This is a genomic window from Oryzomicrobium sp. (assembly GCF_036820405.1).
GTDB lineage: Bacteria > Pseudomonadota > Gammaproteobacteria > Burkholderiales > Rhodocyclaceae > Oryzomicrobium.
On sequence record NZ_DAISLS010000014.1, the window covers coordinates 1 to 113,288 of the forward strand.

Sequence of the window (113,288 nt, forward strand, 5' to 3'; positions counted from 1 at the left end):
TGCACGGCCTGAAGCGCACCAAGGGCAAGTACGGCATGGTGACCATGTGCATCGGTACCGGCATGGGGGCCGCGGGGGTGTTCGAGGCGCTGTAGCCCCCATGGCGCGGGCGGACGGCGGGGAGGTCCGTGCCTCGTGCATCCACCCATGCCTCCGGCAAGCCGCAACCCGGCGCAACTAGGCGCCGGGCAAGGCTTGGCAGGGAAGTCGCCGGGCCGGAAAAACGGGCCGGAGGCGGGCGTGTAGAATCGGCGGGTCGTTTTTTGCGCTGTCCGTCCCTTTGCCCTCCCGTCCCTCCGTTCCCCGCCGCCGCCTCGTCGCCCCGTCGTTCCGCACCCTGCTGACGGTGGCCTTTCTTCTGGCGGCCTTGCCCCTGGTCGGCGCCCTGGTGGAGAGCGTCACCGGCCTGGAGCGGTTGTCCGGCGAAGCCCGCCAGGCGGTCACCCAGGCCGCCGCCGGTGCCCGGGCTAGCCGGCAGCTGGCGGACCAGGCCCTGACCCTGGAGCGCATCGCTCGGCAGGTGGAAATCCTCGCCGACGCGAGCCTGATCGACGATTACAGCACGGTGCGCCAGCGCTTCAAGGCCACCTCCAGCGAACTGGCCCTGCTGCCCCTGTCCGAGGACCAACTGGCCACCCTCAACCGGGCGGTGGAAAGCGAGGAGGCCCTGTTCGCCCGCCTGTCCGGCGCGGCCCGGGAAGGCACCCGCATGGCCGGCCTGGCCGAGGGCTACCGCAGCCTGTCGGACAGCGCTACCCGGCTCCTGGCGGCGAGCAACGAGATCAACGACCGGGAAGTGACCCGTCTCGCCACCCTGGCCGCCGACACCGAGCGCCAGCTGTGGTGGCGCCTCACCGCCATGATCGGCCTGTCCCTTACCGGCGCGGTGCTGGCCTCCTGGCTGGTGGCCCGTCCCCTGAAAGCCCTGGACCGGGCGGTGCGTCGCCTGGGGGAGGGGGATTTTTCCCGGCCGGTGGCGGTGAGCGGCCCCGCCGACTTCGAGGAGCTGGGCCGCCGCCTGGAATGGACCCGGCAGCGCCTGGCCGACCTGGAAGACCAGAAGCAGCGCCTGCTGCGCCACGTCTCCCACGAACTGAAAACGCCCCTCACCGCCCTGCGCGAGGGCGCGGCCCTGCTCAAGGAGGGCGCCCTGGGCGATCTCAGCCCGGCCCAGGGGGAGGTGGTGGGCATCCTGGACGACCAGGCCCGTCAACTCCAGGCCCTGATCGAGCGTTTTCTCGACTACCAGCGCGCCCTCCAGGACCTGGGGCGGGTCGAACTGATCCCCCTCGACCTGGCGGAACCCCTGCGGACGGCGGTGGATGCCCAGCGCCTGGCCGCCCAGGCCCGGGGCGTCGGCATCGCGGTAGCGGCCCCGGCGGCCCTGCGGGTGCGCGGCGACGCGGACAAGCTGGCCACGGTGATGGACAACCTGCTTTCCAACGCGGTCAAGTATTCCCCCGAAGGCGGCCAGGTCGCGGTGCGGCTCGCCGCCGAGGACGGCGCCGCCGTGCTGGAGGTCTGCGACCAGGGTCCGGGCATCGCGCCCGAGGCCCGGGACCAGGTCTTCCAGTGGTTCTACCGTGGCGCACCGGGACATTCGGCCCTGGCCGGTTCGGGGCTCGGCCTGGCCATCGCCCGGGAGCTGGCCGAAGCCCAGGGCGGCCGCCTGACCCTGGAGGACGGGACCGACCCGGACTACCCCGGCGCCGCCTTCCGCCTGACTTTGCCTTTGCTGGTCGATTGATCCGAAACACTCCGAATCCACCGGCCGGCCCATGAAAGACGCAACGATGATCCATTTCGACCCAACCGCGGCCCGGCGCTGGCTGCCCCGCCTGGCCCTGATCGCCCTGCTGCCCCTGGCGGCCTGCCAAAGCCTGCCGCCCCCCGCCAGCATGACCACCATCCCCGGCACCGAGGGCGCCCGGGTGCTGGACGCCCTGGCCCTGGGGCAGCGCGCCGCCCAGGCCGGCGGCGACGAGCAAAAGCGCGAACTGACCCACGCCCAGCAGGCCTACGGTCGGGACAAGAGCCTGGAAAACCGCCTCAACCTGGCCACCCTGCTGGCCCTGCCCACGCCGACGCTGGGGGACGACGCCCGGGCCATCGCCCTGCTCGAACCGGTGGCCGGCGGCACCCCGGGGCCGGCCCGGGACTACGCCGGCTATCTGCTCGCCCAGTTGCGCGAGCGGGTGCGCGAGACCAAGTCATCCCGGCAGTTGAAGGACCAGGTGGATGCCCTGAAGTCCCTGGAGCGCCAGTTCATCGAACGGGGAGGGCGCTGACATGGCCGCCGCCCCGTCCTCGTCCCCATCCAAGGCCCTGGCCGTGCCCGACATCCTGGTGGTGGACGACGAGCCGGACCTGCTGCGCCTGATCGGCCTGCGCCTGACCGCCGCCGGCTACACGGTCCAGTCCGCCGCCAGCGGCGAGGCCGCCCTGGCCCTGTTCGACGCCCATGCCGGCGCCCGGCCCCGGCTGGTGGTGACCGACCTGAAGATGGGCGGCATGGACGGCCTGGCCCTGTTCGACGCCCTGCAAAAGCGCGCCCCGGGCCTGCCGGTGATCGTGCTCACCGCCCACGGCACCATCCCCGACGCGGTGGAGGCGGTGCAGCGCGGCGTCTTCGGCTTCATCCCCAAGCCCTTCGAGGGCTCCACCCTGCTCGCCGAGGTGGAGCGGGCCCTGGCCCTGTCGGCCTTGCCGCCGGCCGCCGCCGGAGGAGGGGACTGGCGCGAGGGCATCATCGCCGTGGGCCCGGCCATGCGCACGGTGCTGGAGCGGGCCGAACTGGTGGCCGCCACCGACGCCCCGGTGCTGGTGCTGGGCGCCAGCGGCAGCGGCAAGGAAGTGCTGGCCCAGGCCATCCACCGGGCCGGCCCCCGGGCGGCCCGGCCCTTCGTCGCCATCAACTGCGCGGCGATCCCCGAACACCTGCTCGAATCCGAACTGTTCGGCCACCGCAAGGGCGCCTTCACCGGCGCCGCCTACGACCACAAGGGCCTGTTCCAGCAGGCTGAGGGCGGCACCGTCTTTCTCGACGAGATCGGCGACATGCCCCTCATCCTCCAGGCCAAGCTGCTGCGCGTGTTGCAGGAGCGGGAGGTGCGCCCGGTGGGGGCCGCCGCCTCGGTGCCGGTGGATGTGCGGGTGATTTCCGCCACCCACCGCAACCTGGAGCAGGCCATTGCCGAGGGGCGCTTCCGCGAGGACCTCTATTACCGCCTCAACGTGGTGTCCCTGGTCCTGCCCCTGCTTTCCGAGCGGCGCGAGGACATCCCGGCCCTGGCGCGCCACTTCCTGCAACAGGCGGCGCAGCGCTACGGCCGCCCGGTGAGCGGCTTTGCCCCGGAGGCCCTGGAGTTGCTGGTGGCCGCCCCCTGGCCGGGCAACGTGCGCCAGTTGCAGAACGCGGTGGCCCAGGCCGTGGCCCTGACGCCCTCCGGCGTGGTGCCGGCGGAACGGGTGCGGGAGGCCCTGCGCGACGAGCCGGTGGCCCTGACCCCCCTGGACGAGGCCAAGCTGGCCTTCGAGCGGGACTACCTGGTGCGCCTGCTCAAGCTCACCGCCGGCAACGTCACCCAGGCCGCCCGCCTGGCCGAGCGCAACCGCACCGAGTTCTACCGGCTGCTGGAGCGCCACAGCCTGGACCCCAAGCACTTCAAGGACGCCTGAGCCGGCCGGGGCCTGGGCCGGCACCTCGCCGGCCTAAGCCTGCCCGCACCTGTCCGCACCTGTCCGACCTTCTCTGCGCTGGCATGGGCTTGTACGGGCCGAATCCGCCTGCGGCCGGCCGGTGTCGTGGCGGGGTTTTTTAGGGCGATGTATTAATAAAATTCAAGTAACCGGCCGATGCAAAAGCAAAGGTCCGCGCCAGTTATCGACTTTGGCGCAGCACCTTTCTGAATATATTAAAAAAATTCAAGTATCGGGCGCGGAAGCCCCGGCATCCCGGTAGAAAGTTCGGGGCCGCCGGCCCCGGTTCGCGTATTGGAAAAACGGCGGGGCGGTACTGGCTCCGGGAATGCCGTCGGGACTGGACGACAGGTTGTTTTTCCAGGCGGAACAATGGCTTGCCGGCGTTTTCTCATGCCGGCTGTTTCCAGGTGTCGTCCCGGCCCGACAGGTTCGGTGGGCGCAGGTGGGCTGCGGGCCTCGCCAGGGTCTTGTCCGTTTGGCCTATTGTCATGCAGGTAATTGATTCATCGCGGTTTTCTCCATTGCGGTAGCGGCTTGGCACGGCTGTTGCGATGTAGGGAGCAACGGTGCCTGTTCGGTACCGACCCTGGAGAAAACAACATGTCTCGCTCTCGTTTCCTGCTCCCCGCCCTGGTGGCGGGCCTGGCCGCCGCCCTGCTGGGTGGCGCGACCCCGGCTCTGGCCTACGGCGGCGGCGAAGCCGTCCTGGGTGGTGCCATTGGCGGCGCCGCCGGGGCCGCCGTCGGCTCGGCGGTCGGCGGCCGCAACGGCGCCATCGTCGGTGGTGCCCTGGGCGCGGCCACCGGCGTGGTCGTCGCCTCGTCTCCGGCGCCTTATTACGCGCCGCCGCCCCGGCCGGCCTACGTCTATGCCCCGCCGCCCCCGGTGGTCTATGCACCGCCTCCGGCGCCGGTCTATGTGGTGCCGAGCTACGGCCGTCCCGTCTATGCGCCTTACGGCTACTACGGCCCCCCGGGGCACTGGGGGCGCGAATGGCGCCATCACCGCCACTGGGATCGGGACTGATCCGCCCTGCCTTTTGCACCGATAAAAACACAGGAGATCCATCATGAACGCTTCCCCTGCCATCACTCCGACTTCCCTGGCCGCCGAGCAGCCTGCCAGCGCCGCTCCCGCCGCCAAGCCCCGCCTGCATCCGTTGCTCACTGCGGCGGCGGTGTCCGTCACCGTGTTCAGCCTGCTCGGCATCGCCGCAGTGACCGGCCTGCTGCCCCACGCCCAATCCACGGCGCCCTCCAGCCAGAGCGCCGCCGCCGAGGGGGCCGCCAAGGCCCTGATGTCCCCGGACGGGGCGTCCGGCCCGGCGCCGGCCGCCGCCACGGGCGGCCAGGCCGCTGCGCCTGTTGCGCCATCTGAAACCCGGCCGGTGGCGGCGCCGCGCAGCCATCGCCAGGCGCCCTTGCAGGTCCGCTCCGGCGCGGGCGCCCAGCCCATGGCCAGCGCGGCCGAGGGCGCTCCGGCGGCTTCGGCTCCCGTCTGCGCCAGTTGCGGCGTGGTGGAGTCGGTGCGCGCCGTCGAGGTGGAAGGCAGCGGCAGCGGCCTGGGGGCCGTGGCCGGCGGCGTGACCGGCGGCCTAGTGGGCAACCAGATGGGCAACGGCAACGGCCGTACCGTCATGACCCTGCTGGGCGCGGTGGGCGGTGCCTTTGCCGGCAACGCCATCGAGAAGAACGTGCGCAAGGACACCGTGTACCGCATCACGGTGCGCATGGACGACGGTTCCTACCGCACCGTGTCCCAGTCCCACGTGCCGGCGGTGGCCGTGGGCGACAAGGTGAAGGTGATCAACGGCAGCGTGTCCGCCCGCTCCTGATTCCTATAGCAGTTCCCCGTATCGACTCCTCTTTCGATTCCTCCCGGTTCCTCCCTCTTGCCCGGTGCTTCGCTTTGCGACGCCGGGTTATTTTTTGATGTGGAGGAGGCTGCATCCCAAGAAAAAACGGGAGCCCGCGGGCTCCCGTTTTCATTGGCGCGTTGCCGTGGGCCGGTCAGGCCGGCAGGCGTTCGTCCCGGTGGCTCTGGATGATCTGCAACAGCTGGCCGAACACCTTGGGGTTGCCCGCCACCACGTTGCCGCTGTCCAGGTAGTTGGCTTCGCCGGCCAGGTCGGAGATCAGGCCGCCCGCTTCGAGGATGAGCAGGGAGCCGGCGGCGCTGTCCCAGGGGGCCAGGCCGAATTCCCAGAAGCCGTCGAGGCGGCCGCAGGCCACGTAGGCCAGGTCCAGGGCGGCGGCGCCCGGGCGACGCACGCCGGCGGTCTTTTCGGTGACTTCGCGGAAGATGTTCAGATAGGTATCCGCGTGGTCGAAGGTGCGGAAGGGAAAGCCGGTGCCGATCAGGGTGTCGGCCAGCTTGGCGCGGTTGGAGACGCGGATGCGGCGGTCGTTGAGGAAGGCGCCCCGGCCCCGGGTGGCGGTGAACAGCTCGTTGCGGTTGGGGTCGTAGACCACCGCCTGGGTGACCACGCCTTGGTGGGCGAGGGCGATGGAGACGGCGTACTGGGGAAAACCGTGGATGAAGTTGGTGGTGCCGTCCAGGGGATCGATGATCCACTGGAATTCCGCGCCCTGGGCGCCGCTGCCGGGGAAGGCACCGGTCTCTTCTGCTAGAATTCCGTAATTCGGATACGCCTCGCGCAGGACTTCGAGAATGGCCGCTTCGGCCGCCTGGTCCACCTCGGTGACGTAATCCTTGGGGCGCTTGGCCGCAACCCGGACGCTCTCCAGGTCCATGGAGGCACGGTTGATGATCTGACCGGCGCGGCGCGCCGCCTTGATGGCGATATTCAGGGCTGGATGCATGATGATAAAGAACCGAAGTGCGGAACCGGCAGGCCGGTTCCGTAGATGCGGGGCTGGTTGCCGGGCCGGACTGGAAGCCCAGCGGACCCGAGATCGCCAACCGCGCGAAACAAAATAGCAAATCGGGCGGCGCTTGCAGGCGCCGCCCGACTCGTTTGATGGCCGCATTTTACTATGAACACCGCAACCTCGCCTCTCCTTCCTTCCCCGGGTGCCGCAGACACAGCCTCGACGGCCCTGGCACGCATCCGCATCGTGCTGTGCCGGCCCAGTCATCCGGGCAACATCGGCGCCGCCGCCCGGGCGTTGAAGACCATGGGGCTGTCCCGCCTGGTGCTGGTGACCCCCAAGCTCTTCCCCGATCCCGAGGCCACCGCCCGGGCTGCCGGCTCCCAGGATGTGCTGGAGGCCGCCCGGGTGTGCGATTCCCTGGACGAGGCCCTGGACGGCACCGTCATGTCCCTGGCCCTGTCGGCGCGTAAGCGCGAGGTGGGGCCGCCCCCGTTGCCCGCTCGGGAGGCCGCCGCCGCCCTGGTGGACTTCGCCTCCCGGCCCGACGAAGACGGGGGAGGGGAGGTGGCCCTGGTGTTCGGCAACGAGACCGTGGGGCTGTCCAACGAAGAAGCGATGCGTTGCAGCCGGCTGGTGACCATTCCCGCCAACCCGTCCTACAGTTCCCTCAACCTGGGCGCGGCGGTCCAACTGCTGGCCTGGGAAGTGCGCATGGCCGCCTATGCCGGGCGGCCGCCGGAATCCACTGTCGCCACGCCGTTCTCGTCCCCCGTCGCCACCTTCGGCGACGTGGAGGGGTTTTACGCCCACCTGGAGCGGGTGATGATCGACAGCGGCTTCCACAACCCGGACCAGCCCAAGCGCCTGGTGCCCAAGCTGCGCCGCCTGTTCGCCCGGGCCGGGCTGGAGCGGGACGAGGTGAACATCCTGCGCGGCCTGCTGTCGGCGGTCGAAGCGAAAATGTCCGGCCCCGGCGGCAAATAGTTGAGCAAAAAAGTCGGGTAATTTAGAATTCAGTTAATCGAAACGCCGTCGCGGCCAGGCGGGGCAGGGGTTGTCCCGCGGTTGTCACCGCAGTTGTCAAACATCCGGGCGCGTTTCACCACTTGAGAAAAGACCGTTCCATCATGTTCAAGCGCATGCGCGAAGACATCCGTTCCGTGTTCGACCGGGATCCGGCCGCCCGTTCCATGTGGGAGGTGCTGACCTGCTACCCGGGCATGCACGCGGTGTGGATGCACCGGGCCGCCCATTGGCTGTGGGGCCATCGGCTGCGCTGGCTGGCCCGCTTCACCTCGCATCTGGCGCGCTTCTTCACCGGCATCGAGATTCACCCCGGGGCCACCATCGGCCGCCGCTTCTTCATCGATCACGGCATGGGCGTGGTGATCGGCGAGACTGCCCTGATCGGCGACGACGTGACCCTCTATCACGGCGTCACCCTGGGGGGCACCTCGTGGAACAAGGGCAAGCGCCATCCCACCCTGGAAGACGGGGTGGTGGTGGGGGCCGGCGCCATGATCCTGGGGCCCATCACCATCGGCGCCGGCGCCAAGGTCGGCTCCAATGCTGTGGTGGTCAAGGAAGTCCCGGCGGGCGGCACCGCAGTGGGCAACCCGGCCCGGCTGGTGCTGCGCGAGGATGCGGACAAGGACAAGGCACGCCAGGAAATGGCCCAGCAGATGGGCTTTTCCGCCTACGCCGTGGCCCGCAACGACGACGATCCCCTGGCCAAGGCCATCCACGGCCTGCTCGACCACGCGGTGGAAACCGACCGCCGCCTGGCGGTGCTGATCGCCCGCCTGGAACAGATGGGCTTGTCGGCGGAAGAGGCCCTGGCCACCGCCGACAAGTTCGACCCCAAATACTTGAGCAAAATAGTCGACTAAATAGTTGACTAAAAATGGAGGGTATCGGTATAGTTGACTAAACAAATCGGGTATTGGCGCCAGGCAAGGCTTGGGGCTGTCCGGTTGTCTCACGTCATCGAATCACCGAATTCCGGGTACCAAGTTACTCGACTGCGAGGTTGTCATGCGACTCACCACCAAGGGACGTTTTGCCGTCACGGCCATGATCGACCTGGCGCTTCGCGGTCAGGACGGGCCAGTCACCCTGGCCGGCATCAGCGAGCGGCAGAAGATTTCCCTCTCCTATCTCGAACAGCTCTTTGGCAAGCTGCGCCGCCACAAGTTGGTGGAGAGCGTGCGTGGCCCCGGCGGCGGCTACTGCATGGCCAAGCCCCTGGACCAGGTGTCCGTGGCCGATATCATCCGCGCCGTTGACGAGCCTCTGGACGCCACCCAGTGCGGCGGTCGCGAGAATTGTCACGGCGAGCACCGCTGCATGACCCACGACCTGTGGACCACCCTCAACACCAAGATGTACGAGTACCTGAGTTCGGTCTTCCTGGCCGACCTGGTGTCCCAGCAGCAGGCCCGTTTGGCCGAGGCCGAAGGGGCCGAGGCTGGCGGCGTGGCCGGCGGGGTGGCGAGCATTCCCGCCGCCAGCCTGCACCGCAATTCGGCCAAGTCCCTGGCTGCCGTGTGACCACCGGACGCTTGGCGATTTTCCGAGGCTGACGTGTTCGCCCCCACCTACCTGGACCACAACGCCACCACCCCGATTGCCCCGGAGGTGCTGGACGCCATGTTGCCCTACCTGCGCGAGCAGTACGGCAACGCCTCCAGCCGTCACGAGTACGGCCGGGCGGCGCGGCGCGCCGTGGACGAGGCCCGGGAGCAGGTGGCGATGGCGGTCGGCGCCCATCCCACCGAGGTGGTGTTCACCAGCGGCGGGTCGGAAGCCAACAACCTGTTCATCAAGGGCCTGGCCGCCGGCCACGCCCCGGGCGCCCTGGCTGTTTCGGCCATCGAGCACCCCTGCGTGACCAAGCCTGCCGAGCAACTGGCCCGGGCCGGCTGGGATCTGACCAAGATCGGCGTGGACGTCCTCGGCCGCATCGACATAGCCGCCTACGGCGCGGCCCTGGCCAAGCGCCCGCTGCTGGCCTCGGTGATGCTCGCCAACAACGAGACCGGCGTGGTTCAGGACGTGGCCGCCCTGGCGGGCCAAGCCCGGGACGCCGGCGTCTGGTTCCACACTGATGCGGTCCAGGGCCTGGGCAAGCGCCCGGTGGATTTTCGCGCCCTGGGCGTGGCGGCCATGACCGTATCGAGCCATAAGATTTACGGCCCCAAGGGCGCCGCGGCCCTCATCCTCGACAAGCGGGTGGAGTTGCAGCCCTTGATCGCCGGCGGCGGCCACGAGCGCGGCCTGCGCTCCGGCACCGAGAACGTGGCGGCGATCGTCGGCTTCGGCCGTGCCTGCGTCCTGGCGGTGGAACGCCTGGAGGCCCGCGCCGCCCATGCACGGGTTCTGCGCCGGCACATCGAGGCGGGCCTGGCCGAGTTCGGCGCGACCCTGTTCGGCGCCCCCGCGGACGAGGCGCAGCGCCTGCCCAACACCACCTATTTCGCCTTTCCCGGCATCGACGGCGAGACCCTGGTGGGCAAGCTCGACCGGGACGGCTTTGCCTGCGCCAGCGGCGCCGCCTGCTCGTCGGCCAACCCGGAACCGTCCCACGTGCTCGCCGCCATGGGCGTGGAACCCGGCCTGGCCCGGGGCGCGGTGCGCCTCAGCGTCGGCGAGGGCAACACCCCGGACGACGCCGAGCGCTTCCTGAAAACCTTGAAACAGACGGTGGAACGCTTAAAAAGCCTATCCGCCCTGACTACTGCCTGAGCGGGCGCAGACGGTAAAATACCGCCCGCCTCGCGATTACCCTGACTCAACGGAGCACAGAAAAATGCTGAAATTGCCGATCTACCTGGACTATTCGGCCACCACCCCGGTGGATCCCCGGGTTGCGGAAAAGATGATCCCCTTCCTGGTGGAGAATTTCGGCAACCCCGCTTCCCGTTCCCACTCCTTCGGCTGGACCGCCGAAGCGGCGGTGGAAGAGGCCCGCGAGCAGGTGGCGGCCCTGGTGAACGCCGATCCCAAGGAGATCGTGTGGACCTCCGGCGCCACCGAGTCGAACAACCTGGCGATCAAGGGGGCGGCGAATTTCTATTCCGGCAAGGGCAAGCACCTGATCACGGTGAAGACCGAGCACAAGGCCGTGCTCGACACCATGCGCGAACTGGAGCGCCAGGGTTTCGAAGTCACCTACCTGGACGTCCAGGACAACGGTCTGCTCGACCTGGAAGTGTTCAAGGCGGCGATCCGCCCCGACACCATCCTGGCCTCGGTGATGTACGTGAACAACGAGATCGGCGTGGTCCAGCCCATCGCCGAACTGGGCGAGATTTGCCGCGCCAAGGGCGTGATCTTCCACGTGGATTCCGCCCAGGCCACCGGCAAGGTGGACATCGACCTGAGCACGCTCAAGGTGGACCTGATGAGCTTTTCCGCCCACAAGACCTACGGCCCCAAGGGCATCGGCGCCCTGTACGTGCGGCGCAAGCCGCGCATCCGCCTCGAAGCCCAGATGCACGGCGGCGGCCACGAGCGCGGCATGCGCTCCGGCACCCTGGCCACCCACCAGATCGTCGGCATGGGCGAGGCCTTCCGCCTCGCCAAGGAAGAGATGGCCACCGAGAATGCCCGCATTGCCAAGCTGCAACAGCGCCTGCTGAAGGGCCTCACCGACATGCAGGAAGTCTACGTGAACGGCGATCTGGAACACCGGGTGCCTCACAACCTGAACATTTCCTTCGCCTACGTGGAAGGCGAGTCGATGATCATGGCAGTCAAGGACCTGGCCGTGTCGTCCGGCTCCGCCTGCACTTCCGCCTCCCTGGAGCCGTCCTACGTGTTGCGCGCCCTGGGCCGCAACGACGAACTGGCCCACAGCTCGATCCGCTTTTCCATCGGCCGCTTCACCACCGAGGAAGAGATCGATTACACCATCGACCTGATGCACAAGAAGATCGGCAAGCTGCGCGAACTGTCGCCGCTCTGGGAGATGGTCCAGGAAGGCATCGACCTGAACACCGTGCAGTGGGCCGCCCACTAAGCCGCCCGTAGCGCCAACAACGCGCCCGCGCACCCCCGACCCTAGGAGAAACATCATGGCATACAGCGTCAAAGTGCTGGATCACTACGAAAACCCCCGCAACGTCGGCTCCTTCACCAAGGACGAAGAAGGCGTCGGCACCGGCATGGTGGGCGCCCCCGCCTGCGGCGACGTGATGAAGCTGCAGATCAAGGTGGGCAAGGACGGCGTCATCGAGGACGCCAAGTTCAAGACCTACGGCTGCGGCTCCGCCATCGCCTCCAGCTCCCTGGTGACCGAATGGGTCAAGGGCAAGAGCCTGGATGAGGCCCTGGAGATCAAGAACACCCAGATCGCCGAGGAACTGGCCCTGCCGCCGGTGAAGATCCACTGCTCCATCCTCGCCGAGGACGCCATTAAGGCGGCCGTGGCCGACTACAAGAAGAAGCAGGACGACAAGTAATCCCGTCGCGGGCCGCTCACGAGGCGGGCCCGCCGGATTTCCGTTCTTCTTCGTATTCTTCAGGAGTCATCATGGCTATCACTCTCACCGAAAGCGCCGCCAAGCACGTCACCGGCTTTCTCACCAAGCGCGGCAAGGGCGTCGGCCTGCGCCTGGGCGTGCGTACCAGCGGCTGTTCCGGCATGGCCTACAAGCTGGAGTTCGTCGACGAACTGGGCGACGAGGACCAGGTGTTCGAGAGCCATGGCGTCAAGGTGGTGATCGACCCCAAGAGCCTGCCCTATCTGGACGGCACCGAACTCGACTACGCCAAGGAAGGCCTCAACGAGGGGTTCAAGTTCAACAACCCCAACGTCAAGGATGAGTGCGGCTGCGGCGAGAGCTTCAAAGTCTGATGGACCTGAGCGCCAACTACTTCGCCCTGTTCGAGCTGCCGACCACCTTCGAACTCGACCGGTCGGCCCTTGACAGCCGCTACCGGGTGTTGCAGGCCGAGGTCCATCCGGACCGCTTCGCCGGCAGCACCGACGCCGAGCGGCGCCGCTCGATGCAGTGGGCCACCCGGGTTAACGAGGGCTACCGCGTACTGCGCCGCCCCTTGGACCGGGCCCGCTACCTGCTCGAACTGCAGGGCTTCGACGTGGATGCCGAGCGCAACACGGCCATGGACCCCGAGTTCCTCATGGAGCAGATGGAGTGGCGCGAAGGCGTCATGGAGGCCCGGGCCGCCAGCGATCTGGCCGCCCTGGAGGACATCCACCGCCGCCTCAAGCACACCCTGGAAGCGCGCTACGACGAACTGGGCGAGTTGATCGACCAGCGCCAGGCTCATGCCGAGGCTGCCGGCAAGGTGCGGGAACTGATGTTCCTGGAAAAGCTGCTCAGCGAAGTGGACGACGCCCTGGCCGACCTGGAAGACGCCTGACCCGCGCCCGAGCCGGCCGCCTGCCTTAGCCTGTACGCGCTACGGTCCGCCTCATTGGCGCCGGGCGGGGCAGGGCAGCCCCGGCTGCGGCGTTTGGTTTCCACCGTATTCACCCTTTCTACCCCAAGACCCATGGCCCTTCTCCAGATCGCCGAACCCGGCCAGTCCGCCGCACCGCACGAACACAAGCTTGCCGTGGGCATCGACCTGGGCACCACCAATTCCCTGGTCGCCACCGTGCGCAGCGGCATGGCCAAGGTGCTCAACGACGAGCAGGGCCGCTCCATGCTGCCCTCGGTGGTGCGCTACCTGCCCGACGGCAGCATCGAAGTGGGCCGCGAGGCCCAGCGCCACCAGGCCGACGATCCGCGCAACACCATCGTCTCGGTCAAGCGCTTCATGGGCCGCGGCCTCCAGGACATCGCCCATTCCGAGGCGCTGCCCTACGAATTCGAATCCGCCCCGGGCATGGTCCGGGTGCGCACCCGCGCCGGGGTGAAGAGCCCGGTGGAAGTCTCGGCGGAAATCCTCAAGTCCCTCAAGGGCCGGGCCGAGGCCGCCCTGGGCGGCGACCTGGTGGGGGTGGTGATCACCGTTCCCGCCTATTTCGACGACGCCCAGCGCCAGGCCACCAAGGACGCCGCCAAGCTGGCCGGCCTGAACGTGCTGCGCCTGCTCAACGAGCCCACCGCCGCGGCCATCGCCTACGGCCTGGACAACAAGTCCGAGGGCGTTTTCGCCATTTACGATCTGGGCGGCGGCACCTTCGACATTTCGATCCTGCGCCTGGCCAAGGGTGTCTTCGAGGTGCTGTCCACCGGTGGCGATTCGGCCCTGGGCGGTGACGACTTCGACCACCGCATCTATTGCTGGATGCTGGAGGCGGCCAAGATCAGCCCGCCGTCCGCCGAGGACGCCCGCCGCCTGATGGAGCGCGCCCGGGAAGCCAAGGAATACCTGACCACCCACGACAACGCGCCGATCAATCTGCGCTTGAAGAGCGGCGAGACGGTGGACGTGGTGCTGACCACCGAGATCTTCACCGAGATCACCCAGACCCTGGTGTCCAAGACCATCCAGCCGGTCAAGAAGGCCCTGCGCGACGCCGGCCTGCGCCCGGACGACATCCAGGGCGTGGTGATGGTGGGCGGCGCCACCCGCATGCCCCAGATCCAGCGTGCCGTGGCCGAGTACTTCAAGCAGGAGCCCCTCAACAACCTGGACCCGGACAAGGTGGTGGCCCTGGGCGCCGCCAAGCAGGCCGACCTGCTCGCCGGCAACCGCACCAGCGACGACGATTGGCTGCTGCTCGACGTGATCCCCCTGTCCCTGGGCCTGGAAACCATGGGCGGGCTGACCGAGAAGATCATCCCGCGCAATTCCACCATCCCCATCGCCCGGGCCCAGGAATTCACCACCTTCAAGGACGGCCAGACCGCCCTGGCGGTGCACGTGGTCCAGGGCGAGCGCGAACTGGTGGCCGACTGCCGTTCCCTGGCCCGCTTCGAGCTGCGCGGCATCCCGCCCATGGTGGCCGGTGCCCCGCGCATCCGCGTCACCTTCCAGGTGGATGCGGACGGCCTGCTCTCGGTGACCGCCCGGGAGACCATCTCCGGCGTGGAATCCAGCGTCACCGTCAAGCCGTCCTACGGCCTGAGCGACGACGAGATCACCACCATGCTCCAGGACTCCATGGCCCACGCCAAGGACGACGCCTTCCTGCGCGCCCTGACCGAATCCCGCGTCGAAGCCCAGCGCCTGATCGAGGCCACCCAGGTGGCGCTCCATGAGGACGCCCACCTGCTCGACGCCGCCGAACGCGAGAAGATCGACCAGGCCCTGGCCAAGCTCGCCGAGGTGATCCAGGGCGACAACCGCCGCACCCTCAACATGACCATGGACGCGCTGGTGGACGCCACCAACGAATTCGCCGCCCGTCGCATGGACCAATCCATCCGCCGCGCCCTGGCCGGCAAGAAAGTGACCGAAGTCGCCGACAGCGCCCTGGGCGCCGCGGCCGGAGAAGAAAAGCAATGACCCAGATCATCGTCCTGCCCCACGTCGAACTCTGCCCCGAAGGCGCCGTCATCGACGCCGAACCCGGCCAGAGCATCTGCGAGGCCCTGCTCAAGCACGACATCGAGATCGAGCACGCCTGCGAGATGTCCTGCGCCTGCACCACCTGCCACGTGGTGATCCGCGAAGGCTTCGAGAGCCTCGAAGACGCCGAGGAAACCGAGGAAGACCTGCTCGACAAGGCCTGGGGCCTGGAACCGACCTCGCGCCTGTCCTGTCAAGCCAAGGTGGGCGATACGCCGCTGACGGTGGAAATCCCCCGCTACTCGATCAACATGGCCAAGGAAGGGCACCGGTGAGCACCATGAGCGGATTCAAGTGGACCGACACCTTGCGCATCGCCGAAGAACTGGTCGATGCCTACCCGGACGTGGACCCGACCAAGGTCAACTTCGTCGACCTGATGAACTGGGTCATGGCCCTGCCCGATTTCGCTGACGACCCCAAGCACTGCGGCGAACGCATCCTGGAAGCCATCCAGGCCGCCTGGATCGAAGAGCAGGAGTAAGGGCGCTAAGGACGCCAATGCGGGAACCGTCATGAGCACCATGTCCGACCTGCCCGGCGGCGGGCCCCAGCTCAACGTCTTCGGCGACCCCCTGGCCCCGTGCAGCGGCCGCGGGTCGCCGCGCACCGGCTTCTACCGCACCGGCTGCTGCGAAAGCGGCCCGGACGACGTGGGCAGCCACACCGTCTGCGCGGTGATGAGCGCCGAGTTCCTCGAATTCTCCAAGGCCCGGGGCAACGACCTGTCCACCCCCCGGCCCGAATACGGCTTCCCCGGCCTCAAACCCGGCGACCGCTGGTGCCTGTGCGCGCCGCGCTGGCAGGAAGCCTTCCTCGCCGGCCACGCCCCCCAGGTGGTGCTGGCCGCCAGCCACTACGGCGCCCTGCAATACGCCAGCCTGGACGACCTGCGCCGGTTCGCGGTGCAGGGGTAGAGCGGATCACTCGGGCCGTGCGCTGCGCCGCTGCCGCTGAATGAGGGCAGATTCGGCAAAATCCCCGTTCCCTGCCGCAATGCACCCGCGCTTGCCCTCCCGGCGACGGCTCCGCCACCGGCCTCCCATTTCCCACATGAACGATATCGAATCCCCCGCCATCACCTGTTCCACCTGCCAGGCCTGCTGTTGCCGGCTGGAGGTGATGCTGATGGGCGACGACGACGTGCCCGAGGTCTTCACCGAGCAGGACGCCTGGGGCGGCTGGGTCATGGCCCGCCGCGACGACGGCTGGTGCGCCGCCCTGGACCGGGCCACCATGCTCTGCCGCATCTACGAGCGGCGCCCCTTCATCTGCCGCGAGTTCGCGATGGGGGAGAGCGATTGCCTAGCGACACGGAATTGCTAAGGCCCAGCATCGATAGTTATACTCAACTTTGCATTGGAAGTGGATTGCTTTCGATGACTTTAATCAAGGTCTGCAATTCTTTTGTTAAGGTCCTTAACGGGTCAATTATCGATTCGGCAAATAGCATCCATGCTTTATCAAGTGGGTTGAGCAGGTGCTGAATGTTACGCTTTGCTTCCGCATCGTTTTGAGCCGCCGCACGACGCCACCAATACATCGCCTCAAAACGGCTTGTTTCTACGCCCATTCCATTCCAGTACATTGATCCGAGATTTGTTTGGGCCGGAGCATATCCGTCTTCAGCTGCTAATCGATACCATCGAATAGCTTCGGTAAAATTGGGGTGGCCGTTTGCACCCTCGCGAATAAGATTTCCTGTCATTAGTTGGGCATATGTATCGCCCCAGATGGCGGAGCGATAAAACCATTTTAGTGCAGTGGCTGGGTTTTTTTGTACTCCGTAGGCGCCTGTGTAATTAATCCAACCAAGTTGCTGTTGTGCCCAAAGATTACCTAAATTCGCAGCCATTGAAAAATCATCTACAGCTGCAGAATGGTTGTGCATATCAACCTGAAGTGCTGCACGTGATGCATAAAGACTGGGGCCGTGGCTCAGGTCGATTGCTTGATCGTATAGACGTAGTGCTTCTATATTCTCCCCCTGCTTGGAGAGTATGCCCGCCTTGCGGGCAATTAGATTGACATTTGAAGGGGTAAGTGCGAGGGTTTGATCTAAAAGGGAGAGGGCGGTTGATAGGTATAGTTGACGTTTTCCGGGGTTTTTATCTGCTTGGTTTTCGATTTCTGCGGAGCGTGAAATCTGAAGTTCGCCAGCTAATACGTTTGCCTGGTTTTCGCTCAAGTATTTTTTGCTGCTGTATATAAAGACTTCCATTTCGACATAGCTTCCGCCCCATTTGGGTTGAATAAAACCTAAATACTCCTTTCTTGGCGTTAGGGAGTTAGGGGCTAGCTTTAATATTTCGTCTAGAATGTTGTCGCGTTGGGTTTTTTCTCCCTCGGTAGCAGAGATGGTTAAGAGGCCGGTAAGTGCTGCAATTGGCTTGGCTGTTAATTTCTTTGCTTCTTCGAAGCTGGTGCGTGCTTTGCGAAAGAAGATATTCATCTGCACAAGCCGGTGGGCAGGTGTTTCAGATATGTATTGGCTGCCTCGCGAGCGCCATCCATTGCCTTCGTAATAGAACCCTCTGGCAACATGTGCTGCATAAGATTTTGGGAATTTTTCTATCCAAGAATTAAAAATAATTTCCGAATCTTGGTCGTTGTCCATGGCAAACACTCTTTGGGTTTTCCAGAGGCTTTGTTCATTCAACCTGCCTTGTTCGTAGAGTGATTGGATTGTGTTCAGCCACGTATCTAACTCATTGAATTTTTGGTCATGAAGTAAGGCCAGAATTTCTTGGGGGTGTCGCTGTACCTCTGAAATTATATTTTGGTCTATTTGACTATCGTTTGGGTCGATGGTTTGTTTGGGGTTTTTCTCTGCATTTGCCCAGGATGTGAAGAGCATGCAAAAGCAGATCAGCAGGAATCGACGTATTTGCATGTTCAACTGTTCCTTTAGGCTCGATTCTTTGGATTGTCTGAAAAGTGTGATTGGCACCCCCGGGTGCCAATCTGCGACAAATTATGCCATTTGTTTATGCTTTTGGGTTTTTTGTCGTGCTTGGGGTGCAGTGACTGGGCATAAAATGAAAGGCCGAATTCCTTGAAAATCGGCCTTTCTGCTGGGTTGCCACGTCGCTTGGACTCAAGACAGGACTGTCCAGCGTTTATCCATTCATTTCAGCTATTGGTACAACACGCCTAAGATGGCTGTCGCCACATCCCTAACCTGTTCCACCTGCCAGGCCTGCTGCTGCCGGCTGGAAGTGATGCTGATGGGCGACGACGACGTGCCCGAGGTCCTCACCGAGCAGGACGCCTGGGGCGGCTGGGTCATGGCTCGCCGCGACGACGGCTGGTGCGCCGCCTTGGACCGGGCCACCATGCTCTGCCGCATCTACGAGCGGCGCCCCTTCATCTGCCGTGAGTTCGCGATGGGGGAGAGCGATTGCCTGGCGGAGCGGGCGTCGCTCGAACCGGCGCGGGGCTGAATCGGCCGGGGCGGCCACTAGGGCCGGCTACACGGACAGCAAGTGACGCACGATGGGCGGTGCGTCTCCCCGGTGGAAGCGCAGCACCTCGTCCTGGACATCCGCCGCCGCCTTGGACACGCGCCGGTGCTGGCGCAGGTGTTCCGCCCAGGAATCGACCTTGAACCATTCGAGCATCGCGGCGGGGTCCGAGGCGTCTTCGCTCACGCCCCAGTCGTAGGCGCCGTCGCGGCGGCGGTCCGCCGACAGCCGGGTCAGGCAGGCCAGGAAGGCTTGCCGCTCCGTCGGGTCGATCCGGTATTCGATCAGGATCAGCACCGGCCCCCGGTCGTACTCCACAGGGGCTGCCGTCAACGGCTCGGGCCAGTGGTTGGACGGCACCAGGTCTGCATCCCCCTTGGGCAGTTTCAGCCGGTGAAAGGCCAGGGCGACGATGACCAGCCCAATAGCGCCCATCACCAGGGTCAGCGGCACTCCAATCGCGCTGGCGATGCCGCCCCAGGCCAGGCTGCCGGCCGTCATGGCGCCGTTGAACACTGTGAGATAAACGGCCAGGGAACGCCCCCGCACCCAGTTGGGCAAAATGGATTGGGCCACCCCGTTGAGGGTGGTGAGGGCCGAAATCCAGGCGGCGCCGAGGGCGAGCAGGGCGACCAGCGCGGCCCATTGGGGCGGCGCCAAGGCGAGGAAGGCCATCACCGCCGCAGTGACGGCGGCGGCCATCAGTATCATGCCGTCCGGGCCAAGACGCTCGCGCAGCCGGGGCATGAGCAGCGCGCCGCCGATCGCCCCCAGACCGACCGCGCCGAGCAGCAGACCGTAGAAGCCGGCGCCGCCGCCCAGCAGCGTCCTGGCCACCAGAGGTAGCAGCGCCCAGACCGAACTGGCCAGCATGAAGAAGAAAAAGGCGCGGACCAGCACCACATGCAGCTCACGGCTGGCCCGGGCATAGCGCAGCCCGGCGCGGAAGGCGCCCAGAAACTGCTCCGACAGGTCGTCCTCGCCCGCCGCCGGGCGGCGCCACCACAGCAGGGCGGCGACCACGAACACGTAGCTGATGACGTCGACGCCGTAGGTTACCGCGGCCCCCAGGCTGGCCAGAACCACGCCGCCGAGGGCGGGGCCGATGGCTCGGGCGATGTTGATGCCCAGGGAATTGAGCGCCACAGCGCCCTTGAGGTCTTTCTTGTCCACCAGCTCCGGCACGATGGCCTGCCAGGTGGGCCCCATCAGCGCCGCGCCGACGCCGCCCAGGAAGGTCAGCCCGATCAGGGAGGCGACCGATTGCAGGCCCGCGGCCGACAGCAGCATCAGGCAGATGCTGACGGCGGCGAGCAGCACCTGGATGCCGATCAGGAATTTGCGCCGGTCAAGGATGTCGGACAGCACCCCGGCCGGGATCGCCAGCAGGAAGACCGGCAGGGTCGCCGCCGCCTGCACCATGGCCACGGCGGCGGGGGAGGCCGACAGGTCGGTCATCAGCCAGGCGCTGGCCACGTCGCGGATGAAGCTGCCGGTGTTGCCGATCACCGTCGCCACCCACAGCACGGCGAAGAGTTTTTGCCGGAGGGGGGCGAAACCGCCGCTGGGGGCTGCTGCGCGTAGTTCGGTCATGGCTGGCGGGGCTCCGTCGCATATTGTTCCGTCGGCTGCCGTTCGGTCAGGTCGAGCCAGGCGACCAGCAGAAAGCCCCCGGCCAGGCCGAGGTGCTCGAAGAAGGCATTGGCCGCCATGAAGCGCTCCTGCCCCGGGGGCAGTTCCCAGAAGCGCAGGGCCAGCAAGGTTGCCAGCAGCGTGAATCCGGACAGCGCGACGGCGCCGAGCCAGCGCCACCGCCCGGTCAGGATCAGCGCCGATGCGCCCAGTTCGAGCAGGATGACCAGGGCGGCAAAGAGTGGCGCCGGGGCAAGCCCGGCATGGGCCATTTCCGCGACGGCTCCCGGGAAGTCATGGAGCTTGACCAACCCGCCTTGCAGGTAGGCGGCGCACAAACCGAGGTAGGCGGCGAAGCGTATGGCGCAGGAGGCAAAAACCGGCCGCGCGCAGGCGGCCAGTTTGTTGCCGATTGGGGTTGAGGCGGCCTGGGTGGATGCCTACACGGCCCAGCAGGAGCAGCCCAGGGCGCCGAAAAAGCCCTTCAGGTCCGATACCGGCACCTTCGCCCCCCAGGCCCGGGCGTGGTCGTGACCATGGAGGCCGCAGGCGCTGGCGCAGCCGCAGGAGGCGATCGCTTGGCGGCGCAGGGAATTTCGGCCCGCGCCCTCCGGCTCGCCCCAGGCCGCGTAGCCCTTGAAGGTGCGCACCGGCGACCAGTCCGGCATGGCCGGCGGCACCGGGTTGTCGTCCAGGGGCGCGAAGTCGCCCGCGCCATAGACGACGCGCCCGCCGACCATGGTTAGCTCGGAGGTGAGGAAGGAGAGCTCATCCTCGGCGCAGGCGAAGAAATCCTTGTCCGGCACGATCAGGTCGGCAAACTGCCCCGCCGCGATGCGGCCGCGCTTGCCTTCCTCGTTGGAAAACCAGGCCACCTTCTCGGTCCACATGCGCAGCGCCGTCTCCCGGCTAAGGCAGTTGCGGCGCGGATACATCTGCAATCCGCCCACCGTCTTGCCGGTGATCATCCAGGCCAAGGACACCCAGGGGTTGTAGGAGGCGACCCGGGTGGCGTCGGTGCCGGCGGAAACCTGCACGCCCTTTTCCAGCATGCGGGCGACGGGGGGCGTGGCCTCGGCGGCAGCGGCGCCGTAGCGCTCGACGAAGTACTCGCCCTGGTAGGCCATGCGATGCTGCACGGCGATGCCGCCGCCCAGGGCGGCGATGCGGTCGATGGATTTGTCCGAGATGGTTTCGGCGTGGTCGAAGAACCAGTTCAGCCCCTTGAGGGGAATGTCCTGGTTGACCTTCTCGAACACGTCCAGGGCCCGGGAGATGGTTTCGTCGTAGGTGGCGTGGAGCCGCCAGGGCCAGCGGTTCTGGGCCAGGATGCGCACCACTTCCTCCAACTCACCTTCCATTTCCGGCGGCATGTCCGGCCGGGGCTGGCGGAAGTCCTCGAAGTCGGCGGCCGAGAACACCAGCATCTCGCCGGCGCCGTTGTGGCGGAAGTAGTCGTCGCCCTGCTTGTAGGTGACGGAGGAGGTCCAGTTGAGGAAATCCTCCTTCTCCTGCTTGGGCTTCTGGGTGAACAGGTTGTAAGCCAGGCGCACCGTCATCTGGCCCTCGTCGGCCAGCTTCTGGATCACGGCGTAGTCGTCCGGGTAGTTCTGGAAGCCGCCGCCGGCGTCGATGACCCCGGTCACGCCCAGCCGGTTGAGTTCGCGCATGAAGTGGCGCGTGGAATTGACCTGGTAGTCGAAGGGCAGCTTGGGGCCCTTGGCCAGGGTGGCGTAGAGGATGGCGGCGTTGGGCTTGGCCAGCAGCAGGCCGGTGGGGTTGCCGCTGGCGTCCCGGGTGATTTCGCCGCCCGGAGGTTCAGGTGTTTCCTTGGTGTAACCGACGGCGCGCAGGGCGGCGGCGTTGAGCAGGGCGCGGTCGTAGAGGTGCAGCAGGAAGACCGGGGTATCGGGGGCGATGGCGTTGATCTCGTCGATGGTCGGCAGGCGTCGTTCGACGAACTGGTGCTCGGTGAAGCCCCCCACCACCCGCACCCACTGGGGTGCCGGAGTGATCGCCACCTGGCGCCGCAGCATGTCCATGGCGTCGGCCAGGGAGCGCACGCCGTCCCAGCGCAGTTCCATGTTGTAGTTGAGGCCGCCGCGGATCACATGGGTATGGTTGTCGATCAGGCCAGGCAGGACGCTGCGTCCCTTGAGGTCGATGATGCGGGTGCCGCTGCCCGCCAGGGGCATCACCGCCTGCTCGTCCCCCACGGCCAGGAACTTGCCGTCCTTGACGGCAACGGCGCTGGCGGTGGGATTGCCGGTGTCCAGGGTGGTGAAGCGGCCGTTGCGCAGAACGACGTCAGCGGTGGGGCGGGTCGTCATGATTGCTTCTCCTCGGGGGTTTTGCCGTGCTGCATGGCCTGGCGGCCGGGTAGCTGGCCAAAGACGTGGGTCGTAGCCTGGGTTTTGGTGCAGGCGGAGGCAAATGCCGAACCCCTCAGTAATTGCTTGCCGACCGGAATGATTTGCTCGCCGATCAGGATGCCGAGCAGCCCCACCAGGGCCACCAGCGGCGGCGCGGGGGAGCGCACGTCGAGCAGGCTGTAGACGATGCCGACCAGCAGGCCGGCACCCAGGGACAGGACGTAGAGTTTCATGGGCCATCCTCGCGCTGGGGCCGCTGATGGAAACCCCGCCGCACCGGCCGCCGGATACCAAGGGGCCGGGGAAGAAAGGCGGCGCCGCCCCAGCAGCGCCGCCCGACGGGGCCGGTAAGGTGTCCCGGCTTATTTCTTGGCCGGGTTGGGGCCGATGCGCTCGCCGTGCTTCACGCGCTCGGGGGCCTTGTGCACCATGGTGTAGGCGTAATCCACCCCCATGCCGTAGGCGCCGGAATGCTCCTGGACGAGGGCGATGACCGCATCGTAGGTTTCCTTGCGCGCCCAGTCCCGCTGCCATTCCAGCAGCACCTGCTGCCAGGTCATGGGGACAATGCCGGCCTGGACCATGCGGTCCATGGCGTATTTGTGGGCATCCGCCGAGGTGCCGCCGGAGGCGTCGGCCACCATGTAGATCTCGTAGCCGCCTTCCAGGGCGGCGCTCAAGGCGAAGGTGGTGTTGCACACCTCGGTCCACAGGCCCGCGACGATCACCTTCTTGCGGCCGGCAGCGGCGTTGGCGGCCAGGGCGTCGCGCACGTTCTGGTCGTCCCAGGAATTCATCGAAGTGCGTTCGAGAATCTTGTGCTCAGGGTAAACGGCCAGCAGCTCCGGATAGGTGTTGCCGGAAAAGCCATCGGTCTCGACGGTGGTGATGGTGGTCGGGATGTTGAAGATCTTGGCCGCCTTGGCCAGTCCCACGACGTTGTTTTTGAGGGTCTGACGGTCGATGGACTGCACGCCGAAGGCCATCTGGGGCTGCTGGTCGATGAAGATCAGCTGGCTGTTCTGGGGGGTGAGGACTTCCAGGTACTTGTTCGACATGGTTTGCTCCTTGCTGGTTGGGGGGGGCGCATGCCGATCATGCCGGCACACTGTTACGGTTCGCGGTAGGCGCCGGGGCGCTTGGGCGGGCCGTGCGCGGGGGGCGCCGCAGAAGGCCCCCCGTGCTGGGTTCGGTTGGGGGAGGGGATCAGCCGGCCGCGTCCACCAGGACGATTTCGGCGTCTTCGAGGGCGGTGACGCGGATGGTCTCCTCCTGGCGGATGGCGGCGCCGTCCCGGGTCTGGAGGGCAACGCCATTGACCTCGACCTGGCCGGCTGCCGGCACCAGGTAGCCATAACGCTCCGACCCCAGGCGGTACTCGGCGGTTTCGCCGGCCTTGAGGGTGGCGCCCAGGACCCGGGCGTCGGTGCGGATGGGCAGGGCGTCGTCGTCCCCCGCGATGCCGCTGGCCAGGATGACGAACTGGCCCGAGCGGTCCGCCTTGGGGAAGGGCTTGGAGCCCCAGGAAGGCTGCTCGCCGCGCCGGTCGGGAAGAATCCAGATCTGGAAGATGCGGGTGATGCCCGGCTCCAGGTTGTATTCGGAATGGCGGATGCCGGTGCCGGCGCTCATCACCTGCACGTCGCCGGCCGCGGTGCGGCCCTTGTTGCCCAGGTTGTCCTGGTGGGTGATGGCCCCTTCGCGCACATAGGTGACGATCTCCATGTCGGCGTGGGGGTGGGGCGGAAAGCCGGTGCCCGGGGCGATGGTGTCGTCGTTCCACACCCGCAGGGCGCCCCAGTTGAGGCGGGACGGGTCGAAATACTCGGCGAACGAAAAGTGGTGCTTGGCATCGAGCCAGCCGTGGTTGGCACCACCCAGGCGGTCGAAGGGACGTCGTTCGATCATGTGAATCCTCGTAGCGTTGCGCGTTGATGGACTCACTATAGACATCGGCATTAATGTTTAGAATGGAATGAATGGCATTTCATCGTTTCCATTTTTGATGTCAAATGCTCCGCATCGCCAGCCCGACCCACGAAGGAACCCCATGAAGCGGCTACCCGATCTCGAAGCCTGGGCCATCTTTGCCAAGGTGGCCGAAACTACCTCGTTCGCCCGGGCGGCGGACGAACTCGGCCTGGCCCAAGCCACGGTTTCCAAGGCGGTCCAGCGCCTGGAGCAGCGCATGGGGACCATGCTGCTGCACCGCACCTCCCGGCGCATGTCGCTGACGGACAGCGGCTATGCCGCCCTGGAGCGCGCCACCCGCATCCTGGCGGAAGGCGAAGCCGTGGAAACCGAGGTGGCGGAACAGTCCACCAGCCTGCGCGGGCCGATCCGCGTCACCGTCCCCATGTCGTTCGGCCTCTCGTACCTGGCCCCGGTGCTGCCCGAATTCATGGCGCGCTTTCCGGAGGTGGCCTTCGACTTCAATTTCAGCGACGAGATCGTCGACCTGGTCGCCAACCGTTTCGACATCGCCCTGCGCATCTCGACCCTGGCCGATTCCAGCCTGCTGGCGCGGCGGCTCTACGCCGTGCGCATCCTGCTGGTCGGCGCCCCGGCCTATTTCGAGCGCTTCGGGCGGCCCAAGCATCCCCGGGATCTCGCCCAGCACCGGGCACTGCACTATTCCAACTCGCGGACGGGCAGCTGCTGGCGCTTCAAGCACCCCGAGCATGGGGAATTCGCCCAGGCCATGCCGCTGCCCTTGCAGGCGAACAACGCCGAAGCCCTGGTGCCCGCCCTGCGGGCCGGGCTCGGCCTGGCCCTGCAACCGGAGTTCCTGGCTTGGCAGGACCTGCAATCCGGCGTGCTGGAAACGGTGATGGACGACTGGCAGGTCGATCCCATCGCCCTGCACATCGTCACCCCGCCAGGGCGCAGCCGCCCGGCCCGGGTCCAGGCCTTCATCGACTTCCTGTCCGAGCGCTGCGCCCAGGCGCCCTGGGTGCAGAAGATCGACGGAGCGTGACGGCGCGCCTTCCGTCAGGGGCACCGTGGCCTTGCTTGCCAAGGCATAACTGCGCCTACGCTGGCCCTACGTTACGTACTCCGGTTTCGTTACCCCGGTAGATTTCCGCTCCTTCGGCCTTGGCCTGAGGCGTGATGGCCGAGAGGGGGCTTGCGGCCAGGCTATCCCTCGGATTTTGCGCGTAAGTCCGAGCGAACTGCCTTTGTAAATCCATGTGTGGCGCTATCTGCACAATTTAGGCGTAGCTATAGCCCTTCATATGCATACCAAGCGCTGTCTTGCACTTCTTCTTCGTCTTCTGCCGTTTTGGCTGAGTTTGCAGGGTGCTGTTTGATTTATGCAAAAATCATAAAAAATCGTCTTGTCAATCCAACAGCCTAGTCACGTCGAAGGTACTGCAGCGTTTCACAATTCACAGCTTCACTTTGACAAACACATCGCCTTTGCTTGCTGTACATGGTTTTGATGTTCCATTTGACATGAAATTTTGCTGTTGGCATTATCGCCGAGTGGTGGTGAGGTGAATTATGTTCCATGCTTTTGAATTGTTTGGAATGTTTTTTTGCTTTGAATAAGCCGCAGGCCTTCCTCCTCGTATTGAGCGCTGCCGAGGGAGGGAAAAATAATCTCAACACTATAGATGGACTGGGTAGCTGCCCTTCAAACCGTCCATTCAAATTTATGAAGTGCCTGTCTAGGGGGGGAATGAGTCGGATTCTCTTCGTATGGGAATTGGGGGCTCACTTTGGCCACCTTAGCCGCGATATTCCTGTTGCTCAACGGCTGTGTGAAGAAGGGCATCAAGTTCGTTTTGCAGTACGCGATACCAGAGCAGCTGCCGGAGAGATGGGGGGAGGGGGGCTGTGTTAAGTAGAAAATTAAGGGAACGGAGTAGTTTTTGGGGAGGTAGTAGATTTGAAAATCAGGCTCTCAATTAATATTGAAAGTTGCCATCTTTATTATCTAGTGCGGGGCCTTCAGCTTTATGTATGTCTGATTACGTCTCAGCTATACGCCAAGAGCGAGCCACCCAACGGTCCGGCTGGGTGAGGAAGTCGTTATGTGCTTACAATTTGCCCAAATTTACTATGGTAATTTCTGATGCTTTGTACGGATTTTTTTGGTGAGTATTAATGAATTTAAAATTTGTGTTGTGTGAAAGTGGGGGCTAATGTGGAAGGCTTGAAGAAATTGTTTGGTTATTTTCTTTTGATGGTTTTTCTTCAATTGACCTCCGGGTGCGCTAGTCGAGGGGATGTTGTTTGGCATGGTTTTGCATTTAATTTTCTAGTGGATAGTCCTGATGCAGTACTGCTTGATTATCGTTATGGGGATTCAAAGAATCCAGCGGCCAGAAACGCTCCCGCCTTGAGGGATAGAGGTAAGTCTGATCAACAATCTACAACTTCAGGCGACATGCTCCGGGGGGATGATCTCTATGTGAAATGGAGATTGAAAGATACCGGGGAGGTTTTTGAAGATACCGTTGATTTGAAGGCTCGTTTGCCAAAAAATATTGAAGAATGCAGGATTTATTTCCTGGTGCGTGGCCCTCAGCTTCATGTGTATCTGATTACACCTCAGCTGCGTGCCAAGGATGAGCCGCGTAATGGGCCGGCTGGCTGGTCATATCGTCATGTTTTGACGATTTACCCCGACCTCGTTAAATAATATTTAAAATTGTATCAGGGAGATAAGAGATGACCATTGCTGTCGATGTTGGTGATGTTATTGCGCAAATGGATTTAAACATGGTGTTGTGTGGAAATGGGGGCTAATGTGGAAGGCTTGAAGAAATTATTTGGTTATTTTCTTTTAGTGGTTTTTTTTCAATTGACCTCCGGGTGCGCTAGTCGAGGGGATGTTGTTTTGCATGGGTTTGCATTTAATTTTCCAGTGGATAGTCCTGATGCAGTACTGCTTGATTATCGTTATGGGGATTCAAAGAATCCAGCGGCCAGAAACGCTCCCGCCTTGAGGGATAGAGGTAAGTCTGATCAACAATCTACAACTTCAGGCGACATGCTCCGGGGGGATGATCTCTATGTGAAATGGAGATTGAAAGATACCGGGGAGGTTTTTGAAGATACCGTTGATTTGAAGGCTCGTTTGCCAAAAAATATTGAAGAATGCAGGATTTATTTCCTGGTGCGTGGCCCTCAGCTTCATGTGTATCTGATTACACCTCAGCTGCGTGCCAAGGATGAGCCGCGTAATGGGCCGGCTGGCTGGTCATATCGTCATGTTTTGACAATTTACCCCGACGTTGTTAAATAACCATTAAGACCGTGCAAGATGGATGGGGGATGGTTGTAAATGTCGGCGCTCTTATTCCGCAAGGTGTTCTCAAGGTGGTTGTTTATTGATTTCATGGCGTCTTTTGTTCGGAAAGTCTTGATGAAAAAAATGGCTGACCCCGAAAAGGAATCAGCCATTTTTTGTAATTTCTTTAATAGACCACTCCCCAGAGTGTTCTTCGGAGTTTTTCCTAGCGCGGTTCCAGGTGCGTCGTCGCCACCAGATCGGGCAGGGTGGCTTCCAGCCGGGCTTCGACCTTGTCGAGCAGGTCGTGCCCCCGGGTGACGCTCCAGTCGCCGGGGACCAGGATGTCAACCTGGACGAAGGACTGGGCGCCGGCGCGGCGGCTTTTCAGGTTGCGGTAGATGGCTTCCGGGGGCAGCGTTGCGTCCAGGGCGGCGGTGAGTTGGGCCAGTTGCTCGGGCTCCAGGCTGCGGTCCATCAGGCCATCCACCGAGGTTTGGCCGAGGCGCCAGCCCTCCAGCATGATGTGCAGGCCCACGGCGATGGCGATGAGGGGGTCGAGCCAGTTCTGGCCGGTGAGGGCCACCAGCAGCACGCCGGCTACCACCCCCACCGAGGTCCACACGTCGGTCATCAGGTGGCGCGAATCGGCGGTCAGGGCAATCGAGTTGAAGCGCTTGCCGGCCCGGGCCAGGGTGAGGGCCACGGCCAGGTTGATGAGGGTGCTCAGGATCGAGAAGGCCATGCCCCAGCCCAGGGCTTCCAGGGGTTCCGGGTGGAGCAGGCGCTGCACGCCGGTGCCGACGATGGCCAGGGCGGCGACGAAGATCAGGCCGCCCTCGAAGCCGCTGGAAAAGTATTCCGCCTTGCCGTGGCCGAAGGGGTGGCCGTCGTCCGGCGGGGTGCGGGTGACCAGGATCATCCACAGGGCGAAGCCGGCGCCGGCCAGGTTGACGAAGGATTCCAGGGCGTCGGAGAGCAGACCCACCGAGCCGGTGATCCACCAGGCCCCGGTCTTGAGGCTGATGGTGAGGATTGCGGCGGCGATGGAGAGCCAGGCGTAGTGGTGGCGTTGGGCGGTATCGGGCAGCACGGTTTTTAGGGGCAGTCCGGAAAGCCGTGCCAGTCGGGCATCTTCAGGCAGGGTGCCTGGAGATGCCCGACTGGCGCGGGGTTGCAGGCAGGCAGGTCGGAGCGCCAATGGTGGCGCGGCTTTGTGACCTGCCGGCGACAGGGTCAGGCGAACAGGTTGACCAGGCCGTCCAGGCCGACGTGGTTGAAGGCTACCGAGGCTTTTTCCCGGGTCGCCGGCTTGGCGCGGAAGGCTACCGACAGGCCGGCCTCATTCATCATCATCAGGTCGTTGGCGCCGTCGCCCACGGCGATCACCTGGTCCCGGGTGAGGCCCAGTTCGTCGCGCAGGCGGCACAGGTGGTGGGCCTTGGCGCTGGCGTCCACGATGTCGCCGACCACCCGGCCGGTGAGCTTGCCGCCGGCGATCTCCAGTTCGTTGGAGGTGGCGAAGTCGAAGCCCAGTTCGATGCGCAGGCGCTCGGTGAAGTAGGTGAAGCCGCCGGAGAGGATGGCGGTGCGCAGCCCGGCGGCCTGGACCGCTTCGAGCAAGGGGCGGGCGCCGTCGGAGAGCAGCAGGCGCTCGCCGTAGACCCGGGCAAGCACCCGGGCATCCAGCCCGGCCAGCAGGGCCAGGCGGCGGCGCAGGCTTTCCCGGTAGTCGATCTCGCCGCGCATGGCGGCCTCGGTCACGGCCGCCACCTCGGCCTTCTTGCCGGCGAAATCGGCCAGCTCGTCGATGCACTCGATGGTGATCAGGGTCGAGTCCATGTCGAAGCAGATCAGCCCATAGTCGGACAGCTTCTTGCCGGCGGGGACGAAGGCCCAGTCGAGCTTTTCCGCGGCGAGCAGGGGCTCCAGGGTGGCGGCGAAATCCGCCGGCCGGGTCGCGCCGTAGAGCCGGTGCAGCTGGGGCGCACGGGGCTCGGCCCGGGCGGCGCCGGTAGCCTGGACGAGGCGGTCGAGAAGGAAGGTGGGCAGGGGGCCGCCCTGGATGACGAGGTCGAGCATGGCAGAAAGTCGTGCGGCGGCCGAGGGGCCGCCGCGGTAGGGGTGAGGAAGTCGGGAACGAAGAAGGATCAGCCGCGGCGGTTGGGCAGCACGTCGCGCAGCAGGGTGGCGGCGTCGCGCAGCATCTTCTCGGTGGTGGCCCAGTCCACGCAGCCGTCGGTGACCGAACAGCCGTACTTGAGCTGGGACAGGTCGGCGGGGATCGGCTGGTTGCCGGCCTCGATGTTCGATTCGATCATGGTGCCGACGATGGACTTATTGCCCAGACGGATCTGGTTGACCACGTCGGCCATCACCAAGGGTTGCAGCTCGGGCTTCTTGTAGCTGTTGGCGTGGGAGCAGTCCACCACGATGTTGGCCGGCAGCTTGGCCTTGGTCAGGGCGGCCTCGGCCAGGTTGATCGACACCGTGTCGTAGTTGGGCCGGCCGTCGCCGCCGCGCAGCACCACGTGGCCGTAGGGGTTGCCGGTGGTGCGCACGATGGTCACGCCGCCGTCGTAATTGATGCCGAGGAAGGAGTGGGGCCGGGAGGCGGACAGGATGGCGTTGACCGCCACGGTCAGGTCGCCGCTGGTGCCGTTCTTGAAGCCCACCGGGGTAGAGAGGCCGGAGGAAATCTCACGGTGGGTCTGGGATTCGGTGGTGCGGGCGCCGATGGCGGTCCAGGCGATCAGGTCGCCCAGGTACTGGGGCGAGATCGGGTCCAGGGCCTCGGTGCCGGCGGGCAGGCCGAGCTCGTTCACGTCGCGCAGGAACTGGCGCGCCTTGGCCATGCCTTCGTCGATGCGGAACGAGTCGTCCATGTACGGATCGTTGATGTAGCCCTTCCAGCCCACGGTGGTACGGGGCTTTTCGAAGTAGACGCGCATCACCAGCACCAGGGTGTCGGACACCTCGTCGGCCAGGGCCTTCAGGCGCCGGGCATAGTCCAGGCCGGCCACCGGATCGTGGATGGAGCAGGGGCCCACCACCACGAAGACGCGGGGGTCGGTGCCGTCCAGGATGGCCTTGAGGGTTTCCCGGCCCTGCACCACGGTGGTGGCGGCGGCCTCGGTCATCGGGATTCGGTCCAGAACCTCCCGGGGCGTGGGCATGGGGTCGAATGCGGCGACGTGCAGGTCTTCGATGGCTTGCTCAATCATGGCGTTGGCTTCTTGCGCTTTCTTGCGTTAAGGGGCGCCCGGGAAGAGCGCCGGTGCATCAGGCGGTCAGTTTCTTGAACAGGTCCTTCACCGCGGCCACTCGGTCGGCAAGGGTCGGGCAGGAGCGGGAAAGAGCGAGTTTATCCTGTCCGGCCAGCTTGTAGTTCCGGTCGGTCTGGATGAGGTTGATGATCTTGATCGGCTCGATGGGCGGATTCTTCGAAAATTCCGGGCTGAACTGCACCGTCACCTGCTCCCGTGTGGCATCGAGCTTCTGCACACAGAGGGGCTTGGCCAAGAGGCGCAGGCGATGGGTGGCGAGCAGCGACTGGGCCTGGGCCGGCAGCTCGCCAAAGCGGTCCACCAGCTCTTCCTGCAAGGCAGTGATCTCGTCGTCGGCCTCGCAGTTGGCCAGGCGCTTGTACAGCGACAGGCGCTCGTGTACGTCCGGGCAGTAGTCGTTGGGCAGCAGGGCCGGCACATGCAGGTTGATTTCGGTGGCCACCCCCAGAGGCTGGGCCAGGTCCGGCTCGCGGCCCTGCTTGAGCGCCGCTACGGCACGGTTGAGCATCTCGGTGTAGAGGTTGAAGCCCACCTCCTGCATCTCGCCGGACTGGTTCTCGCCGAGCACCTCGCCGGCACCACGAATCTCCAGGTCGTGCATGGCCAGGTAGAAGCCCGAACCCAGCTCTTCCATCATCTGGATCGCTTCGAGGCGCTGCTTGGCCTGTTTGGTCAGGGCCTTCTCGTCGAACACCAACAGGTAGGCGTAGGCTTGGTGATGGGAGCGGCCGACCCGGCCGCGCAGCTGGTGCAGCTGGGCCAGGCCGAACTTTTCGGCCCGGTTGATGAGGATGGTGTTGGCGTTCGAAATGTCGATGCCGGTCTCGATGATGGTGGTGCACAGCAGCAGGTTGGCCCGGCCCTGGGTGAAGTCGCGCATCACCCGCTCCAGCTCCCGCTCCGGCATCTGGCCGTGGCCCACGGCGATGCGCGCTTCGGGCAGCAGCTTGGTCAGCTTGTCGCGCATGTTGTCGATGGTGTCGACCTCGTTGTGCAGGAAGTACACCTGGCCGCCGCGCTTGAATTCGCGCAGCACCGCTTCGCGGAGGATGCCGTCGGAGAACTTGGAGACGAAGGTCTTGATCGCCAAGCGCTTCTGCGGTGCCGTGGCGATGGCCGAGAAGTCCCGCAGCCCCTCCAGGCTCATGGCCAGGGTGCGGGGGATCGGCGTGGCGGTCAGGGTCAGCACGTCCACCTCGGCGCGCAGGGCCTTCAGGGCCTCCTTCTGGCGCACGCCGAAGCGGTGTTCCTCGTCGATGATGACCAGCCCCAGGTTGGGGAACTTCACGTCCTGCTGGATCAGCTTGTGGGTGCCGATCAGGATGTCGATCTTGCCCTCGGCCAGGTCCTTCACCGCCTGGGCGGTTTCCTTGGCAGTCTTGAAGCGGGAGATTTCGGCGATCTTCACCGGCCAGTCGGCGAAACGGTCGCAGAAGGTCTGGTAGTGCTGCTCGCACAGCAGGGTGGTGGGGCACAGCACCGCCACCTGCTTGTTGCCGGCCACGGCGATGAAGGCGGCGCGCAGGGCCACCTCGGTCTTGCCGAAACCCACGTCGCCGCACACCAGCCGGTCCATGGGCTTGCCCGACTTCATGTCGTCGATCACCGCGGCGATGGCGGCGGCCTGGTCCGGGGTTTCCTCGAAGCCGAAACCGTCGGCGAAGGCGTCGTAGTCGCTGGCCTTGAAGGCGAAGGCGTGGCCCTGGCGGGCGGCCCGGGCGGCATACAGGGCGAGCAGTTCGGCGGCGGTGTCGCGGGCCTGCTCGGCGGCGCGGCGCTTGGCCTTTTCCCACTGGCCCGAACCCAGGGTGTGCACCGGGGCAGCATCCGGGTCGGCGCCGGAGTAGCGGGAGATGACGTGCAACTGGGACACCGGCACGTACAGCTTGGCGTCGTTGGCGTATTCCAGGTGCAGGAACTCGGTGTTGCCTTCCCCCAGGTCCAGGCTCACCAGCCCCAGGTAGCGGCCGATGCCGTGCTGCTCGTGCACCACCGGGTCGCCGACCTTGAGCTCGGTCAGGTCCTTCAGCCAGTTGTCCAGGCTGGCCTTCTTCTGGGCCGCGCGCTTGGCCCGGCGGGGGCTGCCGGCATACAGCTCGGTCTCGGTGACGAAAGCCAGGGCCTGGCTGCCGCTGCCGACGATGAAGCCGGTTTGCAGCGGGCCGACCCCCAGGGCCAGTTGCGGCGCCCCCGGGCTGGCAAGGGCCGCCAGATCGGGGCAGGGGGCGGGGCGCACCCCATGGTCCACGAAGGTTTCGTTCAGAGTTTCGCGTCGGCCGGCGGATTCAGCCAGCAGCAGCACCCGGCCCGGGAATGCGGCGGTGAAGGCCTTGAGGGCCGCCAGTGGGTCCTCGGCGCGGCGGTCCACCGCCACGTTGGGCAGGGGGGCGGCCAAGGCGGCGCTATCGGCGGCCGCCGATGCGGGGCGCAGGGCCAGCCGGCCGTAGCCCTTGGCGGCGATGAAGAAGGCTTCCTCGTTGAGGAACAGGGTCTCCGGCGCCAGCAGGGGCCGGGCCTTGTCCCCCTGGAGCAGGTTGTAGCGCGACTGGGTGTCCCGGGCGAAGTCGCGGATCGCTTCGTCCACCGCGCCGTGCAGGCAGAGCAGGGCGTCCTTGGGCAGGTAGTCGAACAGGGTGGCGGCGTCCCCTTCCTCGAAGAACAGGGGCAGGTAGTACTCGATGCCCGCCGAGGGGATGCCGTTGGAGATGTCCTTGTAGATGCCGGACTTGGCCGGGTCGCCCTCGAATACCTCGCGGAAGCGCTGGCGGAACAGGGTGCGGCCCCGGTCGTCCATGGGGAATTCCCGGGCCGGCAGCAGCTGCACCTCGGGCACCGGGTAGAGGCTGCGCTGGGAATCGGCGTCGAAGGCGCGCAGGGTCTCGATTTCGTCGTCGAACAGGTCGATCCGGTAGGGCAGCGGCGAGCCCATCGGGAACAGGTCGATCAGCCCGCCGCGGATCGAGTATTCCCCCGGGGAGACCACCTGGGTGACGTTGGTGTACCCGGCCAATGTGACCTGGGCGCGGAAGGCTTCGGCGTCGAGCTGCTCGCCCTTCTTGAAGTGAAAGGTGTAGGCCGCCAGGAAGGCCGGCGGGGCCAACCGCACCACGGCGGTGGAGGCCGGCACCAGCACCACGTCGAACGCGCCCTTGTACAGCGCCCACAGGGTGGCCAGGCGCTCGGACACCAGGTCGTGGTGGGGCGAGAAGTTGTCGTAGGGCAGGGTCTCCCAGTCCGGCAGCAGGCAGACCCGCAGCCCCGGGGCGAACCAGGGGATCTCGTCGAGCAGGCGCTGGGCGTCCTGGGCCGAGGCGGTGACCACCGCCAGAGGGCGCTTCAACCGGGTGGCCGCGGCGGCCAGGTAGAGGGCGTCGGCGGAGCCGGGCAGGGCCGGGGCGTCGATCCGTTCGCCGGGAGCGGGCAGGCGGGCGGGCAGGGCGGCGTTCATCTGCGCCAGCAGGGCCGGCGCCGGGGAAGGGGAGGATGCAGGGGCAGTCAACGCAAAACGGGCCCAGGGCGGGGGCCGTGGGCCGGAAAAATGACGGAAAGGAGGGATTATAGGCCCTGCCCGGGAGGGCAGGTGCGGTGCGCCGGAGATGGCCGGAAAAACGGCCGGAAAGACCCGCGGCCCCGCCGGGGGCGCTGGGACATCACGGCAGGTGGTGGGTGGCGTTGCTCACGGCGAGGAACACTTCGCGCAAGAAGATGCCCAGGCTGGCGATCAGGGCCACCATGGCGAGGATGAACAGCACCGCCACCGCCCGGGCCAGATCCACCGAGAGCAGGGCGCCGAGGAAGGCCCCGGCCACCACCAGGCAAACCAGCAGGGCCCCGGCCACCGCCGCCAGGATGGCGAAGTAGATCAGGCGAATGCGTTGGAGCAGGACGCGCAGTTCGTCCCGGTCCAGGGCGGCGTGGGGATCGCCCTGGGAAATCCGGTCCTGGAGCAGGCGGCGGCGATCCACGTTGCGGCCCAGGCGCACGTTGAGGGTGGCGACCAGGGTGGCCAGCGCGGTGAGCAGGAACACCGGGGCCACGGCCAGCTGGATGACCCGGGAAATGTCGGTGAGATGGGTTTCCATGGTTGGCGCTTTTTGGGTGATTTTTGCGGCAGCTTAAGGCAAGGACCGGAGAGAGGCCCTAAAATTCGCTATTCTTTTTATATATAGCGCGCCCGATTTCGGGGGCGCTCAGGAGTACGCCATGCCCCCTTCGACCCGCAGCAGCGACGGAGCGACCCTCAACCCCGTCGGCGCCGCGCCCACCGGCATCGCCTCGCCCCGGGCCCAGGCCGTCCTGGCGCCGGGGGACTTGGCCCCGGGCCCGGTGCCCCTGGGCCTGCATCTGGAAGGGCGCTTCTGGCTGACCATCGGTGCCTCGGGCTACGCCGGCGAGGGGCGGGTGGCGCTGCTCGAGGCGATCGACCAGCACGGCTCCCTCAACAAGGCGGCCAAGGCCCTGGGCCTGAGCTACAAGTCGGCCTGGGATGCCCTCCAGTTCCTCAACAACGCCGCCGGGGTGTCCCTGGTGGATGCCAGCACCGGCGGCCGGGGTGGCGGCGGCAGCCGCCTCACCCCTTCCGGGCGCTGGCTAGTGGAAGTGTTCAATCGGGTGAAGAGCGTGCATCGCCAGTTTCTCGATGCCCTGGCCGCCGCCGTGGCGCGCAGTGCCGAGGCCGGCCAGGGAGCGGGCGCCCCGGGGGCGCTGGAGCGGCTGTTCCTGCGTACCAGCGCCCGCAACCAGTGGCTGGGCACGGTGGCCGAAGTGCGGGAAGAGGGCGTTTCGGCGGAAGTGACGGTGGAACTGGGCGGGCAGACCCTGCGGGCTCGACTGACCGCCGGCAGCGTGCGCGAACTGGGGCTGGAACCCGGCACCGCCGTCTGGGCCCTGGTCAAGGCCCAGGGCGTTGCCTTTCTCGCGCCCGGCGAAGCGCTGCCCGACGCCCAGCGGCACTTCAACCGGCTGGCGGGGACGGTCGTTTCTGTCACCAGTGCCGGCGCCATGGACCGGGAGGTGGCCCTGGCCCTGCCCGGCGGCAACATGCTCTACGGCGTGGTGGCGAAGGAGCGGGCGGAGGCCCTGGGCTTGCCGGAAGGTTTCGTTGCGCAGCCGGAAGGCGAGGGTGGCGAGGAAGCCGAACCCATGCCCCAACTCCAGCCCTTGTCGGCCGCGTTCGATCCGGGCCTGGTGATCCTGGGCGTTCTGGCCTGATTCGCTAGGGGCGCCGTCAGGCGGACGCTCCCGCCGGGGGCAGCCAGCGGCGGACCCAGTCCGTGGCGGCCCGGGCGCTTTCCTTCCGTCCGGGGCTGCGGACCAGTTCGTGGGGCGCCTGCACCAGGGACAGGGCATTGACCGCCGCGGCGGTTTCCCGGGTGTCCTGGGGCGCCTGGGGCGGCCGTTCCTCGGCCAGGTAGAGCAGGGGCACGGGCAGAAAGCCCAGGGCATGGCGCCCGGCCAGGTCGATGAAGCCGTTGCGGCACACCAGGGCCCGGCACGGCCCCTGGCGGGTGGCGGTCAGGCGCAGGGCCGCTGGGGCGCCGCCGCCGCTGGCGACAATGACCAGGGGCAGGTCCGGCGGCAGGCCGAGAAGGCGGCAATCCTTGCCTTGCAGGTAGCTCAGGCAGGCGGCCAGCCGGTTTTCCAGCAGGGGCACGTCCCGCACCAGATCCGGGTAACGGGTATCGAGGGGCGTCAGCAGGTCGATCCGGCACACGGCCAATCCCATGCCGAGCAGGGCCTGGGCGATGGCATAGGGGCCGCCGTCCTGCTGGGAGGTGGGCTGGACCACCAGCGCCAAGGCCTGGGCCGGCGCGGCGGGCAAGGCCAGTTCCCCGGCCAGTTGGGCGGCGTCGCTGCGCAGGGTGAAGGGAAAGGCGGCGGCCGGTTCGGTCACTGGCGGAAGGGGCGATGGGGGGGCAGGCATGTCAACCTCCGGCCATGGCGTGGAGGCCCAGCCACCAGCCGGCGAAGCCTCCCCCGGCCACGGCGGAGAAGCCCAGGGCGATCCGTCCGGCCAGCCGGCGTCCCGCCACCACGGCGACCACTGCCAGCTTGAAGCCCAGGTTGGCCAGCACGGCCAGGCCCACGGCGGTCACCGCCTGGGTGGCATTGACCCGCTCCAGGGCGAAAAGGCGCAGGCTCGACAGGGTGATGGCGTCCACGTCGGTGAGGCCCGAGGCCAGGGCCACCAGGTAAAGGCCCCGGCTGCCGGCGATGTCGGCCAGCCAGGCGGACAGGAACAGCACGGCGGCGTAGATGGCGCCGAAGGTCAGGGCGGCGCGGATCTCGGTGGGGTTGCGCAGTTCCAGCTGGGGCAGGGAATCCTGGCGTTCCATGCGGCGCCACATGACCACTGCCACGACCAGGCCCGCCAGGGCGCCGCCGGCCATGGTGGGCAGCAGGTGGGGCACCAGGGCGGGCTGGACCACGGCGGTGAGGGCCACCAGCCGCACCAGCACCACCAGGTTAGCGGTGAGGATGACGGTCAGGGCCAGTCCGCCCAGGGCTGGGGTTTCCCGGCTATGGCGGGAATAGACCAGGGTGGTGGCGGTGCTCGACACCAGGCCGCCCAGGATGCCCAGCAGCGGCGCCCCATGGCGCTGGCCGGCGATGCGCAGGGCGCCGTAGCCGGCCAGGGATACGCCGGAGATGAGCACCACCATCCACCACACCTGGTAGGGGTTGATGGCCTGGTAAGGGCCGAAGCCCTGGTCCGGCAGCACCGGCAGGATCACCAGGGAGAGCACGGCGAATTGCAGGATGGAGATGATGTCCCGCTCCGTCAGCCGGCTGGTCAGGCGTTTGAGCTGGGCCTTGAAGTAGAGCAGCACGGTGCTGAGGATGGCCAGCATCACCGCCTGGGTGCGGTATTCGTCGTACCAGGCCATGGCGCCGAAGCCGAAGGCCAGCAGCAGGGCCACCACCGAGGTGGTGCCCGGGTCGTCCTGGTCCGGGCGCACGGCGTAGCTGGCGATCATCATGGCCGCCACCGCCAGCAGGCCGGCGGCGATAAGCCAGGGCGAATCGAATTCGCCGGCGAGCAGGGCGCACACGGCGCCGAGCAGGGAGGTGAGGCCGAAGGTGCGCAGCCCGGCCCGGGAGGTGGCGCGCCGCTCTCGTTCCAGGCCCATGAGCAATCCCAGGCCCAGGGCGGTGAGAAAGCCGTGGGCGAATTCGAGGCCGACGTCGCTGAGTGGAGTGGTCATGATGGATTCAGCTTAGCGGATGGCAAGGGAAGGAACAGCAGCTGTTCCCCAGTGGCCGGATTTGATCGGCGTGGCGGGAAGGGCGGTTGGCTTCCGGTAGAATCGCGGCCTCGGCCGCCTCCGCGGGGCCGGCATTTTCCGGCGCAACCGCCGCGGCTGCCAAGGTGGCGGACGGCGGCATATGCTGTCATTGTGCCTCAACCCCGGGGCCGCGCCGGAGCCCACGCATTCGCCCAGCCAAAACCACCCGACATCGTCCATGCCCGCCGTTTCCCTGCCTCCCACGCCCGGCCACGCCCGCCACTATGCCATCGTGCCGGCGGCCGGCCACGGCAGCCGCTTCGGCAGCGAAACCCCCAAGCAATACCTGCCCCTGCTCGGCCGGCCCCTGCTGCATCACACTCTGGCGGTGCTGTGCGCCTGCCCGGCCATCGACCGGGTGTTCGTCGTGCTGGCGCCGGACGATGACTGGTGGGGCGGTTTCGACTGGAGCGCCCTGGGCAGCAAGCTGGAAACCGTGCGCCAGGGCGGCGCCACTCGGGCCGCCAGCGTCCAAGCCGGGCTGGCTGCGGCCGCCACCGCCGCAGCCGACGGCGATTGGGTGCTGGTCCACGATGCGGCCCGGCCCTGCCTGTCCGCCCCGGCCCTCAACCAGTTGCTCCAGACCCTGGCCGACGACCCGGTGGGGGGCTTGCTGGCGGTGCCGGTGGCCGACACCCTGAAACGCTCCGACCAGCGCGACCGGGTGGCCGGTACCGTGCCCCGGGACGGCCTGTGGCAGGCCCAGACGCCTCAGATGTTCCGCTACGGCCTGCTGCGCGATGCGCTGCAACGCTTCCCCGACGTGACCGACGAGGCCGGCGCCATGGAGGCGGCGGGCCACGTGCCCCGGCTGGTGCGGGGCGAGCTGGCCAACCTGAAAGTCACCTACCCCGCCGACCTGGCCCTGGCCGAGCGCCTGCTCGCCACGGCGCCCCGGGGCTGATTCCACTTACTTCTTACAGTTCTCACAGGAAATTCCATCGTGCTCAGAATCGGACAAGGCTACGACATCCACGCCCTGGTGCCCGGGCGGCCCCTCGTCATCGGCGGCGTCACCATTCCCTTCGACCGGGGGCTGCACGGCCACTCGGACGCCGACGTGCTGATCCACGCCATCATCGACGCCCTGTTCGGCGCCGCCGGCCTGGGCGACATCGGCCGCCACTTCCCGGATACCGATCCCCAGTTCAAGGGTGCCGACAGCCGCGCCCTGCTGCGCGAGGCCATCGCCCGGGTGACCGAGGCCGGCTACGGCATCCTCAACCTCGACAGCACCGTGGTGGCCGAGGCCCCCAAGCTGGCGCCCCACATCCCGGCCATGGTGGCCAACATCGCCGCCGACCTGGGTCTGCCGGAAAAGGACATCAACGTGAAGGCCAAGACCGCCGAGAAGCTGGGGCCGGTGGGCCGCGGCGAGGGCATCGAGGCCCAGGCCATCGTCCTGCTCGGCGAGCTCGCCGACGAGGACGAGCATGATCACGACCACGATCACTGACCCTTTTTCTCTCCAACCTCCGCACCCTTTTCCGCCTTCGCCATGATCAAGAAAATCCCCGTCGCCCAGTTGCGGATCGGCATGTTCGTCCACGACTTCAACGCCGGGTGGATGGACCATCCCTTCCTCTTCAACCGGGTCATGATCAAGAGCGAGGGCGACCTGGCCAAGGTGCGCAACAGCCGCATCCAGGAGCTCTTCATCGACACCGAGCGGGGGCTGGACGTGGAGGACGAGGCAGCAGCGGAAAAGCAATCCCGTCCCGAAACTTCTGCCCCGGCGGAAGCGCCGGTTGCGGCCGCGCTGGAAGCCGTGGCCGCAGTGGCCGGGCCGGGGGTGGCCGCCGATACGGCGGGTGGGGGCGGCGAGGCACCCCGGGAAACGGCCCAGGAGGCCGCGCCGGAGAAAGTGTCGGAGAAAGTGTCGGAAAAGGCGCCGGCCCCCGGCGAGCGCCTGGCCGCTACCGTGCGGGTCCCCACGGGCAACCCCGGCGGCGTTTCGCCCGGGGTGTCCCTGGGGGCGGAGATGGGCCGGGCCCGGGCCGCTTTCGGCGAGGCCACCCGGGCCGTGCGCTCGGTGATGGACGACGTGCGGGTCGGGCGCCAGGTGGAGCAGGCTCCGGTGCGGGCAGCGGTGGAAAAGATCACCGCCTCGGTGCTGCGCAACAGCCACGCCATCCTTACTCTGCGCCGCCTCCAGCAGCGGGTGGACGACTACACCTACAACCACGCGGTGGGGGTGTGCGCCATGCTGGTGGCCTTCGGCAAGTCCCTGGAACTGGACGAGGCCATGCTCCACCAATTGGCCCTGGGCGGCCTGCTCCACGACGTGGGGCTGATGAAGCTGAGTACCGAGCTGATCACCAAGCCGGGCAAGCTGACCGAGGACGAATTCAAGGTGGTGCGTTCCCACGTGGTGATGGGCCTGGACGTGGCCACTACCTTGCCCGGCCTGCCGCGCCACGCCCTGGAAGTGCTGGCCGAGCACCACGAGCGCATGGACGGCACCGGCTATCCCAAGGGGCTCAAGGGCGAGGCCATTTCCCTGGCGGGGCGCATGGCCGCCATCGTGGACGTCTATGACGCCATGACTTCGCCCCGGGCCTACCGGGGGCCCACCCCGGCGTCCGACGCGGTGCGCCGCCTGTTCGAAGGGGGCGGCACCCTGTTCGATGCCGATCTGGTGAAGGCCTTCGTCAAGAACGTGGGCATCTACCCGGTGGGCTCCCTGGTGCGCCTGGAAAGCAACCGGTTGGCGGTGGTGGTGGCCCTGCACCGGGACAACCTGCTCACCCCGGTGGTACGCATCATCTACGACGCCAAGCGTATGTACTACCTGCCGCCCGAGGACATCGACCTGGCCAAGCACGGCAGCGAGCGCATCGCCGGGGCCGAAGATGCGACCAAGTGGGGCATCGACGTGGCCCGCTTCCTGATCTGATTGATCTGATTCCCGGGCCGCGGCGGCCGCCCGCGATTTTTTACCTCCTTTTACTCGCCCTCGTCGCCTTCCCCCCGTAATATCCGGCGTTATAAAAACGATCACGCTGAAGGGACACACCTTGGTGGACGAAAGGGAGATGGAGGAGGGCGCCGTTCAATCGGTGCTGGAGCAGGTCCGCTTCGAACAGCTGGCCGACAACCTGCCGGAAAGCTTCTGGCTGATCGACACCGCCGCCAAGCAGGTGGTGTTCGTCAATGCCGCCTATGAGCGCCTGTGGGGCGGCAGCCGGGAGGATCTGTGCCGGGACCGCTTTTCATGGCTGTCCTGCGTCCATCCGGACGACCGGCCGCGGCTGCGTCGGGTGGTGGCGGAAAACCGCTTCGGCGGCGTCAATGAAACCTTGCGCGCCTTGCATCCGGACGGCAGCGTCCGCTGGCTGCAATTGCGCAGCTTCGCCATGGCCGACGAGGCCGGGCGCATCCACGGCGTCGGCGGCATCGCCCTCGACATCACGCCCCTGGTGCAGCAGCGCGACGAGCTGGCGGCGAGCATTTCCACCAACCGTTCGATTCTCGATGCCCTGCCGGCCCACATCGCCCTGCTCGACGAAACGGGGCGCATCCTGGCGGTCAACGCCGGCTGGCGCCATTTCGCCGAGGAGAACGGCTATCCGGACGATTCCGCCGGGGTCGGTCTCAACTACCTGAGCCTGTGCACCGGCGACGGGGTGGCGGTGGCGGCGGCCTCCGAGCACGTCCAGTCGGGCCTGCACGCCGTGTTGTCGGGCGCCCGCGACGAGTTCTCCACCGTCTACTCCTGCCACGGCAAGAACGCCGAGAGCTGGTTCCGCCTCCTGGCCACACCCCTGCGCGCGCCGGGCAAGGGCGCGGTGGTGATGCACATCAACGTCACCGAGAGCGTCAAGGCCGAGCGCCAACTGGCCCAGGCCGCCCACTACGACGCCCTGACCGGTCTGCCCAACCGGCTGCTGGTGCGCGACCGGATCGAGCAGGCCCTGGCCAGCGCCCACCGGGAAGGCAAGCGGGCGGCGGTGATGGTGGTGGACCTGGACCGCTTCAAGCTGGTCAACGACACCTTCGGCCACGGCGTTGGCGACGCCCTGCTGGTGGCTGCCGCCGACCGCATCGCCACCGTGCTGCGGGAGAGCGACACGGTGGGGCGCATGGGCGCCGACGAATTCGCCATCGTCGTTCCCGACCTGGAGTCCAGCGAGGACGCCACCATGGCCGCCCAGCGCATCATGGAGGCCCTGGCCCGGCCGATCCACGCCGAGGGCCAGGAACTGTACGCCCAGGCCAGCGTCGGCATCGCCCTCTACCCGGACGACGGGATCGAGGCCGAGGCCCTGATCCGCAACGCCGACACCGCCATGTACCGGGCCAAGGAACTCGGGCGCAACGGCATGCAGTTCTACACCGCCTCGATGAATACCCGGGCCCAGGGCCAGTTGCAGATGGTCATCGACCTGCGCCGCGCCCTGGAGCGGGACGAATTCGTCCTGCACTACCAGCCCAAGGTCAGCTGCGCCAGCGGCGCCATCGTCGGCTTCGAGGCCCTGCTGCGCTGGCGTCATCCGGCCCGGGGCCTGGTGCCGCCGGACCAGTTCATTCCCCTGCTCGAAGACACCGGCGGCATCATCGCCGTGGGGGCCTGGGTGCTGCGCCAGGCCTGCGCTCAGGCCGCCACCTGGCACCGGGAGGGGCTGGGCGCCCCGTCGGTGGCGGTGAACCTGTCGGTGCGCCAGTTGCTCCAGCCCAACCTGGTGGAGATGGTCGGCGCCGAACTGCGCCGAGCCGGCTTGCCGGCCGGCGCCCTGGAGCTGGAGATCACCGAGAGCATGCTGATGCACAACGTGGAGGATGCCATCGCCACCCTGGACGGCCTCAAGCAACTGGGCCTGCGCATCGCGGTGGACGATTTCGGCACCGGCTACTCCAGCCTCTCTTACCTGAAGCGTTTTCCCCTGGATTCGGTCAAGGTGGACCGCAGCTTCGTCCAGGACATCGTGGCCGATCCGGGCGACGTCTCGATCACCCGGGCGATCATCACCCTGGCCCACAACCTCAAGCTGCGGGTGGTGGCCGAAGGGGTGGAGACCGAGGCCCAGTTGGCGCTGCTGTCGAGCAACGGCTGCGACGAGATTCAGGGTTACTACTTCAGCCGCCCGGTGCCGGCGGAGGAAGCGGGCGACCTGCTGCGGGCCGGCCGCCGCCTGCCGGAGGCCCTGCTGTCGCGCCATCCGGCGGGGACGGACCATGCCATCGGGCTTGAAGCCCTGCTCCAGCGGACTACCCTGGATGTAACCCAGGAAGCGGTGGAGATGTTCCCCTGGCCCCTGTTCGGTATCGACAACGAGGGGCTGGTGGTCGCCGCCAACGGCGAGGCCCAGCGCTTGGCTGGACGGGGTGCGCTGGTGGGCGAGCCGGCTGCCGCCTGTCTCCCGGCGGCCGTGATGGATCTCTTGGCACAACGGGAGGCAACCCCGCACCGGGTGGACTGCGCCCAGGGCCGTTTTCTTGTATTCTGCCGCCCCCTGGGGCCGGCCGCCGAGCCCCGGGGCTGGCTGTTGCTGGCTTTACCCGAGGAGCGATGATGACCTTAAGCCCCCTGACCCTGGCCGAGCTCGAAGGGAGCCTGGGCCGGCTGCCGTCGATGCCAGCGGTGGTGACCGAGCTGCTGCTGCGCCTCGAGGATCCGGAACTGGACACCCGCCGCCTGGCCCACGACATCGCCCGGGACCAGTCCCTGGCGGCCAAGACCCTGCGTATCGCCAACTCGCCCTTCTACGGCCTGCGCGGCCGGGTGGCGAGCATCCAGGACGCGGTGACCCTGCTCGGCCTGCACACCATGCGCACCCTGATGCTGGCCGCCGCCGCCGGCGAGACCCTGGGGCGCCTGACCGCCGAGGGGCTGGATACAGCCACCTACTGGCGCCACTGCACGGCGGCGGCGGTGGTGGCCAGGGTGCTGGCGCCCCGTGCCAAGGTTAATCCGGAAAGCGCCTTCGTCGTCGGGCTGCTCCACGACATCGGCCGGCTGGTGATCGCCACCAACTACCCGGCCCACTACAAGGCGGTGCATGAACGGGCCAGAGCCGAGGGCCTGCCCCTGATCGATGCCGAACGCCTCTGCCTGGGCATCGACCACGTCCAGGTCGGGGAACTGCTGGCGCGGCGCTGGGTATTCCCCGCCACCATCGTCGACGGCATCGCCGGCCACCATGCGCCGGAACGCTGGCCCGAGCAGCCCCTGGCCGCCGTGGTCAGCCTGGCTGACAGCGGCGCCTACGAACTCGGCCGGCACCTGGCCGGCGCCTGGAATCCGCCTTCCCGCTCCGAATACGCCTGGAACGCCCTGGGTCTGGATGAAGCCACCTGGCAAGCGGCCCTCGACGAGGCCCGGCCGGGGGCCGAGGAATTCTCCCTGGTGTTCGGCGCCTGAGGCTGTTGCAGCGCCGTCTTCGGCGCTGCGCGATCCGGCGGGGGGGGCTCACCGTAATCTGGCCGGCGTCTGCCCGCTGCTTCTTTCCCGCTTTTTCCGTGCCCTAGCCCTGGCGCGGCAGGACGATCCTGGCGCGCAGGCCGCCCCCTTCCCGGGGCAGCAGGTCCAGGCGGCCACCGTGGGCCCGGGCGGCGGCATCGACGATGGCCAGTCCCAGGCCCGTGCCCGAAACGCCGCCCCGGGCGCTGTCGCCGCGCATGAAGGGGCGCTTCAGGGCTTCCGCCAGGGCCGGGTCGATGCCCGGGCCCCGGTCGAGCACTTCCAATACCACCTGGCGCTGCCGGCCGCTGCCTTCCTCGTGCAGACGGAAGGTCAGCCCGGGGACCATCGAGCCGTTGGGGGTGTCGACGCCGGCATAGCGCCGGGCGTTCTCGCCCAGGTTGGTGAGCGCCCGTTCCAACACCCGGCGCTTGACCGGCAGCGGCGCTACCGTCTCCAGTTCCAGGCTGGCTTCGGGGAAGCGCCGCGCCACGCCGGTGATGATTTCGCCCGGATCGTAGGGCTGGGGCGTTTCTTCCCGGGCGCCCCGGGCGTAATCGAGAAACTGGGTGAGCAGCCCGTCCATGGTTTCCACGTCGGCCACCATGCCGCCCTTGAGTCCATCGTCGCTGGTGCTCATCTCCAGGGCCAGGCGCAGCCGGGCCAGGGGGGTGCGCAGGTCGTGGGAAATGCCGGCCAGCACCTGGGCACGCTCGTTCTCGTTGCTGGCCAGGTCGGTGGCCATGCGGTTGATTGCGCTGGCCAGCACGGCCAGTTCCAGGGGGCCGTCCTCGTTCAGGCGGGCGGGGCGTTCGCCCCGGCCCACGGCCACGCACACCCGGGCCATCTCGGCCAGGGGGCGGCCGACCCGGGCGACGATGAACCAGGCGCCGGCCAGGGCGAAGGTCAGGGCCAGGGCGCCCCAGCCCAGCCATTCCCAGGGCGTGCGCCGCTGGGCGCGGTTTTCCGGCAGCACCACCCAGTATTCGTCCTCGGGGTCGTCGGCGGCCACGTGGAAGCTGGTCCACAGCCCCGGCTCATCGTCCAGAGCGATGGCGAAGCGGGTGGAAAAGCCCAGGGCCAGGCGCACCTGGCTGGCGTAGGTGGCGAAGAAGGGGTTGTCCGGCAGGGGCGTCAGCTTGTCGCCGGCATCCGCAGGAATCACCCGGATGCCCTCGCGCAGGGCCAGGTCGTCGAGGAGCGCCAGGCGCTCGCTGGGGGCGGCGTGGAGGAGGGCGGAGCGGGTCAGGTTGACCACGCTGGCGGTCAATTCCGCCAGCTGCCGGGCCCGGGGTTCCCGTTCCGAATAGCGTAGCAGCAGGGCCCAACTGGTGACCGCCAGGATCAGCACCAGGGCGATCAGCAGGAAGGTGCGCCACAGCAGGGTACGGGGCCACAGCTGGCCCCAGTAGAGGCGCCAGGAGGATGGGCGGTCCGGATCGGTCACGTAGCGTGCGGGGTGGGGGCGGCGGGGGCTCCGATGCCGCCGGGCTCGTCGGGCACGAACACGTAGCCGAAGCCCCACACGGTTTGCAGGTAGCGCGGGTTCTGCGGGTCCGGCTCCACCAGCTTGCGCAGGCGGGAGACCTGGACATCGATGGCCCGGTCGAAGGGGCCGTGCTCCCGTCCCCGGGCGAGCTGGGTGAGGCGGTCCCGGGACAGGGGCTGGCGCGGGTGCTCCATGAGCACCTTGAGCACGGCGAACTCGCCCGTGGTGAGGCGGGTCACTTCGCCCTGGCGGGCGATCTGGCGGGTGGACATGTCCACTTCCACGTCGCCGAAGCCGATCACCCCGGGCTTGGATGCCGGGGCGCCCGGCGGGGGCAGGCCGCGCCGGCGCAGCACGGCCTGGATGCGAGCTACCAATTCCCGGGGATTGAAGGGCTTGGGCAGGTAGTCGTCGGCGCCCATCTCCAGGCCGACGATGCGGTCGATCTCGTCGCCCTTGGCGGTGAGCATCAGGATGCCCAGCTGGGCATCGGCCGAGCGTAGGCGCCGGCATATCGACAGGCCATCCTCTTCGGGCAGCATCAGGTCCAGCACCAGCAGGTCGAAGGCCTCCCGGGAAAGCAGCCGGTCCATGGCCGCGGGGGATTCGGCCGCCTTGACGGTGAAACCCTGTTCGCCGAGGTAGCGGGTCAGCAGGTCGCGCAGTCCCTGGTCGTCGTCTACCACCAGGATGCGTTTGGGCGTGATCGTGTTCATGGTGGTTATCGTAGCGTGGTCAATGCCGGGTGGATAGGGCGTGGTTGGGGGCAGATGGAGAGAATCGTCAGCAGGTGTTTCGGAAACGCCGTGGCGTCACATTTTCTTACAACTCGACGCAGGGAGAAATGGGCAGGGGGCGGCGCTGCCGCTAAGATTCGGTCATGACGAGTGGTCCCCGACATGGCCCGGACCACGGTTTTTGGAGCGTTGAATGCAATCCCGCCGTTTTTCCCCGTTTTTCGGCAATGTCCTGCGCCAGACCGCTCTGGCCTGGGGGCTTGCCGCCAGCTTGGGCAGCCTGCCGGCCCTGGCCCAGACGGGAACGGCGCCGACGGTACCCGGCAGCACCGCCAGCGCTCCGGGGCCGGTGGCGCCCATGGTGAGCCTGGAAAAGTGGAAGCGCATGACGGCGGACGAGCGCCGCGCCGAGCGTGAGCGGGTGCGTAGCCAGTGGCCGCGGATGAGCGACGCGGAGCGCCAGGCCGCCCACCAGGCGATGCGTGAGCGCCTCGACTCCTTGTCTCCCGAACAGCGCCAGGAAATGCGCCAGCAACTGCGCCAGGAAGGGCGGGAAGCCTGGGAGAAACTGTCGCCGGAAGAGCGCCAGGCCCGCCGCGAGGCGATCCGGGAACGCTGGCAGAGCATGCCGCCCGAGGAGCGCCAGCAGTTGCGCGACAAGCTGCGCGAGCGCCGGGCCCTGGAGGGGGGGCCGGCGAGAGCGGAGCCACCACCCACGCCCCCCCTTTCCGGCCCCCGGCCGTTGCCGCACCGGCCCTGATTCCCGGCCGATCTTCGCTGTAGTTTCCAGCCCGGCTCGCCACCCCTGATTCTTCTCAGTCTTCTTCCCGGTGCCCTCGCCATGCCAATCGATCATGGATTTTCCCCAGGCCGCCGCCGTTGGCTGAACCGCACCGGAACGGGCCTCTTGGCCCTGCCCCTGGGGGCCTCCCTCGGCCTGGCCGCGCCGGCCTGGGCGGCCCGCCGCGAGAACGATGCGGTACTGGGTGAAGCCGGCGCCCGCCACCTCCTGGCCCGTACCGGCTTCGGCGGCCGGCCGGCGGACTTGGCCGCCTACGCCGGGCTGACCCGCGTCGCGGCGGTGGACCGCCTGCTCGCCCGGCCCCCCACGGCGCCTCTGCATGCGCCCCCGGCCGACGCCCTGGAGTACGTCTCGCCCCAGCGCCTCAAGGAAATGCGCGAGGAGGACCGCAAGGCCTTCCAGCAGGAACGCTTCCGCGTCGGTGCCGAGATGCGCGCCTGGTGGCTCCAGGAGATGATCGAGGCCGATCCGTCCCGGGCCCTGGTGGAGCGGATGACCCTGTTCTGGCACAACCATTTCGTTTCCAGCGACCAGAAGGTCCACGCCCATTCGTTCATGGTCCGCCAGAACCTGCTGTTCCGGGAAAACGCCCTGGGCAATTTCGGCGACCTGCTCCACGCCGTGGGCAAGGACCCGGCCATGCTGGTGTACCTGGACGGCGCCCAGAGCCGGCGCGAGAGCCCCAACGAGAACTTCGCCCGGGAGGTGATGGAACTGTTCACCCTGGGCCGGGGGCATTACCAGGAAGGCGACATCCGCGAAGCGGCCCGGGCCTTCACCGGCTGGAGCATCGAGCCCCAGACCGGGGAGTTCCGCTGGCGGCCCTTCTTCCACGATACCGGCGTCAAGACCGTGCTTGGCCGCAGCGGCAATTTCGACGGCGACCAGGTGCTCGACATTCTGCTCGCCCAGCCGGCCTGCGCCGAGTTCATCGCCGCCAAGCTGTGGCAGGACTTCGTCGCCCCCTCGGGGGACGATCCCGCTCAGGCCCGGGCCATCCAGCGCCTGGCGGCGGTGCTGCGCGACAGCGGCTACGACCTGCGCGCCACCCTGCGGGCCCTGCTGCTGTCCGAGGCCTTCTGGGCGCCCCAGAACCGGGGGCGACTGGTCAAGTCGCCGGTGGACCTGGTGGCCGGCACGGTGCGCACCCTGGACGTGACCGTGCCCGACGCCCTGCCGCTGGCCTTCATCGTGCGCAACCTGGGCCAGGACCTGTTCGCCCCGCCCAATGTGCGCGGCTGGCCGGGGGGCGAAGCCTGGATCAATTCCACCTCCCTGCTGGCGCGCAAGGCCTTTCTCGAACGGCTGCTGCGCGGCGAGGACTTCGTCGAGCCGATGCGCCATTTCGACGGCCAGCAGGCCCGCTACGACGACGCCACGCCGGTCATGAAGCGGCGCACCGCCCAGTTGCGCGAAGCCTTCGGCCAGGTGGGCGGCCGCATGGACGGCGACGCCCGCTTCCGCCTGGTGGCGGCCTGGTCGGCGGTACGGGTGGACAGCAGCCGCCTGCTCGACCGCTTTCCCGACCGCCGCGGCCTCGAAGCCGCCCTGCTGGCGGTGCCTCCGGTTAACCCGCTTGCCGCCGGCGGGATGAACGATGCACCCACCGGTCTCGCCCTGATCCGGGCCCTGGCCCTCGATCCCGCCTACCAGCTTCTCTAGGAGACTGCCATGGACCGCCGCAGCTTCCTCTTCGGCCTCGGGGCCGCCAGCCTCACCGTGCTGAGCGCAACCTCCCGGGCCGCTCCCCAGATGGATTCTTCCAGGACGCCCGCCAGCGGCGGCGCGCCGGACATGCCCCGGGGCAGCCCCCATTACGAGCGCCTGCTGGTGCTGGTGGAACTCAAGGGCGGCAACGACGGGCTAAACATGGTGGTGCCCTATGCCGACCCCCGCTACGCCGCCCTGCGCCCCCGGCTGGGCTTAAAGCGCGAGCAGGTCCTGCCCCTGAGCGAATTCGCCGGCCTGCACAAAGCCCTGGAACCCCTCCTGCCCCTGTGGCGCGACCGCCAGTTGGCGGTGGTCCAGGGTGTGGGCTACCCGGACCCGGACCTGTCCCACTTCCGCTCCATCGACATCTGGGAGACCGCTTCCGGCGCCCACGAGACCCGCAGCGACGGCTGGCTGGCCCGGGCCTTCGCCAAGGCCCCGGTGCCCGCCGCCTTCGCCGCCGACGGAGTGGTGCTCGGCGCCGCCGACATGGGGCCCTTCGAAGGCCCGGGCAGCCGGGCCATCGCCCTGGCCAACGCCGACCAGTTCCTGCGCCAGGCCCGGCTCGCCCAGCCAGGCGGCGAGGCCGCCCGGGCCAATCCGGCGCTCGCCCACCTGCTCAAGGTGGAGCAGGACGTGAGCACGGCGGCCAACCATCTGGCCGGGTCGGTCAATGCCGTCCGCCTTGCCACCGCCTTCCCGGGCGGCCCCTTCGGCCAGGCGGTGAAGACCGCCTGCCAGCTGGTGGCGAGCAACGCCGGAGTGGCCTGCCTGCGCATCACCCTGAACGGCTTCGACACCCACCAGAACCAGGCCGGCACCCAGGCCGGCCTGCTGCGCCAGTTGGGCGAGGGCCTGGCCGCCCTGCGCGCCGGCCTCGCCGAGTCCGGCCGCTGGAACGACACCCTGGTGATGACCTATGCCGAGTTCGGCCGCCGTCCCAAGGAAAACCAGTCCGGCGGCACCGACCACGGCACCGCCGCGCCCCATTTCGTCCTCGGCGGCCGGGTAGCCGGCGGCCTCTACGGCGCCGCGCCGGCACTGGACCGGCTCGACGGCAACGGCAACCTGCCCTTCGCCGTGGACTTCCGCCAGCTCTACGCCACCGCCCTGGACACCTGGTGGGGCATCCCCTCCCGGGACATCCTGGGCGGGCGCTTCGCACCCCTGCCGCTGCTCGCTTGAACCGCAAGGCAGGGGAGGGCAGCGGTTCGCCCCGGCCCGTCTTCAGCGGCTCGTTCGCGCCGTAAAAGCGTCGGCCGGGTACGCCACGCCCATGCCCGCCGGGGCGGAGTGGTGGGCTAACAGGGTACAATCCGCCCCATGAAACTGCTTGCCCTGGACACCACCACCGAGGCCGGCTCCTGCGCGCTCTGGCTCGATGGCCGAGTGATCGCCCGGGACTGCCCGGCGGGACGCTCCCACTCCGAAACCCTGCTGCCCCTGACCCGGGACCTGCTCGCCGAGGCCGGCGTGCCGTTTTCCGGCTTGGACGCCATCGCCTACGGCGCCGGCCCGGGGGCCTTCACCGGGTTGCGGGTGGCCTGCGCCGTGGCTCAGGGCCTGGCCGTGCCCTTCGACCTGCCGGTGGTGCCGGTGGGCTCCCTGCTCACCCTGGCCACCGCCTGCGGCGCAGCCACCGGGGCGCAGCGGGTGCTGGCCCTGCTCGATGCACGCATGAACGAGGCCTATGCCGGCCGCTATGTACGCGGCGCCGATGGTGCCTTTCACCCGGAGCACCCGGAAGGGGAGGACCGGGTCGGTCCGCCCCAGGACATCGAATTGCCCGACCCGGCCGAGGGCTGGGTGAGCGCCGGCAACGCCCCGGCAGCCTACCCGGCCCTGGCCGAGCGCCTGGCCGCCGCCGCCATCCCCCACCACCCGGCGTTGCCCCAGGCCGCCACCGTGGCTGCCCTGGCCGCGGCCCGGCTGGCCGCCACGCCCCGGGCCGACTGGGGCCAGTTCGACGCCGCCCTGGCGGCGCCGGTGTACGTGCGCGACAAGGTGGCCTTCACCGTGGCCGAGCGGCTCGCCCAGGGAGGCAAGGCGTGAGCCTGGCGGCCGAAACCCGGGAGCTGGCACCCATGACCGAGGGCGACCTGGACGCGGTGCTGGCGATCGAGGCCGCCACCGCGGCTTTTCCCTGGCAGCGTGGCCATTTCGCCGATTCCCTCAAGGCCGGCTACAGCGGCTGGACCCTGCGAGTGGGCGGCCAGGTGGTGGGCTACGCCATGATCATGGCGGCGGTGGACGAGGCCCACCTGCTCAACATCGCCATCGACCCGGCCTTGCAGCGCCGCGGCCTGGGCCGCTGGCTGCTGGTACGGGCCATGGATGCGGCGCGCCAGTCCGGCATGTTTTCCATGCTGCTCGAAGTGCGGCCCTCGAACGAAGGCGCCCGGGCGCTCTATGCCGCCCTGGGCTTTGCCGAGATCGGCCGGCGCAAGGGCTACTACCCGGCGGCGGACGGCCGGGAGGACGCCATCGTGATGCAGCGCGCCCTGGTGGAGGTCCAGGCATGAAGCCGGTGCTGCTCTCCCGGGAAGCGATCCTGGCCGAAATGGGCATCGGCCCGGTGTGGGTGCCGCGCCAGGGCGGTGAGACGCCCGATGCCATGGCCGAAGCCGCCGTGAGCACTGCGCCCGAAGCGCCCGCCGCCCCTGAAATCCCTGCCGTCGACCGCCCCGCCCGGTCCTTCCCGGGCCGCCCCGCTGCGCCAGTGAACGCGCCTCGGCCCGCGGCCGAGGCTGCGCCCCGCGTGGCTACCCCGGTGACGATTCCCCCCGGCCTGTCCTGGCCCGAGCTGCGCCAGACGATTGCCGATTGCCGGGCCTGCGGGCTGTGCGAAAAGCGCACCCAGGCCGTGCCCGGGGTGGGGGACGAGCAGGCCGACTGGCTGTTCATCGGCGAGGGCCCGGGGGCGGACGAGGACGCCCAGGGCGAACCCTTCGTCGGCCAGGCCGGCAAGCTGCTCGATGCCATGCTGGCGGCCATCGACCTGAAGCGCGGCGAGGACGTCTACATCGCCAACGCGGTGAAGTGCCGCCCGCCCGGCAACCGCACCCCGGAGCCGGCCGAGATGGCCGCCTGCCGGCCGTTCCTCACCCGCCAGATCGAGTTGCTCCAGCCCAAGCTGCTGGTGTTGCTCGGCCGGGCCGCCGCCGACAGCGTGCTGGGCCTGGAAAAACCCCTGGCCGCCATGCGCGGCCGGGTGCACGAGTACCAGGGTATCCCGGTGGTGGTGACCTACCACCCGGCCTATCTGCTGCGCAACCTGCCGGAGAAGGCCAAGGCCTGGGAAGACCTGCTCTTCGCCCGGCGCACCATGGCCCGCCTGAAGGGGCACTGAACCCGTGACCCGCGCGGCGCCCCTTGCAGGATCGGCGCCGCGCCCCTACCTTGACGGCATGAGACTGGATCGGACCGATCCGCCGCTGCCGAGCCGTCCCCGTCATTTCGCCCATCGCCTTATCGCTTCTCCCCCCGGAGGTCCCATGCGTTTCCGCCTGATCGCCCTGTTCGCCCTGGCCGTGTCCCTGCTCTCGGGCTGCGGCTACAACGAGTTCCAGCGCCTGGACGAAGAGTCCAAGGCCGCCTGGTCCGAAGTGATCAACCAGTACCAGCGCCGCGCTGATCTGGTGCCCAACCTGGTGAATACGGTGAAGGGCTACGCCTCCCACGAGAAGGAGGTGCTGACCCAGGTGACCGAGGCCCGGGCCAAGGTGGGCAGCCTCCAGGTGACGCCGGAGCTGGCTAACAATCCGGAAGCCCTGGCCAAGTTCCAGCAGGCCCAGGGTGAACTGTCCTCGGCCCTGTCCCGGTTGCTGGTGGTGTCCGAGAACTATCCGCAACTCAAGGCCGACGCTGCCTTCCGCGACCTGCAAGCCCAGCTCGAAGGCACCGAGAACCGCATCACCGTGGCTCGCAACCGCTACATCCAGTCGGTGCAGGTCTACAACACGGCGGTGCGCTCCTTCCCCAACAACCTGACCGCCATGGCCTTCGGTTACAAGCCCAAGGCCAATTTCAGCGTGGATAACGAAAAGGCCATTTCCACGGCCCCCACCGTGGATTTCGGCGGCGCCAAGCCTGCCGCGCCTGCCCCCGCGCCCGCTCCTGCGCCGGCCGAAGCCCCGGCCAAGGCGCCGGGTGGGGCCGCGCCGGTGTCGGGCTACTGATTCGCCTGGTCGGACCATGGTCGCCAGCACAGGCATCACGTTGGGTTCTTTTCGCGTGGTCCGCCAAACTCCGCGCCAGTGCTTGATCCTGGCGTGGTGTCTGCTGATCGCCGCATGCTGCCTCGTTCTCCCGGGCTGGGCCGCGGAGAATGAGGCGGGGCGCGGCCTTGCGCCCATCCCGCCGTTGACCGCCCGGGTCACCGACACCACCGGTACCCTGCCCGCCGACCGCCGCCAGGCCCTGGAGGCCAAGCTGGCCGCCTTCGAGAAGGACAAGGGCGCCCAGATCGCCGTGTTGATCGTGCCCACCACCCAGCCCGAGGCCATCGAGCAGTATTCACTGCGGGTGGTGGAGGCCTGGAAGCTGGGCCGCACCAAGGTGGACGACGGCCTCTTGCTGGTGGTGGCCAAGAACGACCGGCGCCTGCGCATCGAGGTCGGCTACGGCCTGGAAGGAGCGGTGCCGGACGCCATCGCCAAGCGGGTGGTCAGCGAGGTGATCGCGCCCCGTTTCACCGCCGGGGATTTTCCGGGGGGCATCGAGGCTGGGGTGGATGCCCTGATCAAGATCGTCTCCGGCGAACCCCTGCCGCCGCCCGCCGCCAAGGCGCCGTCCGGGCAGGGGGCGGAAGGGGATCTGGAATCCCTGTTCGTGCTGGTGATGATCATGGCCCTGGCCGTGGGCCAGGTGCTGCGCGCCGTGTTCGGCCGCCTGTTCGGCTCCCTGGCCGTGGGCGGCGCCACCGGCGCCCTGGCCCTGCTGATCGCCGGCAGCCTGGGCATGGCGGCCCTGGCCGGCCTGGCCGCTTTCGTCTTTTCCCTGCTCGGCCTGAGCCCGGCCATGCTGCGCGGCGGCGGCCTGGGTGGGGGAGGCTTCGGCGGCTCCCGGGACGGCGGGTTTTCCGGCGGTGGCGGCCGTTTCGGCGGCGGTGGCGCTTCGGGAGGATGGTGAAGTGACGGTAACCCGCGTGTTCAAGCATCTGCTCGTCCCCGGCTGGTGGGGGCGGCGCCACTTTCCCTCCGGCAGCCTGGCGCGCATCGAGGCGGCCATCGCCGATTCCGAGGCGCGCCATGGCGGCGAACTGCGCTTCGTGGTCGAGACCGCCCTGCCGCTGGCCTACCTGCGCCGGGGCGAGGCCGGCATCCGGGAACGGGCCCTGGACCTGTTCTCCCACCTGCGGGTGTGGGACACCGAGGGCAACACCGGCATCCTGGTCTATGTGCTGCTGGCGGACCGCCGGGTCGAGATCGTAGCCGACCGGGGCATCCACGCCCGGGTCGGCGAGGCGGCCTGGACGAAACTGTGCCGCCAGATGGGGGAGGCCTTCCGCGCCGGCAATTTCGAGGCCGGTACCCTGGTGGCCCTGGCGGACATCACCGTCCTGCTCGAAGCCCACGTCCCGCCGCCGCCGGGCAATCCCAACGAACTGCCCGACCGTCCCCTGGTGCTGGGCTGACCGCTACGCCTCCGGTAGCGGAGGCGCTCAATCCCGATCTGAAGAATGCACGCCCGGCGCCCTGGATGGCGCACCCGGGCCGGTGCCGTGCCGGCTATAGGGGCCGGTCCGGCCGGGAACCGGTTTGCGTCTGGGGAGGGCGTCGGCGCCGAGGAGCCTGCCTGGCGATGTATTAATAAAATTAATACGTTGGGACAGCGGAAAATCGAAGGTCCGCGCCGGTTGCGGAGTTTGTCTTTTCGGCCGCCGGGAAACATGAAGAAAATTAATGTATTGGCCGGCGGCCGGCGGCCGGTGGCCGGGGCGGGGCGTGTCAGGTCGACTGGGGCGTGAGGGCTTCCTCGGCCCAGGCCAGGGCTGTCCGGTGGGCGTCGTTCAGGGTGGCGGCGTCCAGGCCGAGTTGGGCGGCCAGGTCGGCGGTCCGGGCCGCTTGGCCCTTTTCCACCGCCAGGGCGAGCATCAGGAAACGGGCGTAGGGGCCGGTATTGGTCAGCAGCACCTCGCTGACGTCTTCCGGCAGGCGCAGCTTTTCCAGGACCCGGGGCAGGGGCTGGGCCAGCAGCAGTTCGAACAGGGAGAGCAGGCCCACCAGGAACAGTTCGTCGCAGGCGCTGCGGGGCAGGGCGTCTGCCGCCGCGATTTCGAGGAAGCGGGCGCGGCACAGGGCGACTTCGAGCAGGGCCTCGTCCCGGTCCCGGGTCTGGCCGACGCGGAACATGGAGACGGTGAGCCAGCGGTAGAGCCGGTCCCGGCCGAGGACCAGGATGGCCTGCTCGATGCTCGCTACCGGGCTGGTGAGGCCGGCGGCGGGAGAGTTGGCCAAGCCCAGCAGCTTGAGGGCCACTCCAGGGTCTTTCTTGGCGATCACGCCGAGCTCGGCCGGGTCGGCGTCGCTGCGCAGCAGGTTGAGCATTTCGATGAGCACCAGCCGGCTCTGGTCGAGACGGCTTTCCTGCTCGTCCTGGTCCGGGGTGGTGAGGAAATCGCCCAGGCAGTAGTCGAAGCCCCGGCTGGCGACCATGCGCCGCTCGGGCCAGGCGTGCACGTCCTCGGCGGCCAGTTGCAGCCCGGGCCGGATCGCCTTGAGCTGGCGGGCCATCTTCTCGAAGGCTTGCAGCGGGTAGTCGCGCAGGGAAAGAAACACCACGTCGGCGGAAGCGGCGTGGAGCAGGGTGGCCGGGGCCAGGTCCACGCCGGCGAGGGCGGCCCGGGCGCCGCTGTCGCGCAGGCGCTGGATCACCGCGGCGCCGGTGTCGCTGGCGATGAAGCCGGCGGGTTCGCGGCGCAGATCGAGCAGGAACAGGGCGTGGGGCGCTACCAGGGGCAGGTGTTCGTCGCGCAGCACCGCGTCGGCGGTGATCGGAATCACCGCCAGGCGGCGCTGGGCGAAGGCGGCAATGCCGGCGTCGGCCAGGGCCGCCAGCAGCAGGGACGAGGCCCCCGGGGCGGTGTCCGACTGGTAGGTGAAACGGTAGCCGTACAGCCGGTTGCGCTCGTCCACTACTTCCTCGCGGCGCAGCAGGGCCTCGGCGGCCTGGCGGCGGGCCGCGTCGGGGGCCGCCGCAGGCATCGCCGCCGGTTTGCCGGGAGCGGGGGAGGGCGCGGAGGAAGGGGGGGCGTCGGCACCGTCGTCGCGGCGCTTGAAGAAGCGGCTGAAAAGCATTGGTTCCCTGATGCGCGTTATGCGCGTTATGGATTATTCCGGCGTCTGGCGCGCCGTATATGGTGAAACGCTAATTTTATGCCCCGCGCCGGTGCGTCGGGAGGAACTACGGCACGTTCCTTCCGGTGCGGGGCATGAGTAGCAGGCGGTCAGGCCATCAGCTGGCGCAGCACGTAGGGCAGGATGCCGCCGTGGCGGTAGTAGTCCACCTCGATTGGCGTGTCGATGCGGCAGGTGACGGCAATCTCCCGCGCCGTGCCGTCGGCACGGGCGATGCGCAGGCCCAGGGTCTGCTGGGGCTTGAGGGTGTCGTCCAGGCCGATCACGTCGAAGGTTTCGGTGCCGGTGAGGCCCAGGGACTGGATGCTGTCCTGGCCTTGGAACTGGAGCGGCAGCACGCCCATGCCCACCAGGTTGGCCCGGTGGATGCGCTCGAAACTTCTGGCCACCACCATCTTCACCCCGAGCAGCTGGGTGCCCTTGGCCGCCCAGTCCCGGGACGAGCCGGTGCCGTATTCCTCCCCGGCCAGCACGCTGGTCGGAATGCCGCGTTGCAGGTAGGCGCTGGCGGCCTCGAACACCGAGGTCTGCTGGCCGTCGAGCAGGGTGTAGCCCCCTTCGACCCGGGTGCCGTCCGCCTTGGGCGGCAGCATCAGGTTCTTCACCCGCACGTTGGCGAAGGTGCCGCGCACCATCACGTCGTGGTTGCCGCGGCGGGAGCCGTAGGAATTGAAGTTGAGGGGCGTCACCCCCTGGCCTTGCAGCCACTGGCCCGCCGGGGTGGCAGCCTTGAACGAGCCGGCCGGCGAGATGTGGTCGGTGGTCACTGAGTCCCCCAGCAGCAGCAGGGGCTTGGCTCCGGCGATGCCCTGGATCGTGCCCGGCTGCATGGAAAAGCCGTCGAAGAAGGGGGGCCGGGCGATGTACGTGGAGGCCGGCCAGCCATAGACCTGGCCGGTGGGGGCGGGCACCGCGTTCCACAGGTCGTGGTCCTTGGTGAAGTCGGCGTAGAGCCGCTGGTAGGTGGCCGGGTCCTGGGCATAGGGCAGCACGGCGTTGATCTCGTCGCTGCTCGGCCAGATGTCGCGCAGGTACACCGGCTGGCCGTCGCGGCCCGTACCCAGGGGCTCGGCTGTGAGGTCCACGTTGGCCCGCCCGGCGATGGCGAAGGCCACCACCAAGGGCGGCGATGCCAGGTAGTTGGCACGGATGCTGGGGTGGATGCGGGCCTCGAAGTTGCGGTTACCCGAGAGCACGGCGGCAGCCACCACGTCGTTGCCGGCGATGGCCTCGTTGAACTCCGGCGCCAGGTCGCCGGAGTTGCCGATGCAGGTGGTGCAGCCGTAGCCGGCCAAGGCGAAGCCCAGCTTGGCGAGGGGTTCCAGCAAGCCGGCTTTTTCCAGGTACTCGGTGACCACCCGGGAGCCGGGGGCCAGGGAGGTCTTGATGTGGGGCTGGACCGTCAGGCCCTTGTCCACCGCCTTCTTGGCCAGCAGGCCGGCGGCGATCAATACCGCCGGGTTGGAGGTGTTGGTGCAGGAGGTGATGGCGGCGATCAGCACGTCGCCGTGGTGCAGGCTGACGCCGGGCATGGCCGTGGCCACGGTCTCGCCCAGGGCCTGGGCGCTCTTGCCGAAGCCGTTGTCGGCCACCGGGGCGGAAAACAGCCGGTCGAAGGTGCTGCCCATCTCGGGCAGGGGGATGCGATCCTGGGGCCGCTTGGGCCCGGCCAGGGACGGCACCACGGTGGCCAGGTCCAGGGTGAGCACCTGGGAATAGTCGATCTGCCCGGCCCGGGGGATGCCGAACAATTCCTGGGCGCGGAAGTAGCCCTCGAACAGGTCGGCTTCCTCGTCGCTGCGGCCGGTGTTGCGCAGGAAGGCCACGGTCTTCTCGTCCGGGGGGAAGAAACCCATGGTGGCGCCGTATTCCGGGGCCATGTTGGCGATGGTGGCCCGGTCGGTGACCGACAGGCTGGCGGTGCCCTCGCCGAAGAATTCGACGAACTTGCCCACTACCTTGGCCCGGCGCAGCAGCTCGGTAAGGGTCAGCACCAGGTCGGTGGCGGTGACGCCCTCGTTGAGCTTGCCTTGCAGTTCCACCCCGACCACGTCCGGGGTGAGGAAGTACACCGGCTGGCCGAGCATGGCGGCTTCGGCCTCGATGCCGCCGACGCCCCAGCCGACCACGCCGACGCCGTTGATCATGGTGGTGTGGGAGTCGGTGCCCACCAGGGTGTCGGGGAAATAAACGCCGTCCTTGCCGCGCACGCCGCGGAACAGGTATTCCAGGTTCACCTGGTGCACGATGCCGATGCCCGGGGGCACCACCTTGAAGGTGTCGAAGGCCTGCATGCCCCACTTCATGAACTGATAGCGCTCGCCGTTGCGCTGGAATTCGTACTGCATGTTGCGCACCAGGGCGTCCGGGGTGCCGTACACATCCACCTGAACCGAGTGGTCCACCACCAGGTCCACCGGCACCAGGGGCTCGATGCGCTTGGGATCGCGACCCAGGTCGGCGGCCACGTTGCGCATGGCGGCCAGGTCGCAGAGCAGGGGCACGCCGGTGAAGTCCTGCAGCACCACCCGGGCGACGACGAAGGGAATCTCGTCGCTGCGGGGTGCGTTGGCGCCCCAGTTGGCCAGCTGGGCCACGTGCTCCTTGGTCACCTTGTCGCCGTCGCAGTGGCGCAGCACCGATTCCAGGACGATGCGGATCGACACCGGCAGCCGCGCGATTGCGGCAAATCCGGAGGCGGCGAGGGCGGGGAGGGAGTAAAATTGCCCGCTTCGGCCCGCCGGGGTCGAAAAGCGTTGCCGGGTGGCGGCGTAGGGGTTCGGCTGGGTCATGGCGTCTCCTTGTGGGATGTCGCGGAAAGGTTCCCGATCGGGAATCTTCGATCATAGTCCGACCCGGCGCGGTCTGCCGGGTTCCTCCGGACACGGCCTTCGGTCCTGCGGCCGGTGTCCAATCCCGAACATGCCAGTGTTTTTTTGCGCTTTTTTGGCGCCCGACGTTCACACCCCAACGCTAAAAAGCTATCATATATAAGACTTGGGTCCGCTACTCGCGGATGCCAGGGAGTTTGGACCTTCTCGTGTGAGGATTGAGCCGTGCTGGAAACCTATCGTGCCCACGTGGCCGAGCGCGCTGCGCTTGGCATTCCGCCCCTGCCGCTGACGGCGAAGCAGACCGAAGAGCTGATCGCGTTGCTGAAGAATCCGCCCAAGGGCGAAGAGCAGGCGCTGGTCGATCTGATCACCCACCGCGTGCCGGCCGGCGTGGACGACGCCGCCAAGGTCAAGGCCGCCTTCCTCTCCAAGGTCGCCAAAGGTGAAGAGTCCTGTGGCCTGATCCCCCGCGCCAAAGCTACCGAACTGCTGGGCACCATGCTCGGCGGCTTCAACATCAAGCCCCTGATCGACCTGCTCGGCGATGCCGAAGTGGGCGGCGTGGCGGCCGAGGGCCTGAAGAAGACCCTGCTGGTGTTCGACTACTTCCACGATGCGGCCGAGCTGGCCAAGGGCGGCAACGCCAACGCCAAGGCCGTGCTGCAATCCTGGGCCGACGGCGAATGGTTCACCTCCCGTCCCGAAGTCCCCGCTTCCCAGAAGCTCACCGTTTTCAAGGTCACCGGCGAAACCAACACCGACGACCTGTCCCCGGCACCTGACGCCTGGTCCCGCCCCGACATCCCGCTGCACGCCCTGGCCATGCTGAAGAACCCGCGCCCGGGCATCACCCCGGAAGAAGCCGGCGTGCGCGGCCCGGTCAAGTTCCTTGAGGAACTGCGCGCCAAGGGCAATCTGGTCGCCTACGTGGGCGACGTGGTCGGTACCGGCTCCTCCCGCAAGTCCGCCACCAACTCGGTGCTGTGGTTCACCGGCGAAGACATCCCCTTCGTGCCGAACAAGCGCTTCGGCGGCGTGTGCCTGGGTTCCAAGATCGCCCCGATCTTCTTCAACACCATGGAAGACGCCGGCGCCCTGCCGATCGAAATCGACGCCGGCCAGATGGACATGGGCGACGAGATCGAACTGAAGGTCGACCACGCCAACGGCAAGGTCACCGCCCTCAAGAACGGTGCCGTGATCGCCGAATCCCAGCTCAAGACTCTGGTGATTCTGGACGAAGTGCGCGCCGGCGGCCGCATCCCCCTGATCATCGGTCGCGGCCTCACCGCCAAGGCCCGTGAGGCCCTGGGCCTGGCCCCCTCCGCCCTGTTCCGCCTGCCCCAGAACCCGGCCGATTCCGGCAAGGGCTTCTCCCTGGCGCAGAAGATGGTCGGCCGTGCCTGCGGCCTGCCGGAAGGCCAGGGCATCCGCCCGGGCACCTACTGCGAACCGAAGATGACCACCGTCGGTTCCCAGGACACCACCGGCCCGATGACCCGCGACGAACTGAAGGACCTCGCCTGCCTCGGCTTCTCCGCCGACCTGGTGATGCAGTCCTTCTGCCACACCGCGGCCTATCCGAAGCCGATCGACGTCAAGACCCACCACACCCTGCCCGACTTCATCATGACCCGTGGCGGCGTGTCGCTGCGCCCGGGCGACGGCATCATCCACAGCTGGCTGAACCGCATGCTGCTGCCCGATACCGTTGGTACCGGCGGCGACTCGCACACCCGCTTCCCGATCGGCATCTCGTTCCCGGCCGGCTCCGGCCTGGTGGCCTTCGCCGCCGCCACCGGCGTGATGCCGCTGGACATGCCGGAGTCGGTGCTGGTGCGCTTCAAGGGCAAGCTGCAACCGGGCATCACCCTGCGTGACCTGGTCCATGCGATCCCTTACTACGCGATCCAGCAGGGCCTGCTGACCGTCGAGAAGAAGGGCAAGAAGAACATCTTCTCCGGCCGCATCCTGGAAATCGAAGGTCTGCCCGACCTGAAGGTGGAACAGGCCTTCGAACTGACCGACGCCTCCGCCGAACGCTCCGCCGCCGGCTGCACGGTGCACCTCAACAAGGAACCGATCGTCGAGTACATGAACTCGAACATCACCTTGATGAAGTGGATGATCGCCAACGGCTACCAGGATGCCCGCACCCTGAAGCGCCGCATCAAGGCCATGGAAGAGTGGATCGCCAAGGGCGAGCTGCTCAAGGGCGATGCCGATGCCGAATACGCTGCCGTGATCGAGATCGACCTGGCCGACATCAACGAGCCCATCGTCGCCTGCCCGAACGACCCGGACGACGTGAAGCTGCTGTCCGAAGTCGCTGGCGACAAGATCGACGAAGTGTTTATCGGCTCCTGCATGACCAACATCGGCCACTTCCGCGCCGCGGGCAAGGTGCTGGACGGCAAGTCCGACATCCCGACCCGCCTGTGGATCGCCCCGCCGACCAAGATGGACGCCATGATCCTCAACGAGGAAGGCTACTACTCGGTCCTCGGCAAGTCCGGCGCCCGCATGGAAATGCCCGGCTGCTCCCTGTGCATGGGCAACCAGGCGCAGATCCGCAAGGGTTCCACCGCCATGTCCACCTCCACCCGGAACTTCCCGAACCGGCTGGGCATCGACACCCGGGTCTACCTGGGTTCCGCCGAACTGGCGGCCGTCTGCGCCCTGCTTGGCAAGATACCGAGCGTGGCCGAGTACATGGAGCAGGTGAACGTGGTCAACCAGAAGGCCGCCGACATCTACCGGTACATGAATTTCGACCAGATCGCTGAATTCCGCGACGTGGCCGACACCGTTACCCTCTGATCCACGGGTAACGATGCAGAAATAAAACCAAAGGAAGTAGCGAGGAGGGAACGGCTCCGCCCACAAGGCGGGGCCGTTTTTTTTTCTGGAGGCTGGCCGGGCAAGAGTCGCAGCCGGTCGTGATTCAAGGCGCCCGGTCGATCAGCATCGCCATGCGCCGGGTCACGGCGGGTACCGCCAGGCGGTGGATGGGAAGCACCAGGGCCAGGTAGATCCGGCCCAGCCGGTTGTGGGGACGCACCAGGGTCGAGGCGCTCAGGGCCGGCGTGCCGCCATCGCCGCCGTTGTCGTCGAGCAGCAGGGAGATGCGGAAATTCAGGTGCCGGTCGTCGTCGCCGAGCACCGCTTCCCGGCCGTCCAGGGCCAGCAGGCGGAACAGGCCGATCCGCTGCCCCACCGTGAAGGGAGGTGCGATGGGCAGCATCGGCCCGGTGCCGGTCTTCAGGCCGAAAGGGCGCACCAGGACGTTGCGCAGTGCCGTCAGGCGCGACAGCCAGGGCGGCACCGTGGCGAAGAACAGGGCCATCAGGCCCTCGGCATCCAGATCGCCCCGGCGCACCGGCAGGGTGAAGGAATCCCGGTAAGAGTAGGCGGCCTGTTCGCCGTGGAGGCGGGAGGCGAGGGGAATGCGGTCGGTGAGTTCGGGCATGGCGGCCTCGGGCGGTTTGAAGGATGCGCCGGACTCTAGCGCCGGCCTCGCCTGGGCGTCTTGTAGCGAAACGACACGGGGATGCTGGGCCTGGCTACGCCCCGGCTTTCTGCTCGGCGCGGTGGGCCGGAGCGCAGCCTAGAAGCCGGCGCTGCCGAAAAAATCCACGATCTGCCGGCGTGAGAACAGGTAGGGCCATAGGGCCGGATCGCGCTCGGCGCAGCGGCGCTGCCATTCCCCCGGGGAGTAGCCGGTGAAGTGGCGCATGTCCCGGCTCAAATGGGCCTGGTCGGTATAGCCCGCCTCGGCGGCCAGGCCGGCCCAGTCCAGGGAATGGCGCGCCCCGGCCAGGGCGGGGGTGTCGAGCAAGCGGGTGATCAGGGAACTGCAACGCAGTTGCTGCCGCACCTTGCGCCAGGGTTGGCCGAAGCTGGCGAGAAAACGCCGCTCGAACTGGCGCACCCCGATGCCGTGCTGCTCCGCCAGCGCTGCCACGGGACGGGCGTGCCAATCGGCCGGCAGCGCCAAGTCCGGGCCCGGCGCGGCGATGCTGCGGCTGCGGCGCACGAGAAAATTCTCGAACTGGGCCAACTGGGTATCCTCATCCGGCGCCGCCGCCAGGGATTCGGCCAGGGCCGCCACCTCGGCCCGGGGCGCCAGTTCTTCCAGGGCGAACAAGCCCTCGCAGACCGTATCGTTGGGTATGCCCAGCAGGCAGCGGAGCCCGCCCGGGCGCACTGCCGCCATCAGCACCCGGGTGCCGGGAGCGGCTGCGGCGAAGCGGGGTGTGCCGGTCCCGCCGCACAGGCATAGGGTGGGCATGGGTACGGGGCCGTCCGGCAGGTCGAGGCGGATGCTGCCGCGCAGCACCAGCAGGAAGATGGCGTGGATGCTGGCCGGCTTGGCATAGGGGCCGGCGGGCAGGGTGGTGACCAGCAGGTTCTGGATGAGGCCGGCCAGGGCGGGGGCTGGGGGACGCAGGCGGGTATCCATGGCGTCATGATACCGGTGCCCCCCGGGGGTGTTTCGCTCAAGGCGCGGATTCCGTTGGCGCCGGCGCGCTGCGGCGCACGGTGCCGCGGCTGCCGTCCACCTCCACCGTTTCACCCGAAGCGAGGGCGGCCAGGATGCCGGGCAGGTTGACCACCGCCGGGATGCCGAACTCCCGGGCGACGATGGCGCCGTGGGAAAGGTAGCCGCCGGTTTCCATCACCAGGCCACCGGCCTTGAGAAAGAGCGGGGTCCAGGCCGGGTCGGTGGAGGGGGCGACGAGGATTTCGCCCGGGGCGAGATGGATGCCGTCTTCCGGGCGGTGAATCAGGCGGGCCGCCCCCGTGGCGGTACCGCAGCCCACCGCGACGCCGGTCCAGCAATCCGCCCCGGCATTGCCCACGGCGGGTTCGGCGGGAGGTTGGGGGCGGGCTTCGGCGGCGCTGCTGAGGATCACTTCCGGTGGCGTCTGCGCTTCCCACTCGGCCAGGCGCCGCCGCCGGGCCGCCACCCGGGGGGCCAGGGCCTGGGCGCCGATGCGGCCCTTCAGGGCGTCGTCCAACTCGTGATGGGTGAGGTCGAAGACTTCCTCCCGGGAATGCAGCGTGCCCCGCTGCGCCAGTCGCCGGCCGGCTTCGAGCAGCAGGCGGCGACTGACTTCGGCGCAGGCGATGAAGGCGCTGCGGGCCCGTTCCCGGTCGCCGATTTCGTTGCGGGCAATGCCCACCAGCACCCGGGCCGCGAGCCGTTTTGCCCAGGGAAGCCCGCGCTGGAGCCGGGACCAGGCCGTCCGGGCCGCTTCATCGCGCCGGCGCGCGATGGCGCCCAGGTCCGCATCCACCAGGCCGGCCACCGTATCGAGCAGGTAGTCCGGACTTTCGCGGAAACGGGGGTTGCGCAGATAGCTTTCGTAAATGCCCCGGTGGCCGTAGCGGTCGAGGAAGTCGGCAAAGCCCCGGCGGAAGGGGCTGTCGGCGGGCAGCCGGGCCAGGTCCCAGGGGGCGCCCTGGCGGAGCCAGTCCCGGGCGGCGGGCTCGGCCCGGGCCGCACTGGCGAGGGCGGCGAGGTCGTAGCCCTGCTGGGCGCTGACGCTGGGCGGCCCGCCGGCCATTACCGCCGCCACGAGGGCGTGGCCTTCGCCGGGCAATTGCGTTTCCACCAGATTCACCAACTGGTACAGGTTGGCGCCGCCGGACCCTTGCAGGAAGGCCATGCCGATGCGGTTGCGGAAATAGGCGCGGTTGGCCGCGAGCCGTCCGGCCAGGGTGGCATCGGCCAGACCGGCCAGGTCGTCCTGGCGCCAGCGGCGGGCATCGGCGAAGGCCTGGGCGGCCTCGGCCTTGCCCTGCCGGCGCAGCGCCCGGGCGCCCACCAGGTAGCGCAGGGTGTGACGGACCCAGGCCAGCCGCCGCACCCAGGTGGCGGGCGGCACCGTGATTTCGGGCTGGTGGCCGCCCATCAGGCCGTTCATCTGCTTGGGCGTGATGCCGAAGCCGGCATAGCCTTCCCACTGCACCAGGGCGGCATTGATATAGAGCCGGCCGTCGAGGAGGGCGAAGCGCCGCGCGCCCGCCAGCAGGGGAAAGCCGGCGAGGCGATGGCCTTGTTCGAGCATGGTGTCCACCATGCCGCGCCAGTGGAACCAGTCCATGGCGTTCATGGGCAGGGGCGCCACGTCGCGGCTGTTGCCGTTGGTCCAGATGGCCGGCTGCCCGGCCAACTCCGGGTAGCAGTGCCAGGGCCGGGCGGTGACTGGGCGGGCCTGGGCGAGGTGGAAGCGCTCGCCGTCCCACACCCACTCGATGTCGAAACAGGGATCGGCGTAATCCAGGGCCTGAGCAGCATCGCGCAGCAAGCGGGCCAGTTCGACGGCGTGGGTATCGTCCAGCAGGGGGGCGGTATCGCTGCTCTCCGGCGGCAGCGTCTCGTGCCGGGTGCCGCCTCCGGGGGCCGGGACGACGCGGACGTTCTGCCGGGCGGGCTGGCGTTCGACGAGGATGAAGGCATCGTCGTCGCGCCGCTCTTCGAGGACGATCGTCTCGCCGTTCTCGCTACCGCCCACCAGGGCCTCGCCGAGGCCGCTCACCGCGTTGATCACGTAGCGGTCGTCCCGGCCGCTTCGCGGGTCGCAGGTGAAGGCGACGCCAGAAAGCCGGGCCGGGACAAGGGGCATCACCACGACCGCCATGGCGGCATCCGCATCGGCGATGCCCAGCCGTTGCCGGTAGGCGGCGGCATGGGCGGTCCACAGGGACGACCAGACGGCGGCGACGGCCCGGGCCAGGGCCGGGGCGCCGATCACGTTCAACTCGCTGCGGTGGATGCCGGCGAAGGACGCCTTTTGCGAATCTTCCTGGGGGGCCGAGGAGCGCACCGCCAGGGGCGTCCCTTCCCAGCCCCGCTTGCGCAGTTCGGCATCCAGGACGGCCAGCAGGGCGTCGGGGAGCGGCGGCGGGCGGGTGGCGTCGCGGGGCGCGCCGGTGAAGGCGTCAGCAAGAGCTGGGGCCGTGATGACGAAGCCGCCGGGCACCGGCAGGCCCAGTTGCAGGAGCTGGCCGAGTTGCCGTCCCTTGCCGCCGACCTGGGCGACCGGGGCCTCCGCGGCGGCGGCAAGATCCATCAGCGCGGCGATGGGGGATAGGGCAGGGGCGGCGTTCATGAGCGGACGTCCCCGGCGCAGCCGTCGAAAATCAAATCCACCATGGCATCCAGGGTGGCCTTGAGGTCGATCCCGGGAATCTGCAGCCAGCGCAGCAGGGCGCAGAGGTACATGAACTGGAGGGTATGGCCCAACTGCTCAGGCGATACGTCGCTGCGAATTTCGCCCCGGGCCTGACCGTCGGCGATGAAGCGGGCAAAGATCTGGTTCATGCCGCTGCGATCCTCCGGGCGGATCTCGGCGATGGGCTGGCTGAGGCGGTAGTGGATGTAGTGGGGCAGGTAGTCGCGCCCCCGCTCCGAGTAATCGGCGGAAAGGTGCAGGAACCGGCGCAACCGGGTGCGGGCTCCCAGGTCCGCGGGCAGGGCGGCGAGCAGGGTCGGAAGCTCCCGGGCCAGGTCCGCGTGCATGCGGGCCTTGACCAGGGCCTCCTTGACCGGGAAATGGTTGTACAGGGTGCCCTTGGCCACGTCGGCGGTGGCGGCGATCTGTTCCATGGTCACCTGGTCGTAGCCGTGGCTGGCGAACAGTTCGAAGGCAACCCGGACCAAGTGTTCGGCGGTCTGTTGGCGCTTGCGGGAACGGCGGCCGTCGGCCGAGGGCGTGTCGACGAGGGAGGGGGCTTGGGGTGAAGGTTCGGGGCGCATGGCGGCTGAAAATTTTGAACGACGTAAAAAATTATACGGCGTTCACTAATTTTTGCGCAACCACTGCGTAGGCGAGTCTGGGCGTGGCGTCGGTGTGGCGGCTGGAAAGGCCAAGAAGGATTTGGCTCAAGTTTTTTCAATAAATACCGATATATAGGAAACGGCCCGCGTTGGGTCTCATGACAAAGGAGAATGCCATGACGATTTCCTCCCTCGCCGGCAATGGTGCTGCTGCGATTCCTCAGGCTTCCCAGACGGGTAACGGCAATACCAGTGCAGCATCGGGCGCATCCACCGCGCCGGCCCAATCCCCGGGCGCCGGCGCGCGCAGTCAGTTGAACGTGCAGATCCTGAAAGCCTCCCTGGAAGTATCGATCCAGGCCGGCGACAATTCCCAGGCCGCCCTGTTCAGCGCCGCCATCGACAAGATCAACAGCGTACTGGCACCGGACCTGGGGCCCGATGCGGTACAGGCCGCCATGAGCCAGGACAACTCGCCGGAGGCCACGGCGGGGCGCATCGTCAGCCTGTCCACTGCCTTTTTCGACGCCTACGCCGCCAAGCATCCCAACCAGGACCCGGAAACCCTGGCACGCGATTTCGTAGACCTGATCCGGGGCGGCTTCGAGAAGGGCTTCGGCGAAGCCCGGGATCTGCTCAAGGGGCTGGGGGTGTTCAACGGCGATGTCGAGAGCGGCATCATGAAAACCTACGATCTGGTACACAAGGGGCTGGACGATTTCCTCACCGCCAAACTGGCCCTGCTGTCGGGCAATGGCAGTGGGTCGGGTAGCGGCGGCAATGCCTCAGAGACAACGGGCGGCGCCGCAAGCGGCGGCAGCGATAAGCCGGCGCTGGCAGCGTCCTAACCGCCAGGCGGCACGTCCGCCGTTGCGGTAAAACAAAACGGAGCATCGTGTATCGATGCTCCGTTTGTTTTGGGGCGCCTCAGCCTTCGTACATCCAGCGGCGGGTCAGGGGCAGGGGGCTGGGGTGGCCGTAGGGGGTGGCCAGAATCTGGTGGATGGCCATCCAGCCGTGGCGGAAGCCGTGGGCGCAGCCGGCCAGGTAGACGCGCCAGATGCGGTAGCGCTTTTCCCCGGCGAGGCGGCGGATTTCCTCGCCGTTGGCCTCGAAGCGCCGGGTCCAGTGATCCAGGGTGAGGGCATAGTGACGGCGCAGGTTTTCCACGTCGGCCGCTTCCAGTCCCGCCGCCTCAAGCTCGCGCAGGGCCAGGGAAATGTGGGGCAGCTCGCCATTGGGAAAAACGTAGCGGTCGATGAAGCGGCCGCCGCCCCAGGGGGTTTCACCGGAGCCCGGGTCGGTGGAGGTGATGCCGTGGTTGAGCACCACGCCGTCGTCGTTGAGCAGCTTGCGCAGGGTACCGAAGTAGCCGCGCAGGTTTTTCAGCCCTACGTGCTCGAACATGCCGACGCTGGTGATGCGGTCGAACTTGCCCGCCACGTCCCGGTAGTCGGTGAGAATCACTTCGCAGCGGTCGGCCACGCCGGCCTGGGCGATGCGCTCCCGGGCCAGTTCGTACTGGTGCTGGGACAGGGTGATGCCCACCGCCTTGGCGCCATACTTCTGCACCGCCCGCAGCACCAGGGCGCCCCAGCCGCAGCCTACGTCCAGCAGGCGGTCGCCGGGGCGCAGGCGGATCTTGGTCAGGATGTGGTCGAGCTTGGCGATCTGGGCCGCTTCCAGGGTGTCGTCGGGGGCGGTGAAATACCCGCAGGAATAGACCATTTCCCGGTCCAGCCAGAGCCGGTAGAAATCGTTGGAGACATCGTAGTGGTAGGCGATGGAGTCCGCATCCACCTTGCGCGAGTGGCGCACCGCATGGTGGATGCGGCCGTAGCGGCCGCGGGGGGCGAGGGCGTGGCTGGCGAGCCGGGTGGCGCCGTCGATCAGGGCGTGCAGCGGACCTTCCACGTCGATGTGGCCTTCCACGTAGGCTTCCCCCAGCCGGTCCAGGCTGGGGCGCAGCAGGCGGGTCAGGCCGGTGCTGTCGCGGATGTGCAGGGTGACGGCCGGATTGCTGCCCAGGGCGAAGCGGGTGCCGTCCCAGAGCGCGATGGCCAGCGGCAGGTCATGGCGGGCCAGGCGTTGGACGAAGTCGGGTAGTCGGTTGCGCCAGAACATGCTCTTCCTCCCAGGGCTGCGGAAGCGCATCGGCCCAGGGCGCCGAGTGCCTTCCCAAAAACCCTAAGACGTCGCCGGCGGTGGGGAAGTTGCAGCGGCGTCAGCCCTCGGTGCGGGGAGGGTGCCAGGCTTCGGGCAGGGCGTCGTTCCAGCCCCAGCGTGCCACCAGGGCGGCAAAATCGCCGGAAAGGGGGGCGCGCAGGACCAGGGGATGGCCGCTGAATGGGTGGATGAAGCGGGTTTCGACGCAGTGCAGGAGCAGGCGGTGGGCGCCGAAGTGTTCCTGGATCATGCGGTTGTGTCGGCCTTTGCCGTAGCGGGAATCGCCGATGATCGGGTGGGCGATGTGCTTCATGTGCCGGCGCAGCTGGTGCCGCCGACCGGTGAGAGGGGCGAGGGCCACCAGGGCGTAACGGCTGGTGGGGTAGCGGTCCACCGCGATGGGCAGCTCGATGGCTGCCAGCCGCCGATAGCGGGTGACGGCGTCCTGGCTGGCGCTGGCGGCCTGGCCGTGCTCGGCGTTGCGCCCCAGTTCGGGCGGGCCGTCGTCGCCGTCGTCCTGGCGACTGAGGGGATGGTCGATTTCGCCGGATTCCTCCGGATGGCCGCGCACCACCGCCAAGTAGGTCTTTTCCGCGTCCTGGCGGGCGAAGGCCTCGCCCAGGGCGCGGCAGTCCTCGGGGGAGAAAGCGAACAGCAGGATCCCCGAGGTGCCTTTGTCCAGGCGGTGCACCGGCCAGACCTTGCGGCCGAGCTGGTCGCGCAGCAATTGGACGGCGAAGCGGGTCTCGTGGAAATCGAGGAAGCTGCGGTGGGTGAGCAGGCCGGGGGGTTTGTCGATGGCGACCAGGTGCTCGTCCTGGTGGAGGATGGTCAGGCGCATCGGTCTGCGGCTATGTTCAGCAACCGCCCAGGCGGCGGCCGCTCAGGTGCTGCTGGATCTCGCCCATGCCCTGGATGGCCGGGGTGAAGCGCATGCGGCTTTCCAGCTCGAACCGGTCGGCACTGAACGTGCCAGAGGCTGAGCCGGCCATGGCCTGGCCGCCGCTGGTGCACGCCATGTCGTAAGAAAAAGTGCCGGCGCCGTTGCGGGCGTTGCTCACCTTGCAGGGATTCTTTGCGTCGCCAGGTGCGAGGTGCCGATGCTCGGCGATGTCCTTGGCGCTCAGGCAGCGCTGAAAGGTCTGGGCCGGCAGGTGGCCTGGAGCGCCGGGCATGGTCATCTCGACGTTGAATTCCCATAACCCAGGCTGCACATTCGGCTCGGCCGTCCCGGCGATGGCGGGCGGCGCCAGCAGGAGCATGGTGAGGCAGGCAAGGGAAACGATGCGGCGGGCGAGGGGCATGGCGGTCTCCGCTGGTGGGAGGTCGGATCGGTGGGGCCGGGGCGAGGCGGCATTGTACGCTCGGCGTGGCTGCTGCCTGGTACGGCCGACAACAAAAAAGCCGCCGGAAAACCGGCGGCTTTTCATGCGGCGACAGGCAGTCTTACTTGAGCATGTCGGCCACGGCGGCGCGCTCGCCTTCGAGCTCGTCGAGGGTCTTCTGGATCTTTTCCTTGGAGTAGGCGTCGATTTCCAGGCCGTCGATGACCTTGAAGGAACCGCCCTTGCACTCGCAGGGGAAGCCGAACACCACGCCTTCGGGGATGCCGTAGCTGTTGCCGGCGGGAGCGGGTACGCCCATGGTGACCCAGTCTTCGGAGCCGAGGGCCCAGTCGTGCATGTGGTCGATGGCGGCGTTGGCGGCGGAGGCGGCGGAGGACAGGCCGCGGGCGTCGATGATGGCGGCGCCGCGCTTGCCGACGGTGGGCAGGAACACGTCGTTGTTCCAGACAGCGTCGTTCACCAGGGCCTTGACGTTATCGCCGTTGGAGGTGGCGAAACGGTAGTCGGCGTACATGGTGGGGGAGTGGTTGCCCCAGACCACCATCTGCTTGAAGGAGGACACCGGGCGGCCGGTCTTGGCGGACAGCTGGGACAGGGCGCGGTTGTGGTCCAGGCGCAGCATGCCGTGGTAGTTGTTCGGGTTGGTGCGGCCGACCTTGATGGCGGCGGCGCGGGCGATGTAGGCGTTGGTGTTGCAGGGGTTGCCCACCACCAGGACCTTCACGTTCTCGTTGGCGTTCTCGGCGATGGCCTTGCCCTGGACGGTGAAGATGGCACCGTTGGCGGTCAGCAGATCGGCGCGCTCCATGCCGGGGCCGCGGGGGCGAGCGCCCACCAGCAGGCAGTAGTCGGCGTCCTTGAAGGCCACGTTCGGATCGTCGGTGGCGACCACACCGGCGAGCAGCGGGAAGGCACAGTCTTCCAGTTCCATGATCACGCCCTGGACGGCCTTCTGGGCCTGGGGCAGGTCGAGGAGTTGAAGAATGACGGGTTGGTCCTTACCGAGCATTTCGCCGCTGGCGATGCGGAACAGCAGGCTGTAGCCGATCTGGCCGGCGGCGCCAGTGACGGCGACGCGAACGGGGGCTTTGGACATGGTGCGACTCCTGTTAAGGCTGTCTATAAAAAAATGCTGCGTGGCGATTGCTGCATCCCTGGCCGGCAGGCGTGTTGCTGTGGGCGCGGGCGGGGCATGGGGGAGGGCAATTGTGCCCTTCCTGGCGTCGCCCGTCGACCCATGGGCGGTCGGGGTTCGTGAGCAGGGGGATATTAGGAATTAAGTGCTGATAAGTCAATGACCTATCATATGTCTTATATAAGATGTAAGAATAAAGTTTTAGAATAGACGTTCCCGACAATTTATGTTCAAATACCCGCCCATGAATCGTACGCCCACCGCGTCTCCGACCTTCTCGCCGCTCTACCGGCAGATCAAGGAGCTGATGATGAAGAGCCTGGAGGCCGGAGAATGGCAGCCGGGCGATGCCATCCCCAGTGAAACCGAACTGGCGGCCCGCTTCAATGTCAGCCAGGGGACCGTGCGCAAGGCCATCGACGAGATGGCCGCCGAAAACCTCCTGATCCGGCGCCAGGGCAAGGGCACTTTTGTTGCCACCCACGCCGATCCTCGCGCCTTCTTCCGTTTCCTTCGCCTGGTGCCCATCGACGGTGGCTTGCAGCCCCACGACAGCGAGCCTCTCGACTGCATCCGCGTCAAGGCCGGCGTCGACGCCGCCCGGGTGCTCGACCTGGAGCATGGCGCGCCGGTCACCATCGTGCACCGCTTGCTGCGCTTCGAGGGCGAGCCGGTGGTGGTGGATGAAATTTATCTGCCGGGCGAACTGTTCCCCGATCTTACCCTGGACGTACTCAAGTCCAGCGACAAATCCCTCTACAGCCTGTTCGAGTCCCGCTACGGCGTGCGCATGCTGCGCGCCGAGGAGCGCATTCGCGCCGTCGCCGCCGAGCGCGGCGTGGCGGAGCGGCTCCAGGTGCCGGAGGGCAGCCCCTTGCTGCTGGTCGAGCGCGTTACCTATACCTATGGCAACAAGCCGGTGGAATGGCGGCGCGGTTTCTACTCGACCCAGAAGCACGTCTACCTCAATGAACTGAGCTGAACGGGTGCGATGGCTAGCCGTCAGGACAGAGGTTTTCGGGGAAGGATATAATTTTCAGCTTGCCCGGCCCGGAAGGGGCGGGCGGGGTCCGCTGTTTCAGCGGGGAGTCTGCAACAAGAAGTAGCAGTAGCGCAGTAAGCGGGTCGGGCGGTCTGACCCGGAAGTGCCGGATGTTCCGGGGCTTCAAGATTCGGCCGCACTTAGTTTGAGGGATGAAGATACATGGCTGAGCTCACCATGAAGAAGAAACGTCCAAAGAACTTGGACCTCCTGACGATCAAGCAGCCTTTGCCGGCTGTCCTGTCGATTCTCCACCGCGTCAGCGGCGCAGGCCTGTTCCTGTTCCTGCCGGTGCTGCTGTGGCTGCTCCAGAGCAGCCTGGCTTCGCCCGAGTCCTTCGCCATGGTGAAGGGGCTGGCCGGCAACATCGTTGTCAAGGTCATCCTGCTCGGCCTGCTGTGGGCCTACTGCCATCACTTCTGCGCCGGTATCCGTTACCTGCTGCTCGACGGTCATATCGGCATCGAAAAAGAAGCCGCCCGCATGACCGCCAAGATTTCCTTTGCCGTCAGCCTGCTGGCGACGGTCATCCTGGGGGGGCTGCTGCTGTGGTAAATCGTATTGTTGTCGGGGCCGGCTACGGCCTGCGTGACTGGATCGCCCAGCGCGCCACCGCGGTCATCATGGCCGTCTACACCGTCATCCTGCTGGCGGCGGTCGTCGCCAACGGCGGCAGCACCTATGAAGCCTGGCACGGCCTGTTCGCCTCCGGCTTCATGAAATTCGCCACCTTCCTGGCGCTGCTTTCCCTCTTCTACCACGCCTGGATCGGCGTGCGCGACATCTTCATGGACTACATCAAGCCCACCGGCCTGCGCCTCGGCCTGATGGTTGTCGTGATCGCCGCCCTGGTTGGCTATGCCGGCTGGGCCGCCCAGATTCTGTGGAGACTGTAAGTGAATATTCCCGTTCATAAGTACGATGCGGTGATCGTCGGCGCCGGCGGCGCCGGTCTGCGCGCCGCCATCCAGCTGTCCGAAGCCGGTCTCAAGACCGCCGTGCTGTCCAAGGTCTTCCCGACCCGTTCCCACACTGTGGCCGCCCAGGGCGGCGTGGCCGCCTCCCTCGGCAACTCCGAGGAAGATCACTGGCACTGGCACATGTACGACACCGTCAAGGGGTCGGACTGGCTGGGCGACCAGGACGCCATCGAATTCATGTGCCGCAAGGCCAATGAAGTGGTGGTCGAGCTCGAACACTACGGCATGCCCTTCGACCGTCTGGACAACGGCAAGATCTACCAGCGCCCCTTCGGTGGCCACATGTCCAACTTCGGCGAGCGCCCCGTGCGCCGTTCCTGTGCCGCGGCCGACCGTACCGGTCACGCCATGCTGCACGCCATGTATCAGCGCAACGTCAAGGCCAACACCCAGTTCTTCGTGGAATGGATGGCCCTGGACCTGATCCGCGACGTGGACGGCACCGTGCTGGGCGTGACCGCTATGGAGATGGAAACCGGCGAGATCCACATCTTCCACGCCAAGGCCACCCTGTTCGCCACCGGCGGCGCCGGCCGCATCTTCCACAGCTCCACCAACGCCTTCATCAACACCGGTGACGGCCTCGGCATGGCGGCCCGCGCCGGCATCCCGCTCGAGGACATGGAGTTCTGGCAGTTCCACCCGACCGGCGTGGCCGGTGCCGGCGTGCTGATCACCGAAGGGGTGCGCGGCGAAGGCGGCATCCTGCGTAACTCCTCCGGCGAGCGCTTCATGGAACGCTACGCCCCGAACGCCAAGGACCTGGCGTCCCGCGACGTGGTGTCCCGCGCCATGGCCACCGAGATCAAGGAAGGCCGCGGCTGTGGTCCCAACAAGGACTACGTGCTGCTCGACATCACTCACCTGGAACCGGCCACCATCATGAAGCGCCTGCCTGGCATTCGTGAAATCGCCATCCAGTTCGCCGGCGTGGATCCGATCAAGACCCCGATCCCGGTGGTGCCGACCTGTCACTACCAGATGGGCGGTATCCCCACCAACTACTCCGGTCGCGTCGTGATCCCCCAGGGCGGCGACTATAACGTCCCCGTGACGGGCTTCTACGCCGCCGGCGAATGCGCCTGCGCCTCGGTGCACGGCGCCAACCGCCTCGGCACCAACTCCCTGCTCGACCTGCTGGTGTTCGGCAAGTCCTCCGGCGAGACCATGGTCGACGACATCAAGGCCATGCCCGCCTCGCACCGCGAGCTGCCCAAGGACGCCGCCGACCTGTCCCTGGCCCGTATCGCCCGCCTCGACGGCCAGAAGTCCGGCGAGAACGTGCATGAAGTCCGTCTGGCCATGCAGCGCACCATGCAGGGCCACGCCGGCGTGTTCCGCTTCAAGAACCTGCTGGCCGAGGGCGTGGAGATGATTTCCCAGGTCGAAGAGCGCGTGAAGCGCACCGAGATCAAGGACAAGTCCCAGGTCTGGAACACCGCCCGCACCGAAGCGCTGGAGCTGGAGAACCTCATCGAAGTGGCCAAGGCCACCATGGTGTCCGCCAACGGCCGTACCGAATCCCGTGGCGCCCACGTGCGCGACGATGCGGTGGATACTCCCGAGCATCCCGATGGCCGCAACGACCAGGAATGGCTCAAGCACACCCTGTGGTTCCGCGACGGCAACCGTCTCGACTACAAGCCGGTGAACATGAAGCCCCTGACGGTCGAGACGATCGCCCTGAAGAAGCGCGCCTACTAAGGAGTTCCAGATAAATGGCTACCGTGAAGTTTTCTATCTACCGCTACGATCCGGACAAGGACGACAAGCCGTACATGCAGGATATTTCGGTCGAGCTGGAGCCCACCGACCGCAAGCTGCTGGACGCCATGGTCAAGCTGAAGGCCAAGGATGATTCCCTGGCATTCCGCCGCTCCTGCCGCGAAGGCGTGTGCGGGTCCGACGCCATGAACATCAACGGCAAGAACGGCCTGGCCTGCCTGACCGACATGGACAGCCTGGCCCAGCCGATCGTGCTGCGTCCGCTGCCGGGCCTGCCGGTGGTGCGCGACCTGATCGTGGACATGACCCAGTTCTTCAAGCAGTACCACTCGATCAAGCCGTACCTGATCAACAACGATCCGGCACCGGAACGCGAGCGGCTGCAATCCCCCGAAGACCGGGAAGAGCTCAACGGGCTGTACGAGTGCATCCTGTGCGCCTGCTGCTCGACCTCCTGCCCGTCCTTCTGGTGGAACCCGGACAAGTTCGTCGGTCCCGCCGGCCTGCTGGCGGCCTACCGCTTCCTGGCCGATACCCGCGACCAGGCGACCAACGAGCGTCTCGACAACCTCGAAGACCCGTACCGCCTGTTCCGTTGCCACTCCATCATGAACTGCGTCGATGTCTGCCCGAAGGGTCTCAACCCGACCAAGGCCATCGGCAAGATCAAGGACATGATGGTTCGCCGCGCGGTCTGATCGGACGAATTCCGTGAGTCTTACGCAAGAGGAACTGAATCGCCTGCGCTGGCGTTGCGTGCGCCGGGGCCTGCTCGAAGTGGATATCACGCTGGAAAAATTTCTCGACGAGAAGTTCTCCAGCCTGAACGACGAGCAGGTCCAGGTGTTCGTGGAGCTGGCAGACATGGACGATCACGAGCTCTGGGGGCTGATCAACGGCACCCTGGAGCCGGCAACACCGCAAGAGGCCGAAGTACTGGCCATGTTGCGCAAGTAGGGATCAGGCGGAAGAGGCCGGCGCCGCGCCTAGGCAAGGCGCTGGCTCCTTCGCAGGGTGCAGTGCAGACTTCCTAACAGGGACAGAAACATGAGCGAACGCAAGGCTATTCTCACGATCGAAGGCAAGGACCCGGTCGAATTCCCCATCATGTCGCCGACCCACGGCAACGACACGATCGACATTCGCACCCTCGGTGGCAAAACCGGGCTGTTCACCTACGACTCCGGTTTCCTTTCCACCGCCAGCTGCAAGTCCACGATCACCTACATCGACGGTGACAAGGGCGAACTGCTGTACCGTGGCTTTCCCATCGAGCAACTGGCCGAGCAGTGCAACTTCCTGGAAGTCGCCTACCTGCTGAAGAACGGCGAACTGCCCAACAAGAAGCAAAAAGAATCCTTCGAAGAGACCATCAAGCAGCACACGATGGTGCACGAGCAACTGGCCAAGTTCTACAGCGGCTTCCGCCGCGACGCCCACCCGATGGCCGTGATGGTCGGCGTGGTCGGTGCCCTGTCCGCCTTCTACCACGACGCTGCGGACTTCTCCGACGCCGAGCACCGCAACATCAGCTTCAACCGCCTGATCGCCAAGCTGCCCACCATCGTGGCCATGGCGTACAAGTACAACACCGGGCAGCCTTTCATGTACCCGCGCAACGACCTGGGGTACACCGCCAACTTCATGCACATGATGTTCGGCACCCCCTGCGAAGAGTACAAGCCGAACCCCGTGCTGGTCCGCGCCCTGGACATCATCTTCACCCTGCACGCCGACCACGAGCAGAACGCCTCCACCTCCACGGTGCGTCTGGCCGGCTCCTCCGGCGCCAACCCCTTCGCCTGTATCGCCGCCGGCATCGCCTGCCTGTGGGGCCCGGCCCACGGTGGCGCCAACGAGGCCTGCCTGAACATGCTGGAAGAGATCGGTGACGTGTCCCGCGTGCCCGAGTTCATCGCCCGCGCCAAGGACAAGAACGACTCCTTCAAGCTGATGGGCTTCGGTCACCGCGTGTACAAGAACTTCGACCCGCGCGCCAAGCTGATGCGCAAGGTGTGCAACGATGTTCTGAAGGAACTCGGCCTGGAGAACGACCGCCTGTTCAAGCTGGCCATGGAACTGGAAAAGATCGCCCTGGAAGATCCGTACTTCGTCGAGAAGAAGCTCTACCCGAACGTGGACTTCTACTCCGGCATCGTGCAGAAGGCCCTCGGCATCCCGACCTCCATGTTCACCTGCATCTTCGCCCTGGCCCGCACCGTGGGCTGGATGACCCAGTGGGAAGAGATGATCACGGACCCCGAGTACAAGATCGGCCGGCCGCGCCAACTGTACGTCGGCGCCGCCAAGCGCGACGTCGTGCCGCTGGACAAGCGTGCATAAGTAAAGGGAAAGGGGCGCCCGTCGCCCCTTTTTCACAACATACTGCCCAGTATCCCCCGTGGCGTGTCGCCGCGAGGATGGATGTCCGGGACAGGTAAGCAACACTCAAGCAAGACAGACGCACACCAAGGTGATCGCCATGATGATGGAGATGTTTGGCAATTCCTACCTCTTCGGCGGCAACGCGCCGTTCGTTGAGGAACTCTACGAAAACTACCTGGAGAATCCGGGTTCCGTGCCCGACGAGTGGCGCGACTACTTCGACAAGCTGGTGCAGATGCCCGGGTTCGCCACCCGCGACGTGCCCCACGCGCCGGTGGTGGCCGCCTTCGCCGAACTGGCCAAGCAGAGCTACCAGCGCCCTGCGACCGCCCAGGCGGACGACAAGAAGCAGGTTGCCGCGCTGCAGCTGATCAACGCCTACCGCTTCCTCGGCAACCGCTGGGCCCAGCTCGATCCGCTCAAGCGCCACGACCGTCCCGAAACCCCGGAATTGGAGCCGGCCTACCACGGCTTCACCGAGGGCGACCTGAACCAGACCTTCAACAGCGGCTCCTTCGCCGCCGTGGGCGACCAGGCCACCCTGAAGGACATTCTCGATGCGGCCAAGGAGACCTACTGCTCCTCCGTCGGCGTCGAGTATATGCACCTCACCGCCACCCAGGAAAAGCGCTGGATTCAGGCGCGTCTGGAGCCGATCCGCGGCAAGGGCAAGTATTCCGCCGAGGACAAGAAGCGCTTCCTGGAGCGCCTGACCGCGGCCGAGACCCTGGAACGCTATCTGCACACCCGCTACGTCGGCCAGAAGCGCTTCTCCCTGGAAGGCGGCGACAGCCTGATCGTGGCCATGGACGAGCTGCTCAACGTGGGTGGTTCCAAGGGTGTCGAGGAAATCGTCATCGGCATGGCCCACCGCGGCCGCCTCAACGTGCTGGTGAACACCCTGGGCAAGGCTCCTTCCATGCTCTTCGCCGAGTTCGAAGGCAAGAAGGCCTCCGATCTCTCCTCCGGCGACGTGAAGTACCACAACGGCTTCTCGTCCGACGTGGGCACCCCGGGCGGCCCGGTCCACCTGACCCTGGCCTTCAACCCGTCCCACCTGGAAATCGTGAACCCGGTGGTCGAGGGCTCCGTCTATGCCCGCCAGCGCCGCCGCGGCGCCGAAGGCAAGGCCAAGGTCGTGCCGGTGCTGATTCACGGCGATGCCGCCGTGGCCGGCCAGGGCGTGAACCAGGAGATGCTCAACTTCTCCCAGACCCGCGGTTACGGCACGGGCGGCACGGTGCACATCATCGTGAACAACCAGATCGGCTTTACCACCTCCGATCCCCGCGACCTGCGCTCCTCCCTGTACTGCACCGACGTGTTCAAGATGGTCGAATCCCCCATCTTCCACGTCAATGGCGACGACCCCGAAGCCGTGGCCCTGGTGACCCAGCTGGCCCTGGAATTCCGTCAGGAATTCAAGAAGGACGTGGTCATCGACATCATCTGCTTCCGCAAGCTCGGCCACAACGAGCAGGACGAGCCGATGGTGACCCAGCCCCTGATGTACAAGAAGGTTCAGGCGCACCCCGGCACCCGCAAGCTGTACGCCGAGAAGCTGCAGACCCAGGGCGTCATCGCCGAGGGTCAGGCCGACCAGATGATCAAGGACTACCGCGCCGCCCTGGACGACGGCCGCCTGGTGCACAACCCGGTGCTGGCCAACTTCAAGCGTGAGTTCGCCAACGACTGGACCCCGTACCAGACCAAGAAGTACCTGGAAAACGCCGACACCTCGGTGCCCCAGACCGAACTCAAGCGTCTGGCCAAGGCCCTCACCACCATCCCGGCCAACTTCACCCTGCACTCCCGCGTGCAGAAGATCGTCGAAGACCGCCGCTCCATGGGCGAAGGCAAGCTGCCGGTGGACTGGGGCATGGGCGAGAACCTGGCCTACGCCACCCTGCTGGCCCAGGGCTTCGGCGTGCGTCTGTCCGGCGAGGACGTCGGCCGCGGCACCTTCTTCCACCGCCATGCCGTGTTCCACGACCAGAACCGGGAGCGCTGGGACGCCGGCATCTACCTGCCCCTGGCCCACCTGCAAGAGAAGCAGGGCTACTTCCAGTGCTTCGACTCGGTGCTGTCCGAAGAGGCCGTGCTGGCCTTCGAATACGGCTACGCCACCGCCGAGCCCAACGAGCTGGTGGTCTGGGAAGGCCAGTTCGGCGACTTCGCCAACGGCGCCCAGGTGGTGATCGACCAGTTCCTGTGCTCCGGCGAAGCCAAATGGGGCCGCCTGTGCGGCTTGGTGATGCTCCTGCCTCACGGCTACGAAGGTCAGGGCCCCGAGCACTCCTCCGCCCGCCTGGAACGCTACCTGCAGCTCTCCGCCGAGCAGAACTGGGAAGTCTGCGTGCCCTCCAACCCGGCCCAGATCTTCCACCTGCTGCGTCGGCAGATGGTGCGCAAGCAGCGCAAGCCGCTGGTGGTGATGTCGCCCAAGTCCCTGCTGCGCCACAAGGAAGCCGTTTCCACCCTGGCCGAGCTGTCCAAGGGCAAGTTCCAGCCGCTGATCGGCGAAACCGATGCCAGCATCGACCCGAAGAAGGTGACCCGCGTGGTGGCCTGCTCCGGCAAGATCTACTACGAGCTGCTGGCCGCCCGCCGCGAGCGCAAGCTGAACAACATCGCCCTGATCCGCGTGGAACAGCTCTACCCGTTCCCCGACGCCCAGTACGCGGCCGAGCTGAAGAAGTACCCGAAGGCCAAGGAAGTGGTGTGGTGCCAGGAAGAGCCGACCAACCAGGGGGCCTGGTACGCCACCCTGCATCACTTCGAGCGCGGCCTGCAGACCGGCCAATCGCTGTGCCTGGCTGCCCGCCCGGCTGCCGCGGCCCCCGCCGTCGGCTACCTGGCCAAGCACAACGAGCAGCAGAAGGCCGTGATCGACGCCGCTCTCGGCAAACTCAAGTAAGAAGCGACAGCACCCATACGGGATGACACGGAGAATAAAATGATCATTGACGTCAAAGTTCCGCAACTCTCGGAATCCGTTTCCGAAGCGACCCTGGTTTCCTGGCACAAGAAGGAAGGCGAAGCGGTCTCCCGCGACGAGAACCTGATCGACATCGAAACCGACAAGGTCGTGCTCGAGCTGCCCGCTCCCGACTCCGGCGTGATCGTGAAGCTGATCAAGGGCAACGGCGACACCGTCGTTTCCGGTGAAGTGATCGCCCAGATCGACACCGAAGCCAAGGCCGGTGCTGCTGCGCCCGCCGCCAAGGCCGAGGCCCCTGCCGCCAAGGCCGCTCCGGCGGTGGCCGCCCCCGCTGCAGCGCCTGCCGCTGCTGGCGTGGCCATGCCCGCCGCGCGCAAGATTCTGGACGAAAAGGGCATCGCCGCCGGCGACGTGGCCGGCAGCGGCCGCGGTGGTCGCGTCACCAAGGAAGATGCCCTGGCCGCCCAGGCCAAGCCTGCCGCCGGCCCGGTGGTCAATGCCGCCGTCAAGCCGGTGCTGCCGACCCCGCCGGTGGCCGTGAATCTGGGCGACCGCCCGGAACAACGCGTGCCGATGACCCGCCTGCGCGCCCGCATCGCCGAGCGCCTGCTGCAGTCCAAGAACGAGAACGCCATCCTGACCACCTTCAACGAGGTGAACATGGCGCCCGTGATGGCCCTGCGCAAGCAGTACGGCGAGAAGTTCGAGAAGGCGCACGGCGTGCGTCTGGGCTTCATGGGCTTCTTCGTCAAGGCGGCCGTGGCCGCCCTGCAGAAGTACCCGATCCTGAACGCCTCGGTGGACGGCAACGACATCGTCTATCACGGCTACATCGACATCGGTATCGCCGTGGGCTCCCCCCGCGGTCTGGTGGTGCCCATCCTGCGTGATGCGGACCAGATGTCCATCGCCGACATCGAGAAGAAGATCGCCGAGTTCGGCGCCAAGGCCAAGGACGGCAAGCTCACCATCGAAGAGCTGTCCGGCGGCACCTTCTCCATCTCCAACGGCGGCGTGTTCGGTTCCATGCTGTCCACCCCGATCATCAACCCGCCCCAGTCCGCGATCCTCGGCATTCACGCCACCAAGGACCGCGCCGTGGTCGAGAACGGTCAAGTGGTGGTCCGCCCGATCAACTACCTGGCCATGTCCTACGACCACCGCATCATCGACGGCCGCGAAGCCGTGCTGGGCCTGGTGGCCATGAAGGAAGCCCTGGAAGATCCGGCCCGCCTGCTGCTCGGCGTCTAAGCCCCGGCCTTCAACCGCATCAACGCAGAGACCGCAGGGGCCCGGGCCAGAGAAACCAAGCTCTGACTCCGGGCGCCGGCGGTCTCGGCGCATCACGAGGTACCTCACATGTCCAAACAATTCGACGTTCTCGTCATCGGCGGCGGCCCCGGCGGCTACGTGGCTGCCATCCGTGCCGCCCAGCTGGGCTTTTCCGTGGCCTGCTGCGAATCCAATCCCTACGCCGACCCCAAGGGCGAGCCCCGCCTCGGCGGCACCTGCCTGAACGTGGGCTGCATCCCCTCCAAGGCCCTGCTGCACACCTCCCACCTGTTCGAGGAAGCCGGTCATTCCTTCGCCGATCAGGGCATCTCCGTCGGCACGCCGAAGATCGACGTGGCCAAGATGATGGGCCGCAAGTCCCAGGTGGTGACCCAACTCACCTCCGGCATCAAGGGCCTGTTCAAGAAGAACAAGGTCACCCAGCTCAACGGCCACGGCAGCTTCGTCGGCCAGGGCGCAGCCGGTTGGCAGGTCAAGGTGGGCGACGAAGTGGTCGAGGCCAAGCAGGTCATCATCGCTACCGGCTCCAAGGCCCGCCACCTGCCAACCATCCCGGTGGACAACAAGATCGTCTGCGACAACATCGGCGCCCTGGAAATCGACGGCGTGCCGAAGAAGCTGGCCATCATCGGCGCCGGCGTGATCGGCCTGGAAATGGGCTCCGTGTGGCGCCGCCTGGGTTCCGAGGTGACCGTCCTCGAAGCCATGCCCGACTTCCTCGCCGCCGCCGACCAGGACGTGGCCAAGGAAGCCCTCAAGGTGTTCACCAAGCAGGGCCTGAACATCAACCTGGGCGTCAAGATCGGCGACGTCAAGGTGACCAAGAAGGGCGTGTCCATCGCTTACACCGACAAGGACGGCAAGGCCCAGAAGCTCGATGCCGACCGCCTGATCGTCTCCGTCGGCCGCGTTCCCAACACCGACGGCCTGAGCGCCGACAAGGTGGGCGTTAAGCTCGACGAGCGCGGCTTCGTCCAGGTGGACGGCCACTGCCAGACCGGCGTTGCCGGCATCTGGGCCGTGGGCGACGTGGTGCGCGGCCCGATGCTGGCCCACAAGGCCATGGAAGAGGGCGTGATGGTCGCCGAGCTGATGGCGGGTCAGGCCGGCCACTGCAACTTCGACACCGTGCCCTGGGTCATCTACACCAGCCCGGAAATCGCCTGGGTCGGCAAGACCGAGCAGCAGCTCAAGGCCGAAGGCGTGGCCTACAAGGTCGGCAAGATCCCGTTCCTGGCCAACGGCCGGGCCCTGGGCATGGGCGACCCCACCGGCTTCGTCAAGATGCTGGCCTGCGCCGAGACCGATCGCATCCTGGGGGTGCACATCATCGGTGCCAACGCCTCCGAGCTGATCTCGGAAGGCGTGGTGGCCATGGAGTTCGGCGCCGCCTCCGAAGACCTGGCCCGCATCTGTCACGCCCACCCGACCCTGTCGGAAGCGGTGCACGAAGCGGCCCTGGCCTGCGACAAGCGTCCGCTGCACTTCTAAGTACGGCCGGCTCCCGGCCCAGGCCGGGGGCTGTCTTGCGCCTCAAGGCACAACGGGCGGGTTCCTTAGGGAACTCGCCCGTTGTCCGTTTGGGAGGGGGGCTTGCGCCTCCCGTCCGTAGCCCCGGCCGGATCAGCCTTCCGCGGTTTTACGCCGGTTGGCCGGGCGGGGGACAGCCTTTTTACCGGCCGAAGCGGCCTGGCCGTTGCCGCTGGTTTTGGGTTTTGCCTGAGGTTTTGCCGCCGCGGGGACGGTACCGCCATCGCCGGCCACGGTGCTCACCGTGCGCCGGGCGGCCGGGCGCTGCCGGGCAGACGGGGCATCGGCGGCGGCAATGGCTGGCTGGGGCTTGGCTGATTTGGCCGGGGGGAGGGGAACGGGCTCGTTCAGCACCTCCGCCAGGCGGGCCAGGCGGCGCAGGAAGGTGTTGCCCTGGTCGCTGCCCAGGTCGCCCCGGGCCTCGGCCAGAGTGTAGGCGGTGGACAGGGCGCGCTGGCGGTCCGCCCGGGTCGGCAGCAGGCCGGGCAGGGCGGCCAGGGCCCGTTCCTCGTCGAGCAGGACCAGGAAGGCCTGGCGCTTCACCGCCGCCTTGAGATTGGCGAGGGTGGGGAGCTCGGGCAGGCCGGCTTCGTGGATGCGTTCGCGCAGCAGGTTGAAGGGCCGCTCGTCGAAGCCGCCCAGGTCGGGCTTGGTGAACAGGATGGCCCGCACCAGCCCTTCCAGGGGCGTGCCGTGCTCGAAGGAGCCCTCCAGGGCGTGGCGCTTGAGGCGGCGGAATTCCTCTTCCATCCAGCTGTGGGCCTGCTCCGGGCGGCGGCTGGCGTAGGAGCCCATGCCCACCAGGGCCTTCAGCATCGGCGATTCGTAGATCAGCTGGAAGAGTTTTTCCTGGAGCGAATCCCGGCTGTCCCGGTAAGCGTCCCAGGCGACCTCGATCTGGGCCGATACCTGCTTTTCCAGGCCGACGAAGGGGTTGTCCTCCGCTGCCGGGCGGCGCTGGTGATGCACCAGGCCGGCCAGGGGGCGCAGGGGCCAGAGCAGCGGGTTGGCGTCGGAGAACCACCAGCGCTCGGCCCGGGCCGGGTTGAAATTGCGGCTGGCCTCGGCGGTGATCTCGTTGCTCAGGCTCTTCACCACCGGGGAGACGAAGGTGTCGTAGAGGCCCTGGTTGGCCACGGCGACCCGCTTGACCACCTCGAAGGCTTCCTCGTCGTCCCGGCCGTCGTCCAGGGCCAGGATGTCGTCCAGGGTGCGCGGGGCGAAGCGCACCAGGTAGCGGCCCTGGACGTATTCGCGGCCCGGCATTTCCGGGTGGGTATCCTCGATGATTGCCTCGTACAGTCCCGGGGGCAGGGTGTCGATCAGTTCCAGGGTGCCCACCAGCTTGTCGGTCTCCTTGCGCGCCACGGTGGCGGACACGAAGATGCCTAGATGCCCGATCTGCTCGTGCAAGCAATAGACGATGGTCTGCTCGTTGAGGCGGATGTCGTCCACGCTCTCGTAGAGGTCGGGAATCCAGTTGAGCGCCTGTTGGGGCGGGGTGATGTTGTCGCCCCAGGAGGCGAAGACGATGATCGGCGAGCGGATGTTGCGCAGATCGATACGGGTGCCGCCATCGCTGGTGACCACCTGGCCGGTGCTCAGCCGGTTGCCGACGAACAGGTTCTGGGTGATCCACTCCATCTCCTGCTTGTTGAGCAGGTAGTGGCCGCCCCACCAGCGTTCGAATTCGAGGAAGCGCTCCCGCTCCGAATCCACCTTGGCGAACAGATTGTAGAGCTTGCTCCAGTAGGTGTTGGCCGGGTTGAGCTGCTCGAAGTTGTTCACCAGGTAGGCGCCGTCGAAGCGGCCGTTGCCCAGGTCGCCGGCCAGGGAGGCCAGCCAGGTGCCGCCGAGCAGGCCGCCGGAATAGCGCATCGGGTTCTTGCCGCGCACCCCGGCCCAATACGAGACGGGAGAACCGGCCAGCAGGATCGGCCCCACCAGGTTGGGCGCCGCTGCCGCAAGCATCATCAGGGCCCAGCCGCCCTGGCAGTTGCCAATGACGAAGGGCTTGCCTTCGGCATCCGGGTGCAGGGCGTTAACTTTTTGCAGGAAGGCGATCTCGGCCCGGGCCACGCATTCGATGGTCTGCCCCGGTTCCGGCGTGGGGAAGAACATCACGAAGTAGCAGGGGTGCCCCTGGCGCAGGGCGATGCCGATCTCGCTGTCGATCTTGAAGCCGCCGATCCCCGGCCCGTGGCCGGCCCGGGGGTCGATGACGACGAAGGGGCGCTTGGCCGGGTCGGTAGCCGGGCAGTCGGCGGGGGGATGGATGCGTGCCAGGGCGTAGTTGGCCGGCTGGGGCAGGGTGCGCCCGTCCATCACGATGTCGTAGTCGAATACCAGCACCGGCGGCTTGCCCGAACGGGCGTGGGCCAGGTACTGGTTGCCCCGTTCGCGCAGCGCGTCGAGGGTGAGGATGTGGCGCTGCCAGCGGTCGTGGCTGTATTCCAGGGCGGCGGCCAGGGTGCGGGTGCCCGTGGCGGCAAGCTGTTGCAGGCTGGTGACGGTGGCGGCGAAAGGGACGGTGGGGGACATGCTGGGGCCTCCGCGACAGAAGTTGATCGGTCGGGTGTAGTTGTTGTGTTGCAGTGCAGCATAGAACTCCGGGCGGGGAGTTGGCAAGTCGCAGAACGTTCAGAACGTGACGGCAGGTTGGGCCTGACGGGGCGCTTCGACTAAAATCGACCCTTTCGCCTGCCGCCGCAGAAGCGAGGCGCCGCCCGCCCGCCGCAGGCCGTTACCGCCTAATGCACGCCATGCCGCATCGAATTCTTCAGGTTTCCGAACGGGGCATGCTCGACCGTTACGAGCAGCTCCTCGCCACCAAGGGCTACAGCGCCGATCCGGCCCAGCGGGCCGCCGCCGAGCGCCTGCAACAGCTTTACAGCGAACTGCTCACCTTCAAGGCCAAGCGCCGCTCGGCGGTGCGCAAGGTGATCCATTCCCGTCTGGCGGCGCCCCGGGGCGTGTATTTCTGGGGGGGCGTGGGTCGGGGTAAAAGCTTCCTGATGGACTGCTTCTTCGAGTCCGTGCCTTACCAGCGCAAGCGCCGTATCCACTTCCACGCCTTCATGCAGAAGGTGCACCGGGAGCTGGAGACCCTCAAGGGCGAGGCCGACCCGCTGGAAAAGGTGGCGGCCCGCATCGCCGCCGCCACCCGGCTGTTGTGCTTCGACGAATTCCACGTATCCGACATCGCCGACGCCATGATCCTGGGGCGCCTGCTCACCGGGCTCTTCTCCCGGGGCGTGGTGCTGGTGATGACCTCCAACTACCCGCCGGACAACCTCTATCCCAACGGCCTACAGCGCGCCAACTTCCTGCCCACCATCGACCTGCTCAAGGACAGGCTCGACGTGCTGGAAGTCGAGGCCGGCATCGACTACCGGCTGCGCGCCCTGACCCAGGTGGACATTTTCCACGTGCCCGCCGATGCCGACGCCGAGGAGCGGCTGGCCGATGCCTTCAAGTCCCTGGCCGGCGAGCCGGGCAAGAAGGGCGGGGCGATCGAGGTGCTGGGCCGGGAGATTCCCACCCGGCGTCGCGCCAATGGCGTCATCTGGTTCGACTTCGAGGTCCTGTGCGGCGGCCCCCGTTCCCAGAACGATTATCTGGAACTGGCCCGGGCCTACCACACCGTGCTGCTCTCCGGCATTCCCCGCCTGACCCCGGCCCAGGCCAACGAGGCGCGGCGTTTCACCTGGCTGGTGGACGTGCTCTACGACCACCGGGTCAAGCTGGTGGCCACCGCCGCGTGCGAGCCGGAGCAGGTCTACACCGCCGGCACCCATTCCGGCGAATTCTTCCGTACCGTCAGCCGCCTTACCGAAATGCGCTCCCAGGAATACCTGGCCCTGCCACATCTGCTCGATGGCTGAGTGGCTGAGGACAGGTAACAAACCGATACAACTCGGATATGGGCGGGATACGTCTCGCCCTTAACCTGCAGGCTCCTGACCCGTTTCCGCAAGGAGCCGCCCATGAAAACCTCACTCCGTCCCCTCATCCTGGCCATTTCCATCGGTGCCCTGGCCCTCAGTGCCGCCGCCGGTGCCATGCCCCACGACGGCGATCACGGCATGCCGCCTTTTGCGGCGCCGTTCGCCAAGCTGCACGATCAGCTCAAGCTGACGCCCCAGCAGGAAGCCCTCTGGGCCAAGGCCGATGCCGCCGCCAAGACGGCCCGGGAAGAAGGCCGCAAGCGGCACGAGGAAATGCACGCGCGCCGCGCCGAACTGAAGAAATCCCTGGCGGCGGGCGATGCCGACCTGCACGCCCTGGCCAAGCGCCACGACGACGAGATGGCCGCAGCCCAGCAGCGCATGCGCGACCTGCGCGACCAGTGGCTGGCGGTCTATGACAGCCTGGACGCGGGCCAGAAGCGCCAGGTCCAGACCTTCATGGCCGAGCGGCTCGACCGCAAGGGCGGCCCCGAGCGTGGCCATGGACAGCGCGGTTCCCGCCGTCCCGGCGACGGCGCCCCGGCTGCACCTGCTGCACCTGCCACTTCGGCTCCCGCCGCCCGTTGAGGACGCCCATGTCCAGCCCCGCCCGTATCCTGATCGTGGACGACGACGAGCAGATTCGTGAACTGCTCTGTGCCTACCTGGCCCAGTTCAACCTGGACCCCCTCGGCGTGGGCGATGGTCCGGCGATGCGGGAGGCCCTGGCGGAGCACGACTTCGATCTGGTGGTGCTCGACGTCATGCTGCCCGGGGAGGACGGCCTTAGCCTGTGCCGCCAGTTGCGCGACACCTCGCGCCTGCCGGTGGTGATGCTCACCGCCCGGGGCGAGGCCAGCGACCGCATCGTCGGCCTTGAACTGGGGGCCGACGACTACGTGGTGAAGCCCTTCGAGCCCCGGGAACTGGTGGCCCGCATCCGCACCGTGCTGCGCCGGGTTGCGCCCGAAGGCGCCGCCGCCAAGGGGCTGGCCGAAGCGGTCGGGGAGGGCGGCGGCGAGGAAATCGGCTTTTCCGGCTGGCGGCTGCACCGGGTGCTGCGCCAGCTGGTGTCCCCCGGCGGCGAGGTGGTGCCGCTGTCCAATGCCGAATTTCGCCTGCTCTGGGTCTTTCTCGAACGGCCGAAGCGGGTCCTGTCCCGGGACCAGCTGCTCGACGCCGCTCGGGGACGGACCATGGAAGCCTTCGACCGCAGCATCGACCTGCTCGTCTCCCGGCTGCGCCAGAAGCTCGGCGAGGACCCCCGGGACCCGCGCCTGATCATGACCGTGCGTGGCGAAGGCTACCTGTTCGCCAGCGCCGTCAGCGGTGTCGGGGAAACCCGGTGATCCGCCGGGTCTGGGCCCGCCTGGCCGCCCGCCGCTGGCTGCCCCAGACCCTGTTCGGCCAGCTGTTCGCCGTTCTTCTGGCGGGCATCCTGATCAGCCACATCCTGCTCTCGCTGCTGGTCTTCTCCGTGTTCGACCAGTTCCGGCCGGCGCCTGTAGGTCCGCCGGAGCCGCCGCCCCTGGCCGGCGTTCCCGGGCCGCCCCCGGTGATGCCGGGCCGCCCGGACGCTCCACCGCCGGATACGCTCCAGCCCCATGAGCGACGCGAGCCTCCGGCCCGCCATCCGCCCCGGCCGGGCTTTCCGCCGATTCACCACCTGGGCTACTGGCTGGGGGTGCTGGCCCAGATCGGCGCCCTGGCCCTGGGGGCCTGGTTCGGCGCCCGCACCCTGGCCCGGCCGATCCAGCGCCTGGGCGAGGCGGCCACGCGCCTGGCGGAAAACCTGGAAAGCCCACCCCTGCCGCTGGAAGGCACCCTGGAGGCGCGCCAGTCGGCGGACGCCTTCAACCGCATGCAGCAGCGCATCCGCCGCCAGGTGGCGGAGCGCAACCGTTTCCTGGCGGCGGTCTCCCACGACCTGCGCACCCCCCTGACCCGCATGCAGCTGCGCGCCGAGCGCATCGCCGACGCGGACCTGCGAATCCAGCTGCGCCACGACATGACGGAAATGGCCGCCATGCTCGACGCCACCCTGCAAACCCTGCGCGACGACGCCCGGCGCGAGCCGCCGGTACGCCTCAACGTCACGGCCCTGGTCCATTCCCTGGTGGACGACCTGCAGGAGCAGGGCAAGCCGGCCAGCGTCAGCGGCGAGGCCGGTCCGGTGGAGGCCCAGCCGGTGGCCCTGCGCCGCTGCCTGGCCAACCTGCTGGAGAACGCCATCCGCTACGGCGGCCAGGCCCGGGTGCTGCTCGGCGAGGCCGGCGACAAGGTGCGCATCGAAATCCAGGATGACGGCCCAGGCATTCCCGAGGCGTTGCTGGAGCAGGTGTTCGAGCCATTCTTCCGCGTCGAATCGTCCCGCAGCCGGGCCACCGGCGGCGTCGGGCTGGGCCTTTCCATCGCCCGGGAAACGGCTCGCCAGCAAGGCGGCGACCTGGTCCTGCGCAACCGCCCCGAAGGCGGCCTGTCGGCCTGCCTGGAGCTGCCCTGGGCCGGAGCGGCAGACACGACGGAGAGTTCTCAGCTGGCTTGAGCGGCACGGTGGCGGGTGTGGGGCAGGGCAGGGATGGCGGGTGCTTCCCGCGCCGCCGGCACTTGTCCCGGTCGGTCCGGCGGGCCAAGATAGGCTGAATGCCGGCCAGGGGGCCGGCGCTTTCATCTGCCCGCCTGCCGGAGTTCCCATGGGTCGCCTGACCGTTTTCCTGCTTGCCTTGGCTGTTGCCTGGTCGCTCGCCCTGCCGGCGTCGGCCCAGGAGGTGGAGATCATTCCCCTCCGCCACCGTTTGCCCGAAGAGGTGGTGCCCCAGTTGCGCCCCTTCGTCGAACCCGGCGGCGTGCTCCAGGGCGCCAATAACCAACTCATCCTGCGGGCCTCCCGGGCCAACCGGGAGGAGATCAAGCGCCTCCTGGCCAGCCTGGACCGGCCCCTGCGCCGCTTGGTGATCCATGTCAGCCGCGACCGTCAGGACAGCGAGGCGCGTCAGGAGGCCGGTGTGTCGGGTACGGTGGTGCTCGGCGACGGCACCGTGAAGATCCGCGAGCCCCGTCGCTTGGCTGAGGGGGCCAGCGTCAGCCTGGGTGCCGCCAGTAGCGCGTCCCGCGTCACCGCCGGGGTGGTGGCTGGGGAAGGGCGGCGCAGCGAGCGCAGTTTGCAAACGGTGCAGGTGGTGGAAGGCGGGCAGGCCTTCATCCAGGCGGGCCAGTCCGTGCCCCTGCCGCTCACTCAGGTGGTGGCCGGCCCGGGCGGCGCGGTGGTGTCCCAGAGCGTGGTCTGGCAGGACCTGGGTCAGGGCTTTTACGCCGTGCCGCGCCTGGCGGGGGACCGGGTGACCCTGGACATCAGCCCCCAGGCCAGTCGGCCCGGCAGTTACGGGCCGGGCAGCGTCCAGGCCGAGCGTCTGAGCACCACCGTATCCGGCCGGCTCGGGGAATGGATCGCCCTGGGCGGCAGTGTTCAGGAAAGCAACGCCCAGGGGCGGATCAATGGGACGGTGAGCAGCCGCGCGGCCAGCAGCGGCGGCACCCTGTGGCTGAAGGTGGAGGAACTGCCCTGACCCCGTGCTGCCGACCGGCAGCGCTGCGCCGTTTTCCGGATCAGCAGGCGCAAATTCTGTTGCCGCCGGCCTGGCGGGCCTGTTCCAGGGCGTCGCCGGCCCGGGCCAGAACCGTTTCGCGGGTATCGGCAGGCCAGAACGCAGTGATGCCGCCGGTGAGAACCATCGCCCCGTTCTCGGCCGGCAGGGCCGCCGCGCTGCGGCGCAGCCGTTCCAGGCTGCCGCTGCCGGCCTGGAGAGCCTGTTCTGGCATCAGGACCAGAAAAGTATTGTCGCCCCAGGAGGCCATCGTGTCCGCGCCGCGTAGCTCCGCACGCAAACGCCGCGCCACGTCATCCGGGGCCGTGCCCGGGTCGTTGGCGGCGAGGGGCGAATCCGACGTCTCCAGCCGCAGCAATCCCAGGCAAAATTCGCCGCCGTAGCGCCGCGCCCGGGCAATCTCGCCATTGAGGATGCGTTCGGCCAGAAGGGCCGAAACGTCGGCCACCGACATGTCCACCAGTCCCACCAGGATGCCGCCCAGCCCTCCGGCATGGCTTTGCACCGGCAGGGCGCGGATGCGGACCCAGCGGCCCATTTCCCCGGGGCCCAGGCGAGCGAACTCTTCGTCCGTGGCCTGGCCCGTGGTGCGCACGATTTCCAGCGGATTGCGTTCGGCGGGCAGGGGATTCCCTTGGGCGTCGAACAGGGCCCATTCCGGCGCCGGCAGGGGCCACATCAATTCGGCCGCCGACCGGCCCAGGATGGCCAGGCCGGTGCCGTTGGCGTGGAGGAGGCGGCCATCCGCCGGATCGACCAGCAGGGCGCCCACGCCAAGCATGTCGAGGAGGGCGCAGTAATCGCCGACCCGGTGGATGTGCAGCAACGAGGCTTGATTGTAGGGGGCGCTCATGGCGAAGGAGGAAAAAAACCATGACCCATTCACTGTAGAAGCGGCCTCGGCGGGGGGCAAGCGAGGGCCGGGCGGCATGGCGGCGCCATGCTAAAATCACCGGTTTCATCTTTCACGCCCGCACTTTCCCGATGCGTTACCTTTCCACCCGCGGCCAGGCCGCCGAGCCTTCCTTCTGCGACATCCTCCTGGGCGGCCTGGCGCCGGACGGCGGCCTGTACCTGCCGGAAGAGGCGCCCCGGGTCACCCGGGCCGAGCTGGATGCCTGGCGCCAGCTGTCCTACGCCGACCTGGCCTTCGCCATCCTCTCCAAGTTCGTCACCGACATTCCGGCGGACGACCTCAAGGCCATCTGCCGCAAGACCTACACCGCCGACGTCTACTGCTACACCCGCAACGGCGGCGCGGCGGCCGAGATCACCCCGCTGACCAAGCTGGAAGAGGGCTTCTACCTGCAGGAACTGTCCAACGGCCCGACCCTGGCCTTCAAGGACATGGCCATGCAGTTGCTCGGCAACCTGTTCGAGTACGTGCTGGACAAGCGCGGCGAGGCGATCAACATCCTCGGCGCCACCTCCGGCGACACCGGTTCTGCCGCCGAATACGCCATGCGCGGCAAGCACGGCGTCAAGGTGTTCATGCTCTCGCCCCACGGCAAGATGAGTGCCTTCCAGCGCGCCCAGATGTACTCGCTCCAGGACGCCAACATCTTCAACATCGCCGTGCGCGGCATGTTCGACGACGCCCAGGACATCGTGAAGGCCGTCTCCAACGACGCCGCCTTCAAGGCCCAGTACAAGATCGGCGCGGTCAACTCGATCAACTGGGCCCGGGTCGCCGCCCAGATCGTCTATTACTTCAAGGGTTACTTCGCCGTCACCGCCAACAACGATGAGCAGGTGGCGTTCTGCGTGCCCTCGGGCAACTTCGGCAACATCTGCGCCGGCCACATCGCCCGCCAGATGGGCCTGCCCATCGCCAAGCTGGTGCTGGCCACCAACGAGAACAACGTGCTCGACGAGTTCTTCCGCACCGGCGTCTACCGGCCGCGCAAGACCGCCGAGACCTTCGTCACTTCCAGCCCGTCCATGGATATTTCCAAGGCTTCCAACTTCGAGCGCTTCGTCTTCGATCTGGTGGGCCGTGACCCGGCCGTGGTGCGCGACCTGTGGGCCAAGGTGGATGCGGGCGGCGCCTTCGACCTGAACGGCACCCCGCACATGGGCAAGCTGGCCGGCTTTGCCTTCGCCTCCGGCGCCAGCAGCCACGCCGACCGCCTGGCCACCATCCGCGACGTGTGGGAAAAGCATGGCGTGATGATCGACACCCACACCGCCGACGGCGTCAAGGTGGCCCGGCAACACCGCCAGGCCGGCATCCCCATGGTGGTGCTGGAAACCGCCCAGCCGGCCAAGTTCGCCGAGACCATCGAGGAGGCCCTGGGCCGTGCCCCGGTGGTGCCCGAGGGCCTGCAAGGGCTGGAGAACCTGCCCCAGCGCGTCGAGGTGATGGACGCCGATACCGACGCGATCAAGCGCTACATCGTCGCCAACCTGGGCTGACGGGGCAGGGTGCCGCACCTCGCGGCCGGTACCGAAACACCCGGTCAGCCTTGATCTTCAAAGGGAAAGCCCGCTATAATCGCGGGCTTTCCTGCTTTCTCACCTTGCCCGACCGTACACGCATGGCGGCGGGCTTCGATCCACAAGGAGAATTCATGCGCCATTACGAAATCGTTTTCATCGTCCATCCGGACCAGTCCGAACAGGTCCCGGCGATGATCGAGCGCTACAAGTCGCTCGTGACCTCCCAGAACGGCACGCTGCACCGCCTGGAAGACTGGGGCCGCCGCCAGATGGCCTACCCGATCCAGAAGGTCCACAAAGCCCACTACGTGCTCATGAACATCGAGTGCAATGGCGAGACCCTGGCCGAACTCGAACACGCCTTCAAGTTCAACGACGCCGTGCTGCGCCACCTCGTCGTGAAGATGAAGCACGCGATCATCGCTCCTTCTCCCATGATGAAGGAAGAGAAGTCCAAGAACCTGCTGAACGGCGAAAAGGCCGAGGGCGCTGCCCCCGCCGAAGCCGCCCAGCCGGCTGCCTAACGCATTCAAGCAGGATCATTGTCGGACACGGCTTCCCCGCCTGACACCGCTGCGGCCAACCGAATAGTGTTCGCCGGCAGCCTTTCCGAAAAGAAAGCGCTGCGTTACACCCCGGCCGGGGTGCCAGTGGTCGAAGGACGCGTCACCCACGCCTCGGAACAGATCGAGGCCGGGCTGAAACGCAAGGTGGAATGCGAACTCGGCGTGGTGGCCCTGGGCGAGACGGCGAAACTACTGAACGCCGCCCAGCCCGGGCAGAACCTCCGGATTACCGGATTTCTCGCCGCCCGCAGCCGCAACAGCCGACAACCCGTCCTGCATGTGATCACGATCGAATTTTTGGAAGGAAACGAAAATGCCCAGACCCTTTGGCAAGCGTAACGACGACAAGAACAAGAAGCGCCCCCAGCGCGGCGGCCTGTTCAAGCGTCGCAAGTTCTGCCGCTTCACCGCCGAGAAAGTCGAACAGATCGACTACAAGGACGTTGAAGTGCTGAAGGACTTCATCGCCGAAAACGCCAAGATCATGCCCGCCCGCCTGACCGGCACCAAGGCCGGCTACCAGCGCCAGCTGTCGCTCGCCATCAAGCGCGCCCGCTTCCTGGCCCTGATGCCCTACACCGACAACCACGCCTGATCGGGAGAACGAAACATGCAAATCATTCTGCTCGAAAAGGTCGTGAACCTCGGCAACCTGGGCGACGTGGTCAAGGTCAAGGACGGCTATGCCCGTAACTACCTGATCCCCAACGGCGTTGCCCGCCGCGCCACCCCGGACGCCCTGGCCCAGTTCGAAGCCAAGCGCGCCGAGCTGGAAAAGGCCGCCGCCGAGAAGCTGGCTGCCGCTCAAGCCGTGGGCGAAAAGCTCGCCGGCCTGATGGTCCAGATCTCCCGCAAGGCCGGCGTCGACGGCCGCCTGTTCGGTTCCGTCACCAACCACGACGTGGCCGAAGGCCTGCAAGCCCAGGGCTTCGCCGTGGAAAAGCTGATGGTGCGGATGCCGGAAGGCGCCCTCAAGACCATCGGCGACTTCCCGGTGGACGTCGCCCTGCACACCGACGTGGTGGTGCAGGTCACCGTCTCCGTGCTCGGCGAGCACTAAGCCGGTTCGGGTGCCGCGGCACCCGGCAAACTGCTTCGGCACGAATGCCGTCCAGCGCAAGCTGGGCGGCATTTTGCTTTGTGGCCGCCTGAGCAAAATGCCGCCGGCCCCGCCGACCGGCAGGGTAAAATCGCCCCCTCGTTACTCTTTCCACCGAATTCTGGCCGCCGCTGTGAACAGCCCCACCCGCACCTTCAAACGCAAGTCCGACGTCTCTCAGTCCATCGATCCGGCCCTCGCCCAACTGCGCGTGCCGCCCCACTCCATGGAGGCGGAACAGTCGCTGCTGGGCGGCCTGCTGCTCGACAACCAGGCCTGGGACAAGATCGCGGACAAGGTGAACGAGAGCGACTTCTACCGGGACGAGCACCGCCGCATCTTCCGCCACATCGCCGGCCTGATGGAAAAGGCAAAGCCGGCCGACGTGGTGACGGTGTTCGAATTGATCGAAGCGGCGGGCGAGTCCGAGCAGACCGGCGGCCTGGCCTACCTGGGGGAGCTGGCGGCCAACACCCCGTCCGCCGCCAACATCGGCCGCTATGCCGAAATCGTCCGGGAGCGGGCGGTGCTGCGCAAGCTGGTGAGCGTGGGCGATGAAATCTCTACCTCGGCCCTCAACACCATGGGCAAGGACGCCAAGACCCTGCTCGACGAGGCCGAGGCCAAGGTGTTCGCCATCGCCGAGGCCGGCAACCGCCACCAGCAGGGCTTCGTGCACATCAACCCCCTGCTCAACCAGGTGGTGACCCGCATCGAGGAACTGCACGACCGGGAGAACCCTTCCGAGATCACCGGGGTGCCCTCAGGCTTCCTCGATCTAGACAACAAGACCTCGGGCCTCCAGCCCGGCGACCTGATCATCGTCGCCGGCCGTCCCTCCATGGGCAAGACTGCCTTCGCCCTGAACATCGCCGAGCACGTGGCCGTGGAAGAGCGTCTGCCGGTGGGGGTGTTCTCCATGGAAATGGGTGGCGCCCAACTGGCCCAGCGTATGCTGGCCTCGGTGGGCCGCCTCGATTCGCACCGGCTGCGCACCGGCCGCATCACCGACGACGAGTGGGGCAAGTTCACCTTCGCCCTGGGCAAGATGCACGAGGCGCCGCTGTACATCGACGAGACCGGCGGCCTCAACCCCATCGACCTGCGCGCCCGGGCGCGCCGCCTGCACCGCCAGTACGGCAAGCTCGGCCTGATCGTGATCGACTACATCCAGCTCATGTCCTCGGCCCGGCCGGCCGACAACCGGGCCAACGAAGTGTCGGAAATCTCCCGCTCGATCAAGTCCCTGGCCAAGGAGCTGGAAGTGCCGATCATCGCGCTCTCCCAGCTCTCTCGTAAGGTGGAAGAGCGCACCGACAAGCGCCCGATGATGTCCGACTTGCGCGAATCCGGCGCCATCGAACAGGATGCCGACGTGATCCTGATGATGTACCGCGAGGAATATTACAAGCAAGACACCCCGGACAAGGGCATCGCCGAGGTGATCATCGGCAAGCAGCGTAACGGTCCTACCGGCACCGTGCGCCTGGCCTGGCAGGGCGAATACACCCGCTTCGGCAACCTGGCCCAGGGCGGCTTCCGCGATTCGGAGAACTGATCCCGGGTTGCCCGGCGGTATACGTTCCCATTCCACGACGGCCCGGCCTTGCCCGGGCCGTTGCCGTTTGGGGTAGCCCGGAAACCCGCGCCAGTGCTTGCGCTACGCAAAGCCTGCCTGGAGAGGGGCGCCAATGCTGGCGCTACGGGCATGCTGCCAGGAAACCCTTATGGGGCGCGGCTCTTCAGAGCCACTCCGTCAGTGCGTTGTTCCCCGGCGCGCTCCCGGCGCCAGGCGCAGACGATGCACGCAGAAGCGCTCCTGCCCGTCGCTCCAGCAGTCCTCGGCCAGCCAGCCGGCGGCGTGGGCCAGGGCCTGGAAATCGCCGCGGCAATACTTGTGGGAATTCTCGGTGTGGATCGTCTCGCCCGGCGTGAAGTCGAAGCGCCGTCCGCACAGCTGCACCCGCTGGGTCCGGCGGCTGACCAGGTGCATCTCGATGCGGCCCAGGTCGGCCCGGTAGCGCGCCTGGTGGGCAAAGCCGTCTACGTCGAAGTCGGCCCCCAGTTCCCGGTTGATGCGCACCAGAAGGTTGAGGTTGAAGGCGGCGGTGACGCCCTGGGCGTCGTCGTAGGCGGGCAGCAGCACCGCCGGGTCCCGGGTGCAGTCGGTGCCGATCAGCATGCGGGCACCGTCCCCCAGGGCCGCCGCCATCAGGCGCAGGAAGGCGACCACGCCGAAGGGCGACAGGTTGCCGATGGTGGAGCCGGGGAAGAAGCCCAGGCGGGGCCGTTCCGGCGCTTGCAGGTCGTCGGGCAGGTCGAAGGGCAGGGTGAAGTCGGCTACCAGGGGCACGATGTGCAGGCCGGAAAATTCCAGGGCCAGGGCCCGGGCCGAGTCCAGCAGGAACTCCTCGGCCAGGTCGAGAGGCACGTAGGCATGGGGTTCGGCCAGGGCGCGCAGCAGCAACGGCGTCTTGCGGCTGGAACCGCTGCCGATCTCCACCACCACGGCGGCCGCCCCCACCGGGCGGGCCATGTCTCGGGCGTGGGCTTCGAGAATGCCGATCTCGGTGCGGGTCGGGTAGTACTCGGGCAGCCGGGTGATCTCCTCGAACAGCTCGGAGCCGCGCTGGTCGTACAACCAGGCGCTGGAGATGCGCTTTTGCGGCAGGGCCAGCCCGGCGAGCACGTCGGCGGCAAAGGCGCCGGCAGCGGGGCCCCGGGAGGCGGTGGCGTTCAAATCAGTGGTATTCATCAAGCGTCCTCGGCCAGGCGCAGGCCGGCAAACTGCCAGCGCTGGTGGGGGTAGAAGAAGTTGCGATAGGTGGCGCGCAGATGGCCGGCCGGGGTGGTGCAGGAGCCGCCGCGCAGCACGAACTGGTTGCACATGAACTTGCCGTTGTATTCGCCGATGGCCCCAGCCGCAGGGCGGAAGCCCGGGTAGGCGACGAAGGGGCTGGCGGTCCATTCCCACACGTCGCCGTACATCTGGACCAACCCCGGTCCGGCAGCGTCGGGGGCCGCCAGGGGGCGCAGGGTGCCCCGGTCGGCCAGGTTGGCCCCCTCCAGCGCGGCCTCAGGCAGGCCCTGGGCGGCCACTTCCCACTCGAACTCGCTGGGCAGCCGCTTGCCTGCCCAACGGGCGTAGGCATCGGCCTCGTAGAAGCTGACGTGGGCCACCGGAGCGGCCGGGTCCAAGGATTGCAGCCCGGCCAGGGTCATGGCCCGGGGCGCCTCCCCGGGGGCAGGCTCGCCGTTCCAGTGGAGCGGGGTGGTCCAGCCCTCGGTCTGGACCGTCTTCCAGCCGTCGGAAAGCCACAGGGTGGGAGTGCGGTAGCCACCGTCGGCGATGAAGTCGCACCACTCGGCGTTGCACACCGGGCGCGAAGCGAGGCGGAAGGGGCGCAGCAGCACCTCGTGGCGCGGCCCCTCGCAGTCGTAGGCAAAGCCCTCACCATCGTGGCCGACCCAGTGCCGGCCGCCGTCGAAGGGAATCCAGGCAGGCGAGCCGGGCGCCGTGGCGGGGGCGGACGGCGGCGCGGCGTCCCGGTAGGCCGGATGCAGGGGGTTCTGGGCGAACAGGTGCAGCAGGTCGGTGAGCAGCAATTCCTGGTGCTGCTGTTCGTGGTGCAGACCGAGGACGACGCGCCGGGCGAGGGCGTCCGGCACTGGATCGGCCAGCAGGCGGGCCATGGCGTTGTCCACATGGGCGCGGTAGCCCTGCACCTCGTCCAGGGATGGCCGGGTCAGCAGTCCCCGCCGGGGGCGCGGATGGCGGGCGCCGACGCTGTCGTAGTAGGAGTTGAACAGGTAGCGGTAGCGGGCGTCGTAGCCGCGGTAGGCAGGGGCCGCGCCGGCCAGGATGAATTCCTCGAAGAACCAGGTGGTGTGAGCCAGGTGCCACTTGGCCGGACTGGCATCGTCCATGGATTGGACCGTGGCATCCGCATCGGACAGCCCCTCGGCCAGGGCGAGGCTGCGGGCGCGCACCGCGGCGTAGCGGCCTGCCAGGTCACAGCCGGAAGCATCGGCGGGCGCGGGCATCATCGACATCCTTCCTGCGGCGGCGGAACGGCTTTTCACCTTAGGCGAGCCAAAGGGCTTTTGCCAGGCGCTCGTTGCAAGCGGGCAGCGTCATATCTCGGTAACAACGGCAGGCCACTCTCGGTGCGTTGCAGGTCGACGGTGTGAATCGTTTAAATCCGAGGTCGCGATGGCTGAGACGATATTCTGCTACTGCTGCAGGTTGAAGCATCCCAAGGACCAGATGCGTCTGTACCCGACCAAGCGCGGGCCGCGTTGGCGCTGCCTGCGCAGCATCGAGGGAGCGAGCCGGAGCATCGCCGAGCGCGACGCGTTCGGCCAGCAGCAGACGGTGATCAACAGCGAACAGGCGCGCCTCCACGCTCAGTACTCGCTACGCCTGCGCCACGGCGACGCCGCCCGTTAGCCCCGGCACCCGCCGCAGCCGGGAGTCCGGTTTGCCTGGATGGGGAGTCAGGTGGCCGGGCCTTGTTCTAAGGGTCGGTGGCCGCTGCGGGCATCGCCCTTTGCCGCCCGGAAATCTCGGCTCACCGGACTGTTTTTCTTCAGAGGGTGGGCGAAGGTCCGCGCCAATAAAGGCGTTTCGAGGTGGCTGCCTGGAGAGCCTCGCCAATACTCGATCTTCAGAGGGCATGCCTCAAACCCCGCGACTGGCGCGGGGTTCGGCCATATCGAAAACTACGGTTGGGAAAAATCAGCCCCGGGCGGGCTTCCAGCCCGGGTGGGCGAAGTAGCGGCCATAGGCCTGCAAGGCCTTCGCCACCTTGACGGCGCCGTCGTGGCGGGACGTGCCTTCCTGGCTTTGCATGACCTCGGCGCCGGCCAGCAGATCGGCGATCACCAGGTGGAGCATGGCATCGGCCTCGGCGCCGAGCTTGCAATGTTCCACGGCGTAGGCCACTTCCTTGTTCACCGTGGCGGCAAGGGCGGCGTAGTCGGCGTCGCTGAAGCGCTCCTGGTGGATCCGGGGCAGGGCGTGGGCCATGGCGCCGTTGATGCGCCCCATGGCGCCGCGCAAGGGGGCATCGGTCTGCCATTTCTTGCCGGCGTTGAGGTGCAGCAAGGCCGGGGCTTCGGCACTGCCGTGGTCGTGGGAATGGCCATGGGCCTGAGCCTGGACGGAAGAGGAGAGGGTGAGCAGGGCGGCCAGGAACAGGGGCGTGGCGGGTAGTTTCATCGTGAAGTCTCTCGGAGATGTGAAGGGCCGAGACCTGGATCGGGGCCGCGGACGAAATACCCGAGCATTTTTGTCGGCTACTGCTTAAACCAACCTTAAGCCAAGGGGCTGGATTTGATGCCGCTCATAAAAGCCCACAAGTGCGGATTCCCCGCCTGCCTGGCGCGCGGTCCAGGGGGAAGGCGATGCCTCCTGAAGGGGGTGTTTCCGGATGAACCTAAATCTCAGGGCCTGGCCTAACACCCGGCACAAAATCTGTCTTCACGGGATCGCTGGCACCGAATCGCGGTACGGTGCGGTAACGGTCCCTGACCTGGAGCAAGCCATGGCGCAACGCGTGCTGGTGACCGCCGGAGCCTCCGGAATTGGGCGCGAGATTGTCCGGGCGTTTGCCGCGGGCGGTGCCCGGGTCTTCGTGTGCGACATCGACGCCCAGGCGCTCACGGTGCTGGCCGGTGAAATCCCCGCCGTGACGGTCGGCATCTGCGATGTGTCGAAGCGGGCCGAGGTCGAGCGCATGGTGGCGGACTGCGCACAGGCCTTGGGCGGCCTCGACGTGCTGGTCAACAACGCGGGCATCGCCGGCCCGACCGCGCCGGTCGAGACGATGGACCCCGATGCGTGGGAAAAGGTCATGCAGGTGGACCTGACCGGAACCTTCAACGTCACCCGCTGCGCCATTCCCCACCTGAAACAGTCCAGCGCCGGTGCCATCATCACCATGTCATCGGTGGCCGGGCGTTTCGGCTACGCCAACCGCAGCCCGTATTGCACGGCCAAATGGGGACTGATCGGATTCACCAAGACGCTGGCCATCGAGCTGGGCGAATACGGGATTCGCGCCAATGCCATCCTGCCGGGCGCGGTGGACGGACCCCGCATCCAGCGGGTGTTCGAAGGTCGTGCCCAGGTGAGCGGCCGGCCCCTGGAGCAGATCAAGCAAGAGGCGATGGCCGTCCAGTCGCTCAAACGATTGGTCGATCCGAAGGACATTGCCGCATTGGCGGTATTCCTGGCCTCGGATGCCGCAAAGTCGATCTCCGGCCAGATGCTGCCGATCGACAACGACATGCAGCAGGCCAGTTGACCCTGCCACGATTCAAGGACACCAGCGATGAGCACGACGACCGCAACGACCGCAACGGCTGCGGAGCCTGTCCTGCAGCATCTCGACCGGCTGCTTCCCGACCTTGAGGCCTTCTACAAGGACGTGCACGCGCACCCCGAGTTGTCGATGCAGGAGACGCGCACGGCCGAACGGGTGGCGGAGCGGCTGCGCGCCGCCGGGTATGAAGTGACGACGGGGATCGGGAAGACCGGTGTGGTGGGCCTGCTGCGCAACGGCGACGGGCCCACCGTGATGTTGCGCGCCGACATGGACGCACTGCCGGTCGAGGAGGCGACCGGCCTCGACTACGCCAGCAAGGAAACGGCCAAGGACCGGGAAGGCAACACGGTGCCGGTGGGGCACATGTGCGGGCACGACATGCACGTCGCCTGGCTCGTGGGGGCGACAGCCCTGTTCGCCCAGGCCAAGCCGGCCTGGCGGGGAACGCTGATGGCGGTCTTCCAGCCCGGGGAAGAGACCGCGGAAGGGGCGCAGGCCATGATCGACGACGGCCTCTTCACACGCTTTCCCAAACCGGCGGTCGTCCTCGGGCAGCACGTCATGGTGGGGCCGGCCGGTGCCGTGGCCGGACGCACCGGCGCCATCACTTCGGCGGCGGACAGCCTGCAAATCCGCCTGTTCGGTCGGGGCGCCCACGGATCGATGCCCCAGGCCAGCATCGATCCGGTGGTGATGGCGGCCGCGACGGTGATGCGCCTGCAAACCGTGGTGTCCCGCGAAGTCGCCGCGGCGGAGGCCGCCGTGGTTACCGTGGGGGCATTGCAGGCGGGCACCAAGGAGAACGTCATCCCCGACGAAGCGATCATCAAACTGAACGTCCGGACATTCGACGAGGGGGTGCGCAAGCGGGTGCTGGCGGCGATCGAGCGGATCGTCAATGCCGAGGCCGCCGCATCGGGCGCCCCGCGGCCGCCGGAGATCACCACGCTCGATCACTACCCGCTCAACGTCAACGACGTGGAGGCGAGCAAGCGGGTGGTCGAGGCGTTTCGCCGGCACTTTCCCGCCGAGCGGGTCCGGCAAACCGGGCCGGCCCCGGCCAGCGAGGATTTCGGATCGTTCGGCACCGAGTGGCACGTTCCGTCCGTCTTCTGGTTCGTCGGCGGCACCGATCCCGAGGTCTATGCCGCGGCCATGAAAGCGGGGCGGCTCAACGAGCTGCCGGTCAACCACAGCCCACTCTTCGCGCCGGTCATCCACCCGACGCTGCGGACGGGGGTCGAGAGCCTGGTCGTCGCCGCCCAGGCGTGGTTTTCGGAGCAACTGCAACAGGCGCCCGCCTAAGCCCGCGTGATCGCCGGGTCGTCCCGGCCAGCGGCCTCATCGGGCGCCGTGGGGAGAACCTGCGATGTCGCTTCTGCTCGTCCTCGATCTTGCCGGCACCTTCGTTTTCGCCCTCAGCGGCGCCACCGCCGGCGTGGAGCGGCGGCTCGACTTGTTCGGCATCCTGGTGCTCTCCTTCGTCGCCGGAAACTTCGGCGGCATCACCCGCGACCTCCTGATCGGCGCGGTGCCCCCGGCCGGCATCGGCGATTGGCGTTATCTGGCGGTGTCGCTGCTGGCGGGGGGGGTCACCTTCTACCGCTATGCGGCGGTGGATCGGCTGCGCTCCCCCGTCCTCATGTTCGATGCGGCGGGGCTCGCGCTCTTCGCTGTCTCGGGGGCGCACAAGGCGCTCATGTTCGGGCTCAATCCCTTCATGGCGGCGTTGCTCGGCATGCTCACGGGCATTGGCGGTGGCATGGTGCGCGACGTCCTGCTGGCCAATGTCCCCACCGTCCTGCGCGCCGACATTTACGCCACGGCTGCGTTGGCCGGTGCGGCCGTGGTGGTGGTGGGCGAACTGCTGAAGCTTCCCCCCACCGTCACGACCATCGTCGGCGCATTGCTGTGCTTCGGCCTACGCCTCATGGCCCTGCGCCGCGGCTGGCACCTTCCGGTTGCCCGGCCCGAACGGTCGCCCGACCAACAACAGTCCCAGGACTAGGCATGCCCTCGTCTTCCCCGTTTCCCGGGGAGCCCCACATGCCATCAGGTCGTCCTGATACGGTGCTTGTACGGGGGGCGATTGACGGAAGAGGTTGGCATCCGCTAGGCCGACGAAGGCGTTCAGGACCCGGGGCAGGAACCGTGCTTAAGAGATTGAGGGAGCGCCCTCAGGCCCCTTCGGCGTACTCGATCACCAGCTGGGGGCTGGAGATGCCGTTGTACTCGTTGACGGTGAGGCGGTAGGCGGCGCGGATATGGTCGCCGGCGTCGTCGGTGGAGTTGAAGCGGATCGCTTCCAGCCGGGTGTTGCCCTTGCGCAGGGTCAGCTTGAGGTGCTTTTCCTTGAGCACGCGGCGCTGTTCCACCACGAATTCGTCCTGGAACAGGGGCGGGGGGAAGCCCTGGCCCCACACCTCGCCTTCGAGCAGGCGGGCCACGTCCAGGTTGAAGAAGCCGGAATCCAGGCCGCCGTCGGTTTCCAGGGTGCGGGTCAGTTCGGCCTCGGTCAGCCATTCATCGGCGACCCGGGCGAACTGGTCGCGGAATTCGTCGAAGCGTTCCTCAGGGATGGTGGCGCCGGCGGCCATGGCGTGGCCGCCGAATTTGACCAGCAGGCCCGGGGCGCGTTTGGACACCAGGTCCAGGGCGTCGCGCAGGTGGAAGCCGGGGATGGAGCGCCCCGACCCCTTGATCTCGCCGTTCTCGCCCCGGGCGAAGGCGAACACCGGGCGGTGGATGCGGTCCTTGATACGCGAGGCCAGGATGCCCACCACGCCCTGGTGCCAGTCCGCATCGAACAGGGCCAGGGCGGCGGGAATGGCGTTGCCTTCGCCTTCCAGGCCGCCGGCCTCCAGTTCGGCCAGCCGCTCCAGGGCCTGTTCCTGCATGCCGGCCTCGATCTCGCGCCGTTCCCGGTTGAGCTTGTCCAGTTCCTGGGCGATGTTGAGCGCCCGGCCCGGGTCGTCGGTGATCAGGCATTCGATGCCCAGGCTCATGTCGGAGAGGCGCCCGGCGGCATTCAGCCGGGGGCCGACGACGAAGCCCAGGTCGAAGGCGGACAGGCGGTTCAGTTCCCGGCCGGCGGCGGAAAACAGGGCGCGGATGCCGGCGCACAGCTTGCCCTGGCGCATGCGGGCCAGGCCCTGGGCCACCAGGATGCGGTTGTTGCGGTCGAGCTTGACCACGTCGGCCACGGTGCCCAGGGCCACCAGGTCGAGCAGGTTGCCAAAATTGGGTTCGGGCCGGTCGACGAAGAAACCCCGGTTGCGCAGCTCGGCGCGCAAGGCCAGCAGCACGTAGAACATCACCCCGACCCCGGCCAGGTTCTTGGAGGGGAAGGCGCAGTCCGGCTGGTTGGGGTTCACGATCACCTCGGCCTCGGGCAGGGTCTCCCCCGGCAGGTGGTGGTCGGTGATCAGGGTGGCGATGCCCAGCTCCCGGGCCCGCTCCACCCCGGCGATGCTGGCGATGCCGTTGTCCACGGTGACCAGCAGGTCCGGGTTGCGCTCGGCGGCCAGATCCACGATCTCCGGCGACAGGCCGTAGCCCAGGGTGAAGCGGTTGGGCACTAGGTAATCCACCGTACCGCCCAGGCTGCGCAGGCCACGCACCGCCACGGCGCAGGCGGTGGCGCCGTCGCAGTCGTAGTCGGCCACGATCAGGATGCGGGCTTCTGCCTCCAGGGCGTCGGCCAGCAGCGCGGCGGCGTCTTCGGCGCCCTTCAGGGCCTTGGGCGGCAACAGGCCGGCCAGGCCGTAGTCCAGGTCGCCCTTGGCGGCCACCCCCCGGGCGGCGTAGATGCGCGCCAGCAGCGGGTGCAGGCCCGATTGTTCGAGGCTCCAGACGAGTTTTTCGGAAACGGGGCGGGTGACGATGCGGGTCATGGCGTGGGGTGTCGGGTCGGTGTCTGGGGCAGGATGCGTGGGAGCGGCTGGGGGCTTGGCGTGGGTGGATGAGATCAGGCGCCCGGCCCTTCCGGATTGAGTTCCACCCCTTCGGCCTGCCAGGGGGCGGCGTAGGTGGCCAGGGCGGCGGCGGGCAGGGGGCGGCGCCAGAACTTCCAGCGGTCGCCGGGAACCAGGGTCCAGCTCACCGTGGCCCGGGTGGCGGGCACGGTCAGGGTCAGGCCGGTGAGCTGGCCAGCCCACAGGGCGGCCAGGGCCGGGGCCAGCCAGGCGGCCTCCACGGCGGGCAGGGCGCGGCGCCAGGCATCCCGGTCCTGGTACAGGGCGGCGTCGAACAGGCTGTCCAGCACCACCAGCCCCCGGCCGGCGGCGGACGCGGCCTCGGTGGTGGGCAGGGCGGTGAAATCGTCGGGCAGGGCGGCAGCCCGGGCCGGGCCGGCCAGGCCCCGGGCCAGGGGGGGATCGGCCCAGAGGTGGGTGAGGGCGGCCAGGGGGGCGGAAGTATTGGCGGCGGCGGAAAAGTCCGGTGCCGCCGGCAGGCCGTAGCCCCACAGCCACAGGCTGTTGACCGGCAGGTGGCCGGCGTCTTCGCGGCGGGCGTTGGCCGGGTGGGTGTGCAGGGCCATCTGGGCGTCGCTCACCACTCGGGTCAGGGCCGGCGGCAGGTCGGCGGCGGGCTGGCGGCCGTCGAGGCGGCGGCCGGCCACCGCCGACAGGGGCAGCACCGGCGGCAGACCGAGGGTGGTATCGAGCAGGGCTTGGGGCAGCCAGGCGTACCAGCGGTCGGGGGCCGGGGCGGCAATGCGGATACCGTCCGGGGCGAAGTAGTCGTTGAGCCCGGCCACCAGGGCTTGGGCGTCGGCGTCGTCCAGGGCGAACTGGCGAGCATCGGCCACCACCACCTGCTGCTGGATGAAGCGCAGGTGCACCGGGTCGGCACAGACCCAGGCGCCGGGGGACTGGATCGCCGGCAGGGGAGCGGCTTCGCCGGCCAGCCGGGCGGCGGCGGGGGAACGTTCCGCCTCGGCGCCATGGCCGGCCTGGAGGCGCTTGGCCAGCACTTCTTCCCAGGCCGGCGGCCGTTGCCGGGGATGGTCCACGGCGCTGCGCCGTCCCCGGGCCAGAACCGTGCCCAGGGCGGGCAGGGCCAGGTCGGCGTAGATGGCGGTGTCGCGGCGGTCGGGCCAGAACAGGTCGGGGACGAGGATTTCCAGGTGCATGGCGGTGCTGCGTGGGGCCGTGGCAGGGCGGGAGGGGATATCGGGACGCGGGGGTTGCCGGCGATGCCGAATACCGGCTGATATCGGCGGGGATGTGTCCGCAGAGTCCATGGAGCCTGCGAATTGGCCGGGTCCCGCAGTGGGTCCGGGTGGCCCGGGGGGAGGGCGGAGTGTAGCATAGCGTCTTTTCCGGGCGCCCCTGCCGGCGTGGCGCCGGACGCCGTAACGCCAGGGCATCTCACCCGGCGCCACGGCTCGCGATTTCCAGTTGTACAGCCCGTTCCCGCTCACTGCATCCACTACCTTTCCGCCAATTTCCGTGTCCTCCCTTCCCTACGAGTTGCTCATCGGCCTGCGCTATACCCGGGCCAAGAAGCGGGGCGCCCGGCGCAACCGCTTCGTCTCGTTCATCTCCGCCATTTCCATGGCCGGCATCGCCCTCGGCGTGGCCGCCTTGATCGTGGTGCTGTCGGTGATGAACGGCTTCCAGACGGAACTGCGCGAACGCATCCTCGGCGTGGCCTCCCACATTCAGATCGAAGGCATGGACGGCCAACTGCCGGACTGGCCCCGGGTGCTGGAAGAGGCCCGCCGCCATCCGGATGTGAAGGGGGCGGCCCCCTTCGTCCAGGCCCAGTCGATGCTGACCTTCGGCGAGGAGGTGCGCGGGGTGGTGATCCGCGGCGTGCTGCCCGACATGGAGGGCCAGGTGGCGGACTTTGCCAATCATTTGAAGAGCGGCGCCCTGTCCGATCTGCGGCCCGGCGAGTTCGGCATCGTCCTTGGCAGCGAGGTGGCCCGGGCACTGCACGTCTTCGTCGGCGACAAGGTGACGGTGATCGCGCCGCAAGGCTCGGTGACCCCGGCCGGGGTGGTGCCCCGGCTGAAGACCTTCCGCGTGGTGGGCATCTTCGAGGTAGGCATGTTCGAGTACGACTCGGGCCTGGCCCTGATCAACTTGCAGGATGCCCAGACCCTGTACCGGATGGGCGACAACGTCTCGGGTATCCGCCTCAAGCTCGACGACCTGTTCCAGGCACCCCGGGTGGCCCGGGAGGTGGCCCGGATGATCCGCACCGACGCCTACCTGACCGACTGGACCCGCAGCCACGCCAACTTCTTCCGCGCCGTGCAGATCGAGAAGAACATGATGTTCATCATCCTGTCCCTGATCGTCGCCGTGGCCGCCTTCAACATCGTCTCGACCCTGGTCATGGCGGTCACCGACAAGCAGGCGGATATTGCCATCCTGCGCACTCTGGGGGCCTCGCCGCGCAGCATTATGGCCATCTTCATGGTCCAGGGCGTGCTGATCGGGCTCGTCGGACTGGCCATCGGCGTTGCCGGCGGCGTGGCCCTGGCGCTCAACATCGACGTGGTGGTGCCCTTCATCGAGCGGATCACCGGCATCCAGTTCCTCTCCAAGGAGGTGTATTACATCTCCCAGCTGCCCTCGGAGCTGCAATGGCGCGACGTGACCACCGTCACCATCGTGGCCTTCGTCCTGGGCATCGTCGCCACCCTTTACCCCAGCTACCGGGCCTCCCGGGTCAATCCTGCCGAGGCGCTGCGCTATGAGTGATGCCGTTCTGACTTCCGCCCCCCAAGCCCCCCATGCCGCCGCCGAGGCGGTGATCGAGGCCCGGGGGCTGTCCAAGATCTTCAACGAGGGCAAGCTGTCGGTGCCGGTGCTGAGCGGCATCGACCTGACCGTTGCCGCCGGCGAGACCCTGGCCATCGTCGGTGCCTCGGGTTCGGGCAAGAGCACCCTGCTGCACCTGCTCGGCGGCCTGGATACGGCCAGTGCCGGCGAGGCGCGCTTGAAGGGCCGGCTGTGGGCCGGTATGGGCGAGGCGGAACGGGGCGACTGGCGCAACGCCCACCTGGGCTTCGTTTACCAGTTCCACCACCTGCTGCCCGAGTTCTCCGCCCTGGAGAACGTGGCCATGCCCCTGCTCATCCGCCGCACCGAGCGGGCCGAGGCCGAAGCCCAGGCCAGGACGGTGCTGGAGGCCGTGGGCCTGGGGCACCGCCTTGCCCACACCCCGGGCGAGCTGTCCGGCGGCGAACGCCAGCGCGCCGCCCTGGCCCGGGCCCTGGTGACCCGGCCCGCCTGCGTGCTGGCCGATGAGCCTACCGGCAACCTGGACCGGAGCACCGCCGACCAGGTGTTCAACCTGATGCTCGACCTGGCCCGGAGCCAGGGCACTGCCTTCGTGATGGTGACCCACGACCTGGAACTGGCCGGGCGCTGCCATCGCCACCTGCGCATCAGCGACGGCCGCCTCGGCTGAAAAACGTTTCTGCAAGCAAGGGCAGCCCCCATCCGCCGCGTCCCGGCGGCGGATGGGGGCTGCCTGCCGTCCCGTGCGGGCGCCGAGCCGGCTGGCCTTGTCGCAAGCACCGTGGCCGCCGCACCCCGGCCCGGCAAATTTCCCTGGCATTCTTTCGCCGTCTCCCGACTTGCGCCACTGTGGCGCGTGACGCCCCGGATCTCCGGCAGCGGCGTCCATTTGCGCTATTAGGCTGGGGCGTCCGGGGCAGGTAGAATCCCGGCCACTTTTACAGTAGGGTTATTTCCCCAGGCGTACCTGAATGGAATTCAACGGCCATTTGCAGGTCATATTCCAAAGCGCTGGTTCCCTACCCTTGTGGCCCGCTCCGACAGGAATCCCATGAAGACATTTTTTGGTCCCGCCGTCTGGTTGATGAACCGGTTGTCCTACCCGCGCAAGTTCCTGTTGCTGGGCGGGGTGGTGTCGGTGGCCGTGCTGCTGCTGCTGTTCAACCTTTATTCGACCCTGAACGGCCTGATCGACCTGTCCCGGCGCGAACTGACTGCCCTGGACACCCTGCGCCAGAGCCAGTCCCTGGTGAAGCTGCTGCAGCAGCATCGGGGCCTGTCCTCGGCCGTGCTGAACGGCAACGAGGCGATGAAGGACGCCCGGGCAGCCAAGGAGGCCGAGGTGGGCGAGGCCCTGGTCCGCACCGAGGGGGCCCTGGGCCCCGGGCTGGCCGGCGAGGAGGGATGGCGGCAGATCAAGGATGGCTGGAGCCAGCTGCGCAGCGGCGGGCTGGCCCTGGCGCCGGCGGACAACCTGGCCCGCCATACGCGCCTGGTGGACGAAGCCCTGGTCTTCCAGGTGGCGGTGGCCGATGCCCAGGGCCTGACCATCGACCCGGACATCGATTCGTTCTACTTGATCGATACCATCGTGAACAAGCTGCCGGCGGCCCTGGAGCGCCTCGGCCAGCTGCGCGCCCGGGGTACCGGGATTCTCACCCGCAAGGAAGTGAGCGATAACCAGAAGGTGGAACTGGTCGCCCTTCTCGCCGACCTGGATGCCCAGGTCAAGCACTACCGCATCCAGGTGGCCAAGGCGCAGAAGGCCAACGGGGCGGTGAAGGGCCTCCTCGGCGATTCGCCCCAGGCCTTGATCGCCGCTGTGGACGCGACTACCAAGCTGGTCCGCGAGGATATCCTGGCCGGGCACTTCGCCACCCCGCCCAAGGCGTACTACGACCAGTTGACCGGAGTGATCGACCAGGGCTACCAGCAGATGTTCGCCACCCTGATGCCGGCCACCGAAACCCTGGTCAAAACCCGCATCGCCCGCGCTCAGCACAGTCTCTATGCGGCCCTCGGCATCCTGGTGCTGGTGGCCTTGCTGGCTGCCTACCTGGCGGCGGGCACCTACCTGTCGGTGATGCGGGGGCTGACCGATTTCTCCAGGGGCGCCCAGCTCATGGCCGAGGGCGACCTGACGGTGCGCGTCAGCGTGGCTACCCGGGACGAATTGAAATACCTGGCGGAAGGCTTCAATGCCCTGGGTGAGGGGTTTTCCAAGCTGATCCGCAAGGTGCAGGAAACCTCCGGCCAACTGACCGCATCGTCCCGCCAGGTGGCCGAGTCCTCGGCCCAGATCACCGAGGCGACCCAGCAGCAGAGCGACGCCGCTTCCAACATGGCGGCCGCCGTGGAAGAAATGACCGTGGGCATCGACCACATCAGCCACAGCGCCACCGAGGCCCACGGCCTGTCGGCCCAGGCTGGCGAGCTTTCCGATGCCGGCGCCGGCAAGGTCCAGGCGGTGGTGGCGGAAATCGAGCGGGTGGCCGAGTCGGTCAGCGGTTCGGCAAGGGTGATCGAAGACCTCGGACGCCATTCGGAAGGCATCTCGGCCATCGTCAATACCATCAAGGAGATCGCCGACCAGACCAACCTGCTGGCCCTCAACGCCGCCATCGAGGCGGCCCGGGCCGGCGAGGCGGGCCGGGGCTTCGCCGTGGTGGCCGACGAAGTGCGCAAGCTGGCCGAGCGCACCGCCCACTCCACCCAGGAAATCGGCGAGATGATCGGCGCCATCCAGAGCGGCACCCGGGAGGCGGTCGGCAGCATGCAGGGGGGCGTGGAGCGGGTGGACCAGGGCGTGCGCCTGACCAGTGAGGCGGGGGAGGCCATGGGCGAGATTCGCGCCAGCTCCCAGCAGGTGGTGACCATGACCAACGACATCGCCGTCTCGCTCAAGGAGCAGAGCGCCGCCGCCACCGAGATCGCCCGCAACGTAGAGCGCATCGCCCAGATGGCCGAAGAGACCAGCGCCGCCGCTGCCGGCAATGCCGACACCTCGGCCCAGCTGCAATCCCTGGCCCTGGAGATGCAGGAGGAGGTGCGCCACTTCAAGCTGTGATTCCGTCATTCCGTCGGAGGCCGTTGCCGAACGCAAGGCCTGGCGCGGCGTTCCGCAATGCCGGCTTGAAACCCTGTGCCCCATCCGGGGCTTCGGGTCGCGTCAAACAAAAACCGCTTGGAAACAAGCGGTTTTTTGCTTTTGAGCGTTGGCGCGGCGGCGATTGTCGCCGGGCAAATCTGATCTGGATAAAAGACGCTGTCGGGAAGCGTTCTTAAAATCGACAATAACGTTGCCCGTTCGCTGTAGTGCCATCGGAAGCGATGGGCGGGCGGCGGGGAAAACGAATCAAAGCAAACAGAAATTCTCGGGGGATCGTTCCATGTCGTTATTTCTCGCGCCTGCCGTGGCACTCATGAACCGCCTGCGCTATGGGCGCAAATTTGCCGTGATCGGCGTCGTGGCCCTGGCGGCCATCGCCATCGTCTTTGCCGGCCTCTTCATCCAGTTGCGCCAGGTCATTACTCAATCCCAGCTCGAACTGGAGGGCATCGAACTGCTCCAGCCCTTTGGCTCGGTGATCCAGGCCAGCCAGCAGCACCGGGGCCTGTCCGGCGGAGTGCTGGGGGGCAACGGGGCGCTCAAGGCCAAGCTCGACCAGCGCACCGCCGACATCGCCCGCGTCCTGGGGCAACTGGATGGGCGCCTGCCGCCGGAACTGCGCGGCAGCCAGCGCTGGGCGTCGATTCAGGAGCAATGGCAGGCGATCCAGGGAGACGGCCTGTCCTGGGTGGCGAGCGAGAACATCGCCGCCCACACCCGGCTGATCGACAGCCTGCTGCTGATGCAGACGGACGCAGCCGACCATTTCCGCATCACCGTGGACCCGGACATGGGCAGCTATTACCTGCTGGAGACGGCGGTAGTGAAGCTGCCCTCCATGCTCGAACGGCTGGGTCAGACCCGGGCCCAGGGCACCGCCATCCTGGCCAAGAAGCAGATCGTCGACGCCCAGAAGGTGAGCCTGGGGGTCCTGGCCGCCCAGGTGCGGGAGACTCTGCGCTTCCTCAATTTCAACCTGGACAAGGCGGCGGCCCTCAACCCCCGGGTGCGGGACACCCTGCTCGCCAGCGCCAAGGACATTTCCGCCGGGGCCGAGGAAGTGGTGGGCCTGGTGAGCCAGGACCTGCTGACCGGCGCCCTGAACAACGATTCCACCGCCTTCTACGAAATGGTCACCAAGGCCATCGACAAGGGCTACACCCAGTATTTCGACACCCTGCTGCCTACCGCCCAGCAACTGATCCGAGTCCGCATCCGGCACGCTGAGGAAACCCTGGCGATCGCCGTGGCGGCTACGGTCCTGCTCGCCTTGCTGTTCTCGTACCTGGCCGCCGGGGTGGCCCGGGCGGTGGGCGAGAGCATCGGCACGGTGGCCGACGGGGCGCGGCGCATCGCCGCCGGCGATCTGGGCGCCCGGGTCGAGGTGAAGAGCCGGGACGAGATGCACGCCGTGGGCGAGAGCTTCAATCAGGTGGCCGATTCCTTCGCCACCCTGGTGCGCAACGTGCAAAGC

General features: G+C 67.5%; 102 protein-coding genes (1 of these 102 running past the window's edge). 68 read left to right on the forward strand and 34 right to left on the reverse strand.

Annotated elements, in window-relative coordinates:
- The first annotated feature begins 280 nt into the window (after positions 1-280).
- The 5 genes from V7Z98_RS14310 (at position 281) to V7Z98_RS14330 (ending at position 5,536) form a co-directional block, all read left to right on the forward strand.
- Positions 281-1,747 (forward strand): HAMP domain-containing sensor histidine kinase, encoded by a 1,467-nt coding sequence (locus V7Z98_RS14310; protein WP_334158736.1) that lies wholly within the window; start codon positions 281-283, stop codon positions 1,745-1,747.
- A 31-nt stretch (positions 1,748-1,778) separates the two neighbouring features.
- Positions 1,779-2,288 carry a hypothetical protein gene (locus tag V7Z98_RS14315; RefSeq protein ID WP_293262192.1) on the forward strand — a complete coding sequence of 170 codons (510 nt, stop codon included), beginning with the start codon at positions 1,779-1,781 and terminating at the stop codon, positions 2,286-2,288.
- Position 2,289: 1 nt separating this feature from the next.
- Complete coding sequence (locus tag V7Z98_RS14320) at positions 2,290-3,678, forward strand: sigma 54-interacting transcriptional regulator (protein WP_293262196.1); 1,389 nt, start codon at positions 2,290-2,292, stop codon at positions 3,676-3,678.
- A gap of 624 nt (positions 3,679-4,302) precedes the next feature.
- Positions 4,303-4,728 (forward strand): hypothetical protein, encoded by a 426-nt coding sequence (locus V7Z98_RS14325; protein WP_293262199.1) that lies wholly within the window; start codon positions 4,303-4,305, stop codon positions 4,726-4,728.
- A gap of 43 nt (positions 4,729-4,771) precedes the next feature.
- Positions 4,772-5,536: a glycine zipper 2TM domain-containing protein gene (locus V7Z98_RS14330; RefSeq protein ID WP_334158739.1), complete on the forward strand. Its 765-nt coding sequence runs from the start codon at positions 4,772-4,774 to the stop codon at positions 5,534-5,536.
- A 175-nt stretch (positions 5,537-5,711) separates the two neighbouring features.
- On the opposite strand, the gene V7Z98_RS14335 is transcribed toward V7Z98_RS14330, so the two are convergent.
- Entirely contained in the window at positions 5,712-6,524 is an 813-nt protein-coding gene (locus V7Z98_RS14335) for an inositol monophosphatase family protein (RefSeq protein WP_293262205.1), read from the reverse strand.
- A 174-nt stretch (positions 6,525-6,698) separates the two neighbouring features.
- Between V7Z98_RS14335 and V7Z98_RS14340 the strand changes: the two genes are divergently transcribed.
- The 13 genes from V7Z98_RS14340 (at position 6,699) to V7Z98_RS14400 (ending at position 16,349) form a co-directional block, all read left to right on the forward strand.
- On the forward strand, positions 6,699-7,520 hold the full coding sequence (locus tag V7Z98_RS14340; RefSeq protein ID WP_334158741.1) for an RNA methyltransferase: 822 nt from the start codon (positions 6,699-6,701) through the stop codon (positions 7,518-7,520).
- A 143-nt stretch (positions 7,521-7,663) separates the two neighbouring features.
- Positions 7,664-8,425, forward strand: a complete 762-nt coding sequence (gene cysE / locus V7Z98_RS14345; protein ID WP_293262211.1) for a serine O-acetyltransferase — start codon at positions 7,664-7,666, stop codon at positions 8,423-8,425.
- A 145-nt stretch (positions 8,426-8,570) separates the two neighbouring features.
- Entirely contained in the window at positions 8,571-9,086 is a 516-nt protein-coding gene (gene iscR / locus V7Z98_RS14350) for a Fe-S cluster assembly transcriptional regulator IscR (protein ID WP_293262214.1), read from the forward strand.
- Between the two features lie 33 nt (positions 9,087-9,119).
- Entirely contained in the window at positions 9,120-10,280 is a 1,161-nt protein-coding gene (locus V7Z98_RS14355) for a cysteine desulfurase family protein (RefSeq protein WP_334158744.1), read from the forward strand.
- Positions 10,281-10,344: 64 nt separating this feature from the next.
- The gene (locus V7Z98_RS14360) at positions 10,345-11,556 is read left to right on the forward strand and encodes an IscS subfamily cysteine desulfurase (RefSeq protein WP_442951850.1); all 1,212 of its coding nucleotides are present in this window, start codon (positions 10,345-10,347) and stop codon (positions 11,554-11,556) included.
- Between the two features lie 55 nt (positions 11,557-11,611).
- Positions 11,612-11,998 carry a Fe-S cluster assembly scaffold IscU gene (iscU, locus tag V7Z98_RS14365; protein ID WP_054620627.1) on the forward strand — a complete coding sequence of 129 codons (387 nt, stop codon included), beginning with the start codon at positions 11,612-11,614 and terminating at the stop codon, positions 11,996-11,998.
- A gap of 71 nt (positions 11,999-12,069) precedes the next feature.
- Positions 12,070-12,393, forward strand: coding sequence for an iron-sulfur cluster assembly protein IscA (iscA, locus tag V7Z98_RS14370; protein WP_293262233.1), 324 nt, complete (start codon positions 12,070-12,072; stop codon positions 12,391-12,393).
- The gene (gene hscB, locus V7Z98_RS14375; RefSeq protein WP_334158746.1) at positions 12,393-12,923 is read left to right on the forward strand and encodes a Fe-S protein assembly co-chaperone HscB; all 531 of its coding nucleotides are present in this window, start codon (positions 12,393-12,395) and stop codon (positions 12,921-12,923) included. The genes iscA and hscB overlap by 1 nt, the downstream gene beginning before the upstream one ends.
- Before the next feature lie 132 nt (positions 12,924-13,055).
- On the forward strand, positions 13,056-14,960 hold the full coding sequence (hscA, locus tag V7Z98_RS14380; RefSeq protein ID WP_293262239.1) for a Fe-S protein assembly chaperone HscA: 1,905 nt from the start codon (positions 13,056-13,058) through the stop codon (positions 14,958-14,960).
- Positions 14,957-15,298, forward strand: coding sequence for an ISC system 2Fe-2S type ferredoxin (fdx, locus tag V7Z98_RS14385; protein ID WP_334158748.1), 342 nt, complete (start codon positions 14,957-14,959; stop codon positions 15,296-15,298). Before hscA ends, fdx begins: the two co-directional genes overlap by 4 nt.
- A 5-nt stretch (positions 15,299-15,303) precedes the next feature.
- A complete protein-coding gene (gene iscX, locus V7Z98_RS14390) occupies positions 15,304-15,507 on the forward strand; it encodes a Fe-S cluster assembly protein IscX (protein WP_334158749.1) in 204 nt (67 codons plus the stop codon).
- A gap of 31 nt (positions 15,508-15,538) precedes the next feature.
- Complete coding sequence (locus V7Z98_RS14395) at positions 15,539-15,940, forward strand: DUF2237 family protein (protein WP_293262248.1); 402 nt, start codon at positions 15,539-15,541, stop codon at positions 15,938-15,940.
- 136 nt (positions 15,941-16,076) lie between these two features.
- Complete coding sequence (locus V7Z98_RS14400) at positions 16,077-16,349, forward strand: YkgJ family cysteine cluster protein (protein WP_334158750.1); 273 nt, start codon at positions 16,077-16,079, stop codon at positions 16,347-16,349.
- Between the two features lie 22 nt (positions 16,350-16,371).
- Here the strand turns inward: V7Z98_RS14400 and V7Z98_RS14405 are convergent, their stop codons facing one another.
- Positions 16,372-17,880 (reverse strand): DUF4034 domain-containing protein, encoded by a 1,509-nt coding sequence (locus V7Z98_RS14405; protein WP_334158752.1) that lies wholly within the window; start codon positions 17,878-17,880, stop codon positions 16,372-16,374.
- A 301-nt stretch (positions 17,881-18,181) separates the two neighbouring features.
- Between V7Z98_RS14405 and V7Z98_RS14410 the strand changes: the two genes are divergently transcribed.
- Complete coding sequence (locus tag V7Z98_RS14410) at positions 18,182-18,466, forward strand: YkgJ family cysteine cluster protein (RefSeq protein WP_334158753.1); 285 nt, start codon at positions 18,182-18,184, stop codon at positions 18,464-18,466.
- Between the two features lie 27 nt (positions 18,467-18,493).
- Here the strand turns inward: V7Z98_RS14410 and V7Z98_RS14415 are convergent, their stop codons facing one another.
- The 6 genes from V7Z98_RS14415 to V7Z98_RS14440 form a co-directional block, all read right to left on the reverse strand.
- Positions 18,494-20,080: an MFS transporter gene (locus tag V7Z98_RS14415; protein WP_334158754.1), complete on the reverse strand. Its 1,587-nt coding sequence runs from the start codon at positions 20,078-20,080 to the stop codon at positions 18,494-18,496.
- Positions 20,077-20,457 carry a DoxX family protein gene (locus tag V7Z98_RS14420; protein ID WP_334158756.1) on the reverse strand — a complete coding sequence of 127 codons (381 nt, stop codon included), beginning with the start codon at positions 20,455-20,457 and terminating at the stop codon, positions 20,077-20,079. The genes V7Z98_RS14415 and V7Z98_RS14420 overlap by 4 nt, the downstream gene beginning before the upstream one ends.
- Positions 20,458-20,559: 102 nt before the next feature.
- Positions 20,560-22,449 (reverse strand): amidohydrolase, encoded by a 1,890-nt coding sequence (locus tag V7Z98_RS14425; RefSeq protein ID WP_334158758.1) that lies wholly within the window; start codon positions 22,447-22,449, stop codon positions 20,560-20,562.
- The gene (locus tag V7Z98_RS14430; RefSeq protein WP_293262262.1) at positions 22,446-22,724 is read right to left on the reverse strand and encodes a XapX domain-containing protein; all 279 of its coding nucleotides are present in this window, start codon (positions 22,722-22,724) and stop codon (positions 22,446-22,448) included. The genes V7Z98_RS14425 and V7Z98_RS14430 overlap by 4 nt, the downstream gene beginning before the upstream one ends.
- A 129-nt stretch (positions 22,725-22,853) precedes the next feature.
- On the reverse strand, positions 22,854-23,549 hold the full coding sequence (locus V7Z98_RS14435) for a hydrolase (RefSeq protein WP_293262265.1): 696 nt from the start codon (positions 23,547-23,549) through the stop codon (positions 22,854-22,856).
- 148 nt (positions 23,550-23,697) lie between these two features.
- Complete coding sequence (locus V7Z98_RS14440; protein ID WP_334158759.1) at positions 23,698-24,399, reverse strand: pirin family protein; 702 nt, start codon at positions 24,397-24,399, stop codon at positions 23,698-23,700.
- 142 nt (positions 24,400-24,541) lie between these two features.
- Here V7Z98_RS14440 and V7Z98_RS14445 point away from each other — a divergent pair, with 142 nt between their 5' ends.
- The 3 genes from V7Z98_RS14445 to V7Z98_RS14455 all read left to right on the forward strand — a co-directional run bounded on the left by V7Z98_RS14445 (position 24,542) and on the right by V7Z98_RS14455 (position 27,745).
- A complete protein-coding gene (locus V7Z98_RS14445; protein ID WP_293262271.1) occupies positions 24,542-25,468 on the forward strand; it encodes a LysR family transcriptional regulator in 927 nt (308 codons plus the stop codon).
- Positions 25,469-26,641: 1,173 nt separating this feature from the next.
- The gene (locus tag V7Z98_RS14450) at positions 26,642-27,139 is read left to right on the forward strand and encodes a hypothetical protein (RefSeq protein WP_334158760.1); all 498 of its coding nucleotides are present in this window, start codon (positions 26,642-26,644) and stop codon (positions 27,137-27,139) included.
- Positions 27,140-27,247: 108 nt separating this feature from the next.
- Positions 27,248-27,745: a hypothetical protein gene (locus V7Z98_RS14455; RefSeq protein ID WP_334158761.1), complete on the forward strand. Its 498-nt coding sequence runs from the start codon at positions 27,248-27,250 to the stop codon at positions 27,743-27,745.
- Positions 27,746-27,956: 211 nt separating this feature from the next.
- Here V7Z98_RS14455 and V7Z98_RS14460 read toward each other — a convergent pair whose 3' ends face one another.
- The 5 genes from V7Z98_RS14460 to V7Z98_RS14480 all read right to left on the reverse strand — a co-directional run bounded on the left by V7Z98_RS14460 (position 27,957) and on the right by V7Z98_RS14480 (position 35,099).
- The gene (locus V7Z98_RS14460) at positions 27,957-28,823 is read right to left on the reverse strand and encodes a cation diffusion facilitator family transporter (protein ID WP_334158762.1); all 867 of its coding nucleotides are present in this window, start codon (positions 28,821-28,823) and stop codon (positions 27,957-27,959) included.
- Positions 28,824-28,966: 143 nt separating this feature from the next.
- A complete protein-coding gene (gene serB, locus V7Z98_RS14465) occupies positions 28,967-29,812 on the reverse strand; it encodes a phosphoserine phosphatase SerB (protein ID WP_334158763.1) in 846 nt (281 codons plus the stop codon).
- Between the two features lie 68 nt (positions 29,813-29,880).
- The gene (locus tag V7Z98_RS14470) at positions 29,881-30,954 is read right to left on the reverse strand and encodes a 3-deoxy-7-phosphoheptulonate synthase (RefSeq protein WP_293262286.1); all 1,074 of its coding nucleotides are present in this window, start codon (positions 30,952-30,954) and stop codon (positions 29,881-29,883) included.
- 58 nt (positions 30,955-31,012) lie between these two features.
- On the reverse strand, positions 31,013-34,465 hold the full coding sequence (mfd, locus tag V7Z98_RS14475; RefSeq protein ID WP_334158858.1) for a transcription-repair coupling factor: 3,453 nt from the start codon (positions 34,463-34,465) through the stop codon (positions 31,013-31,015).
- Positions 34,466-34,667: 202 nt separating this feature from the next.
- Positions 34,668-35,099, reverse strand: coding sequence for a DUF2721 domain-containing protein (locus tag V7Z98_RS14480; RefSeq protein ID WP_293262289.1), 432 nt, complete (start codon positions 35,097-35,099; stop codon positions 34,668-34,670).
- Between the two features lie 121 nt (positions 35,100-35,220).
- Here V7Z98_RS14480 and V7Z98_RS14485 point away from each other — a divergent pair, with 121 nt between their 5' ends.
- The gene (locus V7Z98_RS14485; RefSeq protein WP_334158764.1) at positions 35,221-36,228 is read left to right on the forward strand and encodes a TOBE domain-containing protein; all 1,008 of its coding nucleotides are present in this window, start codon (positions 35,221-35,223) and stop codon (positions 36,226-36,228) included.
- A gap of 16 nt (positions 36,229-36,244) precedes the next feature.
- Here V7Z98_RS14485 and V7Z98_RS14490 read toward each other — a convergent pair whose 3' ends face one another.
- The gene (locus V7Z98_RS14490) at positions 36,245-36,940 is read right to left on the reverse strand and encodes a hypothetical protein (protein ID WP_334158766.1); all 696 of its coding nucleotides are present in this window, start codon (positions 36,938-36,940) and stop codon (positions 36,245-36,247) included.
- 1 nt (position 36,941) lies between these two features.
- Positions 36,942-38,222 carry an MgtC/SapB family protein gene (locus V7Z98_RS14495; RefSeq protein ID WP_334158767.1) on the reverse strand — a complete coding sequence of 427 codons (1,281 nt, stop codon included), beginning with the start codon at positions 38,220-38,222 and terminating at the stop codon, positions 36,942-36,944.
- Positions 38,223-38,481: 259 nt separating this feature from the next.
- Between V7Z98_RS14495 and ispD the strand changes: the two genes are divergently transcribed.
- The 5 genes from ispD (at position 38,482) to V7Z98_RS14520 (ending at position 44,664) form a co-directional block, all read left to right on the forward strand.
- Positions 38,482-39,207, forward strand: coding sequence for a 2-C-methyl-D-erythritol 4-phosphate cytidylyltransferase (gene ispD / locus V7Z98_RS14500; RefSeq protein WP_334158768.1), 726 nt, complete (start codon positions 38,482-38,484; stop codon positions 39,205-39,207).
- 36 nt (positions 39,208-39,243) lie between these two features.
- On the forward strand, positions 39,244-39,759 hold the full coding sequence (ispF, locus tag V7Z98_RS14505; protein ID WP_442951851.1) for a 2-C-methyl-D-erythritol 2,4-cyclodiphosphate synthase: 516 nt from the start codon (positions 39,244-39,246) through the stop codon (positions 39,757-39,759).
- 42 nt (positions 39,760-39,801) lie between these two features.
- The gene (locus V7Z98_RS14510) at positions 39,802-41,199 is read left to right on the forward strand and encodes an HD-GYP domain-containing protein (protein WP_334158772.1); all 1,398 of its coding nucleotides are present in this window, start codon (positions 39,802-39,804) and stop codon (positions 41,197-41,199) included.
- A gap of 139 nt (positions 41,200-41,338) precedes the next feature.
- The gene (locus V7Z98_RS14515) at positions 41,339-43,816 is read left to right on the forward strand and encodes a putative bifunctional diguanylate cyclase/phosphodiesterase (protein WP_334158773.1); all 2,478 of its coding nucleotides are present in this window, start codon (positions 41,339-41,341) and stop codon (positions 43,814-43,816) included.
- A complete protein-coding gene (locus V7Z98_RS14520) occupies positions 43,813-44,664 on the forward strand; it encodes an HDOD domain-containing protein (protein ID WP_334158775.1) in 852 nt (283 codons plus the stop codon). The genes V7Z98_RS14515 and V7Z98_RS14520 overlap by 4 nt, the downstream gene beginning before the upstream one ends.
- Before the next feature lie 103 nt (positions 44,665-44,767).
- Here V7Z98_RS14520 and V7Z98_RS14525 read toward each other — a convergent pair whose 3' ends face one another.
- Both V7Z98_RS14525 and ompR read right to left on the reverse strand, forming a co-directional pair.
- Positions 44,768-46,150, reverse strand: a complete 1,383-nt coding sequence (locus tag V7Z98_RS14525; RefSeq protein WP_293262313.1) for an ATP-binding protein — start codon at positions 46,148-46,150, stop codon at positions 44,768-44,770.
- Positions 46,147-46,908, reverse strand: a complete 762-nt coding sequence (gene ompR / locus V7Z98_RS14530) for an osmolarity response regulator transcription factor OmpR (RefSeq protein WP_293262316.1) — start codon at positions 46,906-46,908, stop codon at positions 46,147-46,149. Before ompR ends, V7Z98_RS14525 begins: the two co-directional genes overlap by 4 nt.
- A 214-nt stretch (positions 46,909-47,122) precedes the next feature.
- Between ompR and V7Z98_RS14535 the strand changes: the two genes are divergently transcribed.
- The 9 genes from V7Z98_RS14535 (at position 47,123) to V7Z98_RS14575 (ending at position 55,076) form a co-directional block, all read left to right on the forward strand.
- Entirely contained in the window at positions 47,123-47,689 is a 567-nt protein-coding gene (locus V7Z98_RS14535) for a hypothetical protein (protein ID WP_334158777.1), read from the forward strand.
- Between the two features lie 147 nt (positions 47,690-47,836).
- Positions 47,837-49,393 carry a DUF1800 domain-containing protein gene (locus V7Z98_RS14540; RefSeq protein WP_334158778.1) on the forward strand — a complete coding sequence of 519 codons (1,557 nt, stop codon included), beginning with the start codon at positions 47,837-47,839 and terminating at the stop codon, positions 49,391-49,393.
- Positions 49,394-49,402: 9 nt separating this feature from the next.
- Positions 49,403-50,626 carry a DUF1501 domain-containing protein gene (locus V7Z98_RS14545; RefSeq protein ID WP_334158780.1) on the forward strand — a complete coding sequence of 408 codons (1,224 nt, stop codon included), beginning with the start codon at positions 49,403-49,405 and terminating at the stop codon, positions 50,624-50,626.
- A 138-nt stretch (positions 50,627-50,764) separates the two neighbouring features.
- A complete protein-coding gene (gene tsaB, locus V7Z98_RS14550) occupies positions 50,765-51,493 on the forward strand; it encodes a tRNA (adenosine(37)-N6)-threonylcarbamoyltransferase complex dimerization subunit type 1 TsaB (protein WP_293262328.1) in 729 nt (242 codons plus the stop codon).
- Positions 51,490-51,963, forward strand: coding sequence for a ribosomal protein S18-alanine N-acetyltransferase (rimI, locus tag V7Z98_RS14555; RefSeq protein ID WP_334158781.1), 474 nt, complete (start codon positions 51,490-51,492; stop codon positions 51,961-51,963). The genes tsaB and rimI overlap by 4 nt, the downstream gene beginning before the upstream one ends.
- Positions 51,960-52,790: a uracil-DNA glycosylase gene (locus V7Z98_RS14560; protein WP_293262334.1), complete on the forward strand. Its 831-nt coding sequence runs from the start codon at positions 51,960-51,962 to the stop codon at positions 52,788-52,790. Before rimI ends, V7Z98_RS14560 begins: the two co-directional genes overlap by 4 nt.
- 145 nt (positions 52,791-52,935) lie before the next feature.
- Positions 52,936-53,619: a LemA family protein gene (locus V7Z98_RS14565; protein ID WP_293262337.1), complete on the forward strand. Its 684-nt coding sequence runs from the start codon at positions 52,936-52,938 to the stop codon at positions 53,617-53,619.
- A 184-nt stretch (positions 53,620-53,803) separates the two neighbouring features.
- The gene (locus V7Z98_RS14570; protein WP_293262340.1) at positions 53,804-54,571 is read left to right on the forward strand and encodes a TPM domain-containing protein; all 768 of its coding nucleotides are present in this window, start codon (positions 53,804-53,806) and stop codon (positions 54,569-54,571) included.
- A 1-nt stretch (position 54,572) separates the two neighbouring features.
- Entirely contained in the window at positions 54,573-55,076 is a 504-nt protein-coding gene (locus V7Z98_RS14575; protein WP_334158782.1) for a TPM domain-containing protein, read from the forward strand.
- A gap of 313 nt (positions 55,077-55,389) precedes the next feature.
- Here V7Z98_RS14575 and V7Z98_RS14580 read toward each other — a convergent pair whose 3' ends face one another.
- Both V7Z98_RS14580 and acnA read right to left on the reverse strand, forming a co-directional pair.
- Positions 55,390-56,739: an EAL and HDOD domain-containing protein gene (locus V7Z98_RS14580; RefSeq protein ID WP_334158783.1), complete on the reverse strand. Its 1,350-nt coding sequence runs from the start codon at positions 56,737-56,739 to the stop codon at positions 55,390-55,392.
- A gap of 149 nt (positions 56,740-56,888) precedes the next feature.
- Positions 56,889-59,591: an aconitate hydratase AcnA gene (acnA, locus tag V7Z98_RS14585; protein ID WP_334158785.1), complete on the reverse strand. Its 2,703-nt coding sequence runs from the start codon at positions 59,589-59,591 to the stop codon at positions 56,889-56,891.
- 264 nt (positions 59,592-59,855) lie between these two features.
- Here acnA and acnB point away from each other — a divergent pair, with 264 nt between their 5' ends.
- Positions 59,856-62,453: a bifunctional aconitate hydratase 2/2-methylisocitrate dehydratase gene (gene acnB, locus V7Z98_RS14590; RefSeq protein ID WP_334158786.1), complete on the forward strand. Its 2,598-nt coding sequence runs from the start codon at positions 59,856-59,858 to the stop codon at positions 62,451-62,453.
- A gap of 124 nt (positions 62,454-62,577) precedes the next feature.
- On the opposite strand, the gene V7Z98_RS14595 is transcribed toward acnB, so the two are convergent.
- The 4 genes from V7Z98_RS14595 to V7Z98_RS14610 form a co-directional block, all read right to left on the reverse strand.
- Entirely contained in the window at positions 62,578-63,102 is a 525-nt protein-coding gene (locus tag V7Z98_RS14595) for a DUF2867 domain-containing protein (protein ID WP_334158787.1), read from the reverse strand.
- 138 nt (positions 63,103-63,240) lie between these two features.
- Entirely contained in the window at positions 63,241-64,095 is an 855-nt protein-coding gene (locus V7Z98_RS14600) for a helix-turn-helix domain-containing protein (protein ID WP_334158788.1), read from the reverse strand.
- A gap of 37 nt (positions 64,096-64,132) precedes the next feature.
- Positions 64,133-66,751, reverse strand: coding sequence for a PEP/pyruvate-binding domain-containing protein (locus tag V7Z98_RS14605; RefSeq protein WP_334158789.1), 2,619 nt, complete (start codon positions 66,749-66,751; stop codon positions 64,133-64,135).
- On the reverse strand, positions 66,748-67,398 hold the full coding sequence (locus V7Z98_RS14610) for a TetR/AcrR family transcriptional regulator (RefSeq protein WP_334158791.1): 651 nt from the start codon (positions 67,396-67,398) through the stop codon (positions 66,748-66,750). The genes V7Z98_RS14605 and V7Z98_RS14610 overlap by 4 nt, the downstream gene beginning before the upstream one ends.
- A gap of 197 nt (positions 67,399-67,595) precedes the next feature.
- On the opposite strand from V7Z98_RS14610, the gene V7Z98_RS14615 reads away from it, so the two are divergent.
- Positions 67,596-68,267, forward strand: a complete 672-nt coding sequence (locus V7Z98_RS14615; protein ID WP_334158792.1) for a DUF5610 domain-containing protein — start codon at positions 67,596-67,598, stop codon at positions 68,265-68,267.
- A gap of 79 nt (positions 68,268-68,346) precedes the next feature.
- Here the strand turns inward: V7Z98_RS14615 and V7Z98_RS14620 are convergent, their stop codons facing one another.
- From V7Z98_RS14620 to V7Z98_RS14635, 4 genes are all read right to left on the reverse strand, one after another.
- Positions 68,347-69,543, reverse strand: coding sequence for an SAM-dependent methyltransferase (locus tag V7Z98_RS14620; RefSeq protein ID WP_293262370.1), 1,197 nt, complete (start codon positions 69,541-69,543; stop codon positions 68,347-68,349).
- A 100-nt stretch (positions 69,544-69,643) separates the two neighbouring features.
- Positions 69,644-70,426: a pseudouridine synthase gene (locus V7Z98_RS14625; protein ID WP_334158793.1), complete on the reverse strand. Its 783-nt coding sequence runs from the start codon at positions 70,424-70,426 to the stop codon at positions 69,644-69,646.
- Between the two features lie 16 nt (positions 70,427-70,442).
- On the reverse strand, positions 70,443-70,889 hold the full coding sequence (locus V7Z98_RS14630) for a DUF3617 domain-containing protein (RefSeq protein ID WP_293262376.1): 447 nt from the start codon (positions 70,887-70,889) through the stop codon (positions 70,443-70,445).
- 142 nt (positions 70,890-71,031) lie between these two features.
- Positions 71,032-72,027, reverse strand: coding sequence for a malate dehydrogenase (locus V7Z98_RS14635; RefSeq protein WP_293262379.1), 996 nt, complete (start codon positions 72,025-72,027; stop codon positions 71,032-71,034).
- 283 nt (positions 72,028-72,310) lie between these two features.
- Between V7Z98_RS14635 and V7Z98_RS14640 the strand changes: the two genes are divergently transcribed.
- The 10 genes from V7Z98_RS14640 (at position 72,311) to lpdA (ending at position 83,923) form a co-directional block, all read left to right on the forward strand.
- Positions 72,311-73,048, forward strand: a complete 738-nt coding sequence (locus V7Z98_RS14640) for a GntR family transcriptional regulator (RefSeq protein WP_293262382.1) — start codon at positions 72,311-72,313, stop codon at positions 73,046-73,048.
- Positions 73,049-73,270: 222 nt separating this feature from the next.
- A complete protein-coding gene (gene sdhC, locus V7Z98_RS14645; protein WP_293262385.1) occupies positions 73,271-73,663 on the forward strand; it encodes a succinate dehydrogenase, cytochrome b556 subunit in 393 nt (130 codons plus the stop codon).
- Complete coding sequence (gene sdhD / locus V7Z98_RS14650) at positions 73,657-74,004, forward strand: succinate dehydrogenase, hydrophobic membrane anchor protein (RefSeq protein WP_293262388.1); 348 nt, start codon at positions 73,657-73,659, stop codon at positions 74,002-74,004. Before sdhC ends, sdhD begins: the two co-directional genes overlap by 7 nt.
- Entirely contained in the window at positions 74,005-75,792 is a 1,788-nt protein-coding gene (sdhA, locus tag V7Z98_RS14655) for a succinate dehydrogenase flavoprotein subunit (protein ID WP_334158795.1), read from the forward strand.
- Between the two features lie 14 nt (positions 75,793-75,806).
- A complete protein-coding gene (locus V7Z98_RS14660; protein ID WP_334158796.1) occupies positions 75,807-76,511 on the forward strand; it encodes a succinate dehydrogenase iron-sulfur subunit in 705 nt (234 codons plus the stop codon).
- 13 nt (positions 76,512-76,524) lie between these two features.
- A complete protein-coding gene (locus tag V7Z98_RS14665) occupies positions 76,525-76,770 on the forward strand; it encodes an FAD assembly factor SdhE (RefSeq protein WP_293262397.1) in 246 nt (81 codons plus the stop codon).
- Between the two features lie 90 nt (positions 76,771-76,860).
- Positions 76,861-78,156, forward strand: a complete 1,296-nt coding sequence (gltA, locus tag V7Z98_RS14670; protein ID WP_293262400.1) for a citrate synthase — start codon at positions 76,861-76,863, stop codon at positions 78,154-78,156.
- Between the two features lie 139 nt (positions 78,157-78,295).
- The gene (locus V7Z98_RS14675; RefSeq protein WP_334158798.1) at positions 78,296-81,115 is read left to right on the forward strand and encodes a 2-oxoglutarate dehydrogenase E1 component; all 2,820 of its coding nucleotides are present in this window, start codon (positions 78,296-78,298) and stop codon (positions 81,113-81,115) included.
- Positions 81,116-81,154: 39 nt separating this feature from the next.
- The gene (gene odhB / locus V7Z98_RS14680; RefSeq protein WP_293262406.1) at positions 81,155-82,390 is read left to right on the forward strand and encodes a 2-oxoglutarate dehydrogenase complex dihydrolipoyllysine-residue succinyltransferase; all 1,236 of its coding nucleotides are present in this window, start codon (positions 81,155-81,157) and stop codon (positions 82,388-82,390) included.
- A gap of 108 nt (positions 82,391-82,498) precedes the next feature.
- Positions 82,499-83,923: a dihydrolipoyl dehydrogenase gene (gene lpdA / locus V7Z98_RS14685; RefSeq protein WP_334158799.1), complete on the forward strand. Its 1,425-nt coding sequence runs from the start codon at positions 82,499-82,501 to the stop codon at positions 83,921-83,923.
- Between the two features lie 132 nt (positions 83,924-84,055).
- Here lpdA and V7Z98_RS14690 read toward each other — a convergent pair whose 3' ends face one another.
- Entirely contained in the window at positions 84,056-86,503 is a 2,448-nt protein-coding gene (locus V7Z98_RS14690) for a DUF3141 domain-containing protein (RefSeq protein WP_334158800.1), read from the reverse strand.
- 221 nt (positions 86,504-86,724) lie between these two features.
- Between V7Z98_RS14690 and zapE the strand changes: the two genes are divergently transcribed.
- The 5 genes from zapE to V7Z98_RS14715 all read left to right on the forward strand — a co-directional run bounded on the left by zapE (position 86,725) and on the right by V7Z98_RS14715 (position 91,475).
- A complete protein-coding gene (gene zapE / locus V7Z98_RS14695; protein ID WP_293262415.1) occupies positions 86,725-87,846 on the forward strand; it encodes a cell division protein ZapE in 1,122 nt (373 codons plus the stop codon).
- A 102-nt stretch (positions 87,847-87,948) separates the two neighbouring features.
- Positions 87,949-88,497 carry a Spy/CpxP family protein refolding chaperone gene (locus V7Z98_RS14700; RefSeq protein WP_334158801.1) on the forward strand — a complete coding sequence of 183 codons (549 nt, stop codon included), beginning with the start codon at positions 87,949-87,951 and terminating at the stop codon, positions 88,495-88,497.
- Positions 88,498-88,505: 8 nt separating this feature from the next.
- The gene (locus tag V7Z98_RS14705) at positions 88,506-89,258 is read left to right on the forward strand and encodes a response regulator (protein ID WP_334158802.1); all 753 of its coding nucleotides are present in this window, start codon (positions 88,506-88,508) and stop codon (positions 89,256-89,258) included.
- Positions 89,255-90,454 (forward strand): ATP-binding protein, encoded by a 1,200-nt coding sequence (locus V7Z98_RS14710; protein ID WP_334158804.1) that lies wholly within the window; start codon positions 89,255-89,257, stop codon positions 90,452-90,454. Before V7Z98_RS14705 ends, V7Z98_RS14710 begins: the two co-directional genes overlap by 4 nt.
- 148 nt (positions 90,455-90,602) lie before the next feature.
- Positions 90,603-91,475: a secretin N-terminal domain-containing protein gene (locus tag V7Z98_RS14715; protein WP_334158805.1), complete on the forward strand. Its 873-nt coding sequence runs from the start codon at positions 90,603-90,605 to the stop codon at positions 91,473-91,475.
- 40 nt (positions 91,476-91,515) lie between these two features.
- On the opposite strand, the gene V7Z98_RS14720 is transcribed toward V7Z98_RS14715, so the two are convergent.
- Positions 91,516-92,367 (reverse strand): diguanylate cyclase domain-containing protein, encoded by an 852-nt coding sequence (locus V7Z98_RS14720; RefSeq protein ID WP_293262430.1) that lies wholly within the window; start codon positions 92,365-92,367, stop codon positions 91,516-91,518.
- A 131-nt stretch (positions 92,368-92,498) separates the two neighbouring features.
- Between V7Z98_RS14720 and thrC the strand changes: the two genes are divergently transcribed.
- The 6 genes from thrC to dnaB all read left to right on the forward strand — a co-directional run bounded on the left by thrC (position 92,499) and on the right by dnaB (position 97,176).
- Positions 92,499-93,929: a threonine synthase gene (thrC, locus tag V7Z98_RS14725; protein ID WP_334158807.1), complete on the forward strand. Its 1,431-nt coding sequence runs from the start codon at positions 92,499-92,501 to the stop codon at positions 93,927-93,929.
- A 155-nt stretch (positions 93,930-94,084) separates the two neighbouring features.
- The gene (gene rpsF / locus V7Z98_RS14730; protein ID WP_293262436.1) at positions 94,085-94,477 is read left to right on the forward strand and encodes a 30S ribosomal protein S6; all 393 of its coding nucleotides are present in this window, start codon (positions 94,085-94,087) and stop codon (positions 94,475-94,477) included.
- Between the two features lie 66 nt (positions 94,478-94,543).
- Positions 94,544-94,858: a primosomal replication protein N gene (gene priB, locus V7Z98_RS14735; protein ID WP_293262439.1), complete on the forward strand. Its 315-nt coding sequence runs from the start codon at positions 94,544-94,546 to the stop codon at positions 94,856-94,858.
- Complete coding sequence (rpsR, locus tag V7Z98_RS14740) at positions 94,833-95,114, forward strand: 30S ribosomal protein S18 (protein ID WP_293262441.1); 282 nt, start codon at positions 94,833-94,835, stop codon at positions 95,112-95,114. Before priB ends, rpsR begins: the two co-directional genes overlap by 26 nt.
- A 15-nt stretch (positions 95,115-95,129) precedes the next feature.
- Entirely contained in the window at positions 95,130-95,579 is a 450-nt protein-coding gene (rplI, locus tag V7Z98_RS14745; protein WP_293262444.1) for a 50S ribosomal protein L9, read from the forward strand.
- A 172-nt stretch (positions 95,580-95,751) separates the two neighbouring features.
- Complete coding sequence (gene dnaB, locus V7Z98_RS14750; RefSeq protein ID WP_293262447.1) at positions 95,752-97,176, forward strand: replicative DNA helicase; 1,425 nt, start codon at positions 95,752-95,754, stop codon at positions 97,174-97,176.
- A 198-nt stretch (positions 97,177-97,374) separates the two neighbouring features.
- On the opposite strand, the gene egtD is transcribed toward dnaB, so the two are convergent.
- On the reverse strand, positions 97,375-98,373 hold the full coding sequence (gene egtD / locus V7Z98_RS14755) for an L-histidine N(alpha)-methyltransferase (RefSeq protein WP_293262450.1): 999 nt from the start codon (positions 98,371-98,373) through the stop codon (positions 97,375-97,377).
- Positions 98,373-99,665 (reverse strand): ergothioneine biosynthesis protein EgtB, encoded by a 1,293-nt coding sequence (gene egtB, locus V7Z98_RS14760; RefSeq protein ID WP_334158810.1) that lies wholly within the window; start codon positions 99,663-99,665, stop codon positions 98,373-98,375. The genes egtD and egtB overlap by 1 nt, the downstream gene beginning before the upstream one ends.
- 166 nt (positions 99,666-99,831) lie before the next feature.
- Here egtB and V7Z98_RS14765 point away from each other — a divergent pair, with 166 nt between their 5' ends.
- Positions 99,832-100,068, forward strand: coding sequence for a hypothetical protein (locus V7Z98_RS14765; protein ID WP_334158811.1), 237 nt, complete (start codon positions 99,832-99,834; stop codon positions 100,066-100,068).
- 288 nt (positions 100,069-100,356) lie between these two features.
- Here the strand turns inward: V7Z98_RS14765 and V7Z98_RS14770 are convergent, their stop codons facing one another.
- The gene (locus V7Z98_RS14770; RefSeq protein WP_334158812.1) at positions 100,357-100,839 is read right to left on the reverse strand and encodes a hypothetical protein; all 483 of its coding nucleotides are present in this window, start codon (positions 100,837-100,839) and stop codon (positions 100,357-100,359) included.
- Positions 100,840-101,164: 325 nt separating this feature from the next.
- Here V7Z98_RS14770 and V7Z98_RS14775 point away from each other — a divergent pair, with 325 nt between their 5' ends.
- The 3 genes from V7Z98_RS14775 to V7Z98_RS14785 all read left to right on the forward strand — a co-directional run bounded on the left by V7Z98_RS14775 (position 101,165) and on the right by V7Z98_RS14785 (position 103,955).
- A complete protein-coding gene (locus tag V7Z98_RS14775) occupies positions 101,165-101,926 on the forward strand; it encodes an SDR family oxidoreductase (RefSeq protein ID WP_334158814.1) in 762 nt (253 codons plus the stop codon).
- A gap of 27 nt (positions 101,927-101,953) precedes the next feature.
- Positions 101,954-103,252 carry a M20 family metallopeptidase gene (locus V7Z98_RS14780; RefSeq protein ID WP_334158815.1) on the forward strand — a complete coding sequence of 433 codons (1,299 nt, stop codon included), beginning with the start codon at positions 101,954-101,956 and terminating at the stop codon, positions 103,250-103,252.
- Positions 103,253-103,316: 64 nt separating this feature from the next.
- The gene (locus V7Z98_RS14785) at positions 103,317-103,955 is read left to right on the forward strand and encodes a trimeric intracellular cation channel family protein (RefSeq protein ID WP_334158816.1); all 639 of its coding nucleotides are present in this window, start codon (positions 103,317-103,319) and stop codon (positions 103,953-103,955) included.
- Between the two features lie 169 nt (positions 103,956-104,124).
- Here V7Z98_RS14785 and recJ read toward each other — a convergent pair whose 3' ends face one another.
- Together recJ and V7Z98_RS14795 are read right to left on the reverse strand one after the other, a co-directional pair.
- Positions 104,125-105,840 carry a single-stranded-DNA-specific exonuclease RecJ gene (gene recJ / locus V7Z98_RS14790; RefSeq protein WP_334158817.1) on the reverse strand — a complete coding sequence of 572 codons (1,716 nt, stop codon included), beginning with the start codon at positions 105,838-105,840 and terminating at the stop codon, positions 104,125-104,127.
- A 74-nt stretch (positions 105,841-105,914) separates the two neighbouring features.
- Complete coding sequence (locus V7Z98_RS14795; protein WP_334158819.1) at positions 105,915-107,081, reverse strand: hypothetical protein; 1,167 nt, start codon at positions 107,079-107,081, stop codon at positions 105,915-105,917.
- Between the two features lie 319 nt (positions 107,082-107,400).
- On the opposite strand from V7Z98_RS14795, the gene V7Z98_RS14800 reads away from it, so the two are divergent.
- The 4 genes from V7Z98_RS14800 to V7Z98_RS14815 all read left to right on the forward strand — a co-directional run.
- Positions 107,401-108,663 (forward strand): lipoprotein-releasing ABC transporter permease subunit, encoded by a 1,263-nt coding sequence (locus V7Z98_RS14800; RefSeq protein WP_334158820.1) that lies wholly within the window; start codon positions 107,401-107,403, stop codon positions 108,661-108,663.
- A complete protein-coding gene (gene lolD / locus V7Z98_RS14805) occupies positions 108,656-109,375 on the forward strand; it encodes a lipoprotein-releasing ABC transporter ATP-binding protein LolD (protein WP_334158821.1) in 720 nt (239 codons plus the stop codon). The genes V7Z98_RS14800 and lolD overlap by 8 nt, the downstream gene beginning before the upstream one ends.
- 381 nt (positions 109,376-109,756) lie before the next feature.
- Positions 109,757-111,772 (forward strand): methyl-accepting chemotaxis protein, encoded by a 2,016-nt coding sequence (locus V7Z98_RS14810; protein WP_334158822.1) that lies wholly within the window; start codon positions 109,757-109,759, stop codon positions 111,770-111,772.
- A gap of 355 nt (positions 111,773-112,127) precedes the next feature.
- On the forward strand, positions 112,128-113,288 hold the 5' portion of the coding sequence (locus V7Z98_RS14815; protein ID WP_334158823.1) for a methyl-accepting chemotaxis protein. 822 nt of this gene lie beyond the right edge of the window; 1,161 of the gene's 1,983 nt are visible here — the first part of the coding sequence; its start codon is at positions 112,128-112,130; its stop codon lies beyond the right edge, outside the window.

Coding starts and splice junctions, on each gene's coding strand:
- iscA (WP_293262233.1), top strand. CDS start 12,070: ATGGCTATCACTCTCACCGAAAGCGCCGCCAAGCACGTCACCGGCTTT.
- V7Z98_RS14720 (WP_293262430.1), bottom strand. CDS start 92,367: ATGAGCGCCCCCTACAATCAAGCCTCGTTGCTGCACATCCACCGGGTC.
- iscU (WP_054620627.1), top strand. CDS start 11,612: ATGGCATACAGCGTCAAAGTGCTGGATCACTACGAAAACCCCCGCAAC.
- V7Z98_RS14620 (WP_293262370.1), bottom strand. CDS start 69,543: ATGTTCTGGCGCAACCGACTACCCGACTTCGTCCAACGCCTGGCCCGC.
- serB (WP_334158763.1), bottom strand. CDS start 29,812: ATGCTCGACCTCGTCATCCAGGGCGGCCCCCTGCCCACCTTCCTTCTC.
- V7Z98_RS14560 (WP_293262334.1), top strand. CDS start 51,960: ATGAAGCCGGTGCTGCTCTCCCGGGAAGCGATCCTGGCCGAAATGGGC.
- V7Z98_RS14785 (WP_334158816.1), top strand. CDS start 103,317: ATGTCGCTTCTGCTCGTCCTCGATCTTGCCGGCACCTTCGTTTTCGCC.
- V7Z98_RS14640 (WP_293262382.1), top strand. CDS start 72,311: ATGAATCGTACGCCCACCGCGTCTCCGACCTTCTCGCCGCTCTACCGG.
- V7Z98_RS14400 (WP_334158750.1), top strand. CDS start 16,077: ATGAACGATATCGAATCCCCCGCCATCACCTGTTCCACCTGCCAGGCC.
- V7Z98_RS14765 (WP_334158811.1), top strand. CDS start 99,832: ATGGCTGAGACGATATTCTGCTACTGCTGCAGGTTGAAGCATCCCAAG.
- hscB (WP_334158746.1), top strand. CDS start 12,393: ATGGACCTGAGCGCCAACTACTTCGCCCTGTTCGAGCTGCCGACCACC.
- V7Z98_RS14435 (WP_293262265.1), bottom strand. CDS start 23,549: ATGTCGAACAAGTACCTGGAAGTCCTCACCCCCCAGAACAGCCAGCTG.
- V7Z98_RS14330 (WP_334158739.1), top strand. CDS start 4,772: ATGAACGCTTCCCCTGCCATCACTCCGACTTCCCTGGCCGCCGAGCAG.
- V7Z98_RS14325 (WP_293262199.1), top strand. CDS start 4,303: ATGTCTCGCTCTCGTTTCCTGCTCCCCGCCCTGGTGGCGGGCCTGGCC.
- V7Z98_RS14415 (WP_334158754.1), bottom strand. CDS start 20,080: ATGACCGAACTACGCGCAGCAGCCCCCAGCGGCGGTTTCGCCCCCCTC.
- iscX (WP_334158749.1), top strand. CDS start 15,304: ATGAGCGGATTCAAGTGGACCGACACCTTGCGCATCGCCGAAGAACTG.
- hscA (WP_293262239.1), top strand. CDS start 13,056: ATGGCCCTTCTCCAGATCGCCGAACCCGGCCAGTCCGCCGCACCGCAC.
- V7Z98_RS14810 (WP_334158822.1), top strand. CDS start 109,757: ATGAAGACATTTTTTGGTCCCGCCGTCTGGTTGATGAACCGGTTGTCC.
- V7Z98_RS14600 (WP_334158788.1), bottom strand. CDS start 64,095: ATGGATACCCGCCTGCGTCCCCCAGCCCCCGCCCTGGCCGGCCTCATC.
- tsaB (WP_293262328.1), top strand. CDS start 50,765: ATGAAACTGCTTGCCCTGGACACCACCACCGAGGCCGGCTCCTGCGCG.
- ispD (WP_334158768.1), top strand. CDS start 38,482: ATGCCCGCCGTTTCCCTGCCTCCCACGCCCGGCCACGCCCGCCACTAT.
- V7Z98_RS14340 (WP_334158741.1), top strand. CDS start 6,699: ATGAACACCGCAACCTCGCCTCTCCTTCCTTCCCCGGGTGCCGCAGAC.
- V7Z98_RS14615 (WP_334158792.1), top strand. CDS start 67,596: ATGACGATTTCCTCCCTCGCCGGCAATGGTGCTGCTGCGATTCCTCAG.
- V7Z98_RS14635 (WP_293262379.1), bottom strand. CDS start 72,027: ATGTCCAAAGCCCCCGTTCGCGTCGCCGTCACTGGCGCCGCCGGCCAG.
- V7Z98_RS14675 (WP_334158798.1), top strand. CDS start 78,296: ATGATGATGGAGATGTTTGGCAATTCCTACCTCTTCGGCGGCAACGCG.
- recJ (WP_334158817.1), bottom strand. CDS start 105,840: ATGACCCGCATCGTCACCCGCCCCGTTTCCGAAAAACTCGTCTGGAGC.
- V7Z98_RS14405 (WP_334158752.1), bottom strand. CDS start 17,880: ATGCTCTTCACATCCTGGGCAAATGCAGAGAAAAACCCCAAACAAACC.
- V7Z98_RS14775 (WP_334158814.1), top strand. CDS start 101,165: ATGGCGCAACGCGTGCTGGTGACCGCCGGAGCCTCCGGAATTGGGCGC.
- V7Z98_RS14535 (WP_334158777.1), top strand. CDS start 47,123: ATGCAATCCCGCCGTTTTTCCCCGTTTTTCGGCAATGTCCTGCGCCAG.
- V7Z98_RS14470 (WP_293262286.1), bottom strand. CDS start 30,954: ATGATTGAGCAAGCCATCGAAGACCTGCACGTCGCCGCATTCGACCCC.
- V7Z98_RS14660 (WP_334158796.1), top strand. CDS start 75,807: ATGGCTACCGTGAAGTTTTCTATCTACCGCTACGATCCGGACAAGGAC.
- V7Z98_RS14545 (WP_334158780.1), top strand. CDS start 49,403: ATGGACCGCCGCAGCTTCCTCTTCGGCCTCGGGGCCGCCAGCCTCACC.
- V7Z98_RS14485 (WP_334158764.1), top strand. CDS start 35,221: ATGCCCCCTTCGACCCGCAGCAGCGACGGAGCGACCCTCAACCCCGTC.
- V7Z98_RS14700 (WP_334158801.1), top strand. CDS start 87,949: ATGAAAACCTCACTCCGTCCCCTCATCCTGGCCATTTCCATCGGTGCC.
- V7Z98_RS14425 (WP_334158758.1), bottom strand. CDS start 22,449: ATGACGACCCGCCCCACCGCTGACGTCGTTCTGCGCAACGGCCGCTTC.
- V7Z98_RS14445 (WP_293262271.1), top strand. CDS start 24,542: ATGAAGCGGCTACCCGATCTCGAAGCCTGGGCCATCTTTGCCAAGGTG.
- V7Z98_RS14440 (WP_334158759.1), bottom strand. CDS start 24,399: ATGATCGAACGACGTCCCTTCGACCGCCTGGGTGGTGCCAACCACGGC.
- acnA (WP_334158785.1), bottom strand. CDS start 59,591: ATGACCCAGCCGAACCCCTACGCCGCCACCCGGCAACGCTTTTCGACC.
- lpdA (WP_334158799.1), top strand. CDS start 82,499: ATGTCCAAACAATTCGACGTTCTCGTCATCGGCGGCGGCCCCGGCGGC.
- thrC (WP_334158807.1), top strand. CDS start 92,499: ATGCGTTACCTTTCCACCCGCGGCCAGGCCGCCGAGCCTTCCTTCTGC.
- cysE (WP_293262211.1), top strand. CDS start 7,664: ATGTTCAAGCGCATGCGCGAAGACATCCGTTCCGTGTTCGACCGGGAT.
- V7Z98_RS14565 (WP_293262337.1), top strand. CDS start 52,936: ATGCGTTTCCGCCTGATCGCCCTGTTCGCCCTGGCCGTGTCCCTGCTC.
- ompR (WP_293262316.1), bottom strand. CDS start 46,908: ATGAACACGATCACGCCCAAACGCATCCTGGTGGTAGACGACGACCAG.
- V7Z98_RS14395 (WP_293262248.1), top strand. CDS start 15,539: ATGAGCACCATGTCCGACCTGCCCGGCGGCGGGCCCCAGCTCAACGTC.
- V7Z98_RS14715 (WP_334158805.1), top strand. CDS start 90,603: ATGGGTCGCCTGACCGTTTTCCTGCTTGCCTTGGCTGTTGCCTGGTCG.
- egtB (WP_334158810.1), bottom strand. CDS start 99,665: ATGATGCCCGCGCCCGCCGATGCTTCCGGCTGTGACCTGGCAGGCCGC.
- V7Z98_RS14770 (WP_334158812.1), bottom strand. CDS start 100,839: ATGAAACTACCCGCCACGCCCCTGTTCCTGGCCGCCCTGCTCACCCTC.
- rplI (WP_293262444.1), top strand. CDS start 95,130: ATGCAAATCATTCTGCTCGAAAAGGTCGTGAACCTCGGCAACCTGGGC.
- V7Z98_RS14595 (WP_334158787.1), bottom strand. CDS start 63,102: ATGCCCGAACTCACCGACCGCATTCCCCTCGCCTCCCGCCTCCACGGC.
- V7Z98_RS14515 (WP_334158773.1), top strand. CDS start 41,339: ATGGAGGAGGGCGCCGTTCAATCGGTGCTGGAGCAGGTCCGCTTCGAA.
- V7Z98_RS14605 (WP_334158789.1), bottom strand. CDS start 66,751: ATGAACGCCGCCCCTGCCCTATCCCCCATCGCCGCGCTGATGGATCTT.
- V7Z98_RS14320 (WP_293262196.1), top strand. CDS start 2,290: ATGGCCGCCGCCCCGTCCTCGTCCCCATCCAAGGCCCTGGCCGTGCCC.
- gltA (WP_293262400.1), top strand. CDS start 76,861: ATGAGCGAACGCAAGGCTATTCTCACGATCGAAGGCAAGGACCCGGTC.
- V7Z98_RS14780 (WP_334158815.1), top strand. CDS start 101,954: ATGAGCACGACGACCGCAACGACCGCAACGGCTGCGGAGCCTGTCCTG.
- V7Z98_RS14490 (WP_334158766.1), bottom strand. CDS start 36,940: ATGCCTGCCCCCCCATCGCCCCTTCCGCCAGTGACCGAACCGGCCGCC.
- V7Z98_RS14410 (WP_334158753.1), top strand. CDS start 18,182: ATGGCTGTCGCCACATCCCTAACCTGTTCCACCTGCCAGGCCTGCTGC.
- zapE (WP_293262415.1), top strand. CDS start 86,725: ATGCCGCATCGAATTCTTCAGGTTTCCGAACGGGGCATGCTCGACCGT.
- V7Z98_RS14625 (WP_334158793.1), bottom strand. CDS start 70,426: ATGCGCCTGACCATCCTCCACCAGGACGAGCACCTGGTCGCCATCGAC.
- V7Z98_RS14690 (WP_334158800.1), bottom strand. CDS start 86,503: ATGTCCCCCACCGTCCCTTTCGCCGCCACCGTCACCAGCCTGCAACAG.
- iscR (WP_293262214.1), top strand. CDS start 8,571: ATGCGACTCACCACCAAGGGACGTTTTGCCGTCACGGCCATGATCGAC.
- V7Z98_RS14610 (WP_334158791.1), bottom strand. CDS start 67,398: ATGCGCCCCGAACCTTCACCCCAAGCCCCCTCCCTCGTCGACACGCCC.
- V7Z98_RS14335 (WP_293262205.1), bottom strand. CDS start 6,524: ATGCATCCAGCCCTGAATATCGCCATCAAGGCGGCGCGCCGCGCCGGT.
- V7Z98_RS14495 (WP_334158767.1), bottom strand. CDS start 38,222: ATGACCACTCCACTCAGCGACGTCGGCCTCGAATTCGCCCACGGCTTT.
- V7Z98_RS14580 (WP_334158783.1), bottom strand. CDS start 56,739: ATGCTTTTCAGCCGCTTCTTCAAGCGCCGCGACGACGGTGCCGACGCC.
- mfd (WP_334158858.1), bottom strand. CDS start 34,465: ATGAACGCCGCCCTGCCCGCCCGCCTGCCCGCTCCCGGCGAACGGATC.
- rpsR (WP_293262441.1), top strand. CDS start 94,833: ATGCCCAGACCCTTTGGCAAGCGTAACGACGACAAGAACAAGAAGCGC.
- V7Z98_RS14630 (WP_293262376.1), bottom strand. CDS start 70,889: ATGCCCCTCGCCCGCCGCATCGTTTCCCTTGCCTGCCTCACCATGCTC.
- V7Z98_RS14360 (WP_442951850.1), top strand. CDS start 10,345: ATGCTGAAATTGCCGATCTACCTGGACTATTCGGCCACCACCCCGGTG.
- V7Z98_RS14795 (WP_334158819.1), bottom strand. CDS start 107,081: ATGCACCTGGAAATCCTCGTCCCCGACCTGTTCTGGCCCGACCGCCGC.
- odhB (WP_293262406.1), top strand. CDS start 81,155: ATGATCATTGACGTCAAAGTTCCGCAACTCTCGGAATCCGTTTCCGAA.
- egtD (WP_293262450.1), bottom strand. CDS start 98,373: ATGAATACCACTGATTTGAACGCCACCGCCTCCCGGGGCCCCGCTGCC.
- rpsF (WP_293262436.1), top strand. CDS start 94,085: ATGCGCCATTACGAAATCGTTTTCATCGTCCATCCGGACCAGTCCGAA.
- fdx (WP_334158748.1), top strand. CDS start 14,957: ATGACCCAGATCATCGTCCTGCCCCACGTCGAACTCTGCCCCGAAGGC.
- sdhC (WP_293262385.1), top strand. CDS start 73,271: ATGGCTGAGCTCACCATGAAGAAGAAACGTCCAAAGAACTTGGACCTC.
- V7Z98_RS14315 (WP_293262192.1), top strand. CDS start 1,779: ATGAAAGACGCAACGATGATCCATTTCGACCCAACCGCGGCCCGGCGC.
- V7Z98_RS14430 (WP_293262262.1), bottom strand. CDS start 22,724: ATGAAACTCTACGTCCTGTCCCTGGGTGCCGGCCTGCTGGTCGGCATC.
- V7Z98_RS14510 (WP_334158772.1), top strand. CDS start 39,802: ATGATCAAGAAAATCCCCGTCGCCCAGTTGCGGATCGGCATGTTCGTC.
- V7Z98_RS14705 (WP_334158802.1), top strand. CDS start 88,506: ATGTCCAGCCCCGCCCGTATCCTGATCGTGGACGACGACGAGCAGATT.
- lolD (WP_334158821.1), top strand. CDS start 108,656: ATGAGTGATGCCGTTCTGACTTCCGCCCCCCAAGCCCCCCATGCCGCC.
- V7Z98_RS14480 (WP_293262289.1), bottom strand. CDS start 35,099: ATGGAAACCCATCTCACCGACATTTCCCGGGTCATCCAGCTGGCCGTG.
- V7Z98_RS14520 (WP_334158775.1), top strand. CDS start 43,813: ATGATGACCTTAAGCCCCCTGACCCTGGCCGAGCTCGAAGGGAGCCTG.